The sequence below is a fragment of the Spirosoma soli genome, from assembly GCF_042684525.1.
Classification (GTDB): domain Bacteria; phylum Bacteroidota; class Bacteroidia; order Cytophagales; family Spirosomataceae; genus Spirosoma; species Spirosoma soli.
This window is the reverse complement of the sequence record NZ_JBHULN010000019.1, coordinates 1-115,343: the sequence shown is the minus strand read 5'-3', so window position 1 is coordinate 115,343 and position 115,343 is coordinate 1. Positions and strand designations below refer to the sequence as shown.

The window sequence follows — 115,343 nt, the reverse complement described above, 5'->3', positions numbered from 1 at the left end:
GTTTGATCGTTGTCAGCAAGGCGGTCGGTTGTACCGGTGTAGCCAGTTGTGGTATCAGTCAGGCCGGTTGTGCCAGTATATCCCGTTGTGGTGTCCGCGTAGCCAGTAGTAGTGTACTGTGCGGCCCGCTCGTCGATATCAACGGCGCCATACTCGTCAAGCAAGTCAGCAGCCCGTTCGGCTTCGTCTGATGATTGAGCGTGAACAGTTACAATTGACCCCCGTTGAGCTACGCTCGTATACTTACGGGTGTTGTCATCGTCATCACCGCCAAAGAGCGATCTAAAGAAACCACCAATACCACTGTCGTTGTCATCATCACGATCAGCATAGGTTGTGCTTGTGCTGTCGCTGTAATCCGAAGTAGTTTGAGCTGACAAGTCAATGCTGTCGCGTGAGAATCCGTTACTGACCAGTTGGTCTACTGCCCGCTGCGCTTCTGCTGCGCTGTCAAATACGCCGATTACTGTTTGCTGTGCCATTGTTGTGGTTTGTTAGTTTGAATTGAACACTTTACAACTTACTACTGTCTTCTCCTGCACCCGAAGTACGTTCGATGTGTACTTCTTCTTTTCGAAGAGTTACTTCCTGAGAAGTATTTTCCTGTACGCGCTGTTTAATGATGTGTACTTCCTCCACGAGCAGGAGTCGTTTCTCAGTAACAATCACCTCACGCAACACAGGCACAATCGTTGTGTCGCCTTCGTAGCGAACGCCGGGTGGCGAATCAACATACTGGTTGACAGCCACTCGCTCAACGACGACTTCTTCACGAATAGTCGGAATGTCTACTACTTCGTACTCTTCGTTTACCCGTTTCTGAATACGAACCACTCCCGTTTCAACAACTCTCTTATCGACACGGATCTGCTCTTCTACAACGAGAATCGGATTGCTTAACTCCGTTCGTTGTGCTTCGGAGAGAGGCTCGTCCCGATCCGGCTGTTGTGACTCGTTGGCTTCGTAATTCATTGATTGTTTAATCTGTGAAAGGTATTTTTTGTTTAAAATATCTTATCTATATTTTTTGTAGATTTATATTGCTTTGTAATAAATCGACCGTTACTTAACTTGTAAAGTACTGATGATCAAACACGTGTACAGCTTATGCTGACGTTACAAATTACCAGGCACATAACTGATAATTATTAAAAAGTGACGACTAAGGTTTTTCCGATAGCAAACAGGCTGGCTCAGTGCTATACCCTATCTGCGCAATTGGGTAGCAACCCGTTATCACTGACTTGCCTTCCATTGGAGCCTAGTTAGCGAAACGGCGTAATCAGTAAGTGAAGCAGTTGTGTTCGTGGATACAACCAGGCTTGCTACGGCAGACCGTGCCGGGGGGTTCAATTTATAGATTCACAAAAAGGCTGATACAGGATAGCCTACTTGAGGGCTACGGTTTAAATACGGCATAAACCGGGTCCAGCCACTTGCAGTAGTCCAGAAAATCATACCGGACTTCAAATGAGTACAGCGTCATCTCCAAGTGGTCAATCTCCTCAACCGCAAAGAACTGCCATCGACACTGTCCATTTCCATCTTGAGGAACAACGTCCCGGCAGTAGCCCCACAACCCGAGGCATTGGGTATCGCATCGTAGCCCGGTCATAAACGGTTCAACCGTTCGCCAGACACCTCTATGCTTAATCTGAATCACACAACGGTTGTTGATGGCAAAAGCCAAAGCGCTGAGTTGATTAGGCTTTATATTCTCGCCGATAACCATGAAACCAAGTGGTAAAGTTTTACTACATACCCTGAACAAAATAGTCTACTCATTAGCCTAACCGTTTACTTATCTTAATGTTTAGCGGTCTTTACTGGGCGGACAAACTAAAAATAGCCCTCATTTAGTTTACCATCACTAGTAAAAAGTAGCTATTTACTCAATAAGCCCAAATGAAGCAGACTCCAAGCTAGGCGACCGAGCAGCAGATTGACGTCTCTGTAGCTACATAATACCTTAGGATCAGGTCTGATCTCTTATAGATACTTGTCTTTCAGAAGATACTGTATCCGATGAGCTTCTTAACAGCTTTGCGAAACAACTGCAGGAATAGCTCTTTTTTGAGGTGGCAGAATCAGCCTTGTTTTATGCTCTGTTTCAGCCGTAAAGTTCAAGGGAGCCCAGGACGTACGCTGCTAATGATATTGGAAAGTTATCTGATTCTACTCCGGTGCCTATGATCATGTAATGCTTAAAATTGACGTAGCTATCCAACAATATCGCTTTACTACACGTTATTATGTAGCCAGTTTTTAACTTTACGGTTAATTAACTATAGCCTAGTAATGATAACAGAAGCAGAAAAGGACCATCTAAGTAGGTGAAGTATCTGATTTTCTGCCGGACTTAATCAGTAAACGCTATGAAAACAAACGTGAAAGTGGTGGCCTTGGCGAGCTTGTTGCTCACCGCGTTGTGTACCGTCGACTCAACCCCGGTCGAAGCGCAAGTTCCGGCGCCTAGAAGGGTGATCGTTATTCCTCGGGTCTCAGAAACACGCCAAGTATGGGTTCCAGGTCACTACGTCCGCCGAGGACGAGACTACATCTGGGTAAACGGCTATTATCAGACAGCCCCCGTTGAATACGTTACTTATTCAAAACCAGCCCGCTACAAAACCTGGAATCCCGGTTATTGGCGCCAAACCAACCGTGGACGAGTTTGGGTTGAGGGATATTGGAGTTATTAAAAACTGGCCAAAAACGTCCTGAGTGATCACTCAGGACGTTTTTTTTGTACATCATTGCCTAAAGTTGACATTCATTGAGCAGATCGTCATTCGTTCAGGGCTACTAGAGCGGTCAGATATTATCGCGGATATTATCTATCGAAACCAGATCCCGCCATTTAGTAACGAATAACTACTAATGGTAGTAGGTGGTCCAGTTTAGCGGCACACAGAATTGGTCAGATCTGTCAGATAGCCTTTAATCAAAACACCTGCTTTATGTGAGATACGAATTGTCTATCTTAGCGGTTTAACCGTTAACCAACCCTACTATGCTTACAAAAACTACCCTTAATCTACTCATGGCAGCGGCCCTGCTGTTAGTTGGCTACCTTACGGCTCAGGCAGCCGAGAAGCCTTCAACCGTCACCGTCTCCCAGCTTGTTACGGAGTGGCAGCGCGCTAAAGAATACACCAAAGAATACCTGGACGCTATGCCTGAAGATGGAGTTAGCTTTAAGCCGACGGCCGAGATCCGTAGCTTTGCCGAGCAGATGCTACACCTGGCCAACGGCAATTTCAATTTTGCTTCAGCAGCGAGTGGTAAAACCAATCCGTACCAGGGAAAGAATCTTGAAAAGCTGGATGAGTTCAAGACGAAAGCAGCCCTAACAAAAGTTGTTCTGGAAAGCTACGACTTCACCATCGATGCGCTCAAGGGAATGACCGACGCCCAACTGGCCGAAAACGTAAAAGTGTTCAACCGGGACATGACCCGCGAAACGGCGTTCGCCAAGGAGTTTGAGCACCAGACGCACCACCGCGGACAAACCACAATCTACATTCGCATGAAGGGCATCAAACCCCCGAATGAAAAGCTGTTTTAATTGTAACGTAGCCTGGACCGCTGGTACCGCACCACTGGTCCAGGCTACGTTACACAACAAGAAAATGCCCGACATTACGTAATGTCGGGCATTTTCTTGTTGTATTTTCTCCTACTCCCACTCAATAGTAGCGGGTGGTTTCGACGAAATATCGTACACGACCCGGTTGACACCTTTCACGCGGTTGATGATCTCGTTTGATACGTTGGCCAGGAATTCGTAGGGCAAATGCGCCCAGTCAGCCGTCATGCCGTCGACGCTCGTTACGGCCCGGAGGGCAACTACTCGCTCGTAGGTGCGTTCGTCGCCCATAACCCCAACGGATTGTACGGGCAACAACATGGCCCCTGCCTGCCAGACTTTATCGTACAGTCCGTCGCGTTTCAGGCCGTCGATGAACAACGCATCGACCTGTTGCAGAATTTCTACTTTTTCGGGGGTGACATCGCCCAGAATCCGAATGGCTAAGCCTGGTCCGGGAAATGGGTGACGACCCAGGATGGCCTCGGGCAACCCAAGCGTGCGGCCTACCGCCCGTACTTCATCTTTGAACAACGTATTGAGCGGCTCAACGACTTTCAGTTTCATGAAGTCGGGTAAACCGCCTACGTTGTGGTGCGACTTGATGGTTGCCGAAGGGCCTTTTACGGACACTGACTCGATAACGTCGGGGTAGATGGTCCCCTGCCCCAGCCATGACACGCCTTCAATGAGGTGCGCTTCGTGATCAAAAACGTCGATAAAGGTTTTACCAATGGCTTTCCGTTTGGCTTCCGGATCACTGAGTCCAGCCAGCGCGGTGTAGAACTGAGCTTTAGCATCGACGCCTTTTACGTTCAGTCCCAACGTCTTGTACGATTCTAATACGCCCGAAAACTCGTCTTTGCGGAGCACGCCGTTATCAACGAAGATGCAGTACAGGTTTTTGCCGATTGCCTGGTGGATCAGCATGGCTGCCACCGACGAATCGACGCCACCCGACAGGCCGAGTACCACTTTGTCGTCGCCAAGCTTTTCTTTGAGCTGAGCGACGGTTGTTTCAACAAACGACTCCGCTGTCCAATTTTGTGAGCAGCCACAAATATCAACTACGAAATTATGGAGCAGCATTTTGCCCTGCAACGAGTGCGTCACCTCGGGGTGAAACTGAATACCATACGTTGGCTCTCCTTCTACCTCGAAAGCGGCCACGTGAACGGTATCCGTAGAGGCTATCACCTTAAAATTTTCGGGAACACTCGTGATGGTATCGGCGTGTGACATCCAAACCTGCGAATGCTGGTCAAGGCCGTGCAGCAATGGATTCTCTGTGTTTACGGTACCTAGTTTAGCCCGACCATACTCACGGATAGCCGACGGCTGCACCTCTCCTCCACTAGTGTGCGCCATTAACTGGGCACCGTAGCATACGCCCAGAAGCGGCATTCTGCGCCGAAAAGCGGCCAGATGTACAGTGGGTGCATCGGCATCACGAACCGACGACGGACTACCCGATAAGATAACGCCCTTTACGTTAGCAGTGATTTCGGGGATGTGATTGTACGGATGGATTTCGCAGTAAACGTTCAGTTCGCGCACCCGACGGGCGATAAGTTGGGTGTATTGCGAGCCGAAATCCAGAATCAGAATTTGTTCGGTGGCCATGGATGGGTCTCTAAAATGCAAAGTTAGGGCATTTTTCGATACAGTGAAGTCCGTATTCTTACTTCAATAGCTGCTGATCCCCTACTTCTGTAGCTGCTGACACGCTGCACCACCCAGCACTACTGGCATTAGTTTATGGATAGCGCCATCCGATTAACATGAGATCATGTTTGCTAAAATAACTTTTTCATCGTGTTTTCTCCCCACTTGAGATTAATTTGTACTATTCTAATTTACATACCTCCTATTGGCCCCATTCTAAGCAAATTCTAAGAATTTTCTAAGCTGATATTTAGATTGTATTTCGTATTTGCAGCGTAGTGAAAACGGTAATTCTCTGACAGTCACCGGATACGCGACGAGTTCTAACATTCCATACTCATTCCGTTCTATGAAGTATTACCCGGGCATAAACGTATTACTCATAAGCACTGTGTTAGCTGGCTGTACCGCTAAAAGCGAAGACAAGCAACAGGTCGAGACGCAGGCGCTTCCTGTTATTCAGCTAACCAACCAAAATACAACCCTCGACCACGATTACGCCAGTACGCTGGAAGCGGTGCAGAATGTAGAAATTCGTGCTCGGGTAGCTGGTTATCTGGATAAAATTCTGGTTGATGAAGGGCAGGCCGTTCGGAAAGGCCAGCTTTTGTTTCAGCTCAACGCAGCCGAATATCAGGTGGAAGTAGCCAAAGCCCAAGCCAGTCTGGAGAGTGCCACTGCCCAGGCCAAGTCGGCCGACGTAGAGTTAGGCCGGGTAAAACTACTGGTCGACAAGAACGTCATTTCACCGTCTGAACTTAAACTGGCCAAAGCCAAGCTCGATGCTGCCCACGCAGCCATCGACGAAGCCAAAGCGGCCAGGGCAAATGCCCAACTGCGGGTTTCGCTGGCTACGATTAAAGCCCCATTTGACGGCGTCATCAACCGGTTGCCCTTCAAGCGAGGCAGTTTGATTGAAGAAGGGGCTTTGCTGACCACCGTCTCCGACATTCGGGAAATGTACGCGTATTTTAATGTATCGGAGAAAGAATACTTAGCCTTTATCAAAAAAAGACGAGACCCCAATAAGCCCAATACTCGGGAAGTTGATCTGCTGCTGGCCGACGATTCGCACTATCCGCACGAAGGCAAGATCGAAACAACCGAAACCATTTTTGAAGGCAACTCCGGTACCATTGCTTTCCGCGCCCGCTTCCCAAACCCGGATCGATTACTTCGGCACGGCGCTACCGGCAAAATTCGCCTGACTACCGACGTGGCCGACGCCTTGCTGGTGCCGCAGAAAGCCGTATTCGAAGTACAGGATAAAAACTTTGTCTATGTAGTCGACGCCAATAACAAGGTAAAGACCCGCAGCTTCATTCCTAAAAGCCGGGTTGACCAATTCTACATTGTTCAGTCGGGACTTCGGCCGGGCGAACGCGTGGTCTACGAAGGCATTCAAAACATCAAAGATGGCATGACCATCGTGCCGAAACCACTGCCTGCGGATAGTCTACGGGCACTGTACGCGTCGGTCCAGTAATGTCACTGAGGATCATTAATAGAGTCATTCGTGGGTATTAATTGCCTACCACAAATGACGACTGATGACCAGCAATGACCGCAAACAGAAGTCAGCCTAACCTAAAAAACTCAATTTCCATGTTCAACACCTTCATTAAAAGACCATTACTCTCCACAGTAATTTCGGTACTGATCGTTCTGTTGGGCGTGTTGTCTTTGATTAGTTTACCCGTTACTCAATTCCCAGACATTGTGCCGCCGTCGGTGACTGTCACCGCCAAGTATACGGGCGCCAACGCCGAAGTGAGCACCAAAGCGGTAACCACTCCGCTCGAACGGGCCATCAACGGCGTGCCTAATATGACCTACATGACCTCTATTGCGGGCAACGACGGGTCAACGCTTATCCAGGTCTTTTTCAAGGTTGGTACCGATCCTGACCTGGCTGCCGTCAACGTGCAAAACCGCGTAACAACCGTTTTGGATGAGTTGCCCGAAGAGGTGATCAAAGCCGGGGTTGTTACCGAAAAAGAGGTGAACAGTATGCTGTTGTACCTGAACATCGTAAGTGACGACCCTACCGTCGACGAAAAATTCATTTACAACTTCGCCGACATCAATGTACTGGCTGAGTTGAAACGCATTGACGGGGTGGGCTTTGCCGCCATCATGGGCAACCGCGACTATTCGATGCGGGTCTGGCTCAAACCCGACCGGATGACGGTCTACGAAATATCGGCCGAGGAGGTTATCGCTGGTATTCGCAAGCAGAATGTTGAAGCCGCTCCGGGAAAAGCCGGTGAGAGCGCCGACCGTGACCCGCAGGTGTTACAATACGTTTTGCGCTACACGGGTAAGTTTTTCGAGCCAGCTCAGTACGAGAACATCGTGCTTCGGGTGAATCAGGACGGGTCTTTGTTGCGCCTGAAAGACGTAGCCGACGTTGAATTCGGTTCCGTAGATTATGGCGTGCTGTCGAAGACAGACGGCAAACCTTCGGCGGCTATCATGCTCAAACAGCGCCCCGGCTCCAACGCCAGTGAGGTTATTGCCAACGTGAAAAAGCGCATGGCCGAACTAAAGGAAAGCTCCTTTCCCACGGGCATGACTTACAACTACGCCTATGACGTATCGCGGTTTCTGGACGCATCGATTCACGAAGTGGTACGTACGCTGATCGAAGCCTTCGTGCTGGTGTTCATCATTGTCTTTCTCTTTTTGCAGGACTGGCGTTCGACCCTCATCTGCGCACTGGCCGTACCGGTGGCGCTGGTTGGTACCTTTGCCTTTATGAGTGCCATCGGGTTTTCGATTAACCTGTTGACGCTCTTTGCGCTCGTATTGGCCATCGGTATTGTGGTCGATAACGCCATTGTGGTGGTGGAGGCCGTTCACGCTAAGATGACCGAAGACCATTTGTCGGCTCGGGCGGCTACCTTCGCAGCCATGGGCGACATTGCCGGGGCTATCGTTGCCATTACGTTGGTGATGTCGGCGGTGTTCGTTCCGGTGGCGTTTATGTCGGGACCGGTGGGTATCTTCTACCGTCAATTCTCGCTCACACTAGCTATTTCCATTGTCATCTCGGGGGTCAACGCCCTCACCCTTACCCCTGCCTTGTGCGCTCTGCTGCTCCGACCCAACCACGGTGAGCAAAAGGGACTGCTGGGCCGGTTTTTCGCCCGTTTTAACCGAAGCTACGAGTCGCTGGCGAACAAATACCAGGCCCTACTGAGCCGGATACTGAACCGGGGTATTGTTACGTGGGGGTTGCTGCTGGCGTTTGTTGCAGGCATCTGGGGCATCACGACCGTGTTACCCGGTGGTTTCATCCCGACCGAAGATCAGGGCATGATATACGTGAACGTAACGACACCCGCCGGAGCAACCGTCGATCGAACGGAAAAGGTATTGGACGCCATCGAGGCTATTGCGTCGGAGCACGAAGCAGTCGAAAACATATCGACGCTGGCCGGTTTCAGCCTGCTGACCGACGGAGCTGGCGCTTCATACGGGATGGGGATGATTAACCTCAAACCCTGGGATGAACGGAAGGTGTCGATGCAGGAATTGATTGCGATTCTGGAAGAGAAAACCAAAAACGTAACTGATGCCAGCATCCAGTTCTTCCCCCCGCCGACGGTACCCGGCTTTGGTAATTCAAGTGGTTTTGAGCTGCGGATGCTGGACCGGAACCGGAGCAACGATCTGCAAAAAACGGCGAAAGTGGCGCAGGATTTCATCGCTGCGCTGAAGAAACGGCCGGAGATTGGCAACGCCTTCACCAGCTTTGACCCCAGCTTTCCGCAGTATTTGTTGCACGTTGACCAGGAGAAAGCCGCGCAAAAAGGCGTCTCGATTGACAACGCCATGAGTACCCTGCAAACCCTGATGGGTAGCTATTATGCGTCGAATTTCATTCGCTTTGGCATGATGTATAAAGTGATGGTGCAGGCAGCCCCTAACTACCGCGCCAAGCCCGAAGACGTGCTCAACATGCGGGTTAAAAACGACCAGGGCGAAATGGTGCCTTATTCTAATTTCGTCAGTTTAGAGCGCGTGTACGGTCCTGAGCAGCTGACTCGCTATAATATGTACACCTCGGCCATGATTAACGGGGATGCTGCTCCTGGTTACAGTAGCGGAGACGCAATTAAAGCCATTCAGGAAGTTGCCAAAACAAATCTACCACGCGGATACGCCTACGAATGGTCGGGCATGACGCGGGAGGAGATCTTGTCGGGCGATCAGGCCATGTACATTTTTGCCATCTGTTTAGTGTTCGTGTACCTCTTGCTGGTCGCGCAGTACGAGAGCCTGTTCCTGCCGCTGCCGGTGCTTCTGTCGCTGCCCGCTGGCGTTTTTGGTTCCTTCGTCTTTTTGCAGCTGGCGGGCTTGCAGAATAATATCTACGCACAGGTAGCCTTGGTCATGCTGATCGGTCTGCTGGGTAAAAACGCCATTCTGATTGTGGAGTTTGCCAATCAGCGGCAGAAAGAAGGTTTATCCATTCTGGAAGCCGCCATGGAAGGGGCCGTATCTCGGCTACGCCCCATTCTGATGACCTCATTCGCCTTCATTGCAGGTCTTATTCCGCTTTGTATTGCGTCGGGTGCCGGTGCCATGGGGAACCGGTCCATCGGTACAGCCGCAGCCGGGGGTATGTTCACCGGTACCATTTTTGGCCTGGTGCTGGTACCGGGTCTCTACGTCGTGTTCGCTAAATTAGCCGAGCGGTTCAGCTCAGAACGGCCGACCGACGATAACGACGAAGACCCACGCCTGGCGAAGCACAACACCAAACAGGTTTTAGCATCCACCCAAAAGCACGTGAATGGTGCCGTCGTCCATGAATAGATTCCTGCCAACAGGCAGCTGTATTCTGCTGTCTGCCTTACTGTTCAGTAGCTGCCAGGTGTATAAACCCCTATCGCAGGCACCAACCCAGCCGTTGCCTGCTTCATTTACAAACAGCACCGATTCGAGCAGCATTGGTACCAAGAACTGGCGCACGTTTTTCGACGATCCGTTCTTGGTACGGCTGATCGATTCAGCTTTGGCGGGTAACGTAGACCTGCGGATAGCAACGCAACGTATTGAAACAGCCCGAGCGGCTTTTGAATACAGTCGGGGCTATTTAGTGCCTTCCGTAAACGCCGTTGTAGCGGCCGGGGTTGACCGGTATGGGCAATATACCCAAAATGGCGTGGGTAACTTTGATACCAATTTGTCGGAGAACGTTCGGGGAGACCGAAGAGTACCGAATCCTGTACCCGACTACTTTGTGGGCGCCCGCAGCACCTGGGAGGTCGACTTGTGGGGCAAGCTGAAGAACCAACGAAAAGCGGCTTATCTCAGGTTTCTGGCTTCTGAGCGCGGACGACATCTGGTGATCACGTCGCTTGTGGCCGAAGTAGCCCGGCACTACTACGCCTTGCTGGCGCTGGATGGCGAACTCGAAATTCTTCAGAAGAACATCAATTTCCAGCAAAACGCCGTTGACTTGGTCCGCATCCAGAAGCAGGCGGGTCGCGTAACCGAATTAGCCGTTCAGCAGTTCACGGCTCAGCTTATTAATACCCGCAGTCGGCAGGGGCAGGTTCAGCAACAGATCGTCGAAACCGAAAACCAACTGAATCGGCTCCTGGGTCGTTTCCCACAGCCTATTGCCCGAGGCAAGTCGCTTCAGGAACGGGAGCTTCCCGGCCAAGTGTCGGCGGGAGTGCCGACGCAGATGCTGGTCCGGCGACCTGACGTCCGGCAGGCCGAACTTCAACTCCAGGCCACCAACGTGGACGTTGACGTAGCACGGGCCGAATTTCTTCCGTCATTGAACCTCACAGCTTACCTGGGTCTGAATGCCTTTCGCACATCGGTACTGGTAAATCCGGGCTCGGTGGCGGCTGGTTTATTAGGTGGTTTATCAGCTCCAATATTGAACCGGCGCTTTCTGAAAGCTAACTATCGCCAGTCGGTAGCGCAAAGCCAGGAGGCCCTTTACAACTACCGGCAGACTATATTGACCGGTTTTGGCGAGGTCGTTTCGAGTTTGCGAGGAGTAGAAAACTATCGAACCGTAGCGGAGTTGCAAGCCCAGGAGGTGAATGTATTAGGACAGGCGGTTACGACTTCAAAGGATTTATTCGCGGGAGGTTACGCGACCTACCTGGAAGTGATCACGGCTCAACGTAGCGTGTTAGAAGCCGAATTAGCCCTGATAAACACCAAACGCGCACAGTTTCTGTCACTGACTGATTTGTATCGGGCATTAGGGGGCGGTTGGGAATAAGCAATCTTCTCGCCACAGCTGCATGGCCCGTATAATCAACCAGATAATACCTGACAAGTCTTTAAAGGTTTATAAATTCCTCCTTGATTTACGTCAGACCGTGTATATTTTGGCGTAAATCGGGAAGGCAAATTTTTGCTAAGCCATCTTTAACACTAACCTTGCTTTTTGGGTTATTAAAAAGCTATTAAAACCATTCATACTATGTCTTTGTACGAAAGCGTATTCCAGAACAACCGCGAATGGGTTGCTCAGCAATTACAGGAAGATCCTGAATGTTTCAATGAGATGGCCAAGGGGCAGGCACCCGAATTCTTATACATTGGGTGTTCAGATAGCCGCGTCCAGCCCGAGGATTTTATGGGTGTCAAGCCGGGACAAGTATTCGTGCACCGTAACATTGCCAATCTCATTCCTAACAACGACCTCAGTGCCGCATCGGTAATTCAGTATGCGGTGGAACACCTGGGCGTTAAACACATTATTGTCTGCGGACATTACGGTTGTGGAGGCATTAAGGCAGCCATGGCCAATAAAAGCCTGGGAACGCTGAACATGTGGATACGCAACATTGATGACGTTTATCGGTTGCATCGCTCCGAAATCGAGTCCCAGCCGGACGACGACGCTAAGTTCCGTCGGCTTGTCGAGTTAAACGTAGAGGAGCAGTGTCTGAACATTATGAAGTTTGAGTTTATTCAACGCGCCCGTCAAAACGGTGAATATCCTCGCATCCACGGTTGGGTATACGACATTGCCACCGGAAACGTCGTCGATAGAAAAGTTGACCTGAATAAATATCAGGAGGAACTAGAGTTATACAGACTCGACTAAAAAAGGCATTGAGTTGTTGTAACGCGGGTGAAAACCCGCGATCTAAGCCACAAATCGTAGGTTTCCACCCGCGCTACAGCAACTCAATGATTTTGTTTTACTGATATAACAAATACTTCTTTCGGGTCTGTTTGTAGGCGCTCAGGGCCGGTTCCCAGCTTTTGCGAATCTGGCTCTCGGGGACACCCGCTATCAGCTGCAGTCGGAGTTGGTCGCTACCATACAGCTTATCCATAAACGCCCCATTACCCAAAATGAACTTGTCCTTGTCAGCGGCCTTGTTATAAAAATCGATGACGTATTTCAAGGTAAATCCCTGCTTACGGGCGTCAATGCCGGACAAATCCAATCCATAGCAAAGCTGGCCTTTATTGGGTGGATTCATAGCCCCTGGCTTGTCGACGGGTGTAAATTGATAAGGGCCATTCTTAGGATTTGGCGAGCCAATTACCTGAAACTGCTTATCCGTTCCGCGACCCACACTAACGATTGTTCCCTCGAACAGGCAGATTGACGGATACAATAAAATTGCCTGCTGGTTAGGCAAGTTTGGTGAAGGCGGCACGGGCAAATCATAAGGCATCTGGTGGGTGTAGTTCTTAACCGGCACGACCGTCAGCGCAACGGTTTTTCCACCCCCCAGCCAGTTTTCTCCATTAATCATTCTCGCCAATTCGCCAACCGTCAGGCCGTGAACGATGGGAATGGGATGCATCCCAACAAACGACTTGAACTTGGGGTCCAGCACGGGCCCATCAATGTAGTGGCCGTTGGGGTTGGGTCGATCGAGCACAATTAGCGGTTTTCCCGTTTCGGCGCAGGCTTCCATCACGTAGTGCAGGGTACTGATGTACGTGTAAAACCGAACGCCCACGTCCTGAATGTCAAAAACAACCACGTCGAGTGAGTCGAGCTGAGCCGGGGTTGGTTTGTAGTTCTTACCGTAGAGCGAGATAATATTAATGCCAGTTTTGGGGTCACGGCTGTTGGCAATCTTGTCGCCAGCGCTTGCCTGCCCCCGGAAGCCATGTTCGGGCGCAAAAATGGTTTTAATCGTTACGCCCAGCGCGGTCAGGCTATCGACCGTATGCGTTTTATTGATGATGGAGGTCTGGTTAACCACCATACCCACGCGTTTGCCCGTCAGCGCAGGCAGGTACAGCGCCGTTTGCGATGCCCCCGTCTGGAGTTGGGCAACAGCGGCTTGGCTCATGAGGAGCGCAACAACAAGTAGTTTCTTCATATAAAGTCAGTGTGTAATAATTGATCGGTGTTTAGGCGGGCAATTTTACAACAAAGGAGGTCCCGGCTGCACCTGATGTTTCAAGAGCTAACGTTCCCTGGTGACCTTTTGTGATGATGTCATAACTTAATGACAAGCCCAGGCCGGTGCCCTGTCCGGTGGGTTTGGTCGTAAAAAATGGTTGAAATATCTTTTCCTTAACGCTGTCAGGCACACCCGAGCCATTGTCGCTGACCACGATCGCCACCGCATCCGCTAGTCGTTGAGTACGAACGCTAACGGTAGGCTTGTAGGTAGCTCCTTCCTTAACCGACCGCTCCTGAACGGCGTAAAAAGCGTTGTTAAACAGGTTCAGCAATACTCGGCCAACATCCTGCGGTGCTACGTTTATGATACCCGCTTCTGAGTCGAAGTTTGTCACCAGGTGAGCGTTGAAGCTTTTATCCTTGGCACGTAGTCCATGATAGGCCAGTCGTAAATATTCGTCAACCAGGGCGTTAATGTCGGTGGCTTCGCGCTGACCGCTGCTCACACGGGCGTGGTCGAGCATCCCGCGCACGATGCCCGCGGCCCGGTTACCATGCTGACTGATTTTCTGAAGATTCTGCTCCAGATCGCCCAGCAGTTCAATCTCCAGTTCTTCATCGCGGTTTTCGGCTTTATTGCGCTCTTCTTTCAGCTCTACCACTAACTCAGCTGATACGTCGGCGAAGTTGTTCACGAAGTTGAGCGGGTTCTGAATTTCGTGCGCAATACCTGCCGTAAGCTCACCCAGGCTGGCCATCTTTTCCTGTTGTATTAGCTGCTGCTGAGTCTGGCGTAGTTCCGTTAGCGACTTGGTCAGCTCGGCCGTTCGTTCGGCGACCTGCCGTTCGAGGGTTTCGTTCTGACGAGCCAGCAGTTGCTGCTTTTCCTGCTCCTGAATCAGTGCCTGAGCTGATAGCTGTTCGACCTGGTCAAGTTTTTGCCGAAGCGACAGGTACGTGCGGGCGTAGTCACGCACCAGCGACAACGACAAGCCCAACGGAACACTAAGCAACCCTACTAGCGACAGCAATATCATCGGAATCGTCATCCATTCTATGATATAACTTGCTTTCAGCATAGCAGCTAACAAGCTGAACAGGATGGCTACCGGAATCGTGGCCAACAGCGCGAAGAATGTTACTTTCAGCGAGTTCCAGGGCAACCGGGCGTCCCGATCAGGATTTCGGCGTTTAGCCAGCCAGCTCACCCGAACGTATTCTATCAGCACCAGGCCTAACGGAATCAGGAACAGGCTATCGGGCAACTCGCCGATCAGCACATTGTAGAACGCACACCCAGCCAGCAGTCCCACCAGCCCCCAGAACAGCCAGCCGGGGCGTCGGCCGAGGTACGTGTAGACGGCCAGAAGCAGTAAGGCAAAAGCCGCGCTGATACTGAACACCGCCACTGCCCCCCGTAATGAATCAGTCGTCAGCGTACCAGTGAAGTCTTCAGCTTGATCCATTAGAAAAGCCAGGGCAAAAGCCAGCATGGTCGCACTCAGCACCCGGTGTACAGGTTGTGTCGGATTGGCACGGTAAAACAGAAAATGCAGCAGGCTTAGCAGACTGAAAATACCAATCACCAGCCACTCAGTACCTGCTCCTGTGTGCTGTGCGTCCTGTAGCTCAAGAGGGGCATCGCTGGCTAGGTCAAAACTAAGTCGAAAGGGTTCTTTCCCAATTACTGCGCCGATCATCGGGTCGCGCCGGAAGGCATAGCGCACAGCCAGCGTATGCTGGTTTGTATCGGCGATCCGGATTGGCAGCAACGCCACAATCCGTTGTGATCCACCCGAGTCGTAGCGAGTGGGCTTTAGCACGGCCAGCCGCCGACCATCAAGATAGACCTCTGATTGTCCGAACTGGTGGATCGTCATGGTTACGTCTTTGCTTACCAAGCGTCGGAACCGGAACGTTTGCCGGAACCAACCCCGGCCCGCTTTCCATAATTCCGGGTTTTCGTCGAAATCAGTGCTGGGTTTAATATGGGTCCAATGGCGGTCATCGTAGGTCGGGCTCGCCCAGGCCGTACTATCACCGGCCCGAAACTGCCAGGCGTCCTCCTTTACGGTCACCCGGTCTTCAGACTGCCCTTCAAAAACGATAGCCTGAGCAGAGACTTCCATCACTCCGACAAGCATCATCAAAATATTCAGTAAGTACACAAGTCGCATCATCTGGCTAAATTACGTAACTGTCTAGCTATTGAACATACATTTTGTTGCTATATGTACGTATCCAGCTCTTTTCTTCGTAGTCCCAGGCGGGATACATAGCGGGCGAAATGGCCAAAACACGTAGTTTTGTCGTTAGTACGGTAAGCGCTTCTGCTACCCGTCAACGACTTCTGATCAACTCATTACTTTGAACGTTCCTATTTTTCTGGCCCGTAAGGTCCGTCATGCACCCCAGGGCAGTTTTTCGGCCACTGTCACCAAGATCGGAGTCGCCAGCATCGCCCTTGGCCTGGCCGTTCTGATTGTTTCGTTTGCCGTTCTATACGGCTTTAAATTCACCATTCAGCAGAAGATTTTCCTGTTCGGGGCGCATGTGCAGGTCGGCAAATTCACCAATAACTACTCGTATGCCGAATCACCCATAGCACTCAACACCCGGCTATACCGCGAACGCAACCAGATTCCGGGCGTGCGACACATTCAGGCCGTGGCGCTGAAAGCCGGCATTTTAAAAACGCAAGACGAACTGACGGGGGTTGTCCTGAAAGGAGTAGGCAATGATTACGACTGGGATTTATTACGTGGTTCGTTAATAGCGGGCACAATACCGGCCGTTGGTGCGGATACCGGCACCGGGTCAACGCAGTTACTGATTAGTCAGTACATGGCCAATCAGCTTCAGGTGAAGGTGGGGCAAAGTGTACCGCTGTATTTTCTGGGAAACCCACCCCGCGCCCGTAAGATGAACATTGTTGGCATCTACGAAACGGGCCTTGAAGAGGTTGACAAAACGATTGCCATCGGCGACATTCGGCTCATCCAGCGACTCAACAACTGGGGCCCCGATTCGGTCGGAAGCTACGAGATATTCGTCAACAACTTTGAACGTCTGGAGCCCACCGCAGCCACCATCTTTAACATCATGACGCCCGACATGCGCCTGACCCGGGTGACGGACCAGTACCGCCCCCTGTTCGACTGGATGGTGTTGCTTGACCGTAACATGATCATTCTGCTCACGCTGATTACGTTTGTGTCTTCGTTCAACATGGTATCGGTGCTGCTGGTACTCATGATGGAACGAACCCCCATGATTGGCCTGCTGAAGGCCCTCGGCGGCCCTGACCCACTCATCCGGCGTATGTTTGTATACGTCGGCCTGAACATGGTTGGCTGGGGCCTGCTGATTGGCAACGTCGTTGGTCTGGGCCTTTGTTTCTTACAGGATCGCTTCAAGCTGATTCCGCTCGACGCCAAGAACTATTTTATGAACTACGTTCCCATCGTCTGGGACTGGCCAACCATTCTGGCCTTAAATGGCGGAACGGTTCTGTTAATTGCCCTCGTGCTGTGGGCACCTACCTTCATTATCAGCCGAATTCAGCCCGTGAAGGCGCTGGCGTTTAAGAAGTAGAGCCGGAATTTAGCAGATTTATGGAGTAAACAGATTTTGCGAGTCGCCCACTTTAACAAAAACGAAATCCTGCCAATCCATAAATCTGCTAAATCCCGGTTCAGACATTACTCTACCGCCTTCACCGTGTACCCCTTCTTGCGTAACAAATTAATCACACCTTTTTCGTTGCCGAGGTGACCAGCGCCAAAGGCAAAAAACGTAGGCTTTTCTTTGGCGGCTTTTTCGATAACCGGAATCCAGTTGGCGTTACGTTCGCCGAGCAGGTTGTCTTCGTACTGGGCAAAGTCGCCACCGCTGAACTGGCTGGTTTTCATCATATTCATGAGCTTACTAACGTCTTTGGCTTTGTAGGCCGTCAATAAGTCGTTGAACTCCTTCTTAGCTTCCTCGGGTTTCTTGGCCATATCTACCAGCCCCTTCAGCTGCTCATCGACTGGTATTTTGTCCAGGGCCGCCAATTGCGCGTCGATTGTTTCCAGACCCAGTACTTCTTTCTTTTCCTTAGAAGCCATTTCGGCAAACGTCATGTCGTACGACGCGGGCTGGCAGGGCAATACGGTCATGTACATCAGCGACATAAGGCCAATAGGCTTTAACATGCCGACCTGCGCCAGGCCCATGTTCATTTTCTGCTTCAGGTAATTATCCAGCAGGGTGTAATCGTCGGGTTTCAGCAGGTCTTTCACATTTTTACCTCCGCCCATCACCATTGCCTGCTGCATTTTACCCATCATGGCCGGGTCGTCCATATCGATTTCCAGGTATACCTGTTGAGCGTCGCCGATGGCTTTTTTAGTAGCGTCGGTAATATTCAGATCCGTTGGGCAAACGAGGTGAAAAGTGCCGTACAGATACGAAGGTTTGGGCAGGCCGGGGCCGGTTACTTCATAAAGCAGGGCTTTGTCCTGCGCCTTGACGGTCGTAGTAAGAGACCCAAGAAGCATTAATCCAGCGGCAGCTAGTTTTTTCATGGTGAATTTTGTTTATGACGAGTGGTTATTGACTCAAAGCTACAAGCAGCTTCGTCCAAGAGCAACAAAATGAGGACAAGGGTCAGATTCCTGGGATGAAAGGCTAGCGTTATGGAATGGAAATGACTTGCCGTTTACTTCGTAACTTTGGTACGATTTTACGATACGACATCAACAAACGAATACTACGTCTCATTCTGTTATGATTGCTCAACCCACTAGACCCGAACCCCAGGCAGGTCCCGCCTGGAAACACAAGATACGTATCGTTACGGCAGCCTCCCTATTCGACGGCCACGACGCGGCCATTAACCTGATGCGCCGACTGATGCAGGCATCGGGGGCCGAAGTGATTCACCTCGGGCACAATCGGTCGGTCGCCGAAATTGTTGATTGCGCTATTCAGGAAGACGTCCAGGGAATTGCCGTGACGAGCTATCAGGGGGGCCACCTGGAGTTCTTTAAGTACATGTACGATCTACTTAACGAACGAGGAGCCGGTCATATTAAAATTTTCGGGGGGGGCGGGGGCACAATTTTACCATCGGAGATCGAAGAACTCCACAGGTACGGTATCACTCGCATTTACTCGCCCGACGATGGCCGGTCGATGGGCTTGCAGGGTATGATTGATAATTTGTTACAGCAATGCGATTTCGAATTGCCTGCTCCTGCCCTATCAGCCGAGCAATCGTTACGCGATGACCCCAACCTCATTGCCCGGCTGATCACAACGGCGGAAAACGACCCGGAAACGTATTCGTCCCCTGGTCCGAATGGAACCGGAGATGAAGGCAAGCAGCCTCCCGTTCTGGGCATTACTGGCACGGGAGGAGCAGGCAAATCATCACTGGTTGATGAACTCGTACTTCGCTTTCTGCGGCAGTTCCCCGACAAGACGCTGGCTATTATTTCGGTGGACCCGTCAAAGCGTAAAACGGGGGGCGCTCTACTGGGCGACCGGATTCGGATGAACGCCATAACTCCCCCCGCCGGTGCGCCGGTCCGAGTGTACATGCGCTCGCTGGCAACCCGGCAGTCGAACCTGGCCCTGAGCCGCCACGTGCAGGATGCTATAGATGTGTGCAAAGCGGCCCATTTTGACCTGATCATCGTCGAGACATCAGGCATTGGTCAGTCGGACACCGAGATAACGGAACACGCTGACAAAACGCTTTACGTGATGACGGCCGAGTACGGCGCGGCTACCCAGCTGGAAAAAATCGACATGCTTGACTTTGCCGATGTTATCGCGATCAACAAGTTCGACAAACGTGGCTCTTTGGACGCCCTCCGCGACGTTCGGAAGCAATACCGGCGCAACCACAACGTATGGGACAGTCCCGATGAGGAATTACCGATTCTGGGTACCATTGCCGCTCAGTTCAACGACTCGGGTATGAACGCTCTCTTTGACCGTCTGATGCAGAGTGTAGGGCTGGTGGGTGATGAGGGCTTAGGGTCTGGGGAACTGGAACGTAGTACTGAATCCCCCCAAGCCCTTAGCCCCCAGGCTACGAAAGCCATCATCCCTGCTGACCGGGTGCGTTATCTGGCTGAAATTGTTGAAGAAAGCCGTCGGTACGACGACTTTGTCAATGAGCAAACAGCGCTGGCCCGGCAACTGTACCAGATTGATGGTACGTTGAATGTGTTGGCAGACGGACCACTGAAAGATGAGCTACAACAACTCTACTCCAACCTCGAAAACCGACTGCATCCTGAATGCCGCACGTTGTTGCAACAATGGCCGGATATGCAAAAGCGCTACACGGCCGAGTTTTACGAGTTTAAAGTGCGCGACAAGGTCATCCGGCAGCCGTTGTATTCGGAAACACTCTCCCACCTGAAAATCCCGAAAGTTAGCTTACCCAAATACCACGATTGGGGCGACATTTTGCGCTGGCTGCTAACGGAGAACGTACCGGGCGAATTTCCGTATGCCGCGGGCGTGTTTCCGCTCAAACGCGAAGGTGAAGACCCAACCCGGATGTTTGCGGGTGAAGGTGGACCCGAGCGCACTAACCGGCGATTTCATTACGTATCGAAAGGCTTACCGGCCAAGCGGCTCTCAACGGCGTTCGACTCGGTGACGCTTTACGGCGAAGACCCCGCCATGCGACCCGACATTTTTGGCAAAGTAGGCAATTCGGGCGTGAGCATCTGTACATTGGATGATGCGAAGAAGTTATACTCCGGCTTCGATTTATGCGATCCGGCCACGTCGGTTTCCATGACCATCAACGGCCCCGCGCCGATGCTCCTTGGCTTCTTCCTCAACGCAGCCATTGATCAGCAATGCGAAAAATGGCTGAAAGAAGTAGGGCGGGTGGAAACCCACCAATCCGATACTGGCGCGGGTGGGAACCCGCGTTACAACGGCCCACTCCCCGACGGCAACGATGGGTTGGGGCTGATGCTGCTCGGCACAACCGGCGATAAAGTATTGCCGCGCGAGGTCTATGAGCAGATTAAAGCCGACACGCTACGTAAAGTGCGCGGAACCGTACAGGCTGATATTCTGAAGGAAGACCAGGCTCAGAATACCTGCATTTTTTCGACGGAGTTTGCGCTCAAAATGATGGGCGATATTCAGCAGTATTTTACCGACAACCGGGTTCAGAATTTCTATTCTGTTTCGATCTCGGGCTATCATATTGCCGAAGCCGGGGCTAATCCCATTTCGCAGTTGGCTTTCACGCTCTCCAACGGGTTCACATTTGTGGAATATTACCTCAGCCGGGGCATGAACGTGGATGATTTTGCCCCGAATCTGTCGTTCTTTTTTTCGAATGGCATGGACCCTGAATATACGGTGCTGGGTCGGGTGGCTCGGCGCATCTGGGCGAAGGCGATGAAACATAAGTACAAAGCCAACGATCGATCGCAGAAACTCAAATACCATATACAAACCTCGGGACGAAGCCTGCACGCGCAGGAAATTGCCTTCAACGACATCCGTACGACGCTGCAAGCCCTGCTGGCTATCTACGATAACTGTAACTCATTGCATACCAACGCATATGACGAAGCCATAACAACCCCAACTGAAGAATCGGTACGTCGGGCGATGGCCATTCAGCTGGTTATTAACCGCGAATTTGGGCTAACCAAAAATGAGAACCCCTTGCAAGGCTCTTTCGTAGTCGATGAGCTAACGGATCTGGTAGAAGAAGCCGTTTATCAGGAGTTTCTGGCTATTAACGAACGTGGGGGTGTTTTGGGGGCTATGGAGCGCATGTATCAGCGGAGTAAGATTCAGGAAGAGTCGATGTATTACGAAACGCTCAAGCATAACGGCCAGTTGCCTATCGTTGGCGTCAATACGTTCTTAGATCCGAACGGCTCACCAACCATCGTTCCGGCCGAGGTGATCCGCTCGACCGATGAGGAGAAACGGTACGCCGTTGACTCTTGCCGGGCGTTTCAGGAGCGAAACCGGAACGAAGCGGAAAGAGCCTTGGCCAATCTGCAAGCGGCTGCATTAACGAATGGTAATCTATTTGAGAGCCTAATGGAAGCTACCAAGGTTTGCTCGCTGGGGCAGTTGTCGAACGCACTGTATGCCGTGGGCGGAAAGTACCGCCGGAACATGTAAGTTTGTATGTGGCCGCAAAAGACATTTTTCACGAAACAGTCAGAAAAGCATTGGAAACAGACGGTTGGACAATCACCGATGATCCGTTGCTGTTACCGCTTGGCGAACGAAAACTATACGTCGATCTTGGTGCCGAAAAGCTATTGACAGCGAACAAAGAAGATCAATACATTGCCGTTGAAGTCAAAAGTTTTGTAGGTAACTCTATAATGTCGGAGCTTGAGAAAGCAGTTGGTCAATACACGCTGTATCGCCAGTCTTTACGGATTCAGCAGTCCAACCGGCAACTTTATTTAGCTATTCCAACAGACGCCTACGTAGAATTATCGACCGACAAACTGATTTCTATTATTCAGGAAGATTTAGGCATGAAGCTGCTTGTATATAACCCAACTACTAAACTGATCGAACTATGGCTTCCTTGACTGACTATTCCGGAATTGTTCAGCGGTTGCTAGACGAACGTAAGGCGTTCGTCGAACGAACAGGTTTGGATACTATTGAATCAATTCATGATACAGTTAATGACCGATACCTGCTTATAATCAACACCTGGAACGGAGAGAAGCGCTCCTATGGCGTTTTTATTCATATTGACATTGTCGACGGAAAAATATGGATTCAGCGCGACGGTACGGAAGATGGTGTTATTGATGATTTAATTAAGGCAGGAGTACCCAAAGAACATATTGTTCTGGCTTATCGCTCGCCTTTTGTCCGGCAATTTACGGGCTTTGCCGTGTCCTAAATTTAGAAAGCCTGATGGAAGCTACCAAGGTTTGCTCGCTGGGGCAGTTGTCGAACGCACTGTATGCCGTGAGCGGAAGGTATCGGCGCAATATGTAAAACAACAGCTAGTGAACCATACACTTGCCGTACATCCCTATATGAAATTACCAATTTCCTATCTAGTATCTGTTTGTTTTCTGACACTGGTGAGCGTATCCTGCCAGAAAAGTAAAGACGCCACCAGCGTATCCGAGAACCAGGCTAGGCCGCAGATAGCGATCCTTTCAAAGACGACTTATAATCTGGGAGACACCATCCCTTTGCAACTTAGCGAGCCACTGACCCAGGTGCGTGTCCAGATTGACTCCGTATCGGCTCTGGTTCTTCGACAAACGGCAGACTCATTGGCAGTTAGTACGTCGTCTGCTAAACAGATTGGTTTGCATCAGTTAATTGTTCAGGGCGTTAGGACGAACAACGCACCCTATTCGGATACCCTGGGGATCGAGTTATGGTCGGACGTCAGCCCTGCCCAACTCGATTATTCAGTAGTAAAAACGTACCCCCATCAGGCAAGTAGCTTTACGCAGGGACTTGAGTTTTATAAGGGCGCGTTGTACGAAAGTACGGGCTTAAATGGTCAGTCTAAACTCATGCAGGTTGATCTGCCTACCGGAGCCATCATCAAGTCTGTCCCTTTGGGCGAGCAATATTTCGGGGAAGGCATCACCATCGTCAACGATAAAATTTATCAGCTGACCTGGACCTCAAATACCTGCTTTCAGTATACCATGGACTTCGTGTTGGCAAAGACGTTCTCCTACCCTACCCAGGGCTGGGGCTTAACCCACCGCGACTCGACCCTGATTCTGAGCGACGGCTCCAACAGACTCTATTATTACACACCTGACTTTCGCAGAATCGGCGAAGTTGTGGTGTACGACGACAAAGGCCCAATCATGAATTTGAACGAACTGGAATACATTGACGGATACGTTTTTGCCAATATCTGGCAAACCAACCGCATTGTGCAGATTGATCTGGCATCGGGCAAAGTGGTGGGAAACCTTAACATGGAACGTATCCTGCCAACGAGCATCGACACAAAGACCAACGTGCTGAACGGTATTGCCTACCAACCTCAGGAGAAAGCGCTGTACGTCACCGGTAAGAATTGGCCAACTTTGTCAAAGATAAAGTTAAAGCAGCCGCTTAAGAAGCCCGAAACGCTCGTTGCATCCCGGTAAGATCGCGTTGGTCTGAGCCGTTGTATTCGTCTGCTCATGTTCAGAATTTTACGGGCATAAGTAATTATCGAGCCAGTCAGTAATCTACTTCTTTTATTTCGTAACAGCTCTCCGAATGCTGGTCAGTAGTGATTCGTAGCCGGGTATACGTTGCGAACGTCCAGTCATCCCGGAATTAGCCTCATCTTCTACTTGTCTAATCGCCTTTCGGTAAACTTGGCGTACTTTTGCGGGTTATTTAGCTATGACCCCAACTATCCGCGATATTGCTTACCAACTGCGACAGGGCCAACTCATTGCGCTTGCCGATGAGACGGGCTGGTCTGTTGCTGCCGATCCAGCCAACAACGCAGCCGTCGAAAAGCTGCTGACGCTGCAATCAGTCATGCCCAGTGGCTTACACCCAACCGTTGTTATCCAGAACACGGATCAGTTGGGTTTGTACGTCGCCAAAGTGCCGGACGTCGCCTATGATTTAGTCGAGTTTGCCGAAAACCCATTGACGGTCATCTACGAACAGGGTAAAAACGTTTCAACCGTTTTGTGGAGTTCAACCGATGCCAGCGTGTCAGCCGGAGCGCTTGCCGTTCGGCGGTCGTTGAACGCTGAGGTACAACGGCTCATTGGCAGTTTTGGCCGTGGCTTACTCACCATTCCCTTCGAATCGCTCCTGTTGCCACCGGCCGCCGAATCTTTAATCTGGGAGCGATTTGGGACACTTCCAGCCATGCCCAAACGGCCAAGAATCATGCAATTAGGTGTGGATGGAACGGTTAGTTTTATTAGAAAGTAGTGTTAATAGTATGGTAAACGGTTCATCTCTAGCTCAGGCATCAGTCTGTAGAAGAAACCGAAACCAGTGAATTATGAATTTCAGCGACACCTTACATAAAAACCCGGTCTTTGACCTAATCGCGCGTGAAGCCGACCAACTCGGTGTGCGGGCTTACGTCATCGGCGGATTCGTACGCGACCTGGTGCTAGGCCGACCTTCTAAAGACATCGACGTTGTTTGCATCGGTAGTGGTATTACGCTCGCCGAAGCGGTTGGCCGTGTGTTACATACTAAAGTGTCACAGTTCCCGAGCTTTGGAACGGCTATGCTACGAACCGAGCACGAGGGTCAGGACTGGGAAGTTGAATTTGTCGGCGCCCGTAAAGAGTCGTACCGAAGCGATTCACGCAAACCCATTGTAGAAGATGGTACACTGGAAGACGACCAGAACCGCCGTGATTTCACCATCAACGCCATGGGTATCAGTCTCAATCAGGCCGATTATGGCGAGCTGATTGACCCGTTCGGTGGTCTGAAAGATATTAAGCGTAAAATGATTCGCACTCCACTCGACCCGGCAATTACGTTTTCCGACGATCCTCTGCGGATGATGCGAGCCATTCGATTTGCTTCGCAGCTTAGCTTCGACATTGAGCCGGATACCTTTGACGCGATCGTACGCATGAACGAACGGATCAGCATCGTTTCAAGAGAGCGCGTCACGGATGAGTTGAACAAGATCATTCTGTCACCAACGCCTTCGTATGGGTTTAAGCTGCTTTATCACGCGGGTTTACTCGATCGCATTTTCCCCGAGCTGGTTGCCTTAAAAGGCGTTGAGACTATCGAAGGCAAGGGACATAAGGATAATTTTTATCATACGTTACAGGTACTCGACAACATTGCCAACCGTGCCGACAAATCGCCTGTTCTGCGCGAGAATGAATTGTGGTTACGCTGGTCGGCCTTGCTGCATGATATTGCCAAGCCCGCTACCAAACGCTTTGACCAAAAAGTGGGCTGGACATTTCACGGACATGAAGATTTAGGAGCCAAGTGGGTACCGGGTATTTTCCGAACCATGAAGCTCCCCCTCAACGAGCACATGCGTTTCGTGCAGAAGCTTGTACGGCTCCACCTCCGTCCTATTGCGCTCACCAAAGAACAGATTACCGATTCGGCCCTGCGCCGACTGCTAGTTGATGCTGGTGACGATCTGGACGGGCTGATGGCGCTTTGCCGGGCCGATATTACGTCGAAGAATTACGAAAAAGTACAGAAGCACCTGCGTAATTTCGACAAGGTTGAGCGAAAGCTGCACGACCTGGAAGAACGCGACAAGCTCCGCAACTTCCAGCCCGTAATTACGGGCGAATTGATTATGGCTGCCTTTAACCTTCCTCCCTCCAAAGAAGTTGGAGAGCTTAAAACAGTAATACGTGAGGCTATTCTGGATGGTATCGTACCGAATACGTTGGAAGGAGCCTATCCGTTTCTGGCTGAAGAAGGTAAAAAACGGGGCCTGACGGTATCGAAAAGTTTGGCCGAATTAAGCAGCCTCAGCGCTGTTCCAGTAGAAAACGAACATCTGTCTAACTGAATACATGGAGAATAATACCAATTTTCGGCGCTTCTTTGGCGCATCGCTCACCATCCTGGGCGTAGTTGTCGTTCTATTTGCTTTAGTGGCTTTCTTATCCGACGGTAAGCCCGTGCTCGGCATGAGCGTTTCAAAAGGCGAAGCGGCCGCTCCGTTCATCGTCGGCATGATCTTCCTCATTACCGGCGTCAACCTGGTCCGCGAGTCGTAAAAGGGGAGTTATAACGTCATAGAGTTGTAACGTTATAGAGAAAATGAAGCGTCAGCCAACTGTATAACTCTGTGACTCTACAACTTTATAAATACTTATTTCGACAGGCGGGCCGTGAGCAGCCATTCGTACGTATTGATAGGCTGTGGCAGGCCATCTGGCTTAATTTGCAGATACATTAAGTGCAGATGGGTTGGTGAGCGGGCTTTATAGGCATTATAACCGGTGCGCCCCATTTCAGCCAATTTCTGCCCGGCCTGCACCCATTGCCCCGGTGTTACGTCTACCTGGCTATTGTGTGCGTAGTAAAACAGTCCGTGGAGCATGGGGTCATACACCCAGATCCAATTACCCCCGCGGTATTCGGAGCCCGGTTTCCAGGCCGTTTCGATGCCTACGACTACGCCACTCGTCATGGCCAGTATGTCAACGGGTCCACCAGTGCGGTCATCGATGTTGTCCTGGTTTCGGTCGCTGATAAAAATATCCTGCGCCGGGTGACTCCCTCGTACGTTATAATCGAACAAGTCGAAACCAACGCTCCGATAGCCTTCACCGTGCGTGCCCCCAATTGAACTAGCGGTGTACCCTCGTAATGGAAAAACAAAGTATCTGCCGGTTCGACGCAAACTGTCGCGTTGGATAGAGTCTTGTTGGTAGCTTTCGTTGCTGCGGAATCGCTGCTGCAACCCATACATGATGCTGCTAAACTGTAATCGGGCGGAATCTGGGGGTATCCGTTGTTCTCGAATCTGCGTGTATAGCGTTTGAAATTTTTGACAATACGCGTAAACAGTTGGTTCGGTCGAATTGCTGATAACGACCTGCGATGAGGCTACATTGAGTCCCCCCACCACCAATGCTCCCATAATACCCGCTACACGCATGAACGAAGTTACGTCAATCTTCACTACTATCCTTCTTAGATTAATTAGCCAAAATTAAGCAAAGTCTTCTGACTAGAGTACGGATAGCCTGCATTCAGTGGGATTACGGCGTTTACTTGAGTAGCTGAGTGGCTTTAACGAAAGCTCGAAACATTGCCTGATCCGTGTCCGGCAAACAGTGGTTATTCTAACAATAAGATAGTTGAGCGGGTGTTGATGGAGGCTGTTGAGCGAAGTCTGCGACTTCGATCCAGTATTATCCGGTCTTTGACCGGAGTAAATCGACCCGTTGCCGTTGTGGTCTATGGCAGGAGTATTTTTTTGCTATTCCGGTCACAGACCGGCTAACGCCAGATCGAAGTTCTAAACTTCGCTCAACAGCCAACAGCACTACCGCAGCACTGGCTTAACCAGCATAATGACTTTACGGACAGAAGATTTTGTAGAACGTATAACTCACCGTCAATGCGGTATACGTGTAGCTGTCGCTGAGCGCAGGATTGCCCTGCCCTAATTTGTTTGTCGTCACCCCAAACGTTCGTTCGCCCAGGCCGTCCAGGTAGTCATTATTTGTAAAACGAGTACCGAACTCCAAGCCAACGCTCCATGGGCGTTTAATCTCGTACTTAAAGCCGACACCTAACGGGAAGTTCAGAATGCCTCTGGCCTTGATTACCTGATTCTTGAAGTTAGAGATTCCAACACCAGCAAACACGTAAGGTGTCCAGTTCCTTACTTTAGGCTGAAGCTTGTAATTAAAGAAATTGTACTCCACATCGGCGGTCGCTTCACCTAGCGTGGTGCGAAACGAATAGTTGCGCGCCTGACGGAGCGGGTCATTGCTCGCGCGATCTTCTCCACGTAGCCCACCAGCGGCAATACCTACCCGAAACGAGAACGACTTGGTGGCGTTGTAGCGGAAAAACAAGTTAGCCGCTGGCGAGTAAAAGCGCGGATTAAGCGCTGGCAAGACATCGCCTTTAGTGAGCATACCGCCCAAACCACCGCCAATCTCAATTTTTTGGGCTTGCGCACTGAGGCTGATAAAAAGCCCGGCTATCAGCAGCCGGGCCATCCTGATTCGTTGTCGACGCATAAATCGGCCAATCGCCTATTTACTTGATGGGTGGACACTTTATTTTACCTGGAATGATGTAATGAATCGAAAAGTTGGTGAGCAAGTAACCATCGTTTAAGATACCATCAGCTCCACGCTGTTGATTTGGTGACGTGAGTAAATCAGAAAGAGCAGCCTGCGTTGCAGCGTCGGAGGCTTGAAACTTTTGCACCAGAACATCATACCGATTAGGATGCTTCTTCGTACGGGCCGCAAACACTTCTTCACGACGGCTACCCAGTTGCTGGGCAAGTCCCTGCAATGCTCCGGCCGGCGCATAGCCGCCACCTACATCGTCCAGGTAATCAGTAAACGTATACCGGTAGCCGATTTCAACACCAACATTAAAGTTCTCGTTTATCATATAACGAAAACCAATACCTACCGGAATAGCCGCCGTAACGAGCGAGTAAGGTTTATCACGTCCAGGTTGACCCTGTCCTTCTGTATGTAAGGGTTGGAGCTTTACCCACCGCTGGGATGAATCAGCCGAGCTTTCATTGTAAGGTGTTCGAGCCTGGGGGCTGTGTGCCACCAGCGCTATACCGCCGAACAGGTACGGAGTGAATTTTGCCCGCACGTTGGAATTACGCCCATCTTCTATGAAATTATAGATACCAGTAAGGGCAAACTCTTTGATGTCGTTACGAAAGTGCAGATTACGAACGTAATAGATCAGATCCTCTTCAATAACGGGGCTATTCGAGATGGCGTTCTTGTTGTATTTATAGTCGTCACCCGTGATACGCGCCCAGGTAAACGCAGCCCGAGCGGCAAAGTGGGGAGTAAACTGCCGCGTGTACCCTATGCCAACGTTCCACCGGGGTAAGGTAAAGGTTGATTTTATTGGGTTACCGTAGCCAGCCAGATCACCGTAGTAGGTAGACGTTCCTACCCCAAAACTTACTGATGAATACGGAGCGAAGCGCGTATTGGGCCGTCGTTGTGCTAAACTTTCCGTAATCTGGCCCGCTAGCGCACATACTACCGCAGCCCCCGCCACGAGGTACTTATATTTCTTCATAGAGACTTTAATACGTGAATCAACCGCGACTGACCGCTAAGGCCAGCCAAATCCGAAACGGCCAGCACAATGCTTTTATTGGCAAAAGGCAGTAAAAATTATGTCAGGGGTGATAACTGGGCATTTCAACCCACAAATTCAATACAGCATATTCAATGCCATAAACCCTTTCTGGCAGTCTCTCAATTTCGAATATCCCACCCCCAGTTTAATTTGCTTCGGAGGGTATTCAAAAAATTGTCGTCTCTGAGTTTTACCAACCGCGCTTTAAAGGCTTCTTTTTGAACACTGATGCGCGCAGATGTATCGACGGTAAACGAACGGGAATCGAGCGCAGCCAGGAAATTGCCGCTGCGGCTTTCGACCTCAAAAGCCAGCTGACAGCTGTCCATCACAATCATCGGACGGACATTAAGGTTATGCGGACTGATGGGCGTAATGATAAAGTTGTTCGTCTGCGGAAGTAACACTGGCCCTCCGCAACTGAGCGAATAGCCAGTTGATCCCGAAGGCGTCGAAATAATCAGCCCATCAGCCCAGTAGGAATTCAGAAACTCCCCGTCCAGATACGTATGCACCGTAATCATAGACGATGTTTGCGTGCGGGTGATAGTGAAGTCGTTTAGTCCAAAAGGGAGTCCGCCGAAGATGTCGACATTGGAGCGAACACTAACCAAGGTTCGCTCGTCAATGCTGTACTGCTCGTTAAAGAGCGCGTCAATCATCAATCGTACCGAGGCAGGGGCCACCGTTGCCAGAAAGCCCAGTCGGCCAATGTTAATGCCAATGATTGGAATCTGACGCGCACCGACATGGGTAACGGCATCGAGCAGTGTACCATCGCCACCTAAGCTAAAAATGAAGTCGGCATTATCAACGCCTTCCGCAACGGTGTAAACGGCGTTGCTGTAATGAGCGACGCCCGCATTATCCAGAAAGTCTCGGTAATCCTGCGAAATTATTACTTCGGTCTGCCGTTTAGCCAGTTCTTCAAACATAGACTGGATATACGGCCGGGCCGATTCGGGGAAGTTACGCCCGTGAATGGCGATTTTCATAGAGGAGAGTTTACGGTTTATAGTTCACAGTTTTCTGTTAGCCATTCGGAAGACTTTACTTTGGTTAATTAACCGAAAACTGTGAACTATAAACCTCAAAACTAGGTGTTTAGATAACGAAGCAGCGAGTCGAGCCGCTCCTGGTCAATACTTTCGACGGGGGCATTGGCAAAGGCGGCTTCAATCTGATAACCAAACCGTTCGAGCGTCGAAATAACGGGGGTAATGTCGCGACGATTTAGCTTCAGGGTTAGTCGTGACTTATCTGGCATGCCATACGCGGCACTGGAAAAGTAACTGCTGACAACTTTTACGTTATTCGATTCGATCAGGCGGCTGATTTCCGCCATTGAATAATCGCGCTCATTAAGGCTCAGAATCAAAATAGCCCCAGCATCCTGCACGCCCAATTCCTGCGCAAACTGTTTCAGCAACTCGCTCGCCGATATGGTACCGGTAAATTCCTGCCCTTCATTAAGCACTGCCACAACGTCCATATGGTTCTGAATCACCAGTCCCAGAATCTCAAACAGATGTTGATCTTCGTAAACGAACGTCTGCTCAAACAGGCGCATCACATCCCCTAACGACCGCTCGTCGTCGGAAACGTCCATCAGCAGTTCTTCACTAACCACTCCCCGGTAATCGTTCTGATCGGTCAGTACGAGTTGCGTGACGCGGTGCTCCTGCATCCAATCTAAAGCCTGACCAACTGAGTCGGTGGGCTTTAGAGCCGGGAGCATGGGATCTATGAGTTCGGCAGCCAGCATACTTGTTGTTTTTTACGGAAACTGTATGGCAGAAAACTACGGAAATTCTACCATAGTTTCCAAAACTTAGTGAAAAACAGTAAACTGATTGGTTAGTAGCTCAGCAAATAGTTTACCAAAGAGCTACCGACAAACCAGATACTCAATTAACTCACCAGCTCTGCCAGGGGGTTCCGGACCAACCAGTTTTCTAGTAACTGGTTAAATCGCTCAGGACACTCCATCATGGGTGCATGGCAGCATTTGTCAATAAAATGCAGTTCTGAGTCGGCAATCAGGCGGTTAAACTCATGTCCTACTTCGGCGGGCGTAATGGTGTCATTCAGTCCCCATACCAGCAGCGTTGGCACCTGAATCTGATACAAATCTTTTGCCACGTTATTACGCTGAGCTGACTTAGCGATCGCTACAATGCTCATGCATTTAGGGATGCTGCTCGTAATCTCAAATACCTCATCAATCAACTCCTTTGAGGCTACCTTCGGGTCATAGAACGTATAAGCCACCCGCTCCGCAATGTAGTCGTAGCTACCCCGTTTCGGAAACGAGCCACCCATTCCGTTTTCAAACAAACCCGAACTTCCTGTCAACACTAACCGCCGAACCAGATCAGGATTTTTGAATGTATAAAGTATAGCTAAATGCCCGCCCAGCGAGTTACCAAGCAACGTCATGTCGTGCAACGACTTTTGAGCCACAAACTTTTCGATAAACGCCACCAACCCCTCCAGACTGGCCTGCCGAACCGGCATCTCATAAATTGGCAATAACGGAATGACAACCCGATAGCGGTCGCCAAATGTGTTGATAACGCTATCCCAGTTACTAAGCGCGCCAAACAGGCCGTGTAGTAGTAGCAATACTTCGCCCTGGCCCTCGTCTACATAGCGGAAACCCGCTTCTTCACGGATCTGATAGTTCATGCGTATTGAGCAGTTAATAAGGAGGAATCGGCTTTATTACCTATAAACACTGTAGAATTAATCCAGTTTTTTATGATTTGCAATCCGTTTTCGGTTAATGCCGCTTCCGGGTGAAATTGAACGCCCCGAATGGGTAGGGTTATATGACGCAAGGCCATTACTTCCTTTTGGTCAGTCTCGGCTAAACTTACCAGCGCGTCAGGCAAATCGGTTAATAGTAACGAATGATAACGCGTTACAGCAAACTTTTCAGGTACGTTATCCCACAACACATCGTCGGCTATCAGCTGCATAGTTGATACCTTACCGTGCATAGGCCGCTTTGCCACACTAAGTGTAGCCCCAAAGAATTCGCCAATCGCCTGATGCCCTAAACATACGCCCAGCATTGGCACTTTTTGATGATAATAATCAATTACGTTCATCAGGTGCCCAGCCTGCTGAGGTGTCCCTGGGCCTGGCGACAAGACGACCGCATCGACCGGCTCCTCAGTAAAACAACCGAACGATTGGTTATTCCGTACCACGCGACAATTGGCACCTGCCTGCCGCAGATAATCCACCAGCATGTACGTAAACGAATCGAAGTTATCTACTATCAGGAGATTCATGTAGCAAGAACGTAATCAATTTGGCAAATTTAACAGTTTCTCAAAAAAAGCAATAATTTATAATTTTTACCCATTGATTATCAACAGATTATTTATTTGTTAACTATGTTTAATACCAAAAATATAAAAAAAGTACTACATGTAGGCTAGGTATTGTGACCACGGGTTGGTATGACATTTAATTTTGGCGTTTATTCACAAGCTGATTTTTGAATTATTTATGTCTTTATCTATAGATTCGCCCGTAATCATTGTGGGAGCTGGCATGGCTGGCTTGACCTGCGCTGTTTATCTGAAACAAGTGGGTATTGATGCCCTGCTAATAGAAGCAGCCGATCATGTAGGCGGACGCGTTCGTACCGACGTGGTAGATGGTTTCCGACTCGACCGGGGCTTTCAGATCCTGTTAACGGCTTACCCCGAAGCGCAGCGGCTGCTCAATTATTCGGCTCTTGAGCTAAAACCGTTCCGATCGGGAGCGTTAATTCGTAGTAATAACGATTGGGTAACGTTTTTGAATCCATTTCAGGAGCCGTCGTCGGCGTTTCAGACACTCACCTCACCGATCGGCACATTAGGCGATAAACTCAGGATTGCCGGACTCATTCGCCAAACGCAAAGCCAAAGCATCGGCGAGTTGTTCCAGCAACCAGCCACAACTACCCTGGAATTTTTACACCAGTTTGGGTTCACCCCCCAAATCATCGACCAATTTTTCCGGCCTTTTTTTGGAGGGGTTTTTCTGGAAGATGCGCTGGTGACGTCGAGCAACTTCCTGGAGTTCTGCTTCCGAATGTTTTTCCTAGACGACGTAGCCGTGCCAGCACAGGGCATTGGGGCCATTCCTGATCAGTTGGCGGCTCGGCTTTCGAACGATCAAATCCGGCTGAAATCGGTCGTTAAGCACATTGATGGTAATCAAGTCATACTAGATACGGGTGAAGCGCTTACAGCTAACTCACTGGTATTAGCCGTCGATGCCGCTCAGGCGGCCCGTCTGCTGGGGCGCCCTGCTCCTATCGCGCAGTCATTCAATCATACGACGTGTACGTATTTTGCTACCCCTGCTGGAGCAGAATTAGTCCCTACTGGTAAGAAGCGGCTGCTGATGCTTAACCCTCAGCGAAGCTCCGCCGTACATAACCTGGCTATTATGACTGACGTTGCCCCGAGCTACGTGCTGACGGACGGCCGTCATGAACCACAAACGCTCATCTCCGTCAGTACCCAGGGGCTCGAAACAGTGAATGAAGCTTCGTTGACCGACCGGATCAAACAGGAACTGACCAATTGGTTTGGGAATGAGGTACATAAATGGCAGCATTTGCGTACCTATCACATTCCGCAGGCCCTACCCAGCTATGGTCCAGGCAGTACGCATCAACCGCTTCAGCTATCGCCCACGCTGTATCAATGTGGCGACCAAACGGCTTATCCGTCGCTCAACGCAGCTATGCAAACGGGGCGCGAGGTAGCTCAATTAATAATCAGTCATCGACTTAGTTAGCCCTTTTTAGAGCTCATTCATGTACGGTCTTTTTATGCTAAATTTGTTTAGAAGCATAATCAAAGATCGGGGTAATGAAAGCGGAGGTTGACGTAGCAATAATTGGCACCGGCTTTGCCGGGTTGACGGCTGCTGTGCGGTTAAAACAGCAACGTAATACATCGTTTATTTTATTCGAGCGGGCTGACGAAGTCGGTGGTACCTGGCGCGATAACGTGTATCCGGGCTGTGCCTGCGACGTACCCTCACACCTCTATTCTTTATCGTTCGCTCCCAATCCCGGCTGGTCACGCTTGTATTCGCCCCAGCCCGAAATTCTGGTTTACCTTAAAAACGTAGTTAGCCAGCACGGCCTGGCGCCCCATATTCATTACAACACCGAAATTATTCGCACCGAATTTTCGGAATCGAACGGTTTCTGGACACTTACCGATCGTCAGCAGAAGAGCTATACCGCGCGGGTGGTTATTGGCGCTCTCGGGCCACTCAATCGTCCGAGTATTCCCAGGTTAAACGGGCTTGACACATTCACCGGCCGAGCCTTTCATTCGTCGGCCTGGGATCACAGCTTCGACCTGACGGGCAAACGAGTAGCCGTAGTGGGTACGGGTGCCAGTGCCATTCAGATTATCCCGCAGATTGCCCCCAGCGTGTTTCAACTTACGGTTTTTCAGCGCACAGCCCCTTACGTAACGCCCCGGCTGGACCGTGCTGTCTCTCCGTTCGAGCAACGACTATTTCGCCATTTGCCCATCCTTCAGCAAACGTATCGCTCCTTTATCTACTGGCTTAATGAACTGCGTGGATTATCGTTTCTGGGCAACGAAACGTTCAATAAACTCGGCACAAAAGAAGCCATTAAGCATATCGAAGCTTCTATTGCTGACCCTGAGCTCCGGCGTAAGGTTACTCCGACCTATAAGCTGGGCTGTAAGCGCGTGTTAGTGTCGGATGACTACTATCCGGCCCTGAATCGACCAAACGTTGAGCTGGTTACCGATCGCATATCCGAAGTTAGAGCAACCTCTATAATCACAGCAGATGGTACCGAGCGACCAGTGGACGCCTTGATTTTCAGCACTGGCTTTGTGGCTGCCGATATCATCAGTGACCTCCAGATTATTGGTCGTGACGGACGTAATCTGTTTACTGAATGGCTGACAACCGGCGCAGAAGCTCACTACGGCATTACCGTGTCGGGCTATCCCAATCTATTATTTCTGGTCGGACCAAACACGGGCTTGGGTCATAATTCCATCGTCCACATGATTGAGTCGCAGGTTAATTATGTTCTGGATTACCTGAGGCTACTGGACGATGCCGGTGAGGGGGCCTATCTCGACGTAAAACCCGATGCTCAGGAAACCTATAATAAAATCCTTCAGCAGAAGTTGACCGGTACAGTCTGGGCATCGGGTTGCCAAAGTTGGTATCTGAACGCTCAAGGCAGGAACACTACCATCTGGCCAGGTCTCACTGCGTCTTACCGCAAGGCCACTCGTCGGGTGAAGCCCAGTGATTATACCGTAGTTCAAGCAGCAAGCACAACCCCACTGCTACAGAACGAGCTTTAAGCCTGCGCTACAACTCCATTAACGTTTGGGCCATTTTCAGGCCAGACGTAAAGGCATCCTCTACCCCTGCTCGTGCCTTGGCCAGGTTACCCTGACCGAAGCCATCTCCACCAAACAGAAGCGGAAACGAAGTTTGTGCCTTCAAGAAAGCACTAGGAAACCGCTCGCTCGCAAAGCTATACCGCCAGCGATGCACCTGATACGACTCGACCGAATCTATCGAAAAATACTCTTGCAACTGAGCAATCAGGGTCTGCCCTACGCTGTCCAGATCACCGTCTAGATGAGTCTGGCTAAAGGCGGAGCTTGCCTGAATAGTGACCGATGGTTGCTTTGGCGATATGCCTTTTTGCTGGTTGTCGGCAATCCATGCCACGTCGCCCTTCTCAAAACGAACGCCACCCGGCGCAGGAATACGGCTAGCCTGCTTGAGTGCAACCAGTACCGTAAGGCAAGGCTCGTATTTAATGGCGGCAAGGGCTGAGCGGTCTTCTGGCACAAGCACGATACCACTTTGGTCGAGGAGAGTTAAGGCTTGAGGAGCCGGGATTGTGATTATCACCGCATCGGCCCGATAAACGGTGCCCGCTTCTGTTTCAATTCCCCAACCGGTTGCTTCTTTTTCAAGATGTACAGCTTTCTCATTGGTACGAACAGTCAGGTCTTTGGCCAATTCTTTAGCTATTGTACTCATACCTTCTCTGCCCATGTAATATGGAGAAGTAGCCGAAGGTAAATTCACTTGTTTCAGATCCCATTCGGTCACGATGCCTTTCTGTACGAACTGCTCAACAAACTGCTGAAACGGAGTTGTATGCGCCAAAAAATATTGGGCACCGTGATCAGCCCGGGCATTCTCAAGACGTCGCGTAGCCATGCGTCCGCCAACACCACGGCCCTTGTCTACTACGGTAACATCCCAGCCGTAATGGGTTAATTCGCGGGCAGCGGTCAGACCAGCCATACCCGCGCCAATAATCAGTGAAGAAGGCACATCAAATAATGTTTTATGATTTATGGGCCAGAATGTAAGCCCATACGACTTACAATATTAAATTCAATCCTTCGTAATTCGTATCGTCCGGGGAGCCGGCTCGTAAATCGTAATTCCTTTGCGTTTGTTTCTGCGTTACGTACTGCCTTTTTTACTTGCACTACCGATTGGTTTTTTGCTGCTTTATCCGCATTTGTTGCGGTGTATGCGGATCGGTGAGTCGCCACAGTTTAGGCAGGTATCCATAATAGGCAAGGTCTATGTTAACCACACCGCAACGCGTCGTCAGCAGCAACAACTGCGAACCCATATCCAAACAGCACGCCAACGGATTCAACAGTTCTGGGGCGGCCAGCAAGGCCAGGCTACTATCATATATTGCCCTAAACAAGCTGATTACGAGCGTTATTGCATGGGTGGCGAAGGAGCAGGTTGTAGCATAGGAACGCCCTGGGGGGCATCGTATCTGATACTAGGCCCAGACGGCAATAATGCAGATGTTATTGCCCACGAACTTTGCCACGATGAGCTCTTCGCCCGACTTGGCTGGTGGCGGATTAAACGTCAGATACCCCAGTGGTTTAACGAAGGGCTGGCCTTAATGCTCGATTACCGTTTCAGCAACCCAGCGGTGTGGGAGCACCCAGACAATCTGGAAAATAACCCCTCCTTTTCTGAGGAAGAACATCGACAACCATTTGCTGAGCACCCGATGGTGAAATTATCGGACCTGGAAAGTACCCGTGATTTTTTTGGGGGTGACTACGGCCACGTTATGCTGGCTTACCAAACAGCCGCCGATGAGGTATCGCGGTGGCTAGCTGTGGTAGGGCGGGCGGGTGTTCCGGCTCTAACCAATGCCGTAGCAAACGGTAGCGATTTCGATGATGCTTATCTGGGGCTGGAGCGGGAGAAGCGGCACCCCAAAACTAAATAATTCAGCGTTGCGCTTCAGCATAAGATTACCTTGATGCGTTCGGAAGAACCTTTTGGTTACACTTCCGAACGACCAGGCATGAATTAAATCCGTAGCGCACAGATACGCTGTTTACTACAAACGCGGATAGAAAGCGGAAAGCATCTTTGTCTATTTTCAACTCAGCCTGAAAGTGTAAAAGAGGAAGATTAACATATGGCTTTTCGTTGCCCAAATGTCACTAGCTTTTACCAAAAAGTACTATCCAGTTTGGGACAATTACTATCCGATTTGGGACATTTTACCCGATTTGTTGACTTAGCGGTCGGTAGAATTCTCCAGGAGAAAATCTGTTGGCGTTTTGCCATACAATTCTTTAAAAACTTTGGCGAAATGCGACGGCGTTTTGAAACCTACTTTGTAAGCCGTTTCAGTAACGCTATGGCCTGTGCGCAGCAGATCAGCCGCTTTACGAAGCCGATATTGACGAATCAGTTCGTTAGGAGCAAGCTGGGTTACACCACCGATTTTTCGATACAGGGTTTTGCGGCTCATCGCCAACTTATCGGCCAGCCAGTCTACACTCAACGTAGTGTCTTCGAGCTGCTGGTCAAGTAACTCATAAATCTGACGCATAAACGGCGTCTGTTCCGACTCCAGCGGAGGTGGAGCATCAGGTCGGGTGAGTCGCTCACTATATTCCTCCCGTAATCGTTGCTGGCGATTGATCAGGTTACGCAATCGCAGATTGAGCTCGTGAAAGCTAAATGGTTTGGTCAGGTACTCATCGGCTCCGTGCAACAACCCTTCAATGCGGCTATCCTGGGCAGCTTTAGCCGTTAACAAGACGACCGCAATGTGATCAGTAGTAGGATCGTTTTTAATGAGCCGGGTTAGTTCATAACCGTCCATAACAGGCATCATTACATCGGAAATCACGATATCGGGCAATTCAACCTGGGTCAGCGCCCAGGCCTCTTCACCATTGACAGCGCTCAGTACCCGGTAAGAAACCGCCAGTTCGCTCGTCATAAACTCGCGTAGGTCGGTGTTATCTTCAACAACCAATAGTACCGGTTGCTCTGATTCATCAACCGGTGGCTCAGGCAGCACTGCAACGTCTACCTTTTCATTGGCTATGCCGAACCTTTCTTTATGGATCGTTTGAGTGACAGCTGCTACGGAAACATGAGTATCCTTCTGTACGATCTGGACCGGTAGCTTGAGTGTAAACACGGTACCTGAGTCCCGTTGGCTCTCTACTCCAATTGTTCCCTTCATTAATTCGGTAAGCTCTTTTACCAACGCTAACCCAATACCCGTTCCTTCATAAGCGCGGGTGCGCGAATCGTCTACCTGATAGAAGCGGTCAAAGACATGAGGCAGGTGTTCAGCGGGGATGCCGATACCCGTATCCGCGACAACAATTTGTACTTGTGGCTCTTCATCAGTAGGCGAAAAGAGCAAATGAGACGTAACCGTTATTTGTCCACCAGCGGGTGTGAATTTTAACGCATTCGACAACAAGTTCGTCAGAATTTTCCCCCATTTATCAGCATCAAACAGGTAGTCTTGCTTAAGTCCTGCTGCGGTATACGTCAGGGTTACACTTTTGTGCTCGGCGGCCTCCCGGAACGATTCAACAAGTGGCTCTACGTATTCGTCTATAGTACCCCGCTTCAATGAAGCTGTCATGCTACCTGCCTCCAGCTTCGACAAATCCAGTAACTGGTTAATGAGCTGAAGTAGCTGGTGAGCATTACGCTGCACTAACGATAACGTACGATACGTTGACGGCTCAAGTCGGCCACCTTGTAGTAATTTTTCAAGCGGAGAGACAATGAGCGATAAGGGCGTGCGAAATTCATGGGTGATGTTTGAGAAAAAGCGAGTCTTCACCTCATCAACGGCTTTCAATTGTTCGGCCTGCCGACGATTAAGCTCCATTTCCTGCCGCTGCCGGATGCGGCTGGTTTGAAAACGTATGAATGCCCAAACGGCTCCTCCAAACAACAAGGCATAGACGCTATATGCCCACCAGGTTGCCCACCAGGGTGGTTGAATGTGTATCTGGACTGCGGTTCCGGTATTGTTCCAGATGCCGTCGCTGTTCGCGGCCTTCACACGAAAGGTGTAGTTACCAGGCGGCAAATTCGGGTAGCTGGCAAAGCGACGGCTTCCGCTCTGTACCCATGTTTTGTCAATACCTACTAGCTGATAGGCATACTGATTTTTCTCGGGCAATAGGTAGGTAAGGGCCGCAAATTCAAACGCCAGAAAATTCTCGTCATACGGCAAATTGACCGACTCGCTTAATAACGGTCGGTTCTGATCCAGCACTTTAAAGCCAGTAATGCATACAGGAAACGGCCGTGTATCATCCCGGACACTATCTGGATCGAAATGTATGAGCCCATTCATCGTACCGAAATACAGCCGGCTGTTGTGCCGACAAACCGCATTTTCCGGAATTTCGTTGCTCGGCAAGCCATCGTTACTGTCATAATTACGAACCGCCTTTGTCCGCGGATCGAATCGGCAAAGCCCCCGACTCGTGCCTAACCACAACCGGCCACTCTTGTCGCTCACAATGGCCGAGATATGATTCGTCGGCAGCCCATCCTGCGTTGTGATATGGGTAAATACACCCGTCCGTGGGTCCAGGCGGTTCAATCCTCCCTGGTTCGTTCCTACCCAAATAATTCCCTGTTCATCTTCGTAAAAAGCCAGAACTTCGCTGTTGTTCAGCTGCCCTGCCCCTGTTCCGACTGGGTAATGGGTAAAACGGCCCGTTTTGGGGTTAAGTCGGCTAATGCCTTTTCCATTAACACCCACCCAAACATCACCGGTTCGGCTGGCCAGTATTGAATACACAAACTTATCGGGTAAGCCAGCGGTGTCTGCCGGGTTGTATTTATAGTACCTGTATTGGAGTGTATGCGGGTTAAACGACGCAATGCCACCTTCACCACCTATCCAGACATCGCCCGTTGAACCGCGCGAGAGAAACTGAGCGTGAATTTCAGACGGATAGCCGATGTATCGATTCTGTAAAGCGTCGAACCGATAGAGGCCATCCCAACTACCCAGCCATATGCCGGCCGATCCGTCGGCCAGAAACGAGGAAACCGAGTTTCCGTGCTGCCCTATAACGCCAAGCTGCTGAGACGGTACCACGTCGGGCTGGTTTTGTTGGGGGCTCATTCGGTAAACGACCTGCTGATTGCTGAGCCAGAGACGGCTCTCGTTATCTACTAGCACTACGTTAACTCTGTTTTGCGGCAGGTTGGCCGTTCCGGTAGCGGGTTCGATCTGATAGACCACAAAGGGCTTGGTATTCCTCACCTGCCGGTCAATCCCATTGTTGGTGCCGATCCATAACGTACCGGTACGATCGTGGTAAATGGCCTGCGCATCTTTACTGCTCAGGCCGGTTGAAGCAGTCGAATTAGGGCGATAGGTTGTAACCTGGTGCTTGTTTACGTCAACACGTTGCAATCCTTCAGTTGTGCCTACCCACAATACGCCCTGCGCATCGCGCTGAACGGCGTTCAAATAGACGTACCGATTTAGTTTACCCTCTGGGTTATAGCCTACAAGTTGTAGCGGCCGACGGCGTAGGTTAAGCTGGAATACACCATCGCTGGCGGAACCTAGCCAGAGCATATTCTGATCATCCAGATAAAACGAGTTAAAAACAGGCTGAATCGCCGTTGGCGCGGCTAATAGCGAAAACCGACCTGTTTTGCGATCGAACTGATATAATCCCTTAGCCGTCGCTACCCAAAGCCGACGCTGACGATCTTCAAAAACGCTTTTAACGGGGGTTTCGGGTTGGGGCGATGGGTAAAGTTGAAAGTGGTGCGTTTCGGGATTGTAGCGGGCCAGTCCATCATAGGCGCTAACCCACAGTATGCCCTGATGATCCTGATAAACCGATAATTGATTATTCCATCGGTTAGCGCGGTGCGTCTGAATCGGATGGGGTGTAACCTGACCCGTTTTTTTATTTATCTCGTGTAGCCCACCCCCTTCCGTAACCGCCCATAAGCGATTATCCCGGTCTTCGCATAAGCCCATGATGCGATTATTCAGGAAACTGCGCGCTGGATTGGTCGGGTCAGGCTGAAATACGGTGAACGTGTACCCGTCGTACTTATTGAGACCACTATGCGTTCCAAACCACATAAACCCCTCCCGGTCCTGGAGAATGCAGTTGACTGAACTATGAGAAAGGCCATCTTTTACCGACAGATGATCAAACGTATTGGCTATAGCCTGAGCCGAGGCCCCGGTTGAGTGGGTAACGAACGCCCAGCACAAACCAACGTAATAAACTAGTAGCCAACTACATGGCGCCAAATCCTTTCGGCGAACCCATGTACTTAGTATGTAATAAATTCCTCTGGTACACGTACCGAGGTTCTGAATACTCATGTAAACGTTAGGGTCGTATAGTTTCCGGTTTTAGTTGTCTCGTTTCATAGTAAGGCTTGGTAAGGCTTGTCAAAAAAGCCTGGATAGGTAGCGTGGTGAAAGATAAGGCTTTTTAATATCAATAATAAATCCTTATGCCATCTATCATATCCCACGGTTTAGTGCCACCAGCCGCCTTATAGCCTCACCAGCTTGTCCTGTTTCTCAGCACCGATCAGTTCGGCGGGAAGGTGCACCAAAATTTCGTGTTTGAGCGCATTGATCATCTTGCGCTTCAAGAAACTGCGGTGCATAACCAGACTCACCTCTCGTACGGGCTGTGGAGCCGCGAATGGCCGAAGCCGCGACCGACGGGCAGGGTCCATATCGAGTGTGGCCAGGTAAGGCAATAACGTAAAACCGTCCTGCCTGTCAATCAGCTTCATGAGCGTTTCGAGCGAGCCGGTTTCGTACTGGAGTGTCGGGCGCTGTACGGTTGGTGTGCCATTGGTAGGGCGGTCGGCCCCACACAGATTAATCACCTGATTACGAAAGCAATGACCTTCTGTCAGCAGCCATAATCCATCGGTTCGCAGGTCAGATGCGGTAACGACTGTTTTGGTCAATAAGTTGTGGGCATCGGCTGCATAGACAACAAACGGCTCGCGAAATAAGGGAATCTCGGTTATACCATTCTCGGCCAGCGGAGTCACCACCAAACCTACATCGATCAGACCATTTTTGAGCCGCTCCACGATTTGCTCGGTCATTAACTCCTGGATCTGCACCGATACGGCAGGGTACTTACCCACAAATTCACTGATGAAATACGGGAGCAGATAGGGTGCCAGTGTGGGAATGATTCCAATCTTGAGATCGCCCCGAAAATCGTCTTTTGATTCACTAACGATTTCGGGAATGCGCCGGGCCGCCCGCAATACATCCCGCGCCTGGGCCAGAATAGTTTGTCCGGTTTCAGTGGGTACCACGGGCTGCTTGGAGCGATCGAAAATCAGGACGCCCAGCTCATCTTCAAGCTTTTGAATTTGCATGCTCAATGTTGGCTGGGTAACGTGACAATTGTCGGCAGCGGTGGCAAAATGCCGGAATGTATCAATAGCCACTATATACTCAAGTTGGGAGAGCGTCATAACAATCTGCGCAGAGTAAGGCAAAAGCTCGCGGTTCTGGCTGAGTACAGAGGAACGTCTGACTCATGCACCACGAATATAACATCAATAATTTCTATACAAATCTAAATCTTATCAAACCAAACATAGCGCTACGTGTTCTACTTTTGTAAGTACAATCTACCGCATACATGAAGACACCTCAACTTTTTTTATATCTCTTGTTACTCAACGGCGCGGTCGCCTTTGCTCAGTCCGGAACAAATCCTAGTTCGTCTGCACCCAGTTTCGACAAGGCAGGTTCCGACGCTCGCGCGGTGCAAATTGCCGACCAGGTTATTAAGGCCATGGGCGGGCGTAAAGCGTGGGATGAAACCCATTTGATTTCCTGGAATTTCTTCGGGAATCGCCGACTCGTGTGGGACAAGTGGACAGGCAACGTACGGATCGATAATCTAAAGGACGATCAAACCATATTGCTGAATGTAAACAACGACCAGGGTCGCGTATTCCGAAAAGGCGAAGAGGTTACTGCCCCCGACTCCGTTACCAAGTATGTTAAGCAGGGCAAGGCTGCCTGGATTAACGACTCGTACTGGCTCGTTATGCCGTTCAAGCTCAAAGACGCTGGGGTTACGCTCAAATACATCGGGGAAGAAGCCACCAAAGAAGGAAAACCCGCCGACGTGATTCAGATGACGTTTAAAGGGGTTGGTCTAACGCCTGACAATAAATACCATATCTGGGTTGACAAACAATCGCACCTGGTAACGCAGTGGGCGCACTACCCCAAGTACACGGATGAGCAGCCCCGTTTTACGCTCCCGTGGGGCGATTATCAAAAACATGGTAAAATTCTGCTTTCGGGCGAACGAGGGGATCGCGACTTAACCGACATTATGGTTTTCACGGGCTTACCAGGCGAAGTGTTCAGCGATTTTACCCGCACTGACCTGAGCCGGTATCCGCAGGCGAAGTGAGTGGATCAAATACGGTAGTAAAGGCAATTAGTTGTGTGGCAGATCACTCCATCAGACTCATTTTACTTACTTCACCGCTCTACTTTTCTACTGGATCGTTCAGCAAACTAACTTTCAAAAATCACTGTTTTCCCATCATGGAAGCACCTGTTTTACAGCCGCCCATCGCCGGGTCGAAGCCCCTCGGCAAAACGGGCGTTTTGATTGTTAATCTCGGAACACCCGACAGCCCGGCCGTCCCGGATGTGCGCAAATATTTACGTGAATTTTTGATGGATGGCCGGGTGATTGATATTCCGCTTATCCCGCGTTTTTTGCTCGTTAACGGAATCATTGCGCCGTTTCGAGCCCCTAAATCAGCTAAAGTGTATAAGCAGCTCTGGGCCGAAACGGGCTCACCGTTGAAATACTACGGCGAGGTTGTCGAACGCGACTTACAACGGGCTCTGGGTGATGATTACGTTGTTAAACTGGCCATGCGTTACCAAAGCCCAAGCATTCAGGCTGGGCTAGCAGAGTTTCAGCGGCTTGGCCTGACCGACATTGTTGTCATTCCTTTCTTTCCGCAGTATGCGTCGGCCTCAACGGGTTCGGTGTACGAAAAGGTAATGGACATCGTCAAAGAGTGGCAGGTGATCCCGCAGATACGCTTTGTTAACCGCTTTCTCGACCATCCAAAGTTCATTGAAGGCTTCGCCCAGCTGGGCCGAAAGTATATGGCTCAACACGACTACGACCATTTCCTGTTCAGCTACCACGGTTTGCCAGAAAGCCAGATCCGGAAAGGCGACGTAACGAAAAGTGTGTGCCGGTTTGGTGAGTGCTGCGGAACACTAAACGCTATGAATCAGCATTGCTACCGGGCGCAGTGTTTCGAAACAACGCGTCGGTTAGTGCGGGCTCTGGGCATTCCGGAAGGCAAATACACGACCAGCTTCCAGTCTCGGTTAGGTAGCGATCCCTGGATTAAACCATACACCGACAATGTCATTCCTGAGCTAGTCGCTAAAGGAGCCAAGAGCGTGCTGGCGTTCTCGCCCGCTTTTGTAGCCGATTGTCTGGAAACGACCATTGAAGTAGGCGAAGAATACAAAGAGCTGTTCGAGAAAGCAGGCGGGCAACACTGGCAGTTGGTCGAGAGCCTCAACGACAGTCCCATCTGGATTGAAACCCTGGTTGACTTGGTCAAAACAGCGTAACGTTTCGTATCTTCATCTTAAGTAAAGAGCTGCAGTCGACTGGTCTGCCTGAGGCAAAAGAGACCAACATACAGCAATGAGTCTAACAAAAAGACCCGTAGCAGATTACTACGGGTCTTTTTGTTAAGGCACTTGGCTTTATTTCAATCAGCGTTCCGCTACCATACTCGCTTTAGGCGTAAACCGCTCCATCTTATTTTCAACCGGCTTCAGCGTGCGTAGGTAATCATAAATCGCGCCCAAGTCCTGATCGCTCATGTGTGCAAACATTGTCCAGGGCATGATAGAGTTCGCCTGCCCCTCGTGCACATCGGGTTGGGTCTCGCCATTAGCATAAGACCTAAACCGGGCGATGAACGTGTCACGGGTCCATGACTCAATACCCGACTTAGCCGCGGTTATATTCGCCGAACGTACGGTTCCCGTTGGCATCGGAAACTCGCGACCTCCGGCAAAATCCATTCCTGGCAAGGGTTGCCCTTGTTTATCAACGGGCGTATGGCATTCGGCACAAGCCGCAAACGTAGTCATATACCGCCCATAAGCGATACGGTCGCTCGGCGCTGGCCGTTTCCCTCCTTCACTTTTCGCGGGCAACGTATTGATGATGAAATTCATTGGAAAATCTGGCTCCGACGCTGGAATTGTGTTCTTAATGGGTTTGAGGCTTCGCAGATAAGCAATGATGTCTTTAATGTCATCGGGGTCCATCTGCGCGTAGTTTTTATAGGGCATCACCGGAAACAACGCCCGTCCGTCCCGACTGACACCTGTTGTGATGGCCTGATAAATCTCGCCATCTGTCCAGTCACCCAGATGAGTAGGGGTAAGATTCGGCGCGTAATAATTACCCGGGAAACCAGCCTCACGAAGGAACCCCTCTCCACCTTTCCCTTCCGTACCGGCTACCATAGGACCGGCCAGTTTTGAGAAGTCGCGAGTTGAATGGCAATCCATGCACGATGCCACATGGTTTGCTAAGTAGCGGCCGTGTTCAACCTGTTCTGCGGTAGGACGTATGGCAATGGTTGGTGGAGGGCCAACGTTAGGTAAGGCAAGCTTCACATAAGCCAGACTGGCAACGACAACAAGAGCCAGTAAACCAACGGCGAAGGCAGCAATTTGTAGTACACGTTTTTTCATAAGAGGAAGAAAAGGTTATGTTTCCCTCTAAAATAGGCTGGCGGTCAATAGGATAAGCGCATAATTTAATAAACGGTATCCTTACAAAACACGAAGTTCATGTCAGGTTAAGATGTGAACTTCATATACTACGTGCATAAACAACTGCCTTCAGTAAAAACAGCCAAAAACAAAAAGGCCAGCTCTTAAGCTGGCCAGGGTGTTGTCATTCGAAGTCCGTACTTAGGCAGCCATCCGCATTGACGGCTCCTCTTGCTGAGGCTCTATCATGGGGGCAATCACCGTGTTCATGCGCTCACGAACAAAGCTCTCTTGCAGATAAGATGGCAACTTGGCCACCAACTGCCGATAGGCGTTCATACCCATCGCTTTAGCAATATACGCTTCGTGAACGGCATTGACGTGAGCCACAATATTCACTAAGCTCTGGTGAAACAGTTTTACATCAATCTCCGAATCAACAAACCGCTCGATTTCCCGATTGGTCGATGAAATGCGTAACCGGCTCAGCATGTCGAAGTAGGTAGTATAACCGATTTGCTTCGCCAACTGCTTGTATTGCTCAACGCTAAACTTCTGCAGAATCTCACCTGTCTTCGGACTACGTAACGCCGTCTTGGGATTATTCTGGATGGCGTTACGTAACGCCTTCACGCGCTGATCGCGGGTTGTTTTCAGGAATTGGGCTAACTCAGCCTGCGCCGAACCAGACCGCGATGGCAACAATAAGTCGGTCTTAGCCGCCACACTAAACCGCTTCGCCATGGGCAAACGCTGAATACGATAGCTATTAATTGGACCAAGCGCATAATAGCCAATAGAAGCGGGATAATACCCACGCACCACCATGTTGCCGATCCGCTTGCGAATCAACTCCTCATTGCTAACGTTAACTCCCTGCACGGCCAGAAACGCACGTGCACTGAATAACGCGCTATAATATGCCTGCGGGAATGTCCAGTGAAGCGAACTCTGCAAATACTGCTCGTCATTAACAACGGGCGTAATGCGTAACGCATACTCGGCACTCCAGCTATTCAACAGTAACTTCTCCAGTGCCTTTCGACTTTCGTCAGTCACGCGCCCATAGAACTGCTGAAATATGGGAAATTTAGCGACATCGAAAAGATCGTTCTGGTGCTGGATATGGTAATCCATCGCAAAAAAATGGTTCAGAAACACCTGCGCCGGAATAGACTTTCGCCAGTTCTCATCAACCGGCGAATTGCCTGCAGGAGCCGGTACAAACGGTGTCTGAGCGTCCGGGGAATGCATCGTCACGTTGGTTCTCTGTGTCATACTTTACTAACGAAAAAGAGGGTTCCATGGTTCGATTTTTGTGAAATATTTCCACCCCTTAACACCGCTAATAATCAGCTACTTATAAGGTATTTTTATACCTAAAATCAGCACTTGACATGAGCTATTTATAAACCAGTGAAAGGCGCTATTTTTACGCATTTAAACGTACTTTTGGGGCAGTTTTCTACGTTGGCTGTATACGATGAAGTGGATAAAATATTTAGTAGTTTTTAGTTGTCTGGTCTTAGGTAGACCATTAGTTTCAACAAGCTGGGGGCAAGCCCGAACTTCGGCTCCGCCAACTGATGGAACTGCCTCGTTAGAAGGAACTGTGGTTGACGCGGCTACTCGGAAGCCTGTCGTTGGTGCTAAAATCAGTGTTAAAAGTCAGGCTGGAACAATGCGGGCACAGCAGGTTATTACAACCAATGGTGCGTTTCAATTCACCCTTGACCCGAAGCAACCGTATCTAATCTCATTCGAAGCTGAAGGCTACGAACCCCATAGCGAACAGCAAGGTTTTTCATCACCCAAAGCTACTTGGCTTCGCAGACAACCAACCTATCTATACCGCACCGGCACAAAGCCCGCCAGCACAACGCAGACAGCTCAGAACACGGTAGCCTCATCCTCGACTACTCCTGCCAGCCCACCGCCAACGGTATCATCGGCTCAGGTGGCGTCAACAAACCAGTCGGCTGCTGCACCAAGGGTAACCCCGCCCAAGACGCTCGATGCTAAAGTCGTTTATACGCCCCCCCTGGTGGTGGCTCCAACCGGTAAGGTTACCCAGCTACGCGCTATTCAGTTCGTGCAAAGCAAGGCTGAGTTGCTACCCGACGCCCAACCGGCATTGGAACAACTGCTCGAATTCATGAATAAGAATCCAACGGCAGAAATCGAATTAGCGGGCCACACAGACAACCAGGGTGATTTTGACGAAAACGTCCGCCTGTCTAAGCAACGGGTAGACTTAGTGAAAGAGTATCTGGTTAAGAGTGGTGTGGCAGCCAACCGCATTACAACGCGCGGCTACGGCCCAACGCGCCCCATTGCTAGTAACAACTTCGAATCGACTCGGCAACTGAACCGACGCGTTGAAATGACCGTACTGAAGCAGTAACCGAAACGCAACAGGCTTTAACAATACGTTCGTGGTTGAGTTTAGGAAATATGACGTCAGGTCAATTTTGGCGGCCTATACTTAACTCAACGTATTATGACGACGCGACGACCGAACACTGAAGAGCAAGCCCATGATGGCAGTTACGACCAGGCTCAAGGCCTACCAATGAACGACAACGAGGACAGTGATGCTCCGGTAGGCGACGTCATTGATTCGAACACAACTTTTGACGTATACGTCAGTTCAACCGGCTTTGTTACGGAGCTGTCCGACAGGGTAGATGCCATGGATGGCGCAGCGGTCGAAGTAGTCGACATTGTCAACCAAGCCGACGGCACCAACATTGAGCTAACCATTATCGAAGAGCCAACAGACAAACCGAATGTAAGTAGTGTCGATCGGTTCGTGGAAATCAAAGGTATTGGTCCTAACGTTGCCGACGTATTAATACAAGCTGGTATTGAACGCTTCTCCCAACTGGCCGAAACCCCTGTCGAGCGCATCCGGGAAATTCTTTCTGAGGCTGGTGCTCATTATCGCATCTACGACGCCACATCCTGGCCCGAACAGGCCAAACTTTTGGCTGAGAATAAGCAGCATGAACTTAATGCTCAACTGAAGACGCAACGTATCGGGCAAGCGTAATTGCAGTATAAACTTCGATCCGGGTAGCTGAAGCCAATGGAGTAGCTACTATTTTTTCCTGTAGTATTAGTCTGGAGGGCTACCCGGACGAGGCCGCTGGTCCCACACCGGCGGCCCGGCCAGGCTACTTTCTCCCCAGATATAACCCGCCGATCACTAAGCCCGTCCCAACGATGGTGTAAACCGTAATGGGTTCCCCCATAAGCAGGTAAGAATACAGAAAGCCAAAAATTGGGCAGAGAAACAGCCACAGGGAAGCCCGAACGGCGTCTTGCCGAACCAGGTAGAACCAGAGTTGCAGGGCCGCAACGGAAACGGGTAGAATCAGCCAGAGCACCGATAGCCAGAACCGTTCATCGTAGTGGGATGTCTTGAAATCGGCAAAGAACAGGGTAAATGGCAGGAGCAATATACCACCGATCAGCACCTGCCAGCCATTGATAACCAGATCAGGCAGCCGCCACTTAATGCGGGCGTAATAGACCGTTGCGGCCGAAACGGAAATCATGCCGCCGAGTAGAATCAGCAGTCCTTCAAGGGTAGCGTAACTATTTCCGAGAAGCGGATACGTAGCGATACCCACCCCAATAAGTCCTAAAAACAACCCTACTATCTCACTTATCCGTGGCATTCGACGCAGCCAGATTGCGGACAAAAGAGTAATAAACAACGGATTTGTCGCCGTCGATAAGCTACCAATCCCGGCAGATACCTGCTTAAGTGCCAGTACGAAGGTTCCGAGGTAAATGGTTGTATTCAGCAGCGCGAAAATGGTCAGCTGACGCCACTCAACACCAACTGGCCAAGCGTTCTTTGTCCGCTGAATACCATACGCAAACAGTAGCATGCCAAGCCCGGCAATGAAAAAGCGAACGTTAGCCAGAATAAGCGGATGCACCGATTGCACACCAAATTTAGTCGCAACAGAAGCTGAGGCCCAGAGGGCAGCAAAGAGAAGACCGGGGAGAAGTTGCTTCATTGTCCTCCCTGAGCGGTTATCTCTTCAGCAATAAAGTCATTAAAGAGCCTAATTCGCATGTAGCCTTTTGCTCTAAGTCCATCATACAGTGGTTTGTCCCGGGTAAGTAAAGTTGTCCCTAACTCTTCGTTAAGCGCAACATAGGCTACATCCTTAGGGTCAATATCCGCCACAAGCAATTCCGCACGGGTGTACGAATCTGGGGTAATGACATAATCAGGAACGACAACGATTCTTGAAAATAAAAAGAGAGTAAACTCTTTCAGATCCGTTCCCTTTACGGCTGATTTCTTAAGAAAAACTTTACGGTAATTATTCAATTCGGCTAATACAAAGTCAGGCGTATAATACTTGTCCTGATCAAACATAGCCCTGTAAATAGCCTTCTGACTCATGACGCCACTGAATAACACGTTAGCATCCAGTACATATTGATTCATGAGACCGACCTACGCTTCTGTAGGTATTCATCAAAAGCTTGCTGCCTTGCCTGCTCAAACTCATCTTCCCAGTTTATGTTCTCGGCCTGATGCATAGCCTCCTGGATACGTCCTTCAAGGAGTTTAAAGCGTTGATACGCTAACTCCTCTTCCAGTAACTGCCTGACCGCCCCTAAACCGAGTTCGTGAATAAGGTCGTCTTGTATATCTAGTTGAATCGTTGTCATAACTCCTTCAAGTTAGGCTGTTTTTATTAAAACCCAATCTTCCCTTTCCGGCTATCGCGCTTCTGACCAGCAGCCCACTCACGCATTTCAGCGAGTTCTTTCTCGAAACCACCCGACAAAATCGGGAAGCGGCACCAGGTGCGTGGGTCGAGGTTGTGGTCGTCGAGCATGAATGAAGGGGCATACCGTTCCCGCTTCCACTGGTTACGGCTCCAGAGTTTGAAGAAGCGCTCTACCCAGATCAATAATTTTTCCCGGTCGTGTCCCGGAACGCCGGCCCGGCCCGCGTAACGCACCTCTATAAGTTTAAGTACCTCAACTGGTGCCTGCTTGTCGCGAATGGCGGCTTCTTCAATTGAGTTCAGCACATCGTATGGCATCAGATCGTCTTCGTCGGTTTGCTTCTTGTCCAGTGGACGAAGCTCGGCGGTGGGTTGCAGATTATTGACCGCATGGAGCCCTTTGATTCGAATGAAATCGTCAGGCGATGTTGAGTTGACGGCCTCGCCCGTTCGGTCGGTGGGCGCTGGCGCATTTTTGACATTGAGTCCTACGTTCTCTAACCACCGCAACCAGCCGCGCAGAAAGTGCTTATCAATGCCCGTAATCGGTGAAATGCTACCCGCCGTATCGCCATCCATGGTCGCGTAACCGACAGCCGCTTCTGACCGGTTTGACGTGCTTAGCAGTAACGCATTGTTGATGTTAGCAATCATCCAGATGCTTGGTGCCCGTACCCGCGCCTGGATGTTCTGCAACGCCAGATCGTCGGTATCCCAGGATAGTTTACGACCCAGTTGCCCTTCAATTAATCCGCGGTACGTATCGACCAGGCCGTTGATATTGATGTTCAAGAACGTAGCTCCAATATCGTCGGCCAACTCTTTAGCTGAATTGAACGTATCGTCAGATGAGTTTTCGGTACCTTGGTACATTACCGTCAGCAACTTACCAACCATCTCTTCCGGTGCTTTAGAATCCTGAATCGCTTTGATGTAGCTTAGTTTCTTCTTGACGCCATCAATACCGATGTTTTCAACGGCCATGCGAATCATTAGAAAGACCGTTGCCGCAATAGCCGATGAGTCAGCCCCCCCGCTCAATGACAGCACGTAGCCCTGCGAGCGACTCTTTCGTAGATAATCAAATAAACCCAACGCCACCGCCCGCGCAAATTCCTCTTCTTTTAAGTAACCACCCCGCTCCCACGCTTCAAGTTCCGCTTTCTGAATAACCGGGGTTACCTCAGGCCACTCGAACCGTTCGGACACGCGCAGGTTTGGAAAGCTCAGGGCCAGATTACCTCGGTTTTGCACTTGGTTCAGGCGAGTATTATCAATGTCGATCACGGCGGGAACAATCACGAAATCTTCGTAGCTGAGTCGGTTTCCCGACACAAGCAGTTCGCCATTCATAGCGATCATGGCGTCGCCATCAAAGATCGTCCGACCGGCTTCGTTGCCCAGCATATTGGTGTAGATATACGAGACGCCAAACGCCCGCGACGCATCGACGACCAGCCGTTCGCGCACCTGCGATTTAAAGAACGCAAAATGGCTCGCACTCGGGTTCATGATAATGTCGACACCCCGCTCGTACAAGGCCCGACCCGGCCGGTTGGCAATCCAGGCGTCCTCACAAATTTCAAAGGCAACCCGTATTCCCGACAAGTCAAAAACCAGATCACCAAATGGGTAAGTAAACTCACCAATGTGTACATCATCGCGAAGCCCCTGTACCCACGGTTGGAACCACCGGAGTTCATAGTAAATGCTGTTATTGGGTAAGTACTGCTTCCCCACAAAACCAAGGATTCGCTTATTGGCGATTAGACAGGCCGTGTTGATTGTCCGGTTATTGTGCCGCATCGGCAGCCCTACCGATACGGCAATGTCACTCGTGTACGGGACAATATCCAGTAACGATGCAATAGACTGATCGATGGTGTTCTGGGCATAGAACGCATCTTCGCAGCCGTAGCCTGATATGCAAAGTTCGGGCAGGCACAGCAAGCTAATTTGCTGATCTTTGGCGGCTTCAATGGCGTTGATGATGTTTTGCTTATTGCTTTCCCACGCGAGCGGGGTTTGATTCAGGACACCGGCGGCTACTTTGAGTAATTTCATGTATAATGAGCGAAAGAGCGAGAGAGTGAAAGAGCGGTCTACATTAGCCTATGGCATTGCATAACTTCTCATTCAGTCTGACCTCAGGTTGTTTCTAGGAGATAACAAAGATGAGGGAGAAATGGGTTTGTTTGATAGTGATCGGGGCATAAAACCAGCCAGGTAGACGCCAGGCTACTGTAATTACAGGTTTACGTCGTGTCGGTAAAACGACGCGGTGCGTTACTTACTTAGTAAAGTGACCCATACTAATACATTGTGTATTTGGAGAAAGCGGAGAACCGCTTGTTGTTCAACCAGTCGCTATATGATGATATTGAAATCGGCCTTTGAACGCTGGGTCTAAATTTAGGTCAACCCGGGGTACTAGCACTAGATAAAGTACAATTGGTTCCTGCCATTCCTAGTGTAATCAAATATTTATACGATACATACGGAATAAAATTTATTCTGACGGGTTCATGTTCGTATTATCTCAAAAACCACTTCACCGAAAGTCTAGCCGGGCGTAAACGAATTTTCGAATTATATCCGCTTGACTTTAATGAGTATCTGGCTTTTCGAGGCTATAAACCAACGCCGAAGTGGTCAGGAGATTGCTTTTATCCTGGACCAGAAAATAGCCATAGAAGTAAAGAAAACACCTACGCCTTGAACGCATTAAAAGACAGAACCGTATCCATTGGCTTGCCGCAGCACTGGTTAGTCGGGCGTAAAGCTCCAGCGAGTACCTTCAGCGATTGGTACTAGGGTGGCAATTTAGTAGTGACGTGAGCTACTTGCAGACATCATGCATAGTTTAGTTGCATGTAAGTTTGGATCTGTTTGCACCGAGCGGTTCGGCTCCACGAAGCCCTCAAATGTTTATTCACTATTTCCGAAGCAATCGGCAAATCGATCAGCATTTAGGTCGTAGATGTGATTTAAAGCACTAACAATCGTCTAAAATACGTAAATCAACCTACACTAAATAAGACACTAATGTCATCGCGATTATTACTCACGAAGATGGAGCAGACATAGAGCTGCTGTCGGCGCTATTGGCCCGTATGAACGTTCCCGCTACAGTCATTTCTGAAGAGAATAAGGAAGAGTGGTAATCGTTCAAGTTGGGCGTTGGCGTCTCGTTCATCAGCTTTGTCAGGATTCATACGCTAAAGATAATAACGTGTGCCGTTGAGTTCACTGAGCCAATCAATAAAGCCAACGGCATATATACCAGTCGGCAGCGGATGTCAAGGGGGGCAGCTTCCTTCTTTCCAGGTTTTACGATCGTTGAATAAGGTGATCTGAACCGGCTGGTACGACAACGACAGAACGGATAATTCAACACCGGCTTCGGCTTTTATGCTAATGTCACCTTCCTGGCAAGCGGCCGTAAGTCCTCCGCCATAGGGTGGCTCAAAGACACTATACACGGCCGTATTAACCACCAGCGATGGCACCACTATACCCCCCAGAATTCTGAGCGATATCTTTGGAAATTCCAACCCAACGCCGAAACCAACAGCCTCGAAACCAGCACTGCCCGTTTTGCCGGTTAATAGATACAACGGATTACGTAATGCCGAACGCGATTCCGGTGCGCCATCTCGAACGGCAAATCCTAAATCGCTGTCGTAAGTAAGTTTGAAACTCCCTTCGCTGCTCGATTCACCAAACAGCTGTGGGATCACTTTGGCCACTAACCCGATGTTCAGCGACATAGGGATCGGCCCCACACGAATCGGGAACGACAGTTCCGCCGGAACCGATATGGTTGCCTGAACATTGCTAGCGTTCTGAACAGCCGCAAACTTTACTTCTATTTGACCTTTCAAGTTGCGGTTCTCGTGCACAAAGGACGTCAATTCGCCATTTTGAATCCGAATGTCAGTATGTTGTTGAAAGTTACTTAGCCACCCTTCAGCCCGCACAACGGCAGCATCCTGCCCGCCGACTTTCTTGACCAGCTTGAGATTAATCCTTAGCGTATCAGGCGTGGGCGTTAGTTTCATCTCTGTGTTCCAGCCAGCAATGGTTCCGCTGTATGTCAGTTCCCGGCTCCATTCCTGTACGCCAGCCGTTGCTCCAACACGTCCTCCAGCCTGTGCGCTTGTCCAACGAAAGTCCGTATCATAAGCAATGATGCCATTCTGAATCGCTTCGGTTAAAGCGGCCGGCTGGGTCTGCACCGTAACATCGCTACCTGACCGTTGCACGCTTGTCACCTTGCGGAGTGAATTACCCGAAAGAAGAACGATCTGACCAACCTCTAATTTGGTAACGGCTTCGGGCGGATTGCGAAACGTGTAAACACCAGTCGTTATGTCTGCCTTGGTCAGGGTTTTGACACCAGCGTCGTCGATGACGACCGTGTTGGCAGAATATTCAACCTGGTAAGTAGCCTGAACAGGCTGCTCGACATCGGGAGTAATGTCGTCGGTTTGTTTTTGGCTGCATTGCTGAAGTAACAAAGCCAACGTAATCAGGCCAGTAAGATATAGCTTCATAGACTGTAGCGTTAAATAAGTAGGTGTTCTCCTCGCTTTCTGTGGTGAGAAAGAACGACTTAGCACGTCGCACAAAACTATTGAAGCCTTATAGTCAGGTATTGTATAAAATCGTCAGCGCACAACCGTTCGCTCAAAGACGATTTTAGTACGTCTCGGAAGAAAGCCTTGCATAGCGCATCAGAGGTAACAGGAATTAGTAAGAAAGCGAGCAGAAGTTACTCAACAACCAGATGGCGGGTCGGCGTATCCTCTCCCCGAAATCGCCTTCTGAAATAGGCGAATGAAGCCACAACCAGCACACTGTATACCACTGCCAATATATACGCGCCGTTCATGAAGAACAGGCGATAGCTGATTTCACCCTGCCCGAAATTTTTGTAGAGCAACACGCCCACGCTGCCCAGATAGCCGTACCAGTCGGCCAGCGTGACGATAAAGCCGACGGTGCTCACGTATCGGAAGGCGGCAACCAATCGCTCGAAATACAGACCATTGCAGGGAACGTAGCCCATGTATAAGCCTAAGCCGGTCAGCAAAAACCAATTGCCCGGCGAGAGCACGCCAACCGAATAAGCCCAGGTGCTTACTCCAACTAATATACCACCCGCCAGCATGATGCCGTTGAGCAAGGCAAATGCGCGGAAGTTGTCGGTGACGCGCTGAAGCAGGGCCATTACAATCAGAATGCCGACGGCCACTAATGTCTCTGTTCGTGCGAAAACGCCCGCATTTTCTACTCCGGCGTCTTTCATAATCTCAGGACCGAAGTTGTCGCGGAAGTCGCGGAATGCGGTTAATAGCACGTATGACAAAATTAACAATACCAATCCCGGCTTAAAATTGCTAACAAAAGCCTGCCGTTCGGAGGTGTTCATTGGCTTACGCTCTGTCCGCAGCGCTCGGTCTTCGGCGGTGGGCGGAGGCAGTAGGGTCAACGCATACACCGAAATGAGCATAGGAACCACAAACAATGAACCCGTTACGAAGGGCAGCCAGAACTCCGACACGCCCCAGTCACTTTTGATCGTCAGCGCCACCGTTTTGACAAAACCCGACGCGAAGATAAACGAAGCCGTCAGTCCCGACACCATCGCATCGGTTTGACGACGGCCTTCCAGAAAACCCAGCATGACGCCGTAGACCATGCCCAGTGGTAGTCCGTTCAGAAACAGAAACCCAATGTTCCAGGGCGCGGGGACGAGCGCAAAAGCCAGTAACGCCAGTAACGCCACGCCAACAAACCCCAGCAGGCTAGCCGCCCGACGTCCCGGCGTCATTTCCGAAACAACCTTTATCCCAATACCTTTGGAAGCGGCATAGCCCATCACCTGCGCGGTAACCAGCCAAATCTTATAGTTGATACCAGCAAAGGCCATACCCTCGAAGGTAACAGCAGTAATGCCCTTGCGGAAGGCGTACATGCAGGCGTAGGTGCAGAAGGCAGCCGTAGCGCCGAAAAGCATCAATGATGTAGGGTGTCGGAGGAAAGCGGGTGATTTCACGGGTTATAGTTCGCCAATAGCGGTCAAAACTTCTTTAACGATCTTCGGATACGGACTCCTCCCGGCATGATACGGCAGAACTACGCCCGCTTCCTCTTTCTGATAAATACGATGCCCCCTTTTTGTCCGTATCCACAGGGAGCCATACTGGCAAAGAGTCTTTCTGCTTCTTTGGCGTCTAAAATTGGTAGTTCAGGCAACAGCTATTCCGAGCGATCAAGTGATAACGCTGACAGCCTTCTAACGCGGACAAAAAACGTAATACCCGTTTTCGTCTTTTTGTGAATTACGTTAACGTTGTACGTCATAAATCTACATTTTACGGCAAGATAAAACAAAACAGGCTTTATCGACTGCGCTTCGTTTTACGTTTCTTGCCGGCTTTTTCGCGGGCTTCGGCGTCATCTTCGGCCCGGCGCTTCTGCATGGTTTCGGTCCGGTCCAGCTCTTCGGATTCGGAGAAGGCTTTCCAATCGAACTTTTCGTCGAAAGGATCGAGTGCTTTCTGCGGATCGAACAGGCGTACATCGGCGGGTAGGGCGCGATAAGGCGTAAAATCAGGCTGATCGGTAAATAGGTCCGACATATCGGTTGCTCCAGCATCGTATTGGTTCAGGCACGGAATGCCCAGGATATTCCAGAACGTTTTGAACACGCTCCCGAAGCTGTAGTGAACATGGCCCACGTAGTTTCGCTTGACGTAAGGCGAAATAGCCAGCATCAGACTCCGGTGCGCATCCACGTGATCGACTCCGCCCTGCGGATCATCCTCGACCACAAAAATGGCCATATTCTTCCAGTAAGGCGTTTGAGAGAGAAACTCAACTGTGCGGCCCAGCGCCAGGTCATTATCAGCCATGTAGCTTTCCGTGAACGGAAAACCCGCTTTCGGACGAGGATTGGTGCCATGATCATTGGGTATCATCAGCGTGATGACAGGCGGCAGGGTATCTTTTCCCACCGACCCGTCGGACCGCAGCCACTTTTCCTTAAACTCCTTCATGAACACATCGGCCCGAAACTGGTCGGGTACAGCCATGTTGTAGGTGGGAAAGGTGCGCGACGAGCGGTCGAACAAGGGAGCGGGCAGTGGGTAATTGATGGTGTATTTTTCGCCGATGTACTTCATCGTGCTGTCGCTGTAAGCACCGGCCATTTCAACGCCAAAGCCAAAATTGAAGAAGTCTTTCTTCCAGCGTTCGAGATGGTCCCACATAGATCCACCTTCGTTGTAATCTTCGGGGTAGATTGATCCTGCCGAGCCGTAAAAACTCAGGTTGCCGGGGGCGTTGGAGGAATCGCGCATAGAACGTTTGCCGCCATAAGCCGCTGCGGTTCCCGTTTCGACCCACTCGTTCGGGTAGGTATTCACCAGCCAACGGTGCCCATCAGCCGATACATCAGAGTCGCAGTAGAAGTTGTCAGACATGGCAAAACGGCGAGCCAGCGCCAGATGATTGGGCATAACACTGGCTTTCTCAACCGTCTGATTCCCCCGCTTACTCTTCACTGTTACACCCACACCGTAGCGGGCTAGTGTCGAGTCGTTTTCGCCATTAGGCATTTGTCCGAACACTTCGTCATACGTCCGGTTTTCTTTAGCGATAAAGACAATGTGTTTAATAGGCGAAGCAGCGTTTCGGCTAAGAAAAGCTGGAATTGGATTGCTGGTTGGCTTCACGTCGGCAACCGGTCGAATCGTAAAGTTATTTTGCACCACCTGCTCCGTTTCGGCTTTCAGGTTTACATCGCCGGGAATGTCGATCACGGAGACGGTCCCGTTCATTAGGTTACCAATGTAGCTACCCTGAGCGCCCAGTTTGAACGTGCGCCCGCCGTTTGGGCCGCTGCCGTAGCCTTTGGCGTTAGCCACAATCAGCTTTGTATTATCGATGCTTACCTTCAATTTGGACGGAAACCAGCCCGTCGGGATGTGGCCCACCACGGCCAGCGTCGGTACGTCGATAACACCCACGGCGTTGATACCAGCTTCGGCTACGTAAAGCCGTTTGCTGTCGGGCGAGAGGGCCAATCCAAAAGGAATAACCCCGCGCAATTTTCCAAGCCGGGCATCGGGTGTGAGGGCAATATTTTTGACAACAGCGTTCGTTTTCACGTCGATCACCGATACGCAATCGTTGTTGCCATTGCTGACAAAGACATACTGATCCGTTGCTACTACCGAATTCGGGCTCGATCCACCCACGGCGGGAAAATCTTCGACCATTTGCCCAACCAGAAAACCTGTTTTAATCTTAGCCGTTACGCCTGGCGTTCCGGCAAGGCTAAAACTCCAGACCGAAAACGCTTCGGGTGCGTTGGGGTCGCCAAGGGCTGGAACACCTTTGGCGGCATCGCCTTCGCGCATTTCTTTCGAGCCGTATTTAGAAGCTGGGTAGTCATGAGCAGTCGTCTTGAGGTTTTTCCGGTCTAAATTCGTGAAAGTCTTATACTCAAAAACACCTACGTTCGCTACGTAAGCTACCTTTTCATCCGGCGACAGGGTGATGCCGAATGGGTAGCGACCGGTTGGTACGTTGTGCAGAATCTTTTTCGTGGCTACATCAATCACCAGCATTCGGAAGCCAATCTGATCGACAGCATACAACGTTTTACCATCGCGAGTCATTACCATATCGCCGATGTAGCCGTGCGAGAAATCGCTGGTAGCGGTTTTAACGCTGCAATTGATCGTTCCGGCAGGCTTACCCGTTGCCAGATCGAAGGCGAATATTTTATTGGTTTCGCCACCGGCCACGTACACGTTTTTGCCATCTGGGGTAATGGCCAGGCCCATGAAGCAGGCTTCCAGAATGCCGTTGTCGGTTTTGACTCCTTCGGGAATTTGCTGCACCGAGGGATTCGGGCCGACTACATTACGCAGAATGGATATCGAGAACGGATTAATACCTGAATTGGCCGTAACAACCGACTTACCATCGGGGCTAAGCACCAATCCGTACGGGTGCGGGGCGGTTTGAATCTGTCGGCCACGGGGGGTAATAAACCGACCATTGGGCAACACGGTCCGGCCCGCTTTGTCGATTTTCGTGTACTCGCTACCTGCCGGTGCCGTAATGACGTAGCGTTGAGTCGGCTGGGCGAAGATGCTGAGCGGCAGGAAGAGGAAAAGAAACGTTAGGCGCATGGTACGTTCAAAAGGTTGTTACACGGAGATTCACGGAGAATAAAAGAGTTACGCAGAGTCTCCGTGAATTTACCTTTGCTCTATGAATATCTGTGTAATAACTAAGCCATTAAAAGTTAACTAACACCGACAGCCACGCGCTTCGCCCCACGCCGTCCACTCCCGAGCCATGCGTTCGGTAAGCTTCGTTAGTCAGGTTTTGTAGTTCCGCGCTGACCGTCACGTTACGCCACCGGTAACCACCGTTCACGTTTATAACCTCCCAGGCAGGCGTTCCACCTTTGGCAATGCGGTTATCTGAGACGTCGCCTGCGGCCAGCCGGGTTTGCGCGCCGGCATAAAGCAATTCGGCCCGCGCCCACCAGCCCGTCGTTGGTTGATACGTTACCCCAAATCGTCCATTAAGGGGCGGAATCCGACGAAAAGGCTCATTAGCCGTGCTGTTTTGCCCATAGGTGTAGGTCATGCTACCGTACACTAACCAGCTACGGACCAGCTCGTATTCGGCTTCCGCTTCCAGGCCACGAATGAACGACTCGGCGCTGTTCTGCTTCAGAAATACCGGGTAACCCTGGATTGAGTCATTCCCTGCCCGCACCCGGCTAATGAAATTGCTTAATTTGTTGTGGTAAGCCAGGACCGTCGCCGAGAACCGCTCTGTCCTCACTTTTACGCCAGCCTCCTTATTCAACGACCGCTCGGGCTGTAAGCTACTGTTGGGCACTTCATAGCGAAAATCAACGATGCCGAGTGTACCCAGATCATCGACGTTGGGAGCCCGGAACGCCGATTGCACCGATGCAACTAACCGCACCGTTGGTACGATGGCGAATGATACTCCCAGATTACCGACCAAAGCCGATGGTCGAATGGTAGCTTCTCCCAGGGTTTGCTCTGGCGTACTGATCTGAAATGCGTTGTAGCGGCCACCGGCCGTCACCGTTAGCCGGTTAAAGGTGAGCGTATGCATGGAAAATACAGCCAGACTACTCATGCTAGCCCGGTCAGGGTACAAGCCACGCTTGATGGCTCCTACTCCCGTCTGTGTATTCACGTCCTCCCGATTACTACCCACCCGGTCGAAGTACCACTCAACCCCGTTCTGCATGCGCCAGAAACGCAGGGGTTCAGCAGTAGCCAGCAGCGTCAGGCCGTTAGTTGTTGTTTCGTCGCGTTCATAGATCGCCGTTAGATTCGCGTTCCGCTGGCTCTGGCGACCCTCGATCTGGCGTTGCCACGAAGCCGTCAGTTGAATTGAATGCAGGTAAGGCCGGTTATAAAACCCTTCCAGACGAGCGTAGGCCAGGTTACGGGTTTGCGGGTTAAACTGGTAGTAGGCGTAGTTTTCTAACCGCACCCGATGATAGACCGGTACGCTATCCTGCCGCAGACTTTGGTACGCCACCGTAGCGACAAACCGATCCGAAAGCCGGAACCGGGCTTTCACATCACCCGAAACCTGGTTATAGCCCGTTGGCGTCAGCTTTCCCAGCCCTTCGCCCGCTACCAGGTCACCGAACTTCCGATACGCCAGTCCACCCAGCACCGCTATGGTCGGCGATCGATAGCCCACTTCGGCCCGTCCGGTATATTCCATGCCCTGCGTAGCCGCTTTTAGAAAAACGTTGCCATTGAATCCGCGCTGGTCTGAGAATTGGGGGGTTTTAGTCAAGACGTTAATGACACCACCGATGGCGTCGCTACCGTAGGCCACTGAGCCAGTACTCCGCACCACTTCAATTTGCCCGACACTCTGCGGATCAATGGTGTTCAGGTATTGATTAGGACCCGAGCGGAACGTCGCGTTGTTGAGCCGGATTCCGTCTACTAACAACAACGTCTGTTGCCCCGTTAACCCCCGAACGAATGGCGAACCTCCCCCATGATTCGTCTTCTGTAAAAAGACGCCCGGTTGACCAAACAACGCTTCGGGCACGGAGCGGGGCGCACGCTGGCGGAGGTCGCGGCCAGTCAGCACGGTCGTTACTTCCGGCCGGACAAATTCAGGCGTTTCGGTACGCTGAACGGTCGTGACAGTTTGTTGATTGAGTTGAATAGCGGCCGGTTCAAGCGCAATGGTTGTATTTACTTCGCTGCCGTTTTTATAATCTACTGGTTTCTCTTCTGTTCGATACCCTACTGAGCTGACACGCAGTCGATAATTCCCATCTGGGACGTTGCTGAACGAAAAATACCCTTGCTGATCGGTCGACGTCCCCTTGACTGTAGGCACCAATTGTACAGTAACACCGGCTATAGGCGTGTTCGTACGGGCGTCGCGTACGAGACCCGTAATCGTTTGAGCAGAGCAAAGGGCGGTTAGACAACAAAATAAAAACGTACAGATCCGGATCATCCTTGAATAGTTGATTGAGTAAGACGGCAAAGTACGGTGCAGACGGGCCTACTACGCAGCAAAGGTTTGTTATGCTTTTATTATGTTCAATTTCCTTCGTTCTGTTGCCGGTAGTGGTCAGCCCGTTGGTCGGCCCGGTCGTCCATCTCCGGTCCCTTCTGAATTTTCCGCCAGTCAAAGTTCTTTTTATAGGGCTTCATGGCCTGCACCGGGTCGAATATCCGAACGTCGGGTAAGACGGCATCGTAAGGACGCAAATCAGGTTTATCCGTAAAGAAGTCCTGCAATAGTGAAGCTGTCTGATCGTACTGGTTGACGTACGGCACCCCAAGAACGTTGTAGATTACCTTCAGGATGGAGCCGAAATTAGCGTGCGTGTGCGAGACGTAACCCCGTTTCACATACGGCCCAGCCATCATCAGAATCGACCGGTGCGCGTCAATGTGATCAACGCCCCCCTGCGGATCATCTTCGGTGATAATGACGAGCATGTCCTTCCAATAGGGCGTCCGCGACAGGAAATTCAGCATTCGACCTACCGCCAGGTCGTTGTCGGCCATGTACGAGTGTAGATACGGGTAACCATCCTCGACCCGCACCCCCGCGCCGTGGTCGTTCGGTAACATGGCCGTGATCAGTTGGGGCAGTCGTTCTTTAGCTGGCTTTTTGCCGTTCGGCAACCATCGGGCCGTGAACTCGCGCTCGAACTGGTCCATCCGGAACTGGTCAGGAACATTGGTATTGTATCCGGCAAAGTTGCGGGACGTATGCCGGAAGGCCGCTGCGGGCATCGGAAACACCACGGGCTGAGCCGCGCCGAATGTGGTATCGAACTGCTCTTCATAGTTTCCGGCATATTCGTTGACTTGCCCGAAGTTATAGAACGATATTTTGCTTCGTTCGAGTGCCTCCCACAAGCCGCCAATCTCGTTATAATCCTCCGGGTCGATGGCTCCCGACGACTTAGGGAATCGCCGACCGGGCGCTTTGGAAAAAGCATCGAACCGTCCCGCCGACGCAGCATTGGCCTCAACCCATTCGTTTGGGATGGTACCCATCATCCAGTGGTGCCCATGGATACTGGCATCCGAATCGCAGTAAAAATTGTCTGAATACGCAAATTGCCGGGCGACGCGGGTGTGGTTAGGCATGATGTCGGCGGCCGTTACGGTCACCGTATCACCGGGCTGATCGGTTGTACGTCCCACAGCGCCCCGCTTGGTAGAAATCCGGCTTTTCACCGTTACCCCTACGCCAAACCGGGCTAATGTTGAATCGCCCTTACCGGTAGAGAGTTGGCCAAACACTTCGTCGTACGTCCGGTTTTCTTTCGTGATATAAACGATGTGTTTAATTGGGGATGTTCGGGTCCTGGGCAGAACGGGCACTGGATTTTTACCATTGTCGGTAACGGTGACAGCCTGGTACGTGTTGGCCAAAACCTGTTTGGTGTAGGTGGCTAACTGAGCGGCATCGGGGACGGGAATCGCCTGAAAAGTTGCCAGTTGAATGTCGCCGATATACGTCCCCTGAGGTGGCTTTACAAAGCCCTTACCGCCATTTGGGCCAGCCCCAAAGCCCCGCGCCGACGTAACATACAATGTTTTTCCCGGACCGTCGCCACGGTCCGGCGAAAGCGCCACCCGCGTGGGGCCCCAGCCGGTGGGAATCAGCCCCCGCACTTTGCGTGTCTGCACATCAACAACCGCCACGGCATTGAAAGCTAATAATGCTACGTAGAGCGTCTTTTGGTCTTTGGTCAAGGTCAGCCCAAACGGCATTAGTCCCCGATAGCGATCCAGCTTTGGATCTATTTTAAGCGGGATAGTACCTACTTCTTTCTTAGATCGGTAGTCTATAATTGAAATATTGTCGTTGGTAGCATTCGAGACATAGGCGTATCGGCTCCCAACGACAATAGAGTTCGGCGACGATCCGCCAACGACTTCCGCTTCTTCGATCATCCGGGCGCCGGTCCGATCCCCAATCTGCACCCCCGTTTTCAGCTTACTAACCACTTTATTCGTTGCTAAATCGACCAGCCAGACACTCATGGCTTCGTCAGCCAGCGGGCTTCCCAGACCCGGAATTTTGCGCCCTTCCACCTCCACGCCTTCCCGCGACTCTTTGGTGTGCGCTCCGTAAGCCGGGAACTTGAGCATCATCGTGTCTTTGTTAGTCGGCGTCACACCCGGCACTTTAGGGTACTCGTACAGACCAACGTTAGCCACAAAGGCCAGCTTCCGATCCGGACTAACGGCCAAACCAAACGGTTGCCGCCCGGTTGGGATAGATGCTTTGATTTGTTTGGTGGCTAGGTCAACGCGTACCAGCCGGAAATTGGCTCGATCGAGGACTAATAATTCTTTACCGTTCAGCAGCAGGTCCGAGGTAAAGCTGTCGGTGTAGCCGTTGCCATCTAGGGAAATGCTGTCTGTCGCCCGTAGCGTTTCGGTATCGAACACAATTACCCGGCCTTTGTCGCCATTACTCAGATAAGCCGTTCGGTTATCGGCTGCAAAGGCGACGCCCAGAAACGTTGCCCCACTGACCGGCGAAGGAATCTTACCCGCATAATCGGGAACGCGGGTGGCCTGTGTTCTACCGTTCAGCGCTAAAACTGTTAATACGCCATCATGCAGCGTAACGGCTTTCGTTCCGTCGGGCGAGAGGGCTAGCCCGAATGGGTCGTTGGTGATGCGGAGGCTTTGGCCCGCTGGCGTTACGTAGCGCCCACTGGGCAATACGGACCGGCCTGCGGTGTCTATCTTGCAGAACTCGGCTCGACCGGGTACCTGAAGGGTAATATAGTTTTTTTGGGAGAAAGCCGAAAGAGTGGTAAGTAGAAAGGCAACTAGGAGCAAAAGAACCTGCATAGCTCATTTTTGTCATGCTGACGAAGGAAGCATCTTCGTCGTGAGAAAAGCTATCGGCTCTTAACGAAGATGCTTCCTTCGTCAGCATGACAAAACTAAATCCTGGACACCCGCTCACTTAAGGTTATATAATAATCCATATCCGGCGTCGGCAAGCCGGGAATTTTAGCTTGTTCATCCCAGCCGCGTACCTGCAGAATTTCGTGAAAGTACGGGTTGGCTTCAAAGGCAGTGGCTTCCTCCGGCGTCATGGGACCACCCTGAAACTCTAGTGTTTTTAAACTGGCTTCTGACAGTCGGGCCATGTACTCAGGCTTCTTGAACACCAGATACCGCTTGGCATTCACATGATGCTCAATCAACTGCGCGACCTTCTCCGAAAATCCGCGTTCGCGCAGGTAATCAGCGCCGAGTTTTTCATGGTCAACCGTACCATAACCGTCCATGTAACCTCCGGCGAGCTCAGGCGGCAATAAGTGGCCAATGTCGTGCAGAAAAGCGGCTACAACGGTTTCTTCATCGGCTCCAGCCTTCTCGGCTAACTGGGCGCATTGCAACGCGTGCTCAAGCTGCGTAACCGGCTCACCATAGTAAGCGTCCTGACCACTCTGCGCGAAAAGATTAGTTATGGTTTCCATAAAAAGTGAATGAGTGTAATCAGACCGCCGAAACAGAGCGAAAGCGTGAATGAGCCACCACTCTTTCGCTCATTCACGCTTTCGCTCTTTAGTACTGCAAATACGTCCGTTCGACGGTGCCGTCGTCGTATAGGTCAATGAGCGCGTAGCCCGCTTTGGTTTGCTGATACGTGTCGCTGGTCCACCAGTTGCCGCTAACGGCTCCGTTGCAAAGATAAGCCACCCCATTATAATCGACCCGGTCGAGCAAATGCATGTGACCGCTCATGGCCGCTTTTACGTTTGGGTGCTGGTAAAACAACTCGATTAGCTCAACAGCGTCAGTATGGTTCCAACTGCCGGGAATCTGCCAGTTCCCGTTTTTCATGTTCTTCTTGTCGTAGAAAGCCGTGGCGCTCAGAATCGGGATGTGCGACAACACTAAAGTAGGTGTTTTTGCATCCGTTTTTGCTAAATCCTGCTTCAGCCAGTCCATCTGCTCCGGGTCGAGATGGCCGGTGTACCACTTACCTTCGGGCGTTGGCTGAACACTATCCAGAATTATGAAATGCCAGCCGTTCTTATCGAAGCTCCGGTAACGGCCGCTGATTTTCATTTGCTCAACAGCCCATTTCTTCCCGTACATCGGGTCATTTTTGGCATTCTCGAATCCCCATACATCGTGGTTGCCAATGCAATACTCAATGGGTAACGAGTTGTCGGCTTTAATGATCGTGTTCCAGGCATCCCACTGCTTCTGAACCTTGTCGCGGTCCTGGGCCAGGGCGTCCATGATGGTGTCGCCCCCGTGCATGATGAACTGGGGCTTATCGGCCTGATCCTGGGCGTGATGGAAACATTTAGCAATGGCCTGCATGGGCTTGGTGTCGGGCGTAATGTGCGTATCGCCGATGTAGGCAAAGCGAACGCTGCGTTTGCGGGCCGGATTGGGCGCAGCAATCAGTTCAGGCGCGTCCGCAAGGGGCAGCAGCCCGGCCGTTTTGAGGAGGGTTCTTCGGTTCATATGTATTTTATGACACAGAGATGCACGGCGCATAAAAGAGATACACAGAGACTATAAAAAGTCTCTGTGTATCTCTATGTCAAAATAATTCACTCATTATTTCAGAATCCACATAGTGGCATTAATGTCGTCGTTACCACCATATTGGCTGCCGATGGACGCGTTGTAATTGGCCGTATTGTAGGCAGATTCGGTGCTTGGGTATTGCCAACGTTTAGCGATTCGTTGGGTGTTACCCGTTCCCGGACCAATCAGAAACGTTGGAACGCCCGTCCGGCGCTGGTTGTAGAAAGCTTCCAGCCCCGAGTTCTGAGCGAAAGCTACGTACTTTTGGGTTAAAATCTCCTTCAACCCATCGGCATTATTACCAGCATACTTAACGGCGGGTTGCGTGTAATAATCATTAAAGCTAACGTTCACCTGATAGGTGTTGAACGTACGATACCCGCCATCCGCCGAGAAATAAACCGTATTGGCACCCTCTGTCAGGCCGTAGAAACTCCAGGATGCCTGAATTCCTTTCTTGTAATACTCTTCGGCATTGCCACTGCTCCAGCCCCGGTTGATCCCTTCTGCAATGTTAAACTGGAGTTCCGGATAACCAATAATGATGTAGGGCTCAGCGGTGTATGTGCTGTAATACCGCTTACGGTTCTGGAACGAATACTCACCATTGTTGGCCTTCGACGACATGGTTGCTAAATCCTCTCCCGACGATGCGCCAACAAACGCGCCGAAATCGGTCGGCTTCAGTCCAGCCGCTAGTTTAGCCGCGGCTGGTTCGGCTACCACAAACGTACGGGGATCATTCAGGCTGGTTAGTGTGCCGAGGTACGTAGCGGCCATGTTTTCCCGCGTGGCATTCTGGCCAAAATTATCCGGATTGCGGTTGTACTTGTTGTAGGTGCTGTTATACACGTATTGCAGGTTATCATCCGCGCTCGTCATCAACGGGTATTTCGTGGGGTTACTCAGTACTTCAGCAAACCGGGCTTTCACTTTCAAATCAGGGTCATCCTGCTTCTGACTCAGGTTAATCAAAATGCGCACCTTGAGCGTATTGACCACTTTTTGCCACTTGGTCAGGCTATTGCCGTAGTAGATATCACCTTGCAGGTTATTATCTGAACTGGTAATCAGCGTGGCTAGATCGTTATTAGCTTCGTCGAGCCAGGTGAGCACCTGTGCATACACTTCTTTCTGGGTGTTATACTTCGGCGTCAAACTATTCAGGCCTTGCAGCGCGTCGGTTAAAGGAATGTCGCCTACCCGCTTGGTCATGTTCTCAAAAAAGTACGCCCGGAAGAATTTACCCAGCGCCGAATACACGTTTACGGCGGGCAAACCGGCTCGCTTAGCCTCTTCTTCCATCTTCGCCACGTTTTTCAGCGTGGTATACTGCAACGACGTAGTTGTCCAGGCGTAATCGTTGGTAGCGTAGTAGTTATAGTTACTGGCATAAAACTGGTTCCAGCGTTGAAAGTCATTCCATCCGCCCCCTCCGGCAGTGTTGTACATGTCATTCAACACGCCGTTCAAGACCAGTGAGGCTGGTGCAGTTGCCGGGCGGTTGGGGTCCTGTTCGAGTTCGTCAAACGACTTTTCGCAGCCGGTCAGCGTCAGCCCGATGGCCAGAACGGAAAAAGCAATTTTATTAATCTTCATAGCTTTAGAGTCAAAAATCGGTCGATAGGGTCAATTCTGTTTAAACGCACTCTATTAGCCATATCGACCGATCAGTTTTAGAATGTCAGGTTCAGATTGATGCCATACCGACGGGTTGTCGGGGTTTGTAGGGTCGAAATACCCCCCGTTACAAACTGATCAAGGTCGAGGTCCTTGCGCTCGGCAAAATACAGGAGATTCCGTCCTACGACTGACACCGTGGCCTGCCGGACGCCCAGCCGGTTGAGCAACGTACTGGGCAGTGTATATCCAATAACCACTTCGCGTAGTTTGGCAAAACTGCGGCTGATCAGAAAAGCCTCTGTCTGACCATAGACTCGGGCCACGTAGTCCTGGGCGAACGTCTTAGTTTCGTTTGGCACAAACTGCAACTCGCTGTAGTTGGTGATGTTACCATTGGCATCATACCCAGCGATTCTACTTTCAGTACCCACAATTTGAACGCCTTCGCCGAGGTACGCTTTTACACCCTGTACGTCCTGTTTACGGGCTTCGCCCAAAGCTCCTTCAGCGGTTTCGATGTTTCGGCCGCCCTGGTACGTTTTCTGCTTAATGTAATCCCCGATAACACCCCCAACCCGACCGTCGAACTGGAAGCTAAAGTTGAAATTTTTGTAAGCAAAGCGATTATTGATCCCCCACACGAACTTCGGATTGACGTACCCCATGAACTGAGGCACCGTGTTGACGATCGGCCGGCCGCCCGCGTCATTAATAATCTGGCCATCGGTCGTGCGCAGAAATTTACCCGAATAAAAGCCATCAACCCGGTCGCCAACGTTGATGAACCGGCGGTTGCTGCTGTTACCGACGAAATAGTCGGACGAGAGCGTGTTGATACCGCCCTCCGGATATACCTCTTTAAGGCGTTCGGTGTAGGTGGAGTAGTTAGCAACAACATCCCAGCTCAGCCCACTGGAAGTTCGCAGGGCCTTACCCGTCACAGATACTTCTACCCCCTTCTTCTGCGTCCGAATGCCATTCACTAACCGACCCGTGTAACCAACTGCTTCCGAAACGGGTAAGGTAAAAATGCGCGGACCGTCGTTACTAACGAAGTAAGCTACATCCAACGCAATTCGATTACTCAGGAAGCGGGCGTCCATGCCAAGTTCAACCTGCGAGGTTGAATTAGGCTTCAGGTCTGGATTCGTGAGCGTGTTGGTATAGCTGGCGGCCGGTCTGTTGTTGTACAGCAAGGGCACCGAATACACACCCGAGTTCTGATACGTCGGTCCGCCGTAAGAGGAAGAATAGTTATCTCCGTAACCGAGCGGATTGGAGCCGTACCCTGAAAATGGATTCGTAGCGTTGTTGATTGTCGACTGTGTCAGGGCGTCTTTCACGTTGGCGTACGAACCGCGCAACTTCAAAAACGATACAGCACCCGGCAGTTTCACATAATCCGAAACAACCGTACTCAGTGCCACGGATGGATAAAAGTACGTATTGTTCTTGGCGGGCAGGGTAGACAGCTTGTCCATACGACCCGTTGTCGAGAGGGTTACGTAATCACGAAACGTGAAGTCGGCCGAATAATAGGCCGACAGCACCCGCATGTCAGCCTGATAGCTAGCGGCAATGGGCGAGTTCGCCGAGTTACCCAGGTTATATACACCCGGTACGTTCAGGTAGTTCGTGCTGGCATAGTCGGAATTGTAATTCAGTACCCGTAATTCGCCACCAGCCAGCGCATTAACGGCCAGGTTTGGCGTGACCTTCTTATCGTATTGTAGCAGCACCTGGTTAATGTTATCGAGCAGATTCCGCCGATCCTCACGGTAATCCCCCCGCGCTTCTTCGCGGCCATACACCGTTGCCGAATACGGAAATTTCTCCGTTCGCAGCAAGTTCCAGGTAGTCAGCTGCGCCTTACCGGTTAGCTGCAACCCATCAGCCAACTGATAACGCAGGGAGGTATACCCATACAAATCATTTTTATAATGACCACGTAACCAATACTCGGCCAGGAACCAGGGGTTATTATAACGCTGGTATTCGGCATAAATCTGCTGAAGACCCTCTTTACCCGGTTGCCAGATCTGCTTCATATCATCGACGTTCCAGTCGGCCCCACCCCAGATCGCGATGTTATAGATGAGCGAGTTTGGCCCGTAGTTCACGTCGGGGAAGTTAGGGGTCGACTGGCGGTTGAAATTGAGATTCGACTCAAACCGCAGTTTAGGCGAGAAGTTATAGCCCGCCGACATATTGAAGTTTGTAATGTTCAGCCGCGTGTTGGGCACCAGGCCACGCTGGTAGTTGTGCGACAGCGAAATACGGAGATCATGTTTTTCACCCGACGACGCAATGGCGATGTTGTTGGCTGAAAGAATTCCCGTCTGAATAAACCGTTGGAGGTTGTTGGCCCCGCGTGCTGTCCAGGGGGTGGGCTGCCGGTTGCTCTGGAACGTAGTGCCGTCATAAAACGTCGTTGTAAACGTTTGGCCGGGCACGACCGGGCTGTCATACTGGGGCAACAACCGGCCATCAAGCGGTGGTCCCCAGATGTCGTAATCGCCATCATTCCGGCCATTTCCACGCCCGTCGAAGAACGCGTATTTACCGTGATCGCCGGGCCCGTACTGGTCCTGCCCCTTCGGAATGGCAATGAATCCGTTGTCAAACTGCTGGCTGGTGTTTACTTCCACCGAAAAGCCGCGCTTGTCTTTAGAACCGCGCTTGGTGGTGATCAGAATGGCACCATTTTTACCCCGGAAACCGTACAGCGCCGATGCTGAGGCCCCTTTTAACACCGTGTACGTTTCAATATCGTCGTTGCTGATGTTCCACGTATCAGAGTTGATGGGTACCCCGTCCACTACGAATAGAACATCTGAGTTGCCACGCAGCACAACGGCCGGACGACCCAGTAGCTCAGCGCTGGCTCCAATGGTCAAACCCGCTACTTTACCCGCCAGATTATTGATGGGGTTGGGTTCGCGGGCTTTGATCAGCGAGGTTCCATCCACTGTTTGGATGGCAACACCCGTGTTACGAACGTCTTTCTTAATACCCAATGCCGTTACGACTACTTCGCTGAGTGTTGACGTGCCGGCTTTCAGCGATACGTCGAGCGTTGTGCGGTTTCCTACGACAATCTCCTGCGTTTCATAACCAATGAAGGAAAACGTCAGCGTTGCCTTCCCGTTGATGTTGTTGAGTGTGTAAGAGCCATCGGCGAGCGTGGTTGTACCCGTTGTTGTGCCTTTAACTAATACCGACACGCCCGGTAGTGGCTGGTTATCATCGGCGGCTACAACGCGACCCGTAATGGTTTGGGCCAGAGCGGCAAAGCCAGACAGAAGACAGAGCAAAAATGCTATCGACAGACCTCGCAATGCGTCAATCAATACAATTGAAGAACGTAAACTGTTTGTTTTCATACGTTTACAGGTTAGTACCAACTAGGTATTTCCTACAAAAGTACGCGGCCACTGTTACGCCAATATTGACTGATTGTCAACGGTTTGTGAATACATTTTTATAAAAGTTCATGTATGCTTAATATTTATTGATTATACGGCGGGCGTTTATGACGCCAAAAACGTATTTATTCAACCCCAACGCCCAGCCACTGCCGAACGCTGTCTTCCGCATAGCCCGCTCCCGAACTCATCCCTTTACCGCCGATGCCTGTCACGATACGAATGTGTTCGTCGGCATCGTGTTCAAAAATTTCGGCCTGGGTCTGGCTGTAGAAACCCGCCCACGTTTTTTTGATCGTTATTGGGAAGCTAACAATCCGACGAGCTTCGGCTATCATTAAGTCATTGATAAAATCCTGCGTGTGATAGCCCAGATCTTCGGCCTGCGTAGCGTTAGCGTACTCGTGCGAATCGCCAAGGATGATTGAGCCATCAATAGCCTGCTTGAACAGAATATGGATGCCCCATTTTTTCAGTTCAGCCAGCGAATCGGGCGTACTTATGCTGGCATAAGACGGACACTCCTGAAACGCTTCGTATCGACGTATAGTAAGTCCCGTTAGTATATTACCGGGCAGCAATAAACCCATGACGGGTTCAGCCAGCAGCATCTGTAACTTACTAACTACTAAGTTTGCTTCGGCCAGTACTTCGGGAAAGAGCAACCGGACTTCATGACCGCTGCAAATCAGCACCCGCCCCGCCTGGAAGCGCTGTCGGTTGGCCAGGGTTACGATGGCCCCATTGTAATTTGATTGGCAATCAATCACCGCTGAACCGGACCGATAATCAACCCTGTATTTCTTTTGAACGTAAGCAATCAGTCGATGAATCATCTGCTCCGGCTCCACGCTCAGCTCATCGGGGAAGAACAACCCACCCATTACGTAATTGGCTTGCAGAGTTGGGTATTTGGCCAGGCACTGCGTCTTGCTGAGTAATTCACTGGCGTAGCCCAGGCGTTGGTAACGGTCGTGCAGCTCATTGGCCAGCGTCCACTCATCGGCATCCGACGCAATGTATATGGTACCGTTCGCCCGGACAGTTATGTCGGTTTGCTGTTGAATGTCCCGATAGATTTCCAGGCTTCGCCGGCCGTAGTCGAACCACCGACCGGCTAATCCAGATGGCACCACCTGACCAAAGTTACGCACAGTTGCCCCTACAGGAAACCTATCTTTTTCGAGCAGTAATACGCGTTGGCCGGCCTTGGCTGCATGGTAAGCATGGAACGTACCGAGCGCCCCGGCACCAATGATAATCAAGTCGTACATAGTTGCAGTGAGCAGTGATTAAGGCGTTCACGAAGCGATAAGACTGCTGGCTGTTGGTCGTTTATTGATAATTGAAGGTAGCTCGGTGAGTGATGAGAGCAAATAATCATGGGGGTGAGCGTCGAGCTGGTCGCGCGAATGGGTCCCATTGGTAACGCCGAGGTTAAGCGCTACGCCTGCTGCCCGCCCCGACAGCAAATCGGAGGGCGTATCGCCGATATTAGCAACCACTTTGGGGTTACTAACGCCCAGCAAGTGCATAGCCCGCTCAATCATGAATGGGTAAGGCCGTCCGCGCTCGACTTCATCACTTGCAATCGACGCCTGAATAAGGCTTTCAGGTCCACCAACGCGCTGTCCGTTGAGGCCGTCCAGCCACCCAAGCTTCTTGAGGATAATGTCCGTGACGACCCGGTAAAAGCCAGTGGTGAGGGCAACAGAAATACCTCGCTCACGCAGATAGCTGAATACCTCCAGACAACCTTCTGTTGGAGTAGCTCCGTTGGTTAGGTAATGATTTTCAAGGATGCCCCGGAAGGTTGCATACGACGCATCTACCTGCCGGGAAACGTCAGGGTGCAGTTCACCCAACTGCTCTTTCCAGAGCGTCTCAAACACATACCGTTTAGCCAGTCCCTGCATGGCCAGAATTCGCTCGTCAGTAACGAAGAGGCCAGTTTGAGCAGCTGCCTGCGCGAAGCACCGCTCTACCTCGTGGTGGTCGGTCACGGTGGTGCCGGCCATGTCAAAAACCACTAATCTAATCGGTTGCATTGGTTAGAGAAGAAAGATCAGAAAAAACCCGAACGCCGGAGCGGGACGGTAAAGCAACGGAAAGTTTTGATACAAGCTGTTAGTTTCGTATTAAGAAATAGAGAAGAAACCAGAGCGGATCATTACTAATGTATCATATTGGTTTAGAACCGATTGCCTTTCCGACTAGCTTCGCCCTACTCTACTTAGTTCGGACCACGGTTAGTTTCTTCATCAGCTCTTTGCGGTTAGCCGCTGGAATTTGGAGTGGAGCAGCATGCCCGGTCAGATACAGATAATTACGCTCGATACGGGCCAGATACGTGAGGTTAATGAGTAGCGACCGCGACAGACGATAAAAGTTAGGGGTAGCGAAATACTGGGTTAAATGGCTCAGATTGGTACTAACATGGTAAGGCGTTTCCCGCGACGTTGTGAACACTTTTGCGTAAGCCCCATCGGCTCTTAAATAAAGAACATCGTTTGTGTCTACCCGTTCGTAGCCTTCATCATCGGGTAAGTACACGTATTGAGAACCGCTGAAATCACCCGCATTGATCGCATTGGCCTGCGAATAATACGCTAATTCCACTTGTAGCTTTAGCTCATCGTGCCGGAACGGTTTGAGCATGTATGCAGCTGGCAGCGTTTGTTTGGCCAATTGAAACGTTTCAGGCTCTGAATTAGCGGTCAGGTAAATAATGGGCATCCGACGGCGGGCTACTAACTCCTTCGCCGTGTCAATGCCATTCGCGATGGACCCGTCCAGCTGAATGTCAACCAGGGCCAGATCGGGCGAGTATTTTATAACGAATTCCAATGCCTGCTGAAAATTACGGGCAACTCCAACGACCGTATGTCCAGCCTCCTCCAGCGTCTCGCGGAGATCCATGGCCGTAATGGTTTCATCTTCTACAATCAAAATTTTTAACGAGGTCATCGACAGTTAAACAGTAAAGGTGAGGGTAAACACAGTGCCTTTGTTGGATGCAAACTGGTAGGTACCATGAAGCTGAATAACCTGTGCCCGAATCAGTTGCATACCGAAAGAATCTTTTCTGATAACGTCCCATCTATCGCTCGACTGGCCCTTACCCTCCAACCGAGCGTCGGTCCGACCCGAACTCTCCAGTCCGGGACCCTCCAGTCCGGGACCCTCCAGTCCGGGACCCTCCAGTCCGGGACCATTATCCGTTACGTTTAGATGAATAGTGTGTTTTTCCTGCCTACAGCCAATGAGATAAGACGGGTGTTGGGTCGTAGGGAAAGCGTATTTGCAGGCATTGGTCGTCAGTTCATTCAGAATTAGCCCCAGCGGAACGGCTTTGTCGGCCGGCAGCGTAATGTCATCGATCTCTAGCCGGGTATCAACCGAAGGAAACCCATAGGCTTTTAGCACCCCTTCCACCAGCTCTTGGATAAACTCCTCCAGATGCACCTGAGCCAGCCTGTCGCCGTCGTAGAGCCGCTGATGCAGAATAGCCATCGACTGCACCCGTAACCGGCTTTCCTCTACCGCTTTTTTGGCAGCTTCATCCGTCAGCCGTTTCGATTGGAGGCTCAAGAGACTCGACACCACTTGCAGGTTGTTCTTAACACGGTGGTTCTGCTCTTTTACCAGCTCCTGATTTTGTCGGCTAATTCGTTGATTTTTGCGATTGAGCCGAAAGAATACCAGACTCATTCCGGCCGTCATAACCAATAAGGCCGACGTAGCCATGGTAAATCGTTGCTGAGTACGTAGGTTTTCATCACGTAGCGCCAGTTCGCTTTTTTGTGCGTTTAGCAGCGCTTCTTTCTTTTGGGTTTCGTATTCTACGTTCAACCGGGCAATTGTCGCTTCCCGATCTGATAGCCATTCGCCCTTTTCGAGCGCGTTCATTTTCTTTAGATGCTCGAAGGCTTCTCTCCAATGACCAGTTGTCTGGTAATACAGAACATACTCGTTTTCTAAGCTGAGAGCGGTATCATATTCGTCCAGCTTGTTCTGGTTGTAAAGCTGCCCGGCTTTCTGAAGCGTCTGAAAGCCTAACTGGTGTTTGCCGAACACAAGATAAGCCGAAGCCAAATGCATCAACACATTTGGCTTTAGGTTTTCCCGATGAATCAGCTCCATCAAATGCAGCGACTTTTCCAGATAAGGGATGGCCCTTACGTCTTTAGCTTTGGTGAAGAGTGTGCCCAGTTGAAGATTGGCTTCTGCAACGCCTAACGTATCATTCAATGACCGGTAAATGGCTGCTCTTTTGTGGTAGTAATACAGGATGCTGTCATATACCGCGCTACCGTTGCGAACCTGGCCATTCCATTTGTTTTCATAGATTCCAGCCATAACCCCATAGGCAAGCCCCAGCGCCTTAGGAGAGCGAAGTCGCTGGGCAACGGCTAACGACAATTTTGCATAGCGTAATGCGTCGGCCGCTCGGCCCAGTCGGCCTTCGTTTTCGCTAAGCCGAACATAGATCCGGCTCAATTCGAACGAGTCGCCCCGTGGTTCGAGTAGTTGCAGTGATTTTAGAAAATAGCCCTGTGAAGCCTGGTAGTCACCCGCAAAGACGTATGTTCTTCCGTACAGGTAATACGCTTGAGCCAACCCAACGGAGTCCTTCTTCCGAATAGCTTCCTGCTCAGCTTCTTTTGCTTTCTGAAGTCGGTCAGGCTGCACCTTCAGCCGGGCTGCTTGCTGGGCGATACTAACGCCGGAGGTAAAGACCCACAACACGAAGAGACAGTTGAGGGTCAAAGATGAACGAGACATTAGGGTGTGGATCAGATGTGCGAGACAACTACGTCAAATATAATAATACTCAGAGCGTTCTATGCGTATTTTCTACAAGAAAAATATTTGTGTTTGTAAGAAAAAGCCTTGGGCTGGTAAAGCGCTGATTGCTAATGGTTACAAAATGAAACAAGTTTGAAGAAGATTAGCAAGCAAATGGCCATGTGATTGATTGTCTATTTCAATGTTTATGGGCTCCTGCTTTCTTAGTCTATATCTATCCACATCATTTTTTGTAATATGGTAAGACCTTTACGTCCCGTCTTACGGCTTTTTGCTTTTTTGTTTCTTATCGGTATCATGCTGGTTGAGTGCAAGAAGGGAGAAGACACACCTGTCACCCCTACTCCGCAACCTTCCACCCAGATCAAGCCCGGCGAGAATGTGGGACTCGGAGCCAACCTCCTCCCCAAAGAAGCCTACCAGGCCCTGCCCCTGCTCAAAGATCCCCTGGTGGGCGCTCGCATTGCCGCCGATAAGCTCCCTAACCTGCCCGCCACTTATGAGCTGACGGCCAACATGCCACCTGTTGACAACCAGGGAATGCAAGGCTCCTGCACCGCCTGGGCAGTAGCCTATGCCGCCCGTAGCTACTTCAACAAAGTAGCCAAACAAGCTAACTACACCGCCCCTGATGGCAAGCCCAACCAGGAGGCCCTCTTCAGCCCGGCCTTTGTCTACAACCAGGTCAAAGTAAACGGTTGTGCCAATGGCTCCTCCATCAAAGATGCTCTTGATCTGTTGCAGACGGCGGGCGTGTGCAGTCTGAAAGACATGCCCTACTCAGAGACTGACTGCTCGACCCAGCCCACGGCAGAGCAGAAGCAGAAGGCAGCCGCCTACAAGATCAAGAAGTGGGCGCGCATCAACATCAGCCCGGCTACCTTCCGGCGCTTTCTCTACTTCGACTACCCCATCATCTTTGCCTCCACGCTGGACAACAACTTCATGCGTCTGAAGGAGAAAGATGCCAGTGGGGACTACATCTGGAAGAGCTATGATGCTTCCTCGGCCAGTGGCGGCCATGCCATGGTGCTGGTGGGCTATGATGATCAGAAGAAAGCCTTCAAGCTGCAGAACTCCTGGAGTGACCGGTGGGCCAATAAGGGTTATCTGTGGCTTAGCTATGACATTGTGGAGAGAGCGGTGCAGGAGGCCTACGTGATGGTGGCCGGTGACAACGCTGACCTCAAAGTGCCAACTGTTGAAACAGGAACTGCTACAAAGATAAATGAGCAAAAGGTTGATATATCAGGATCAATAAAAGAGCTAGGTGGAGCTGCTGTCATTCGGTATGGAATTCAGATCGGGGTTGGCAATCTGACAGATCAATCTACTAAGATTGAAGCCGAAAAGGCTATATCAACGCTTCCATTTGCATTCACAGTCGTTTACGCGGGTACATCTGTGCCTACTCAATTCTCATACCGAGCATATATAGAAACACCGGAAGGAATATTTTATGGTCAAATAAAAGCTTATACTAACGGCAGCATTGATACTAAGTTTAATGTAATTTGTGATCCTTTGCCCCAAGAATTGGGTAGGGATGAAGGTCTTTACTACAACAATAATCTTCCTTTAAAAGCCCGTGTGATTAGTACTGGCCTAAACTCTTTCTTTTCTGACCATGGTTTTATTTTGGTTCAGCAATCGGCTAGACAAGAAGATACTAATCTACCTCTCGATAAATCACCCCGGTATAGCCTAGGTGCAATTAATAATCCAACCACCTTTCAAACGATAGCCAATAACCTAAAGCCGGCCATGGCTTATTTGGTGTATGCTTACCTAAAAACAAGCCAAGGCCAAGAATCAATATACGGTGTTGCAGACGGAAGCAGTACTAAAGGATGCCGCTACCAAACACCGCCCTCTATAATCTACTCAGGTAATTCAAGTGTCAGCACTGTTCTGCGGGGAGTATCTCAAGTCGCTGGGGCAGCTACGTATTCTTCTATCAATAAAACATTCTATTTGACGGATGGTGGCGGTGGAATCTACCAAATGAAGGATGGGCAAACCAGTAAGACCCTATTCGCGGGCATAAACGGATTCTCAACGAACGAAATCAAAGACGGCAAAGGAGAAGCCGCCCGATTTAAAGGGGTGTCAAAAATGGCTGCTGATAATCAAGGTAATATCTTTGTGGTTGATAACGGAGATTTGATTCGCCGGATAACAGTTGATGGAACGGTCACTACGATAGCTGGTGGGAAACGAATAACGAGCGGTAGTGACCCTGCAATTTTGGACGGGAAAGGAGATCAGGCCCGCTTCTCGACAATCGTTGATATGACGATTGATACACAAAATACATTATGGGTTATCGATTTATATACGATCCGAAAAATAACTCCGGACGGGGCAGTCACTACCTACTGTGGTAATCGAACCAGTCGTCAATACGCTGATGGCTCTCTTGCAACGGCCACCTTTTACAATCCCGTTTCAATTGCTGCTGATCAGACTAACAATTTATATGTACTGGACAAAAATCGAGTCCGAAAAATATCGTCCTCAGGAGTAACTTCCGTTGCTGGCCGGTCAATTTATACTCAATCCGACGGAAAAGATGTCATTCAGTTTGATCAGGAGAAGCCTGTTAGCCATTATGTTGACGGGCAACTTCCATCCGTAGATTTTTGGAATCCTACTCATCTACTCATCGATAGAACCGGTGTCTTATATGTTGTTGACCTATATAGGCCAGGAGGCTCAGGAGGAGTACTGAACGCCCCCCATTTTCTGCGACGAATTGACGCTGACGGACGCGTTACCACGTTAGCGGGTAAACCGGAATGGATCACGAGCGATGGTGTAGGTAAAAATGCTGGTCTGTTTCGCGTGGAAGATATGTTTTGGCATAATGATGAATTATATATCATCGATTACGGCGTGTTGAAGAAAGTAACATTGTAACGCGGTAAAAATTACACTAACACGCTATGTCATCCGTTCTTCGTTTTTTCGCGCTCTTCCTCTTATGCCTGCTACCGTTTAGCTGTAAAAAAGATTCTGAACCAGACGTTAAACCCGAACTCCCCCGCTTAGGCGACATAAAACCGGCTCAAATCATTCCCACTAAAGGGGCACCGACGCTGCGCACTACGGTTTACGTCATAGACGAAGAGACGGCGGCCAACATAGTTTCTATTAGTCCCAACCGAATTGTATTTAAAGCCGGTACACAACTCCGGGGTGGTCGTCAAGCAGCCCGACTCGCCGTAACCACCATCCAGCCAGGCAACATAATGATAGGTGGTGTAACGGCTGAAACGCCCAACGGCTATATGGCCAAAGCAACTCGTGTCAATCAAACTTCTAACGGAGTTGAAGTAGATACAGAGCCTGCTTCCTGGACTGATGTCTTCGATGACATTGAGTTTTCATTCGATGAATCTCTTGGCGAGTCCATGACGTATAGCCAAACATTCAACTTTGCCAGTGCGAATGGTGGTGCTCAGGGGCAAGTGACTGGTTGGGCAAAGGGGGGAATAAATTTTGTGTTCTCATTTGGTCTCAATATCAAACAAGCATCATTGAAAGATGCGTTGGCTAAAGTAACAATTACGCGCACAGCTAGTGCAGGGGCTTCAGCATCCGCAGAGGTGAGCGGTTCAGACGAGTTCCCCTTCCTAAAAAAGAAGTTTGTAATCACCCGCGTTGTCTTTGTTGGCCCTCTGCCTATACCCATTGTCATTACGCCAACTCTGACCTTAAAATTACGAGCGGCTGCTGGTTTGAAAGGGAAGGTAGAGGCTACGCTTGTTAACTGGCAGGATAGCTATGAGTATGGATTAGCTTATAATAATATTCAAGGCTTTACTAAAATTCAAAAGGACGATAGTCCACAAAACAATCCTTCATTTCAAGCAGAAATGGAAGGCTACATCGAATCAGGAGTCGTTAGCGAACTGAGCATTGGTTTCTACAATTCAGAAGCATTTGTATTTGGAGGTTCTCTTTACTTGTTTGGCCGATTGACGGCGGTTTGCTCAACGGAGAAAAAAGGGCTTTCCCTAACCCCATCGTACGGGCTGACAACTGAGTTGTTCGCTGGCATGGATATTTTCGGTGTAAAAGAACGGAAACCTATTTCCTGGATCTTAAGCAAGTCACTTGATGAGCGCATTATTCCAGGGGTTAAACTTTGCGAACCGGACTCCAACGAAGTGGACAGTACGTCCACCTCAACCAGCACGGGTGATCCTCACTTAACTACGTTTGACCGGAATCGATATAGCTTCATGGCTGCAGGTGAATTCACAGCAACACAATCGACCAATGACAACTTTGAAGTACAGGTCCGTCAGGAGCCGGTTAATAACTCAAAAACAGTGTCTGTAAATACAGGTCTGGCCGTTCGTACGGGTCAAAACATAGTGTGCTTTTACCCTCCAAACCGCTTATACGTTGACCGGCAGCCAGTTCCTGATGGTACCTCTCTGCTTCCATTAAGCAGTAACGGCACCATTAGCCGACAAACTCCGGGCAATTATTTCATTCGTACGGCTACTGGCGATAAAATAGAGATTCGAGCATTTGCGACCAGTTTTGATTATTACATTACCCCAAGCTCAAGTAGACGCTCAAAGTTACGTGGACTGCTAGGTAATTATGATCGGAACCCAGCAAACGATCTAACAAAAGCGAACGGACAATCTATTGGCAACTCATTCAAGGCATTCTACCCAGAATATGCCGACAGCTGGCGTATCACACAAACTGAGTCTATGTTTTTATATGACACTGGTAAAAATACGGATTCGTACACCGTCCGAGACTTCCCATTATTCGAAGTTCAGATTACGCAACAGGCCCGTGCAGACGCTGAGCGTATTTGCCGTCAAAGTGGGGTAACTGATCCCATTGTTTTAGAATACTGCATTACTGATGTAGCCTCTACAGGTAATGCGGAGTTTGCTCAACGGGCACTTCGTATGCAGGAGGTAAACCGATCAGTTGACAAGTTCTCTATTGATGACTTTGGTTTGTTTCGACTTGCTTTACTTATTTCCAACGGAGCCTCAACAACGACTGATGGCATTGATTTACTTCAGCTCAGCGGAAGCAATCAAGCCTCTGTTTTTTGGAAAGCGAATTCGTTTGATATTACGAACGGCTACGAAACCGCTTTCACAGTTTTGTCCACATCGCTTTCGCCCGAAGTTAATGTGGTATTCAATCGTGATGTAAATAATGTTTTCTCTCAAATTTCGTCCGTCAAACTATATAACAAACTCATTTATTACGGAAATACAACCTATTCTTTACCAATCGAACTATTCGATGGAAAGCCCCACCGTGTACGCTTGATTACAAAGCGGACTAGAAGCCAAAACTCAAATTCGTCTCGTGTCGAAATGATTGTTGATGACAAGTCTGTTCTCAACTTCGACTATCCAGATGGTTCTTCCGAAGAACGAGTAGTTGCTTACCCTGGCCTCACTGGATCAGGTGGAACCAACAAAAAAGTAACTATTACCGGCTGGTCTTTTCAGCCTTTGTAACGTATAACCTGACCTCTTGATCTCTCATGAAACATTTACTACGTCTGTCTTTTTGTCGGTTCCTCTCCTTTTTGTTATGTTTAGTACTTCCGCTGCTCTTCACGCTCAGCTGCAAGAAGGGAGAAGACACACCTGTCACCCCTACTCCGCAACCTTCCACCCAGATCAAGCCCGGCGAGAATGTGGGACTCGGAGCCAACCTGCTCTCCCAAGAAGCCTACCAGGCCCTGCCCCTGCTCAAAGATCCCCTGGTGGGCGCTCGTATTGCCGCCGATAAGCTCCCTAACCTGCCCGCCACTTATGAGCTGACGGCCAACATGCCACCTGTTGACAACCAGGGAATGCAAGGCTCCTGCACCGCCTGGGCAGTAGCCTATGCCGCCCGTAGCTACTTCAACAAAGTAGCCAAACAAGCTAACTACACCGCCCCTGATGGCAAGCCCAACCAGGAGGCCCTCTTCAGCCCAGCCTTTGTCTACAACCAGGTCAAAGTAAACGGTTGTGCCAATGGCTCCTCCATCAAAGATGCTCTTGATCTGTTGCAGACGGCGGGCGTGTGCAGTCTGAAAGACATGCCCTACTCAGAGACTGACTGCTCGACCCAGCCCACGGCAGAGCAGAAGCAGAAGGCAGCCGCCTACAAGATCAAGAAGTGGGCGCGCATCAACATCAGCCCGGCTACCTTCCGGCGCTTTCTCTACTTCGACTACCCCATCATCTTTGCCTCCACGCTGGACAACAACTTCATGCGTCTGAAGGAGAAAGATGCCAGTGGGGACTACATCTGGAAGAGCTATGATGCTTCCTCGGCCAGTGGCGGCCATGCCATGGTGCTGGTGGGCTATGATGATCAGAAGAAAGCCTTCAAGCTGCAGAACTCCTGGAGTGACCGGTGGGCCAATAAGGGTTATCTGTGGCTTAGCTATGACATTGTGGAGAGAGCGGTGCAGGAGGCCTACGTGATGGTGGCCGGTGACAACGCTGACCTCAAAGTGCCTACCGTTGAAACAGAAGTCGCCAGCGTAACGGCAAACGCACCGGTTGTGCTGAAGGCTACCATTAAAGATTTGGGCGGTGGTGCCATTATTCGATATGGGTTCTGTATATCCAAAACATCACTGCTACCAACCGAGCAAAGCGAAGTTGCAGGCAATATCACTCAAGTACCGTATTCATTTTCGTTGTCGGCAAATCAGTTAATGCCTAATCAAACGTATTACTATCGTGCTTTCGTTGAGACCCCTGATGCGGTCTATTATGGTGCAGCCAAGACAGTTAAGACTCCTGCTCAGGCAGCTTCTGACCCGACCCGGCAGGCAGGAACGCTCATTGTTCACACCCCTAAAAGCATCTACGCGGTCAACACCGCGACTGGCGATGTGAAATGGGAATTTAATCAATCGACTGATTTAGGTGAAGGCGGTGTCATCAGTCCTAATATTTATGACAATCGCTATTTCGTTGGGGCTCGTAATAACTTCTATGCTTTAAATCTCCAAGGCGGTCAAATCATGTGGCAGTCCACTGCAAAAACAAACCCTGGAACGATTCCTGTAGCTTACCATGGGTCCCAATTTTTAATTTATTCGGTTGATGGCAACACTGTTTACGCATTAGATTATTATGGGAACAAAAAATGGGAGTATGTCACGAGTAATAATACTAACAGCAGTATAACCGCTAATCTAACGGTATCGGGCAATCTGATATTTGTAACATCAAGCTTTAATAATAAAATTTTTGCGTTAGATGCTACAACCGGGCAGCTAAAGCGGGAGTTTAATGGTGGAAGCTCATCTGGAAATCCCGCCGTAGTCAGTAACACACTTTATACGATTACCACCTCTAAAGTGATAGCGTATGACATCGACACTGGAAATACAGTGTGGGATTACGCCGGTACTTTTGAAAAGGATCAGAGCCCAACAATTTATAAAAATACCATTCTCTTTACCACTGGTAGCGGTACAACTACTCCCAAGTTAGTAGCTGTAGAGGCTAATACAGGTAAGACTAAATGGACATATAGCGGTTATCAGGCTAATTCGAGCATTAGCGATCCTAACATTGAGAATGACATCGTTATAACTAAGAGTAAGACCTTCGATCCGCTTTACAGTGACGTGTACGCGCTGGATTTTGCGACTGGACAACTTAAGTGGAAAATGGGGAGCTACATTGCCACCGATCCAATTAATACTGGCAGCAACGTATTCGTCCTGAACACTCGTGCAGACGGCTCACGCCCGGGTAGCGTAACGGTTTACGACGCACAGGGCGGAAAAATAATCTGGCAAGTTGAAAATGTAAAATCCGCTGGTACGCTCTCCTTTGTGAACACCTTTGGCCAAATATTCTACATCACAAAATCTGGCATGAAGCAATAGTATTGCTTATGTTATTTCCGTAAATATCGTTAAACCAAATCCACACAATAATGAAAACGATTCGTATTAACACCGTTTGTTTGCTATTCTTATTGAGCTTTATTCTTACTCAATGCACAAAGGAAGACGCTACCCCTGTTACACCTAAGAGCTCCGCGAAAAGTTTGGATACGCCCGCGATAGAAGGCCTCACGGGAGCCTCCTCAACATTCGATGCTACGACTAACTCCTATACGATGACCGTACCGGGAGGCACTGATATAACGGCTATCAAATTCACTTTCGCACTACCAACTGGAGCGACAGCGAAACCGGCTTCGGGCAGCACGCAAAATTTCACGAAACCTGTAACATACACGGTTACTGCCGAAGACGGTAGTGCGCAAGCATTTACTGTGAATGTAGTCTATAAGAGCGCTTGGGTTACGAGTCAGGATCGGTATGATGCAATTCGTATAAAAGCGCAAAGGGTATCGGGGGTAGCCTTATCCTCTGCTATTCCGGCCTTTGCTGCCTTCGCGACGGGGGCTGTCGTGACGGATGCCGATGCAGCTTACATCATAAATACGGCAGATTTTGTTCGAAGCTATGAGGATTCTCAATACATAGTTTGGCAATCTTTAGATAAAACAAAGCTAGAATATTACTCAGTCGGCTTAACCAAAGCCAGCGGAGCCGTCGAAGTTAGAAAGGGTACCAACTTGACCCTTGATAAAAACGGCAACTTTGCTTCTTACAAACCAGGTTGGTACTTAGGTTATTCTAAATAACTACCCTTCTTACTTTATCTAGTGCGAATAAGAAAAACACTTTTCTTGTTCGCACCAAATTGTCACCCCTCCCGCAGCTTCAGAATCAGCTCGGTTTTCAGTTCGTGTAAACTTCTTTCCAGCCCCACTGGGTAGCTGTGCGGGTTCACGAATCGTTTCACGCCAGGGTGGAGCTGAGCAAGTTGCGTGTGCACCCGCGCCCGAATGTCGTGTATGTTTGGTTTATCATACACGCACTCCCCGTTCCTGAACACCGGTACGAGCAGATCTTCATAATCTTGATCGGCAGCGAATCTCCGGCGCTTGGTGAAGTCGAGCGGGTCGATCATGGTCACGTCGATGGAGCCATAGTTGTGGTTCTCGTCGGCGCCATGCGTTTGGCTTTGGTCGTAGATCATGTCAGCGAGGAAACCCCGCTCATCGCGGAACCGGCGCACCTGCTGAATGCCTGGGGTTGATGTCTTTACGGCCTGCTCCGATAATTTCATTTTGTAGTCCCACGCCAGCCCCGACGTATTGCCCCCATCGTTACGTAATGCAGCCAGCTTGTAAACCCCACCCAGCGCAGGCTGATCGTAAGCCGTAACGAGCTTAGTACCAACGCCCCATACGTCTATTTTTGCCCCCTGTTGCTTGAGGCTGTTGATGATGGTTTCGTCGAGGTCGTTGCTGGCCACGATGGACGTATCATCAAAACCGGCTTCGTCGAGCAGCTTACGGGCTTCGATGCTCAGGTAAGCCAAATCGCCGGAGTCGAGCCGGATACCCGATAGTTTATGCCCCTGCTCCCTAAGTCGCTTACCTGTTTCAATAGCGTGCCGGACGCCCTGCAGGGTGTCATACGTATCGACCAGCAGCGTTACGTTATTAGGCAACACATCAGCATACGTATTGAAGGCCGTTTGCTCATTTTCGAACGACATGACCCAGCTGTGAGCGTGCGTTCCACGAATAGGAATGTCGTAGAGTTTGCCAGCCAGCACGTTCGACGTTGCGTCGCAGCCCCCAATGTAAGCCGCCCGGCTAGCGGTCATGCCTCCATCAACCCCCTGCGCCCGACGCAGGCCAAATTCCAGTAACGTATCATTCCCGGCCACCAATCGTAGTCGGGCCGCTTTCGTCGCAATCAGCGACTCAAAATTGATCAGATTAAGCAAGGGCGTTTCCAGCAGCTGACATTGCAGAATGGGACCTTTCACCCGCACCAGCGGCTCGTTCGGAAACACGACGGTGCCCTCTGGAATGGCCTCAACATCGAGCGTTAGTTTGAGGTTAGCCAGATACTCAATAAACGCGGCTTCGAACATGGGCTGGCCATCGCTGCCAGTCAATGTTTCGAGATAGCGCAAATCTTTTTTCGATAGACCGAAGTTATCTATATAACCGATCACATTGGTGAGTCCGCAGGCGACCGTAAAACCGCCGGCAAACGGGTTCTTTCTGAAATACAGATTGAAAACTGCCTCTTTTTCTGAGGTTCCGGATTTCCAGTAGCCATAGGCCATCGTTACCTGATACAAGTCCGTCAGAAGACTCAACGACGTATCATAAAGCTTGTTTGTCATGGCTGCGAAGGTAGCACGCCGGGTGTTCACAGAAAATTTATGCAGGCAAAAACAATTAATTGATTAATTTGGTCTGATAATTGTGAGGGGCACTTTTGCTATCCAAACAACTGCTCAACGTAACCCATTAATGCTCAGCCCGCAGTACCACCAACCATGCAGAAGTTAAGCCTTTCCCAGTCCCTTCAGCAGAAACTGTCTCCGCAACAGATTCAGTTTATAAAGCTGCTGCAGATTCCTACGGCCGAATTAGATACTCGCATTGAAGAAGAGCTGGAGATTAACCCGGCGCTCGAAGAGGGTATGGATGAAGAGTATGACCAGAAAGAAGACGACCCTTACGACGAAGCCGACGATTATAAAGACCGCGACGACGAACTTGACATTGACAGCTACATTCAGGACGAGGATTACGCGGGCTATAAAATGCAGGGCGACGGCAACTATAACGAAGAAGAGCGGGATATGCCGCTGGCTACCAGCTCAAGTTTGATCGACTCACTGTTGCAACAGTTTGGGTACCTCAACCTCACCGACGAGCAACGTATCATTGGCGAACAGCTGATTGGGAGTATTGAAGCTGATGGCTACATCCGGCGCTCAATTCAGGCCATTGTAAACGATCTCGCATTCTCGCAGAACGTATTCACCGACGCCGACGAAGTGGAAGAGGTCTTGAAAAAGGTGCAGTCGTTCGACCCAGCTGGCATTGCTGCCCGTTCGCTTCAGGAGTGTTTGCTGTTGCAACTCCAGCGCAAAGACCAGTCCGATCCGTACAACGTACTGGCCATTCGCATCATCGACGATTTCTTCGATGAGTTCTCGAAAAAGCATTACGATAAAATTCAGCGACGGCTCAACATCAGCGATGAGTCACTCAAGAAAGTTATCGACATCATTATCCGGCTGAATCCCAAACCCGGTTCGGTTGAAGGCGAATCGGGCACGGCTCAGTACCTGATTCCCGATTTTATTCTGATCAATAATAACGGCAAGCTCGAACTGTCGCTGAACTCGAAAAATGCCCCCGAGCTACGCATCAGCCGGTCGTTTGCCGATATGCTCGATACCTACGACAAGAGCAGCAAGCAAAATAAGGCGCTTAAAGAAACCGTCTCGTTTGTGAAGCAGAAGCTTGATGCAGCCAAGTGGTTCATTGACGCCATCAAGCAACGCCAGCAGACGTTACTGAAAACGATGAACGCCATCGTGCGCTTCCAGTACGATTTCTTCCTGACCGGCGACGAGTCGAAGCTTCGCCCGATGATCCTGAAAGACATTGCGACCCTGATCGACATGGACGTATCGACGGTGTCGCGGGTGGCCAATAGCAAGGCCGTTCAGACGGAGTTTGGTATTTATCCCCTCAAGTACTTCTTCTCGGAAGGCATTTCGACCGACACGGGCGAAGATGTCAGCAGCCGGGAGGTAAAGAATATTCTGAAAGATCTGATCGACAGCGAGCCCAAACTCAACCCGTTGTCGGACGATAAACTCGAAAAAATCCTGAACGATCGGGGCTACAACATTGCCCGGCGTACAGTTGCCAAATACCGCGAGCAACTAAACATTCCCGTAGCCCGGCTCAGAAAGCAGTTATGAAAAGTTTTCGGTTTACGATTTTCAGTTATGCCATTCGGGTAAGTAATTTGTGAGACCAACCACCTTGTCAGTGCTACCCAAAACTGTAAACCGAATACTGTTCTCTTGAATACTGCTTTCGCCCGTTTTCTTTCTATCGTCTTCCATCCATTGCTCATGCCGACGCTTCTGTTCGGCATTTTGCTATTTCTGACCCCAGGACTGCTGGGCATGGATGCGTTTTCGAGTACGCTGCGGCTCAGCCTGCTCATTCTTATTTTTATTGGTACGTTCGCCGTTCCGTCGCTGCTGATTTATTACCTGTTTCGGAGCGGCTACGTCCGAAGCCTGCACCTCAACGACCTCGCCGACCGGCGGTTGCCTTACTTCCTGACGGCGCTGATCTACACCGTGCTGACGTTCTTATTTGCCTTTCGGATGCAGCTGGTTTCGACTGTTGCGCCTGAGATTGCTGTTCTGTTAGGGGGTATTTCGACGTCTATTCTGCTCGTTGGCTTAATCAGCTTATACTGGCAAATCAGCGCGCACAGCGTCGGCATGAGTGGTGTATTGGGCAGCATTGGCGGCCTGATGCTTAAATTCAGCACCGATGATCTGTTCATTCCCTTACTCCTGTTGGTACTCTTGACAGGATTTGTGGCTAGTGCCCGCCTGAAGCTCAATGCCCACACACCAGCCCAGATCGGAGCGGGTGTCGCCTTGGGATTAGGTGTCAGCCTGGTGACGGTCTTTTTGTTAGTCTAACGTTTTATAAACCGCATCGGCGGACCGACAGAGGAAAAGAGCTTGCACAGAGAACGCTAAATTTTACCAACCTTTCTTCTGTGTTTTCTCCGTAAAATCTCCGTATCTCTGTGTTTTCAATGCGAATTCCCATGTACGAAAACCTCCTCTACGAAATAACCGACGGCGTTTGCCGCATCACCCTCAACCGCCCGCAGGTATACAATGCGCTGAACCCCGGCCTGATTCAGGACATCACAAACGCCGTTGACGCAGCTAGTGCCGACGACACCGTTCGCGTTGTGGTGATCACTGGTGCGGGCGACAAAGCCTTTTGCTCGGGTGCTGATCTGAAAGAAGGCTTTGCAGCAGCCGCTTCTACAGGCGGTCAGCTAAATCTAGGCGAATCGCTACGTAGCGGCTACCACCCCATGATTCGGGCGATTCGCAATATTGAGAAGCCGGTTGTAGGTCGCATCAATGGCGTAGCGGCCGGGGCGGGTTGTTCGCTCGCGCTGGCTTGCGACGTGGTGATCTGCACCGACGACGCCTATTTCAGCCAGATCTTTGTTAACATCGGCCTCATGCCCGACGCTGGCTCTACGTTTTTCCTGCCCCGGCTTATTGGGCCACAGCGTGCGTTTGAACTGAGCAGCACCGGCCGACGCGTGTACGGCCCCGAAGCGGCCCAGATTGGCCTGGTCAGTCGTTCGGTAGCAGCTGCGGACTTAGATAGTGCCGTTGGTGACATTGTGGGTTATTACGCCAACGCGCCTACCAAAGCGATTGGTGCGCTGAAAAAAGTTTTGAATCAATCGCTCTATTCGGATCTTGATCACCAGTTGGAGCAGGAAGCTGAAAATCAAGATGCTTTAGGTAGCTCGGTCGACGCGGCAGAGGGAATTGGGGCGTTTCTGATGAAGCGCAAAGCAAATTTTTCGGGTAAATAGGTTGACAAAGGCCTTTATTCTACCTACTTTTGCACTCCCAATCAACGGGAAACGCCATAGAGCAATGCATTCGTACCGGGATGGTCAGCCACTGCGGTCGCGCTCGACATCAATTAGAAAGAGCACCTGACTACACTGCAGAATGACACGCATTCGTAGCTCAATTGGATAGAGCACCTGACTACGGATCAGGAGGTTTGGGGTTCGAATCCCTACGAGTGCACTGAAAATGAGCCACTTACGAGTCTATTCTTGTAAGTGGCTTTTTCTTTGCATACAGGTCATTTTATATCGCATCATTTTAAGAGCTGTTTAGTTCAGTAAAATATTATCGATTAGTATTCATATTATTTATATGAAGATCGCTGACAATCCTACCATACAATTGTTAAAAGAAAGGATTGCCATGCTTGAAAGTCAAGCAGTTACTCTCGAGCAGAAATCAAATCTTGCCAAGTTAAAGAAGGAGCTGGCAGAACTTGCCCCCGTTAGCGACGAGTTTAATGCGACGTTTAGTTCAAGTGGTTGGGCTGCATACGACAGTTTAAGTTTGCCTCTGATGAAGAAAGCTTTAACTATAGCAAAAACTAAAGGCGTTTCTCAGGCAAACAATTATTTAACTAGCATTTATGATCAGGGACTGGTTGAAGCTGGGATAACTCGCTTATGGGGGATTGAACCTTTCAGAAGCCGCTTGCATCTTATTAAGCTTGCATACGACGACTTTTTGTGTGGCCGGTATCATGCCTGCATTCCTGTATTACTTATGATGATTGATGGCGTGGTGGCTGATTCTGAAAAAAACCTTGGGTTCTTCTCAGAGAAGTCTGACGTTACAGCTTGGGATTCCATAGCAGGCCATCAAACCGGTTTGTCAACTATAAAGTCAATCTTTTATTCTTCTAGAGGTAAGACTGTAAAGAACAAGATTACTCTGCCTTTTCGAAATGGTATTATGCATGGAAGAGACTTAGGATACGCCAATAGAGAAGTGGCAGCTAAATGTTGGGCATTACTTTTTACAATTCGTGATGTACTAGAGGCAAAGCGTGACGAAGAAGTAAACAGAAGGAAGTATGAGATTGATAAAATTAAGTCGGCCGAAGATATCCGACGTGATATGAAATTACTGGAAGATGGCCTGCGAGAAGTGCTTGAAATGGATTCGTTTAAACGAATCCCTGTCACTCCTGGTATTGATATAGCGGTCACTGGATCTTCAAGTGATTATAGGGCCAACACGCCAGAAAAAGCATTAATTGAGTTCATTGAATTTTGGAAGAGGTCTGACTACGGAAAGATGGCAGACTGTATATACCGGTCCAGCCAAATTACAAAAAGCAAAATGGCTGGTAGACTGCGCCAAGTATTTGCCAACAAACTACCCGCTTATTTCTCATTAAATGAAATTCAAGACTTATCCTCTTGTAAATGCGATATAACCATCACAGTAGGCATAAACTATAAAAGTGATTACACCAGCGATTACCGCTTATTATTTAGATTACTTTATTCTGAAAAAGCTGGTACTGAACTAGTTGTAAATCCGACCAAAGAAGGCCAATGGAAAGTAGTAGAAAACTTCGCTACAATACATCAAATAGGTGGCATACTAGATTTGCCTGGGTTAGATGAAGAATAGTTCAGAACATTCTTAAGACTTTTTAGCCCTTATAAAATTACAAGCTATTGGGCTGATACTACTACTTGCCTTCTACACAGTGTAAACAGGCAGATTCACCGGCTCCTCAATCGGCCATCCCTACCCGTGATGACAACATGGCTGTGGGTAATGCTGATGGAACCAGCACCGACAGCCCCTTCGCTTTTCTGTTTTCCCGAATCAATAGCCCTACCTGCTCCGTAATTTCTGATGTGAACCTATCCGTTTGAGAGTGTAAAGTAAGCCGCGGGCAGTTTACACACGACATTGAGGTAGCAAACGGTAAAGCAACTGCAGTACGGTTTACTTGACAATAAATTTGTTGATAAATCTTACAATAAATTTGACAAATACGGTGTGATTCGCGTTACTTAGTAGTTCGTATAATGATCGTATTAGCACGCGGAATGATCTTTTTTGTTCGCAATTGCGCTGAAAATTAACAAGTAAAGGATTGGTTAAAGGGGAAGAGTTAAAGCAAATGGCTAAAGATCGGCTCGCAGAAGCGGAGTTGATGTGTAACCACAGCTTCTTCCAAGGGGCTTATTATATCGCTGGTTACGCGGTCGAGTTTTCACTCAAGGCATTGATATGTAAGCGACTGGGTGTTGATGTTTTTGCCCCCAGAGGACCCGGTGGCGAAGGCAGTCCCGCAGTTGTACGTAGTTCATTGCAAATACATGACCTACCCGCTTTGCTTGTTTTTGCCGGTCTACAGCCCGCATTGCGAGAAATTAAGGTAAACGACATTGATTTATTTAGGGCTTGGTCGAGCGTATCGGAATGGACTGAACAGCGTAGGTATCAACCTTTAGCCTGTAGCGAGCAAACGGTATTGAAGTTTTTAAAGTCGGTTAAAATTATAATCCAATGGGTGGAGAGTCACTATTAAACACACTTGCAGACCTGTTTAGGCATGAACGCCAATATGGGCTTCATGTAGACATGATAGGGTTAGCACAAGCCTATGACGGCATGGTCGGAGAATCCTATATTCTAGGTGTTAGTTCTCCTTCTTTAAGCAGGGTTAACGATTGCAGCGACAAGGCTGATACAATCATAGATTTGTTATTTGACAAGTTACCCGCTGAACAACGTGCCTTGATTGACAGAGTACGAGTTTACGACTCGTCCCAAGAATTAGAGCGGCACGCACGTTGTAACTTTGATGATTCTTACTGGGGGTACTGTGAAGCCCCTTTATCGGCTAGACCGCAAATTACCTCCGTATCTTAGTAGTACATTTGTAGTGAGAAGCCCCTCTATATCACTTAGTAAGGTGTCCTGAACCCTTCAAAGTGAGCCAGTGATAAGTAGAAAAAAAACTTAACTGCCACTGGCTCACTTTGAAGGGCTCAGGACACCTTTATTCGAGCCTGCCGATTTATTCTTAAAGTTTATCCAGTACAGCGCGGGTAAACCATTGAGGAATTAAGTCCGTCTTTAATTCAATGTCGGTGCCTTCAGTGATTTCAGCAATCCACACCTTTGTCTCACCGGAGTTATCAAAAATATAAGCTCGATTGGTAAGTCGCACAGCATCCAACAGCAGATCGAGCGAGCGGTAGTAGCGCTCAACTACCTTATCGTCCGGCACGTTATGACCACCCGTCCTAACACGGTGCCGAATGCGGCTGATGTTGATAAGCGGGTCTTCCGTAGCCACGTAGTACAGGTAATTGCGGAAACCGGCATCACGGGACTTTCGCAGCGTTTGCACTTTATCAGCCGACGACATCACAGTTTCAAACGTAAATGAGCGCCCCGCTTCAATCAGCTTCTGCCGCAGGAAATCGGTCAAAATGGAACTCAGGTACGAGTTAAAGCCTACGTTGGCGAAGTCAATGAACTCCTCCTGCACAAACTGAATCGCCTGCACAAAATCGGCATCGTCGGTGCGGCTGAGTAACGGGTGATTTTCAAAAAAGGCAATGATTTCCGGCTCCGACATCGGAAGGTTGAGACCACGCACGTCGTAATACCCATCCCGGTTTACCGCTTTCTCAATATCATCGGGATTCAGGTAGTAGCCCAGCATTCCGGGGTCAATTACTGACTTAACCGTACTCTTTCCTGACCCATTCGGACCGGCAAACATCCGCATCCGTTTAATCATGCTGTCGGGATACGGAAGTGCTTTTGCTGAATAGCTTTGGGCTTCTCAACGGCCTTTACGAAAGTCCGGGTACCGTCGGGCTTCACTTCCACGATCTGCCCGTTTTCGGCTACCAGTACGCTATCGCCGGAGGCCAGCGTTTGCCAATACGCCTGCCGCGTAGCAATGGCTGCCAGTTCAGGAATCTGTTGTTCTAAGTAGTCTACTGCTTTGTCGGAAAGTGCCATACGTTACTCGTTTCCCAAATATACCTAAAATCAGGCTTTGAGCCGTTTCACAATCACCTTCAAGTCCAGAATCACGGTCGGCCGCTGGAATATAGTCACGGCTATGAAGTACGTACTTGTCTCCGAACAGAGCCAGAAAGACCAAATTCTATTTTTTTAAAACCTCATCTGCTTTCATCTGTTTTGTGGGAGATAGTTCGCAAAAAACGAAACAGCTATGAAGACGGTTAGATGGTATGCGCCAGGGGGCGACGGAGATCAGGGAGGAAACAAGGCAAATGATAGGGAGTCGATTCTGCGTCAGGAAGGACCGCACGAACCAGGGGACACGCCCTTAGACGATCAGGAAGAGCTGCCCGGTGGATTTATTCATGGGCACGTCGACCAGGGCGAGGACGACGAATAAGCCTTTAGTTTTGGTAAAATGGCATTCGCGAAAGACCATTCTGCAAATTCAGAAACGATAGCCTGGTTTACTTCGGTAGGCCAGGCTATCGTTTTATATCGTTCACTACAAACTAGCCTCACTTATTTTCTACGTGCCACTCCTTCATCGACAACTTCGTAGATCATTACCGTATCAATCGGCAGGGTGGTCAGGCGATAAGGTAAGGCTTCGTAGGTGGCGGTGTAAAAACTGGCGTACTGGCCCGTCGAGATGAACGTCTGAAGCGTAGGATTCGGGATGATCTGCTTAACAACTCGGGTTTTTATTGCCCCGCTCAAGACCTGATGATCAATACCCACGGGGCAAACGACCCAATCGCCCGGCCGCAGCTGCGATGACTCGGCATCGTAGTGTAGCAGCCCCGCTTGTTTGGCGTACCACTGCCAGCCCCAATGTCCCAGCGACCACACCCGGCGCTCTTTGCTTACGTAGCTACTCATCTGAGTGGCCGTTTGCCGGTAAAAGTCGGCATAGCACCAATCGGACAGGGATAGCAGCAGGCCCAATCCAGCGGAGAACCCTAACGTAACGGTAGCCATGGTTAGGGATAAGCGATCGAGCCAGCGCCCACTCAGGAGCAGCAGTGGAGGCAACAGCAGCAGGATGTGCCGGGTAGCAACAAAAGGCGTAAACAGGACGATGAAGCCCCCAACGCACAAAAGCCAGCTAAACAGGATCAACGCTTGCTCACGTTGCTGGTCATGAGCTCGCCAAGCGCGCAGGCAACCCGGCAAGCGTTTGGCAGCTAACCCAATAGCCAGCGCTCCATTGCACAAAAAAAGACCGTACAACACCGAACGAGCACCCGCTTCCGAAATCAGCTGGCTCAACGTACCGACGGCAATACCGGCCAGCCCAAGTAACGACCCAACAACCAACTTCGTTTGTAGTGACTTATGGGTTGCGAGCAAGCCACTATAGAGCGCCAGCGTAAACGGCGAAACAGCCCCTAAGCAAATGATCAGCTTTCCGGTGATGTCTTCCAGCCGATGCCATGACGTAGGTAATTTGGGCCGGTCGAGGAGGTGAATGGAGCCGTATTCGAGGTAGTTGGCATATGACCACAGCCCCAGCACAGTCACCGGAATCAATAAAAAGACGACGTATTTACTATGCTTTCGGAGAACAAGAGCCGTAATGAACACGCCTACTAACGGCAAGGCGGAGTACTTGATCATCAGGCAGACACTCAGGACAGAAGCCGCCAGCAGATACCGACCGGCTGAGGACTGAATGCGGGGAGTCAGCAAAACGAAGCAGAAAGCCAGCATCAGCGCCACCAACGGCACGTCGACCATCAGGTTCTGATTGACCAGAAAGGCGGGTGAAAGCACAAAGAAGGCGGTCAATAGCCACGCCTTTCGAACGAGTAACAGCCGGGCAAGCTGGTGAAAGAAAAAGATGGCGCACAACGTAAAGAAGGCTTGTAACAGATGCAGACTCACTTCTGAATAGCCAAATAAACTGCCAACAAGGGCAATTAAGTAGAAGTACAGCGGTGGCTGGTTGAAATGGTGCAGCGGCTCCTGGTGCTGGTACCAGTTCACGTAGCCCGACATGGGCTTTAGGGGGTGGTGCTGTATCCACTGGGCAGCTTCCAGATGGAAAGCATCGTCGATGTGAAAAGCTTTAAACAAATTAACCGCCGTCGCCGTCAGGAAGAGCAACGTGCAGACAAAAACTGATGCCAGCGAGAACGTACGCTTTCGCTTTTGGTGGATGGCAAGCCGTTTGGTAACAATGGGTTCTTCTACAATGCCAATGTGCATATAGCTCCTGATTATAAAACCGTCGGGGCAGCATTTCCTTCGATCTGTACCGACCGTAGACTTTCTTGCGAGTCTGCCTAGACTATCTACCTTAAAGATTACCCTACCTGTCTATGTGCAAGGACTGTGCCGCATTTTAGCACGTGCCTGGCGGAGGTTGTATAGAAGCAAATAGTGGCTGTAAACTGAAGGACTTGACGGAACAGCCACTTGTCCGTAAGGAGTAAAACACGAGGTGACGACCACAAACCTATGCCGACGCAGCAGCCGTTTCAGACTCACCGTCAAACCTCATATTGTCATAAGTTGCCGGATAGCGACGCCAATATACTATTAATATTCAGGTTGGCTCTGGCTTAATCACTTAATTATCAAACGGTTTATAGAAAAGGAGGCTGTTTACGTAACAGCGTGCCATAAGTAAACGGCACATCTAGTGGACTGTCTATAAGGCTCATACGCTGATCAATGCCTAAAAGATACGGGGCGTAGTCGGCCGACTACGCCCCGTGAGGCACTGTACTCTATAGCTGTCTGAATAATCGATAAACGCTTCTTTTGAGTATCGGCTACAAGCAATTAGGCAAAGGTATTGTCTTAACAGCCAGACAAAGGGAAGGACGCCAGCTGCGGCCGAAGACGCTTTGTTTGCCGACGTGAAATGGTCAGCTGCCGATCGTGCGAGAGCTGCACAAACGGGCTTTCTACGTAGCGAGTCCGATAGCCCACAATGTGCGCCGGATTTACCAGCGTTCCTTTATGAATGCGGAGAAACGTCGGTAGCCGTTGCGAGAACTGTTTCAGCGTAATGGCCACAAGCATCGGCTTCTGACCAATCAGGTGTACGTTGGTGTAATTACCCACCGCTTCCAAATATTCGATGGTATCAATGGGGACGGAGCGTCTGGCAGTAAAGTGTGGTAAAAGGAGTGTGTCCATAGCTAGTTGTTGGTTTAGAGTTAAAACGCTTTTTGTTGCGTTGTTCACCTGTTAACAAAAATAGCAGGTCACACCCCAAGCGGAGCATTAACTAGTATCAGCTGCTGGAATAAGAGGTTGAACTGGGTGTTTTCCCTGATGAACTGCAAACGCTTCTGGTTAGCAATCACGTTGTTTTATCGTTTGGCATAGTCTCCAGACTATACCAAGGCGTTATCCGCCGGGCCGTCGTCGCGGTCTGTGACCGGTCTAAATGACTAACCAGGTATACCGGTCACAGACCAGACTGCGCGCTCATAAAAGACTATGCGAAACACCTACATAAGGCGAAACACTCACTTACCTAACTAAGCCGTCGCGACGGGCGCGGGCCCGGATTCGTTCTGCCCGGGTTTTACTATCGGGGTGGCTGGACATAAACGTAGTCAGCTTACCACCACCGTTTCCACCACTGAGCTTGGCGAGTTTTTCGAACGAGCTCGCCAGTGCCATTACATTGTAGCCGTTCCGTTTCAGAAAATCGTAGCTGTAGTCATCGGCTTCGGTCTCCTGGTCACGGCTAAACTTGGCCCCTACCAGATAATCGGCGGCACTGGCTAACTGGGATCGGGATAACTGACCGATCACCCCCGAGCTAGAAGCTCCCACGTTTCGGATAGCCGAGCGCTTTAGCGAACTCTTCATGGCGTCGCGGGAGTCGCGATTAATCACGTGCCCAATTTCGTGCCCCATAATGGCCAGTAATTCTTCGTCGGACATGATGTCCATTAAACCTTTGAACACCCGTACGCTACCATCGGCCGTAGCAAAGGCATTTACGTCGGGAATTTTGTAGACTTTATAATTGATGGGCAAACCGCTAACGGTACGGTGCCGACTTACGATTCGATTTAAGCGTAGTGTGTAAGGATCGTTGGGGCCAGCAATCGGATTTTTAGCGTCCATTTGCTGGACAGCCTGACGCGATAAAGTAGCTACCTGCGCGTCGGACAGTGTATATGCCTGCAGAGCGTCGATGCCGCCCTGCAGAAGATTTGGGTTAATTCGGATCTGAGCCGTTGCCCCTGTCGATAGGCCAACTACCAGCAAAAAAAGGCTTCCTATACGTTTCATATGTCAAATCGGTTGGATAAATACAGCACACGAGTTGTACGTGTCTTTATTCTATTGACTACTCAGGCAGTCTAAAAGTTTAATCTCACTAGACAATTCAAGGCGTCAATAGCACAAAATAATTATCTCTAGACATACGAAAGCCACTTACAAGGAAGTCCTCATAAGTGGCTTTTTTGTGGTACCGCTTATTCTCCTCTTTCGAAGATTTCCATCGCCTTATCAATCGTGTCGTCGTCAACGCCATCCACCGATAACGAATTATCGTCGGCTACGTCACTGACCACGGTTACCTTGTCCATGTCCAGGTTTGGGTCTACCAAAAACAGAGCGGCCCGAAAACGCTCTTCGATTCGGCGGTTGAGCGCTTCGTTGATGTCATGATTGAGCTCCTGCGCTATTTTTTCTTCTTTGATATTGGGTTCCATAAGTTAGTATAGTTCGATTACATGTTAAAGTAGCCCATGCTTGTATCTGGCCTTGTTGACACCATCCTTACCCAAAGGAAGCCTTTATAGATTGACTTCGAGCAAACAGCTATCCGTCAGGCTTTGGCGCCCTTCTCCTGATTGCTGGTCAACTTGGTCAGCTTAGTGGCATCGTAGTCCTGCTCGGTCGGGTTGTCTTCGTTACTATTCTCGCAGGTTACTGTCCGGCCGCCGTCCTTAACGGCTTTAACGGTCATTGGCGCGCTACCTTCCAGCAGGGTAACCTGATCGCCGGGTTGAAATTGTGTCGGGGTGTTTTCCATATCGTTCGTTGGTTTACAGACTGCGGTACGGATATACTATACTATACTATACCATAACAATCTGTGATCATGCTAGCCAAAAGTACAAAAATGCCCGTGTCATACGCGCCGAGTGGGCATATTCTTACTAAATAGCCTGCGGATAATTGCTGTATTCGTATGACCCAGTGGTTACACTCAGATTTGCAGCGATCTCCGTGTACCTCTTATTTTCTCGACCATTTCTCTGTGTAACAATCACTTTATTTATTACAGCTGCCCTAATGCGCTACATAGTCAGCGTAGGTGGCGCACTCGCGCAGCATTTCAGCCTGAAATTGAGTTTGTTTATAGTCCGTTTCTAACTTCGAGAAATAGCGGCCATATTGCTCACGTCGTAGCTTTTGAGTTAGAGCCGCCTGTTGTTTCTCATCAAAATCAGCATAGCCGCGTTTTACCTCCTCAATGGCCATATGTACAGCCAGTTCGTTTTGCTCACAACGGGCAGCCATAAAGCAGGCTTTGGCCGCCAGCTCAGGTTGACGGGCGTTCTTCAGTGCCTGATCGAAGAAGGCTTTCGCCGGAGCGGTTGAGTAATAGGAGTCATTCATCAGCCATCGTCCACGCTGGTCCAGTTCATTAGGCTTGTTAGTTCTGTAGAGCGACGTAAACAGTTCGGCCGAACTCCACGAGCGCTTGATCAGCACCCAGGCGTTGCCATACCAGCTGAGGTTGTAGGCCCCGCACCCCAACTCATAATAGGCTTTGGCGGCTTCGTCGCCGGTGAGTTGAGCAACCTGCTTCTGCAATTGGGCCATCCGTTGCGCAAACTGCAGGGGTGTGTACGGATTAGGCCCGGCCGTTTGCCGTTTTGTTGGAAGCAACTCGAACGGGTTTTGCCCAAAGTAAGACGTGAAGGGCTCGTTGTGCCAGACGGTATCGGCCACAGTCGAGAAGGCTTTAGCTGCTTCGGCGTAGCGATGTCCGGCCAACAATCGACGGCCAAGCAGGGTATTAAGGTAATTTCCGTCGAACCCAGTTAGCTTCAGCAGCCGTTTGTCGAAGTCACTAAGATCAGGCTTTTGCGCAAAGCTGACAACCTGCTGAACCGTGGCCGCCGATGAAGTATCTTCAATCACCAGCTGGTCGGTGTTGATATTCACATAAGCGCCACTCTTGTTCAACTCCGACGAGGTAAGCATCGTCAGCAGGAATGACTTGGCCACGGCAGCATCATTACCCAAACCCGATTTAGAACGACTGCATCCCGACAACCAACCTCCACCGGTATATTTACCGCCCCCGTCTGCGTATTTCCTGGCAAACTGCTGGCACACGGTCACGAACGCGTTGTTGAACCGGAAATTTTCAGTGTTGCCGAATGCTTCGAGGTAGCCGATCAGAGTGGATTCGGTTTCGGGCGTAATGGTTTCGGTTTGTGCCGCCAGCAGTAGCATTCGCTGGAGCGCCATTTGCTTTTTCAGATCAGCGTTGGCCGTTGATGCCTGAGCTGCCTTATCCAACGCAGCCTGCGAAGCTCCATAATCTTTACTCAAATACGCTACGTAGGCAGCGGCTGTGTACCAGAACGCCGGGTTGTTTAACTGTTCGTTGGTGGCGGCCTCCATCGCAAATTCGCGCAGCTGATCCGCGTAGGTCATCGATGTTTGCTTCCGGTTTTCAAAGGCCAGCGAGTCTTGCTTGCTGGATTCGTCGTACGGATAAATAGGATTCTGCTCCGACAGAAAGAAATACTCGTTCCGGTTGATTTCCCGCGCCATAATCAACTCGACGAGGGGATTTTTAGGCGTCAACTTGACAATTTCTTTGAGCAAGGGCAACGCATCCTGCTTGGGCTGAATAGCGCAAATAGCGTACACCGCTGCTTTCTCCCGGTCGGTTTGCGCCAACGCCAGCGCTTTTGACGTAAACCGAATGCCGTGAATACGTAGGCTGGCTTCGGCTTCGTGCCGTCGGGAGGGGCAACGATCAAATACTTGCGCAAATTCATAAATGGCCCGGGCCGTATCTTGATTCGACAACGTAGCCCCCGCATGGCGACACAAGGCCCAGTCGCTGATGAATGTCTTGCGCGGCAGGGGCGTAACGAGTTGATCGTATAAGGCCTGACACTGGTCGTAATTTCCAAGTTGGTCGGCTAGCTTCACTGCCTGAAACGCATACCGCTCTTTCAGAAAGGGGTCCGTTACCACGCTGTAGGCCGCCCGAACCTGATTGAGTAATTGAGTTAGTTGGGTGGTATCGGCCGGTTCGGGGTTCCACTGATCACCACCAGCACTGGCCTTATTGGCGGCATGAGCTAGCCTGAGGTAATCGAGGGCGGAGCTATGGTCACGTTGCAAGGCAGCCACAAAAGGATTCGTTAATTGCTCATCGGTTTCGTAAAGCGCCTGGCCTACGGCGGCTATCGGTACCTTCCTACCCACATAAGAGGCCCACGCTTCCATATTATCGTCGGCAATGAGTGTATCGTTACCTTCCTGGGCCATCGCCTGGGTGTAATCGTACAATTGTGGGGTAAAAAAGTAGAGCCGGTCCTGCGGCTGGGCGTTGCTGCTTTCCGGCATAAAGAAGCTCAGGAACTCGTTTTCGTCGAAGAAGCCCGGACCGCAGGCAAAAGTTAGCAAAATGCCCATGGAAAACACCGCCCTACGGAGCCGTCCGGAAAAGGGTTTGAAGGTAATCATGAGAATAAGGGGCAAGAACAGTACTGTCGAGGTGGTATAAAGCAAATGTAAGCGTTTGGTTAGAAAGGCGGTCGAGCAGTTGCCGACTGGCCTGGGTCAGATCTTCCGGGCGACAAGCTTCGGCCCGGAACAGATCGCCTTCCCGAACGGAAATGCCGAAAGCCGACGTATCTCGTGTGGCCACGAAACGGTTGGTATCGGCCTGCGGCTGAAGGAAAGAGCGGTTCACCAATTGGGACTGTCTTATCCCGTTTACAATGGTCAGGAAGCGCCCATTCCGGTACACCAGCGTCCAGCTGAACAGCGGCAGTACCACGTCCAGCGGCAGCGGGTACTTTTCCAGAAAGCCCGTGTACCGACTGGCTACATCCAGGTCCAGGATGGAGTTACGAGTTTTGGGGTCTTTCCAGTCGGCCATGTTATAAACCATCAGCATGCCCCGATCGACGGGCGGCACACCCGTCTGGTCGGCGTATTTAATCTGGTGCAGACGAATGCTAGCCGATATTGGCACCTGTAGTTGCCCTTTCATCGCTCTCAGTAACGTAAAATACCGATCACGGCTTCTGGGCGACCAGTCGCAGTCGAGCTGGACTTCATTGATCCGAATGTGGTTCTGTTGCGTAATCTGCGTAATCTTTTTAGTTATGTTTTTTGCCAGTTGTGGCACCGCCGATGCCGGTAGGTTAAGTATCGTCCGATTCGTGATGAATACCACCGGAACAACGGCTAGCCCAGTCGGCCGGTCCGCAAAGTGAATGACGGATACGGGCATCGGCTGCTGCCTGGACGTATTCCAATCCACGTCGAAGAAGCGAATGTAAAGCCGTTGAACACCGAGTCGTCGAAGAACTTCGTGTTCGGTTGGTTTAGGTTGATAAACGGCCTTCCAATGGTAAAAAGCGGGACTAAGCTGCTTTGGTGGCCGCGGCTTCTCGCAGGTGACCAGTAGCGCCCCGGCAAACAACAGAAACAGGAATGAAACAGACCGAGGCATGGGTTAACAGAGCAGTAGCTGTACGTAATGAACCGCTCAATTAGTTACAAAACTACCGCTTAACCGGCGAGTAGTCTAATGAAGCTAAGGTATGACAGTAACGGGCGCGCTCCGTTTATTGATACCTGTTCCGTTGTCCTCCGTAACGGCTCCGCTCTTGCCTATGAAAGCCATTGCATACTGATACCGTTCGTTGCCCCTTTGTTATCACTGACGGTAAGGACATACGAGGTCGTCGTGAATGTCGCTTTTTCGCTCGTTGTTACCAGCCCGAAACTCGCTGGAACAGATACGCCCGATATGAAACCAGCCGGTAGTCAACGCCTGCAATAGTGGTCTGATCAAACGTATCGCAGGACGGGGTTGCATTTTCTTCAGGACTTCAGGCTCCCCAAACTCCGACTATCAAATCAAACCTAATGAGCCGAAGAGCCGCCCGGATTGGGTAAGATAGTCTTTTGCATAGAGGTGTGACAGAAAACATACAGTGCCGAAATATGCCGCTAGTTTACGAGTAGTTGGTATGCTTTGTATTATACTTTAGAAGGGTGTATATGTGCTACCTTCATCGCCATTGATTTTGAATGTAAGGGAGTTTTGAGAGACAACTATATTCACTTCCTCAGTAACACACTTTTTCTGAGTGTCGAAAGCAGCAAAAAACATCTTATCTCTGCAAGAAGGTAAACACCATTTGTAATTCTCCGTAGGAAACGCTTCACGTGCCCCTGTTTTCCTGTACACTTTAACCCGATCAAATTGAACTGATCCATCTGTTTTAAACGTAAGTATTTCTTCCAAGGTGTTAATACTGCCATCTACGTCAGTGAATGAATCATAATTTATCCACCGTTTGGAACTCCCCCCTGTTAGCCAAGCGGATTTCTGGCAGGCGGCATTGTAACAGCCCTGGTCGCAGGTAATAGTTTCATTGACCGTACAGGAAGCATCTGAATTTTTCGTGAGCGTGTAGGCACTGGTAGCTAATACGTTTTCGTCCTGAAAGAGCAAAGTGCCACTGCCAGCACATAGTTCCAAGCTTCCAACTGCTTCGCCTGTCCCGAGCAGTGCCCCAGGGCCACGCCATTCCGGGCCACTCCCTGCCTGCCCATATAGCTTGCCAGGGTACGAGCGCAACAACTGGGCACCCGCCCCTCCCTGGCAGAAAGCCTGTCCTGATGCCTCTCGCAAACAGGAACTTCCCGATAAGTTATAGTTTCTGGCTTCATTTCTGGCCCCCGAAGCCGCATCCTGCGGATTGTAGTACTCAACGGCTGGATTCTTCTTAGGAAATTCAACAACACCCACCTTACCATCTTTGCCGGAAAATGCCCATTTCCCACCTATATCAACCAGCACATCCAGGTAAAGAGGATCACTTGAAACCGAACCTACCTGAGCCGAAATACTTGTAAAGCCCGGTTTCATCGCCCTAATTTGGCCATTACTGATTCCACTGGCTACCGTGGCCAACCCAACTTTTAGCTGGGTCGGCGTTTCCTGTGTAATACGGACAATATTGTTCAGAGAGGTGTAGCAGCTTCGCATTCGGATAACGTTCACTTTAAGGGGAGCCGACACTGAACCTGGAAGCATTTTTCGGGGGCAGTTTTGCATAGCTACGCTGGTAACTTTGAACGATGTGTCACAACTGCCCGAAGTAGCTGGCGGGTTATAGGCAATGATCGTTACCGCTCCGGATAGCGTGTCGGAAGTGACTCGGGCTGCGACAGTGAATACACCTGCTTTATTGACTGACACTGTTCCATTTGCTACCGAAAGATCACGATTCGCTGCGTTGGCAAAGAAATCAGCATTGCCTGATACGATCTGTCCTGACGCATTGGTTAACGAATAATCCAGCTTCTGGGTACCACCGACCGGCACCAGTAGAATTGGCCTGTCAAAAGATGCATTTACTGGTTTTACCGAAACAACTTCCGAGGGCTTGACCACGGTTACCAATACTTGGTTCGTGCCATGTTTTCCATCGGTCACTTCCAGCATTGTTGATCCTTCGCTCATACCTGTTATGGTTCCATCAGCAGCAACTTTTGCAATTGTTGGCTGCGATGAGACCCAGCTAAACACCGGCTGAGCAACGGCCCCACCCTGTGAGTCTACCAATTTTACAGGTACTTTAACAGAATTGCCAACTTTGATAATATACTGATTCTGAGTTACATAAATATAGCCGGGCAAAGACCCGTCGATAGCTGGTACCTCTGGAGTGGATGACTGAAAAATAATCACTTCTTTGTCGACAGCTGAATCAGATTTGCATTGTTGCATTATTAAAAGAGTACCAGCAATCAGAAATAAGCTATATAAGTTTTTCATGAGCATTCAACGAATTGTTTGTGACGGTTTGACGGTAGAGTAGCAATAAAGTCCGGAGATTCTTTCACAAAAATTATATTGCCTCATTACAATTGTACTTTCAGTGCGAAGGCACCTGGGGTATTCTTATAAGATCTGATTACGAATTTTTGTCGACTGAAGCCATCATTAACTTCAATATCAGGTGTACAGGGAGGGTTAGTACCTTCAGATATCGCGATGATTCCCAGCCAGCTCCGGGCACTTATATTAGTAAATGTATAAATCCTTTTATTGGCGTCTATCCTTAAATTCTGTACAACATTTTGTCCATTAAAAACCATTGTGACTATATCACCATCAATTAGACTACCACCATCCCAAACGCTTACCTGAATATTACGACTACGAACAGTGATAGTACCTTGATTATCATAATTCGATGGAATTGTTTGGCCTTGCAATTGATCACAAGAAATTTCCATCGTAGAACATTTTCCATTCTCTATTGCAAACGTGCCGGTAGCGGACGTACCAATATCTGATTTTATAGTTACGGAATATGTTCCTGCTCGCGAGGTGAAGCTAACCGCCGATTTATCATCGCATGATGCACCGTTGGTGTGATAGTTTTTGAGCGTCCCTACAAAGTTCCCATCAACAGATAGCGTCAGGTTACCAACTTTGCAGTCTTGCTTTGTGTAAAACGTGATTTTACCATTACCATCTCCAAATGGATTTTCAGGTTCAGTACTCGTAGGCTCACAGCCCAACACTGCTAATACTGCAACACTTATAATAATTTTAGGCCAGCGATTTACTACGTAAGTCATTTTGAAAATGGTGTTTATGTTACATTAAGAGCGATGTGCTTTAATGAATACTGTATGTGTAAAAACTTATGCCGTTGATTGGTGAACCCTGCAAATACAAACTGCTAAACGAGCCTCTCATTTAGCTATCTATATTGAAAAGTAAGAGGAATTTTATCAGGAGCCGGGAGCTGGTTTGAGGGTATACAATCTAATCGAACCGAACCAGATATCGGATTAATCGCATAATACCCAGATGAATTTGGGCAACACGAATTAGCGGATTCTATGGTGTAATTGAATGTTGTAGATTTGTCCACAATGCCTACCGGCATATTCACATCGGCGAACTGGGTTCGCTGAAGACCATTTCCTGGTGGATTAAGATTACATGCCTGAAAATATTTGACGGTGCCGTTCACTGTAATCTTTAAACAAAGAGAACCACTTTTCGTAACGGTGCCCGCTGCCGAGTAAGTCAGATCAAAATTTAAGGTTCTCTCCTGGCAGGCTTTGTTTGTGCCACCAACGATAGGATTATTACCTCCGGTAGAAGCTTGGCTCTCGACCGATATATCTCCGTAAAAGCTATCACCATTGGGTAACCTCATACCGTCTAGACTAACATCAATCTCAAATCTTTCTTCTGACCGAGTCAAGCTGTAACGCCCCAACTTTATATTTCCTTGCAGATAGGTATTTTGACCCGTCTGAGCATCGGTGTAAACAATGGTCGCTTCATTCAGCGGCACCTCTGCTGGAAGTGGAGATTGCTTTTTATTTGTGATAGGAACAGTAATATTCTCCCCTGTATCCAAGTGTAGACTTATTGTCAGCCAGCCTTTTCCTGGCATAATAAACGAACCACTCGTTCCAGCATTCATAAGTTGCAGCGTAAATACTTTATTACCACCACTGAATCTTGCCCTGGCTTCTAACCAGTTAACATTTTGGTTCGCCAATCCTCCGAAGCCGCTGACTGAGCAGTTGTTCGACGCCCACTCAATCGGGGGAAACGCATCAACTGAATCTTTATCACAACCCTGATGAGACATGGCGACAACTATCAATAGCAATGTTGCTACTGCTTTCGTAAACGTGTGTAACATAAGTTTTAAGGGGAAAATTATGGTGTATTGTGCAGGGTAAAACGTTGTAAAACCTGCACGGTAATTACTAATGTCTGCCCAAATCTTTAACCTATCTAATATACTCTGCCAACGAATTACTGGTGTTTTGAACCGCCCACCACAGTGTATCCAATTTGAGCGTTTAAAACTTTGGCAAAAGTTATGCTTACCTAAGCTATCAGCATAGACTTACTCACAGATCAAAATATTATCTGGTGTTGAGCCATATATATTGACCCACATGGTTATTTCAATGTTGCCTCAACTTTAAATCATTTAAAATTATCTTTCATATGCTCGTACATCATAGCTAAAAGGTGCATTACAAAAAAACGTTGTAGTTTTGTCGCCCGGCTTTAAAAGGAATTGATTTGATATTGATTTTTCGTAATCGCTTGATGGATTCTTTTTAGTCCAGATCTCAACTTTTACTTGGCTGTCACACCCATTATTAAGTGTAAATTCAATGCTGTCAATGCTACCACACCGGGTTCCTCTTGTTGTTGTGTAGGTGAAGCAGCCCGGATTCGTAACGGCTGAATCGTCGGGTACGGACGAGCGATTTACAAGGCCAAAGACGCCAGAAAAAAGGAGATACGTTAAATATTTCATGTTGTTTGTGGAGGTGTTTAGATCGTTAAAGCAGAAGGTTAAGTTCAAAAGCATTTAAAATTGCATTCTTAATACTAATCCAGCCGCTTGTTGACGAGGAGTGTAAAATGGTGTAAATGTTATCTGTTTTTTTATACCTTGACTTTCTAATCTGTCGAGTTCTTGCTTAAGAAATTTGTTTGTTCTTCGTAGTTTTTTAGCTTTCGGAAAAGAAGACAAGATGGGTGTTATAAAAATGGTAAATCCAACTCCAAAAGTTATCATTGAGGGGGCAATCTGGCTTTCGTCTCCGCTTTCATCCGCTGTTGCTACCATAGAAAGTCCCGCTGCTGTCATTCCGGCACCGATTAACAGACTTATTACTCCCTTAACCGTCTTACCACTCGCCCTACGTTGATTTTCACTTATATCTACCCGGAGTTTTCTCATTCTTTCGAAACTTGTCAACCTTTCCCGTTGAAGGATAGCCACAGAGTCCTCGCTTTTTTTCTTAACCCTCATCGCTTCACGCTCTTGCTCATCTTTCTTCATCTTTTCGACAAAGACTACACTTTTCACCATCTCCTCGTAACGAGCATCGCGAGCCTTTTCGGGCGTTACTTCAAAGTAAGATTTGAGTTCCGCATCGGCAGCGGAGTAGTCCTTCGCATCCATTAGGGTTTTCACCAACAGGTATTGAATTTTGGTGTTTGTCTTGCCCAGTAAATCGCGAGCTTGTTTGAGGTAATTAACAGCTTCCATGTAATTTCCTTTTTCATAGGCATCCGTAGCCGTCAGGTAAGCCGATTGGGCTTTTTCGTCTGTAGTTTGAGCGAAAGATGACCCACTAAGAAGCATACAGAGAAAACAGAGGTGTACAAATGATTTCATGCAAGTTGTAGTTAATTGTCCCAGAAAGAAGCTTTAGATTTAGGTTGTTGGAGCGGTTGTAGTTGGTTTGAAGGCGCTTTTTTCTCGCCCCAGAAGTCGGTAGACGTACTACTTCGTGCTTCAGCAGCGGTGGAGCCAAACATAAACGAATGCATTAGAAAGCCGGTCTCGTTAAGACTGCGAATCGTTATTTCTGTGCGAGCCATCTGGGCTTCTTCCAGCCGGGTGTAATAACCTGACAGTAGTAACGGTACCCCAGATACGTTGTAATCTTTTTGCAGTGCACGGTGAATTTGTGTTTCAATATCTCTCAATAGCGGCCAACTACCGTCAGTGTATCGGGTGATAGCAAATGGCTCGGCGGCTAACCAAATATGTGTCTCATCTAAAACGGCATAGGGCAAGTAATAAAGCACCCGTGTTTGGCTGTCGATCTGAGCCGATGGTAATTGTTTTTCCTTTGCCGGTGATAGAATGTAGTCGCGTTTTTGGCGAATTAATGCCAGCCGTCGCCGTTCCTCTTCGAGTCGTTCTTCTTCTGCCTGACGAGCCGCTTCGCGCTTTTCTGCCATACGTTCTTCATAAGCGGCTCGTCTTTCGGCTTGTTCTCTTTCCTGAGCCTGTCTTTGTCGTTTGGCTTCAAAAAGATTGAGGATAAGGCCGCCTACAGCCTCAACTCCCTGATTGATAGCCTGACTCTCTGCCTGTTGCTTACTAATGGTGTTATAGTAATCACGTTGCTGAGTAGGGTCTTTGATAGCTGTACCCAATTGCATTTGTTGTTCGTAAAGAGTTCGGCTGATTGGGTCGTTTGTGCTAGTAAAGCGTTCGCGAATCTGCTGTGTCGATGGATTTGACTCCACTTCCTGGCCTTCGCTGATTGCAGAAGATTGCTGATCATCGGCCGCACAATAGATGAGCTGCTGAGTCGGTTTAGGGCATTGGGCGGTAGAGCCAATGCGTAGTTGGTCAGCCAGGCATCTGTGATATTCAGCCTGAGCCGAATACACAATTCGATTCTCAGTACACTTGGTTTTACGAGCGGCCTCCTCATAGGCTAGTGCAGCTTTCACATACTGCTCTGCCATTTTTGATTCACCACCATCTCCCTGCACGACAGGGTATCCAGTATAACCCGGCCCCGTGGTTTTATTCACTGGTTTGGGAATCGGGGTCGGAGTCGGTTTCCAGGTGTTGTTGATGGTACCTGCCCGGTATCCTTGGCTAAAGGAAGCATGGCAAATAAAGGCTAGGAAGATTATAGCGGTAATGATAGATAAATGTAGTCTCATACTAAATGGTGGGTAAATAGAAACTCAAGTGCTGGACGCCGAAGCTTCGCAGAAGAAGATCATCAACCGTACTTCATAGTTTCTACACGACCAGATCAACTCTTTATCATCGTCAAAGGGCTGCTCTGTGCATAGTTAGTACTCGGTCTTAAATGGCGGTCTCTTCCTTGATTAGCCGCCTAATTTGTTCAGCCATCTCGGCGGTAACGTCCACTTGATGCACTTGATGAGCATGTTGAGCCGCTAGTTCAAGGACCTCGCTCTCACTTTCAGCGCGGATGATACCAGCGCATACAAAGCCGATATCACAACAATTCAGCGTTTTCATAATGATTTATATTTACCAATGTTGCTATTATGTATCAGCAAAAGTCTAATACCAAAGGCGGTAAGACTATACCACGAAAGGGGTATTTTTACTTAAGGGCAAACAGTATAAGTTTGTGTTATTCTGATTCTTTCATTTTTAATAGCTAGGTGTGTCGGTGAAATTCGCTCAGACACTGAGGGCGCTTCTTCACAGACCGTATTTTAGTTCATAATGAAGAACTACGTAAGACTTTACTTCTCGGGCCTTTTTTGGCTTAGTAGTTTACATAATATAATCTGTGCGCAATCTCATTTAATATATCCGGTCATTCCGCCTGAGCCGGTAAACTGGGTGCGGTTAACATCGATTACCCAGGATCGTCGAGGTTATATCTGGTTGGGTGGCATGGGCCTTTACCGCTTCGATGGGTATCGCTTCAAGGTTTACCTACATGATCCTACCAATCCGAACTCGTTGGGAGGAGACAAAGCAGAGGTGGTTTATTGTGATCGCCAAGGGTATATCTGGATCGGCTTGCTTGGCGAAGGACTGGACCGGCTTGATCCAACTACAGGAACATTTACACACTACCGACATGATCCGCGTAATCCTACCAGCCTCAGTCATGACGAAGTAACGGCTATTCTGGAAGATAAAAGTGGCCAGCTTTGGATTGGTACTCACGAGGGATTAAACCGAATGAATCGGCATACCGGGCAATTCGCCCGCTACCAGCATGATTCGGACAACCCAGCTACGTTAAGTAATAATCAGGTTCGGGTTTTATACGAAGACCGACAGGGAACGCTTTGGATCGGTACAGGCAGTGAATGGGGGCAGAGTTCGGTTGATGCCGGTGGGCTTAACCGCTTCGAGCCCACAACCCAGACATTCACTCGCTATTTACACCAAGCCGACAACCCGCACAGCCTGGTCAATAATAAGGTACGGGCTATACACGAGGACCGCCAGGGTCGGTTCTGGGTAGGAACTTACGGTGACGGACTACATACGATGGACCGAGGCAGCGGACAGTTTACGCGTTACCCGTACAATGAACTACACCCCGAACGATTGAGTCGCCCATTTCTGAAGAACAAGTCAAACCGCGAAGCTGATGGCGTCTCCTTCATTCAGGAGGATAAGCAAGGGGCTCTTTGGATTGGTGCCTATAAAAATGGCTTAAACCAGTACGACCCCGTCCGCCGTCTGATTAAGCATTGGGAAGCACAGCCGGGTCAACTTAATGCTTTCCAGGAAAATGGCCCCTGGGCTTTTTTCACCTCACGGGACGGCGTCCACTGGGTCACCACGTTTGATGGTGGTTTGTACCGCATTGTTCCTACTCAGTCGACGATTGCGTTCTCGACGGTGGGTACAACAACTCATGCCTTCTGGCAAGATAATCAGGGGAAGTTCTGGATTGGTACGGCGAAAGGGTTGATGTGTCAGGACCTTCAATCTGGCCGAGTCCGTTGGTTTAGGCATGATGCAGCCCAGCCAACCAGTTTAGGAGCCGATGATGTTAGGGAGATTTATCAAGACCGCCAGGGTACAATCTGGATTGGAACAAAAGGGGCAGGCCTTAACCGTTATCATGCGTCAACCCAAACTTTTTCTCAGTATCCTCATAGTAAAAGAAGCGCTACTTCGCTTATTACGGATAATGTGCATGTAATTCGTGAAGATCAGAACGGCAAGCTTTGGTTAGGTACTACGCAAGGCCTTGATGAGTTTGATCCTAGAACAGGCTACTTTATTCATCATCAGCACAATCCGCTGGACTCAACGACATTAAGTGACAATGGCATTCCTGTTTTACTGTTAGATCACAAGGGGGCGCTTTGGGCGGGTGGCTACTTTAAAGGAGGAGTTAACCGTTATGATCAGATTACAAACTCTTTCCGACGGTATCTGCCAGGTTTACGAGTTACGGGAATGATTGAGGACCAACATGGAGTGATTTGGGCAGGTGGGGTAGGCGGTCTGTTTCGCTACGATCAAACCAATGACCGATTTCTACCCGCGATGCCCAACGATCCTAATTCACCCGTCAACATTACCAGTCTACAACTGAGTAATGACAATAGTTTATGGATCAGCGATTTATCAGGTATATTACAGTACAATCCGGGCCGAAACGTAACCACCCGCTACGGTCGCTTACAAGGGGTTAACGGTCGAACTATGTGGGAGTTTTCGGGCTACAAAACACCGAATGACCAACTTTATTTTGGAGATCGGATGGGATACTATACGTTCCACCCGACTCAAGTTAAAAATCAGGTTTGGCCCGCCGAAGTTGTATTAACTGATATTCGCGTGAACGGGCAACCCCGCTTGGTCAGTTTCAGTTCATTGCCTGAAGGTGAGACAACGACTTATACTAAACCACAGTTGATTCTTAAACACGACGAAAATGAGCTCTCCTTCGCGTTCGCTTATCTGGACTACCGAAGTCCGGAACTAAACCGTCATCAGTTCAAGCTGGAAAATTATGATCAACATTGGCACCCATCCGGTCCAGAACGAACTGCTTCCTATTCTCACGTCCCGCCAGGCACTTACATCTTTAGAGTAAAAGGCGCTAACAATGACGTACCCTGGGCCGAACAACAATTAACCATTGTTATTCATCCTCCCTGGTGGCAAACAGTCTGGTTTCGAGTAAGCGCCTTACTGACAGGGCTGATAGTAGTTGTGCTGTTGGTCCGATACTATACGCTTTACAAGCTACGTCGACAACGGGCAGATCTCAAGCGCGTATTACAAGCACAAGAGGAAGAACGCCAGCGACTGGCCGCTGACCTGCATGATGATCTGGGGGCTACCTTAGCCACCATTAAAGTCCAAATGGAAACGGTACCTTGTTCGGAGCATGAGCTGCGAAAGTTCGTCAGCCTGATGGAAAAAGCGATCCGGGATCTTCGGCTCATCTCCCATAACCTGATGCCACCTGAGTTCAATAAGCTGGGCTTAACCGAAAACTTACGCGAGGTTATCCGTCGACTGGAAGTCAGTGACCATACCAAGTTTCTGTTTGTCACCTTCGGCCAAGAACGACGGTTAGAAGCTGAAGCTGAACTGGTTATCTACCGTATTGCGATTGAACTTATCAATAATGCACTGAAGCATGCCAAGGCTCGCACCATAACAATTCAATTACTTTTTCACCCTGAGATGGTGTCCTTAATGGTTGAAGATGATGGCTTAGGCAGTGCTGCGAAAGCAAGTATAGAAGCGGGCATTGGTCTGCGTAATGTTCGGTCCCGAGCTAATTATCTAGGTGCTGATTTAATGGTTGACGCCGGACATAAAGGCACAACAATCACCTTAACTGTTCCAATTGCACAACGGGCAAGTACCTATGGAAGCTAACAGGTTGACAAGCATTCTCATTGCTGATGACCATCAATTATTCAGCGATGGATTACGTACTTTATTGACAACAAATACCGAAACGTTTACGGTTGTTGGTCAGGTGTATGATGGTCGCGATGTTATTCCGGTCATTCACAAACTTCAACCGGATCTGGTCTTACTGGATATCAACCTTCCCCATCGCAACGGGCTTGATATCGCCCGCCAGATCCAGCGGGAGTTCATTCATGTGAGAACGGTAATCATTACGATGTATAACTACCAGAAGTTATACAGTGAACTTCGAGCCATCGGAGTAGCGGGTTACCTCCTGAAAAGTGCTTCCTCAGACCAATTGTTGACTTGTTTGAGAAGCGTAGCTAATGGCAAACCTTATTACGATTACTTGCCAAGTGAACAAGTTATTGACCCATATGGAGACGATAAGTTTATTAAACAGTTTAACCTGACTCCGCGTGAAGTCGAAATAATTAATTTAATCCGTAATAGTTTATCTAATTTACAGATTGCCAATAAACTCTTCTTGTCAGAAGAAACGGTCAAAACACACCGCAAAAACATCTATTACAAGCTTGGTATCAATAAACTATCAGAGTTAATTCAGTTCGCTAACCAGCAAGGCTTATAGTTGTGTAACAGGGTTCTTTTAACAGTATCCATTAGAAGAACCCCGTTTACCATCGTAGCGAACAGTATATTAATGCCCCTATCACTGATGAAAATGATGTTTACTAGCCTCTACTTTAATACTATTCCTAATCTGGCCGATCGTCCTGATTTAATGGATATCGATTAATCATTTTAACCCGGAGTCGGGATTCAGAGCCTGTTTAAAAACGGACTGATGAGCCTAAAAAAGTAGAATCAGCCTATCTTGTGGGTTAATCTGACCGCATCGGCCTTTAGGTTTGTGGCATGGTAAGAATCTAAGAATTAGCTAGCTTTCTAAAAACATCAGAGCGGGCTTCCCTATCGCGGTGGCTAGGTACGACCCATGGTCCGATTCAGGTCCCGCTCTGTCTTC

Annotated in this window: 87 protein-coding genes, 1 tRNA gene and 1 pseudogene (1 of these 89 running past the window's edge); 37 read left to right on the top strand and 52 right to left on the bottom strand. The window is 49.7% G+C overall.

All coding sequences use genetic code 11. The annotated features are described in order from the left end of the window. From ACFSUS_RS23640 to ACFSUS_RS23630, 3 genes are all read right to left on the bottom strand, one after another. Positions 1-482, bottom strand: the 5' portion of a protein-coding gene (locus ACFSUS_RS23640) for a DUF2382 domain-containing protein (RefSeq protein WP_381526491.1). 421 nt of this gene lie to the left of the window's left edge; only the first 482 of its 903 coding nucleotides appear in the window; the start codon lies at positions 480-482; its stop codon lies off the left edge, out of view. 31 nt (positions 483-513) lie between these two features. Next, complete coding sequence (locus ACFSUS_RS23635; protein WP_381526489.1) at positions 514-972, bottom strand: YsnF/AvaK domain-containing protein; 459 nt, start codon at positions 970-972, stop codon at positions 514-516. Positions 973-1,399: 427 nt separating this feature from the next. Continuing rightward, positions 1,400-1,732, bottom strand: coding sequence for a hypothetical protein (locus ACFSUS_RS23630; RefSeq protein WP_381526487.1), 333 nt, complete (start codon positions 1,730-1,732; stop codon positions 1,400-1,402). 643 nt (positions 1,733-2,375) lie between these two features. Between ACFSUS_RS23630 and ACFSUS_RS23625 the strand changes: the two genes are divergently transcribed. Both ACFSUS_RS23625 and ACFSUS_RS23620 read left to right on the top strand, forming a co-directional pair. Beyond that, complete coding sequence (locus ACFSUS_RS23625; protein ID WP_381526485.1) at positions 2,376-2,702, top strand: hypothetical protein; 327 nt, start codon at positions 2,376-2,378, stop codon at positions 2,700-2,702. A 311-nt stretch (positions 2,703-3,013) separates the two neighbouring features. Next, entirely contained in the window at positions 3,014-3,568 is a 555-nt protein-coding gene (locus ACFSUS_RS23620) for a DinB family protein (RefSeq protein WP_381526483.1), read from the top strand. A 111-nt stretch (positions 3,569-3,679) separates the two neighbouring features. On the opposite strand, the gene guaA is transcribed toward ACFSUS_RS23620, so the two are convergent. Beyond that, on the bottom strand, positions 3,680-5,212 hold the full coding sequence (gene guaA / locus ACFSUS_RS23615) for a glutamine-hydrolyzing GMP synthase (protein WP_381526481.1): 1,533 nt from the start codon (positions 5,210-5,212) through the stop codon (positions 3,680-3,682). Positions 5,213-5,603: 391 nt separating this feature from the next. On the opposite strand from guaA, the gene ACFSUS_RS23610 reads away from it, so the two are divergent. The 4 genes from ACFSUS_RS23610 (at position 5,604) to ACFSUS_RS23595 (ending at position 12,344) form a co-directional block, all read left to right on the top strand. Further along, positions 5,604-6,740, top strand: a complete 1,137-nt coding sequence (locus ACFSUS_RS23610) for an efflux RND transporter periplasmic adaptor subunit (RefSeq protein WP_381526479.1) — start codon at positions 5,604-5,606, stop codon at positions 6,738-6,740. Positions 6,741-6,859: 119 nt separating this feature from the next. Further along, positions 6,860-10,078 (top strand): efflux RND transporter permease subunit, encoded by a 3,219-nt coding sequence (locus ACFSUS_RS23605; RefSeq protein WP_381526477.1) that lies wholly within the window; start codon positions 6,860-6,862, stop codon positions 10,076-10,078. Beyond that, complete coding sequence (locus tag ACFSUS_RS23600) at positions 10,071-11,510, top strand: TolC family protein (protein ID WP_381526476.1); 1,440 nt, start codon at positions 10,071-10,073, stop codon at positions 11,508-11,510. Before ACFSUS_RS23605 ends, ACFSUS_RS23600 begins: the two co-directional genes overlap by 8 nt. Positions 11,511-11,714: 204 nt before the next feature. Further along, positions 11,715-12,344, top strand: coding sequence for a carbonic anhydrase (locus ACFSUS_RS23595; RefSeq protein ID WP_381526475.1), 630 nt, complete (start codon positions 11,715-11,717; stop codon positions 12,342-12,344). A 97-nt stretch (positions 12,345-12,441) separates the two neighbouring features. On the opposite strand, the gene ACFSUS_RS23590 is transcribed toward ACFSUS_RS23595, so the two are convergent. Both ACFSUS_RS23590 and ACFSUS_RS23585 read right to left on the bottom strand, forming a co-directional pair. Then, entirely contained in the window at positions 12,442-13,587 is a 1,146-nt protein-coding gene (locus ACFSUS_RS23590) for an exo-beta-N-acetylmuramidase NamZ family protein (protein ID WP_381526473.1), read from the bottom strand. 31 nt (positions 13,588-13,618) lie between these two features. Beyond that, positions 13,619-15,793: a sensor histidine kinase gene (locus ACFSUS_RS23585; RefSeq protein WP_381526471.1), complete on the bottom strand. Its 2,175-nt coding sequence runs from the start codon at positions 15,791-15,793 to the stop codon at positions 13,619-13,621. 187 nt (positions 15,794-15,980) lie between these two features. Between ACFSUS_RS23585 and ACFSUS_RS23580 the strand changes: the two genes are divergently transcribed. Next, positions 15,981-17,207, top strand: a complete 1,227-nt coding sequence (locus ACFSUS_RS23580; RefSeq protein ID WP_381526469.1) for an ABC transporter permease — start codon at positions 15,981-15,983, stop codon at positions 17,205-17,207. Positions 17,208-17,314: 107 nt separating this feature from the next. On the opposite strand, the gene ACFSUS_RS23575 is transcribed toward ACFSUS_RS23580, so the two are convergent. Then, a complete protein-coding gene (locus tag ACFSUS_RS23575; RefSeq protein ID WP_381526468.1) occupies positions 17,315-18,181 on the bottom strand; it encodes a TraB/GumN family protein in 867 nt (288 codons plus the stop codon). A 202-nt stretch (positions 18,182-18,383) separates the two neighbouring features. Between ACFSUS_RS23575 and ACFSUS_RS23570 the strand changes: the two genes are divergently transcribed. From ACFSUS_RS23570 to ACFSUS_RS23540, 7 genes are all read left to right on the top strand, one after another. After that, positions 18,384-21,779 carry a methylmalonyl-CoA mutase family protein gene (locus ACFSUS_RS23570; protein WP_381526466.1) on the top strand — a complete coding sequence of 1,132 codons (3,396 nt, stop codon included), beginning with the start codon at positions 18,384-18,386 and terminating at the stop codon, positions 21,777-21,779. Positions 21,780-21,787: 8 nt separating this feature from the next. Then, positions 21,788-22,204: a XisH family protein gene (locus ACFSUS_RS23565; RefSeq protein ID WP_381526464.1), complete on the top strand. Its 417-nt coding sequence runs from the start codon at positions 21,788-21,790 to the stop codon at positions 22,202-22,204. After that, positions 22,192-22,527 carry a XisI protein gene (locus ACFSUS_RS23560; RefSeq protein ID WP_381526463.1) on the top strand — a complete coding sequence of 112 codons (336 nt, stop codon included), beginning with the start codon at positions 22,192-22,194 and terminating at the stop codon, positions 22,525-22,527. Before ACFSUS_RS23565 ends, ACFSUS_RS23560 begins: the two co-directional genes overlap by 13 nt. Before the next feature lie 139 nt (positions 22,528-22,666). Next, positions 22,667-23,755, top strand: a complete 1,089-nt coding sequence (locus tag ACFSUS_RS23555; protein ID WP_381526462.1) for a glutaminyl-peptide cyclotransferase — start codon at positions 22,667-22,669, stop codon at positions 23,753-23,755. A 244-nt stretch (positions 23,756-23,999) separates the two neighbouring features. After that, positions 24,000-24,548, top strand: coding sequence for an L-threonylcarbamoyladenylate synthase (locus ACFSUS_RS23550; protein WP_381526459.1), 549 nt, complete (start codon positions 24,000-24,002; stop codon positions 24,546-24,548). 73 nt (positions 24,549-24,621) lie between these two features. Then, on the top strand, positions 24,622-26,130 hold the full coding sequence (locus ACFSUS_RS23545; RefSeq protein ID WP_381526457.1) for a CCA tRNA nucleotidyltransferase: 1,509 nt from the start codon (positions 24,622-24,624) through the stop codon (positions 26,128-26,130). Between the two features lie 4 nt (positions 26,131-26,134). After that, complete coding sequence (locus ACFSUS_RS23540) at positions 26,135-26,341, top strand: hypothetical protein (protein WP_381526455.1); 207 nt, start codon at positions 26,135-26,137, stop codon at positions 26,339-26,341. A gap of 95 nt (positions 26,342-26,436) precedes the next feature. Here the strand turns inward: ACFSUS_RS23540 and ACFSUS_RS23535 are convergent, their stop codons facing one another. The 7 genes from ACFSUS_RS23535 to ACFSUS_RS23505 form a co-directional block, all read right to left on the bottom strand. Then, positions 26,437-27,228: a M23 family metallopeptidase gene (locus tag ACFSUS_RS23535; protein WP_381526512.1), complete on the bottom strand. Its 792-nt coding sequence runs from the start codon at positions 27,226-27,228 to the stop codon at positions 26,437-26,439. Positions 27,229-27,652: 424 nt separating this feature from the next. Continuing rightward, on the bottom strand, positions 27,653-28,324 hold the full coding sequence (gene porG, locus ACFSUS_RS23530) for a type IX secretion system protein PorG (protein WP_381526453.1): 672 nt from the start codon (positions 28,322-28,324) through the stop codon (positions 27,653-27,655). Between the two features lie 19 nt (positions 28,325-28,343). Then, a complete protein-coding gene (locus tag ACFSUS_RS23525; protein ID WP_381526452.1) occupies positions 28,344-29,369 on the bottom strand; it encodes a DUF6089 family protein in 1,026 nt (341 codons plus the stop codon). 182 nt (positions 29,370-29,551) lie between these two features. Beyond that, positions 29,552-30,427: an NAD kinase gene (locus ACFSUS_RS23520; RefSeq protein WP_381526451.1), complete on the bottom strand. Its 876-nt coding sequence runs from the start codon at positions 30,425-30,427 to the stop codon at positions 29,552-29,554. Positions 30,428-30,528: 101 nt separating this feature from the next. Beyond that, positions 30,529-31,197 (bottom strand): CBS domain-containing protein, encoded by a 669-nt coding sequence (locus ACFSUS_RS23515; protein ID WP_381526449.1) that lies wholly within the window; start codon positions 31,195-31,197, stop codon positions 30,529-30,531. Between the two features lie 146 nt (positions 31,198-31,343). Continuing rightward, a complete protein-coding gene (locus ACFSUS_RS23510) occupies positions 31,344-32,120 on the bottom strand; it encodes an alpha/beta fold hydrolase (protein ID WP_381526447.1) in 777 nt (258 codons plus the stop codon). Beyond that, positions 32,117-32,731, bottom strand: a complete 615-nt coding sequence (locus ACFSUS_RS23505; RefSeq protein WP_381526446.1) for an anthranilate synthase component II — start codon at positions 32,729-32,731, stop codon at positions 32,117-32,119. Before ACFSUS_RS23505 ends, ACFSUS_RS23510 begins: the two co-directional genes overlap by 4 nt. 220 nt (positions 32,732-32,951) lie before the next feature. Here ACFSUS_RS23505 and ACFSUS_RS23500 point away from each other — a divergent pair, with 220 nt between their 5' ends. Together ACFSUS_RS23500 and ACFSUS_RS23495 are read left to right on the top strand one after the other, a co-directional pair. Continuing rightward, entirely contained in the window at positions 32,952-34,238 is a 1,287-nt protein-coding gene (locus ACFSUS_RS23500) for a protoporphyrinogen/coproporphyrinogen oxidase (RefSeq protein WP_381526445.1), read from the top strand. 74 nt (positions 34,239-34,312) lie between these two features. Beyond that, entirely contained in the window at positions 34,313-35,812 is a 1,500-nt protein-coding gene (locus ACFSUS_RS23495) for a flavin-containing monooxygenase (protein ID WP_381526443.1), read from the top strand. A gap of 7 nt (positions 35,813-35,819) precedes the next feature. Here the strand turns inward: ACFSUS_RS23495 and ACFSUS_RS23490 are convergent, their stop codons facing one another. Further along, positions 35,820-36,806 carry an NAD(P)/FAD-dependent oxidoreductase gene (locus ACFSUS_RS23490; RefSeq protein ID WP_381526441.1) on the bottom strand — a complete coding sequence of 329 codons (987 nt, stop codon included), beginning with the start codon at positions 36,804-36,806 and terminating at the stop codon, positions 35,820-35,822. A 118-nt stretch (positions 36,807-36,924) separates the two neighbouring features. Between ACFSUS_RS23490 and ACFSUS_RS23485 the strand changes: the two genes are divergently transcribed. Then, complete coding sequence (locus ACFSUS_RS23485; RefSeq protein ID WP_381526439.1) at positions 36,925-37,743, top strand: gluzincin family metallopeptidase; 819 nt, start codon at positions 36,925-36,927, stop codon at positions 37,741-37,743. Between the two features lie 297 nt (positions 37,744-38,040). On the opposite strand, the gene ACFSUS_RS23480 is transcribed toward ACFSUS_RS23485, so the two are convergent. Continuing rightward, positions 38,041-42,159 carry a two-component regulator propeller domain-containing protein gene (locus tag ACFSUS_RS23480; RefSeq protein WP_381526438.1) on the bottom strand — a complete coding sequence of 1,373 codons (4,119 nt, stop codon included), beginning with the start codon at positions 42,157-42,159 and terminating at the stop codon, positions 38,041-38,043. A gap of 176 nt (positions 42,160-42,335) precedes the next feature. Continuing rightward, entirely contained in the window at positions 42,336-43,289 is a 954-nt protein-coding gene (locus ACFSUS_RS23475; protein WP_381526437.1) for a LysR substrate-binding domain-containing protein, read from the bottom strand. Between the two features lie 170 nt (positions 43,290-43,459). Between ACFSUS_RS23475 and ACFSUS_RS23470 the strand changes: the two genes are divergently transcribed. Together ACFSUS_RS23470 and hemH are read left to right on the top strand one after the other, a co-directional pair. Continuing rightward, the gene (locus tag ACFSUS_RS23470; RefSeq protein WP_381526434.1) at positions 43,460-44,248 is read left to right on the top strand and encodes a hypothetical protein; all 789 of its coding nucleotides are present in this window, start codon (positions 43,460-43,462) and stop codon (positions 44,246-44,248) included. A gap of 137 nt (positions 44,249-44,385) precedes the next feature. Next, positions 44,386-45,447 (top strand): ferrochelatase, encoded by a 1,062-nt coding sequence (gene hemH / locus ACFSUS_RS23465; RefSeq protein ID WP_381526432.1) that lies wholly within the window; start codon positions 44,386-44,388, stop codon positions 45,445-45,447. 147 nt (positions 45,448-45,594) lie between these two features. On the opposite strand, the gene ACFSUS_RS23460 is transcribed toward hemH, so the two are convergent. Continuing rightward, positions 45,595-46,590, bottom strand: coding sequence for a c-type cytochrome (locus ACFSUS_RS23460; protein WP_381526430.1), 996 nt, complete (start codon positions 46,588-46,590; stop codon positions 45,595-45,597). 222 nt (positions 46,591-46,812) lie between these two features. Next, positions 46,813-47,889 carry a hypothetical protein gene (locus tag ACFSUS_RS23455; RefSeq protein WP_381526428.1) on the bottom strand — a complete coding sequence of 359 codons (1,077 nt, stop codon included), beginning with the start codon at positions 47,887-47,889 and terminating at the stop codon, positions 46,813-46,815. A gap of 205 nt (positions 47,890-48,094) precedes the next feature. Between ACFSUS_RS23455 and ACFSUS_RS23450 the strand changes: the two genes are divergently transcribed. Both ACFSUS_RS23450 and ACFSUS_RS23445 read left to right on the top strand, forming a co-directional pair. Next, positions 48,095-49,015 carry an OmpA family protein gene (locus ACFSUS_RS23450; RefSeq protein ID WP_381526426.1) on the top strand — a complete coding sequence of 307 codons (921 nt, stop codon included), beginning with the start codon at positions 48,095-48,097 and terminating at the stop codon, positions 49,013-49,015. Positions 49,016-49,111: 96 nt separating this feature from the next. Next, on the top strand, positions 49,112-49,663 hold the full coding sequence (locus ACFSUS_RS23445) for a hypothetical protein (protein ID WP_381526424.1): 552 nt from the start codon (positions 49,112-49,114) through the stop codon (positions 49,661-49,663). 124 nt (positions 49,664-49,787) lie between these two features. Here the strand turns inward: ACFSUS_RS23445 and ACFSUS_RS23440 are convergent, their stop codons facing one another. The 4 genes from ACFSUS_RS23440 to nadE are packed head-to-tail and all read right to left on the bottom strand — an operon-like array spanning position 49,788 to position 53,435. Next, complete coding sequence (locus ACFSUS_RS23440; protein ID WP_381526422.1) at positions 49,788-50,642, bottom strand: DMT family transporter; 855 nt, start codon at positions 50,640-50,642, stop codon at positions 49,788-49,790. Beyond that, a complete protein-coding gene (locus ACFSUS_RS23435; RefSeq protein WP_381526420.1) occupies positions 50,639-51,082 on the bottom strand; it encodes a PIN domain-containing protein in 444 nt (147 codons plus the stop codon). The genes ACFSUS_RS23440 and ACFSUS_RS23435 overlap by 4 nt, the downstream gene beginning before the upstream one ends. Continuing rightward, positions 51,079-51,309 (bottom strand): hypothetical protein, encoded by a 231-nt coding sequence (locus ACFSUS_RS23430; RefSeq protein WP_381526418.1) that lies wholly within the window; start codon positions 51,307-51,309, stop codon positions 51,079-51,081. The genes ACFSUS_RS23435 and ACFSUS_RS23430 overlap by 4 nt, the downstream gene beginning before the upstream one ends. 26 nt (positions 51,310-51,335) lie before the next feature. After that, complete coding sequence (nadE, locus tag ACFSUS_RS23425) at positions 51,336-53,435, bottom strand: NAD(+) synthase (RefSeq protein ID WP_381526417.1); 2,100 nt, start codon at positions 53,433-53,435, stop codon at positions 51,336-51,338. A 387-nt stretch (positions 53,436-53,822) separates the two neighbouring features. On the opposite strand from nadE, the pseudogene ACFSUS_RS23420 reads away from it, so the two are divergent. Continuing rightward, positions 53,823-53,930 (top strand): annotated as a pseudogene (locus ACFSUS_RS23420) (hypothetical protein); the annotation flags it as partial. Between the two features lie 740 nt (positions 53,931-54,670). On the opposite strand, the gene ACFSUS_RS23415 reads toward ACFSUS_RS23420, so the two are convergent. From ACFSUS_RS23415 to ACFSUS_RS23355, 13 genes are all read right to left on the bottom strand, one after another. Further along, the gene (locus ACFSUS_RS23415) at positions 54,671-55,927 is read right to left on the bottom strand and encodes a hypothetical protein (protein ID WP_381526415.1); all 1,257 of its coding nucleotides are present in this window, start codon (positions 55,925-55,927) and stop codon (positions 54,671-54,673) included. 218 nt (positions 55,928-56,145) lie between these two features. Then, a complete protein-coding gene (locus ACFSUS_RS23410; RefSeq protein ID WP_381526413.1) occupies positions 56,146-57,432 on the bottom strand; it encodes a DUF5690 family protein in 1,287 nt (428 codons plus the stop codon). A 346-nt stretch (positions 57,433-57,778) separates the two neighbouring features. After that, entirely contained in the window at positions 57,779-60,580 is a 2,802-nt protein-coding gene (locus ACFSUS_RS23405) for a bifunctional YncE family protein/alkaline phosphatase family protein (RefSeq protein WP_381526411.1), read from the bottom strand. 109 nt (positions 60,581-60,689) lie between these two features. Beyond that, positions 60,690-62,936, bottom strand: a complete 2,247-nt coding sequence (locus ACFSUS_RS23400; RefSeq protein ID WP_381526410.1) for a TonB-dependent receptor — start codon at positions 62,934-62,936, stop codon at positions 60,690-60,692. An 86-nt stretch (positions 62,937-63,022) separates the two neighbouring features. Beyond that, positions 63,023-65,812 (bottom strand): phosphoesterase, encoded by a 2,790-nt coding sequence (locus ACFSUS_RS23395; RefSeq protein ID WP_381526408.1) that lies wholly within the window; start codon positions 65,810-65,812, stop codon positions 63,023-63,025. A 95-nt stretch (positions 65,813-65,907) separates the two neighbouring features. Then, complete coding sequence (locus tag ACFSUS_RS23390; RefSeq protein ID WP_381526407.1) at positions 65,908-66,450, bottom strand: phosphonate degradation HD-domain oxygenase; 543 nt, start codon at positions 66,448-66,450, stop codon at positions 65,908-65,910. Between the two features lie 88 nt (positions 66,451-66,538). Further along, positions 66,539-67,453, bottom strand: a complete 915-nt coding sequence (locus tag ACFSUS_RS23385; protein WP_381526405.1) for a metallophosphoesterase family protein — start codon at positions 67,451-67,453, stop codon at positions 66,539-66,541. A 96-nt stretch (positions 67,454-67,549) separates the two neighbouring features. Continuing rightward, a complete protein-coding gene (locus ACFSUS_RS23380; RefSeq protein ID WP_381526403.1) occupies positions 67,550-69,118 on the bottom strand; it encodes a SusD/RagB family nutrient-binding outer membrane lipoprotein in 1,569 nt (522 codons plus the stop codon). Positions 69,119-69,195: 77 nt separating this feature from the next. Then, complete coding sequence (locus tag ACFSUS_RS23375) at positions 69,196-72,525, bottom strand: SusC/RagA family TonB-linked outer membrane protein (RefSeq protein WP_381526400.1); 3,330 nt, start codon at positions 72,523-72,525, stop codon at positions 69,196-69,198. A gap of 167 nt (positions 72,526-72,692) precedes the next feature. Beyond that, entirely contained in the window at positions 72,693-73,841 is a 1,149-nt protein-coding gene (locus tag ACFSUS_RS23370; RefSeq protein WP_381526398.1) for a TIGR03364 family FAD-dependent oxidoreductase, read from the bottom strand. 27 nt (positions 73,842-73,868) lie between these two features. Continuing rightward, on the bottom strand, positions 73,869-74,615 hold the full coding sequence (locus ACFSUS_RS23365; RefSeq protein WP_381526396.1) for an HAD family hydrolase: 747 nt from the start codon (positions 74,613-74,615) through the stop codon (positions 73,869-73,871). A gap of 181 nt (positions 74,616-74,796) precedes the next feature. After that, positions 74,797-75,534 (bottom strand): response regulator, encoded by a 738-nt coding sequence (locus tag ACFSUS_RS23360; RefSeq protein ID WP_381526394.1) that lies wholly within the window; start codon positions 75,532-75,534, stop codon positions 74,797-74,799. Positions 75,535-75,540: 6 nt separating this feature from the next. Further along, on the bottom strand, positions 75,541-77,352 hold the full coding sequence (locus tag ACFSUS_RS23355; protein ID WP_381526392.1) for a sensor histidine kinase: 1,812 nt from the start codon (positions 77,350-77,352) through the stop codon (positions 75,541-75,543). Between the two features lie 261 nt (positions 77,353-77,613). On the opposite strand from ACFSUS_RS23355, the gene ACFSUS_RS23350 reads away from it, so the two are divergent. From ACFSUS_RS23350 to ACFSUS_RS23335, 4 genes are read left to right on the top strand one after another with little or no spacing between them, the layout of a single operon-like run. Beyond that, the gene (locus tag ACFSUS_RS23350; RefSeq protein WP_381526390.1) at positions 77,614-80,295 is read left to right on the top strand and encodes a C1 family peptidase; all 2,682 of its coding nucleotides are present in this window, start codon (positions 77,614-77,616) and stop codon (positions 80,293-80,295) included. A 26-nt stretch (positions 80,296-80,321) separates the two neighbouring features. Next, entirely contained in the window at positions 80,322-82,886 is a 2,565-nt protein-coding gene (locus ACFSUS_RS23345) for a VWD domain-containing protein (RefSeq protein WP_381526389.1), read from the top strand. Positions 82,887-82,912: 26 nt separating this feature from the next. Next, on the top strand, positions 82,913-85,273 hold the full coding sequence (locus ACFSUS_RS23340; RefSeq protein WP_381526387.1) for an outer membrane protein assembly factor BamB family protein: 2,361 nt from the start codon (positions 82,913-82,915) through the stop codon (positions 85,271-85,273). Between the two features lie 50 nt (positions 85,274-85,323). Continuing rightward, positions 85,324-86,043 carry a hypothetical protein gene (locus tag ACFSUS_RS23335; protein ID WP_381526385.1) on the top strand — a complete coding sequence of 240 codons (720 nt, stop codon included), beginning with the start codon at positions 85,324-85,326 and terminating at the stop codon, positions 86,041-86,043. Positions 86,044-86,105: 62 nt separating this feature from the next. On the opposite strand, the gene ACFSUS_RS23330 is transcribed toward ACFSUS_RS23335, so the two are convergent. Further along, entirely contained in the window at positions 86,106-87,608 is a 1,503-nt protein-coding gene (locus ACFSUS_RS23330) for a nicotinate phosphoribosyltransferase (protein ID WP_381526383.1), read from the bottom strand. Positions 87,609-87,764: 156 nt separating this feature from the next. On the opposite strand from ACFSUS_RS23330, the gene rpoN reads away from it, so the two are divergent. From rpoN to ACFSUS_RS23295, 7 genes are all read left to right on the top strand, one after another. Continuing rightward, complete coding sequence (gene rpoN / locus ACFSUS_RS23325) at positions 87,765-89,210, top strand: RNA polymerase factor sigma-54 (RefSeq protein WP_381526381.1); 1,446 nt, start codon at positions 87,765-87,767, stop codon at positions 89,208-89,210. 156 nt (positions 89,211-89,366) lie between these two features. After that, complete coding sequence (locus ACFSUS_RS23320) at positions 89,367-89,954, top strand: hypothetical protein (protein WP_381526379.1); 588 nt, start codon at positions 89,367-89,369, stop codon at positions 89,952-89,954. Between the two features lie 131 nt (positions 89,955-90,085). Then, entirely contained in the window at positions 90,086-90,883 is a 798-nt protein-coding gene (locus tag ACFSUS_RS23315) for an enoyl-CoA hydratase/isomerase family protein (RefSeq protein WP_381526510.1), read from the top strand. A gap of 149 nt (positions 90,884-91,032) precedes the next feature. Next, positions 91,033-91,106: transfer RNA gene (locus ACFSUS_RS23310), tRNA-Arg, on the top strand. Between the two features lie 132 nt (positions 91,107-91,238). Continuing rightward, a complete protein-coding gene (locus ACFSUS_RS23305) occupies positions 91,239-92,525 on the top strand; it encodes a hypothetical protein (protein WP_381526377.1) in 1,287 nt (428 codons plus the stop codon). Between the two features lie 65 nt (positions 92,526-92,590). Further along, complete coding sequence (locus tag ACFSUS_RS23300; RefSeq protein ID WP_381526375.1) at positions 92,591-92,776, top strand: hypothetical protein; 186 nt, start codon at positions 92,591-92,593, stop codon at positions 92,774-92,776. A gap of 224 nt (positions 92,777-93,000) precedes the next feature. Continuing rightward, on the top strand, positions 93,001-93,438 hold the full coding sequence (locus tag ACFSUS_RS23295; RefSeq protein WP_381526373.1) for a HEPN domain-containing protein: 438 nt from the start codon (positions 93,001-93,003) through the stop codon (positions 93,436-93,438). A gap of 498 nt (positions 93,439-93,936) precedes the next feature. On the opposite strand, the gene ACFSUS_RS23290 is transcribed toward ACFSUS_RS23295, so the two are convergent. Then, positions 93,937-94,662: a zeta toxin family protein gene (locus ACFSUS_RS23290; RefSeq protein ID WP_381526371.1), complete on the bottom strand. Its 726-nt coding sequence runs from the start codon at positions 94,660-94,662 to the stop codon at positions 93,937-93,939. Next, complete coding sequence (locus ACFSUS_RS23285) at positions 94,659-94,889, bottom strand: hypothetical protein (RefSeq protein ID WP_381526369.1); 231 nt, start codon at positions 94,887-94,889, stop codon at positions 94,659-94,661. Before ACFSUS_RS23285 ends, ACFSUS_RS23290 begins: the two co-directional genes overlap by 4 nt. Before the next feature lie 217 nt (positions 94,890-95,106). On the opposite strand from ACFSUS_RS23285, the gene ACFSUS_RS23280 reads away from it, so the two are divergent. Beyond that, entirely contained in the window at positions 95,107-95,295 is a 189-nt protein-coding gene (locus ACFSUS_RS23280; protein WP_381526367.1) for a hypothetical protein, read from the top strand. 122 nt (positions 95,296-95,417) lie between these two features. Here ACFSUS_RS23280 and ACFSUS_RS23275 read toward each other — a convergent pair whose 3' ends face one another. The 7 genes from ACFSUS_RS23275 to ACFSUS_RS23245 form a co-directional block, all read right to left on the bottom strand. Next, complete coding sequence (locus tag ACFSUS_RS23275; RefSeq protein ID WP_381526365.1) at positions 95,418-97,106, bottom strand: ArnT family glycosyltransferase; 1,689 nt, start codon at positions 97,104-97,106, stop codon at positions 95,418-95,420. A gap of 597 nt (positions 97,107-97,703) precedes the next feature. Further along, positions 97,704-98,045: a LytR/AlgR family response regulator transcription factor gene (locus ACFSUS_RS23270; protein ID WP_381526364.1), complete on the bottom strand. Its 342-nt coding sequence runs from the start codon at positions 98,043-98,045 to the stop codon at positions 97,704-97,706. Positions 98,046-98,384: 339 nt separating this feature from the next. Next, on the bottom strand, positions 98,385-99,158 hold the full coding sequence (locus ACFSUS_RS23265) for a M48 family metallopeptidase (protein WP_381526362.1): 774 nt from the start codon (positions 99,156-99,158) through the stop codon (positions 98,385-98,387). Between the two features lie 188 nt (positions 99,159-99,346). Further along, positions 99,347-99,586: a hypothetical protein gene (locus ACFSUS_RS23260; protein WP_381526360.1), complete on the bottom strand. Its 240-nt coding sequence runs from the start codon at positions 99,584-99,586 to the stop codon at positions 99,347-99,349. A 116-nt stretch (positions 99,587-99,702) separates the two neighbouring features. Further along, complete coding sequence (locus ACFSUS_RS23255; protein WP_381526358.1) at positions 99,703-99,909, bottom strand: hypothetical protein; 207 nt, start codon at positions 99,907-99,909, stop codon at positions 99,703-99,705. A 260-nt stretch (positions 99,910-100,169) separates the two neighbouring features. After that, the gene (locus tag ACFSUS_RS23250) at positions 100,170-102,596 is read right to left on the bottom strand and encodes a hypothetical protein (RefSeq protein WP_381526356.1); all 2,427 of its coding nucleotides are present in this window, start codon (positions 102,594-102,596) and stop codon (positions 100,170-100,172) included. Next, on the bottom strand, positions 102,559-103,593 hold the full coding sequence (locus ACFSUS_RS23245; RefSeq protein WP_381526354.1) for a hypothetical protein: 1,035 nt from the start codon (positions 103,591-103,593) through the stop codon (positions 102,559-102,561). The genes ACFSUS_RS23250 and ACFSUS_RS23245 overlap by 38 nt, the downstream gene beginning before the upstream one ends. Positions 103,594-103,671: 78 nt before the next feature. On the opposite strand from ACFSUS_RS23245, the gene ACFSUS_RS23240 reads away from it, so the two are divergent. Further along, the gene (locus ACFSUS_RS23240; RefSeq protein ID WP_381526352.1) at positions 103,672-103,926 is read left to right on the top strand and encodes a hypothetical protein; all 255 of its coding nucleotides are present in this window, start codon (positions 103,672-103,674) and stop codon (positions 103,924-103,926) included. Positions 103,927-104,133: 207 nt separating this feature from the next. Here the strand turns inward: ACFSUS_RS23240 and ACFSUS_RS23235 are convergent, their stop codons facing one another. The 6 genes from ACFSUS_RS23235 to ACFSUS_RS23210 all read right to left on the bottom strand — a co-directional run bounded on the left by ACFSUS_RS23235 (position 104,134) and on the right by ACFSUS_RS23210 (position 110,956). Then, positions 104,134-105,933, bottom strand: a complete 1,800-nt coding sequence (locus ACFSUS_RS23235) for an Ig-like domain-containing protein (protein WP_381526350.1) — start codon at positions 105,931-105,933, stop codon at positions 104,134-104,136. A gap of 86 nt (positions 105,934-106,019) precedes the next feature. Beyond that, positions 106,020-106,745 carry a hypothetical protein gene (locus tag ACFSUS_RS23230; protein WP_381526348.1) on the bottom strand — a complete coding sequence of 242 codons (726 nt, stop codon included), beginning with the start codon at positions 106,743-106,745 and terminating at the stop codon, positions 106,020-106,022. Positions 106,746-106,870: 125 nt separating this feature from the next. Next, a complete protein-coding gene (locus ACFSUS_RS23225; protein WP_381526346.1) occupies positions 106,871-107,833 on the bottom strand; it encodes a hypothetical protein in 963 nt (320 codons plus the stop codon). 687 nt (positions 107,834-108,520) lie between these two features. Continuing rightward, positions 108,521-109,336 carry a tetratricopeptide repeat protein gene (locus ACFSUS_RS23220; RefSeq protein ID WP_381526343.1) on the bottom strand — a complete coding sequence of 272 codons (816 nt, stop codon included), beginning with the start codon at positions 109,334-109,336 and terminating at the stop codon, positions 108,521-108,523. An 11-nt stretch (positions 109,337-109,347) separates the two neighbouring features. After that, positions 109,348-110,628, bottom strand: a complete 1,281-nt coding sequence (locus ACFSUS_RS23215) for a hypothetical protein (protein ID WP_381526341.1) — start codon at positions 110,626-110,628, stop codon at positions 109,348-109,350. Positions 110,629-110,776: 148 nt separating this feature from the next. Then, a complete protein-coding gene (locus tag ACFSUS_RS23210; RefSeq protein ID WP_381526338.1) occupies positions 110,777-110,956 on the bottom strand; it encodes a DUF1059 domain-containing protein in 180 nt (59 codons plus the stop codon). Positions 110,957-111,289: 333 nt separating this feature from the next. On the opposite strand from ACFSUS_RS23210, the gene ACFSUS_RS23205 reads away from it, so the two are divergent. Together ACFSUS_RS23205 and ACFSUS_RS23200 are read left to right on the top strand one after the other, a co-directional pair. Further along, positions 111,290-114,316: a sensor histidine kinase gene (locus ACFSUS_RS23205; protein ID WP_381526336.1), complete on the top strand. Its 3,027-nt coding sequence runs from the start codon at positions 111,290-111,292 to the stop codon at positions 114,314-114,316. Beyond that, entirely contained in the window at positions 114,306-114,947 is a 642-nt protein-coding gene (locus ACFSUS_RS23200) for a response regulator (RefSeq protein ID WP_381526334.1), read from the top strand. The genes ACFSUS_RS23205 and ACFSUS_RS23200 overlap by 11 nt, the downstream gene beginning before the upstream one ends. Positions 114,948-115,343: the final 396 nt, after the last annotated feature.

What these genes read in the sequence shown, in the direction of transcription:
- ACFSUS_RS23385 (WP_381526405.1), bottom strand. Translation starts at nt 67,453, where the DNA reads ATGAACCGAAGAACCCTCCTCAAAACGGCCGGGCTGCTGCCCCTTGCG.
- ACFSUS_RS23610 (WP_381526479.1), top strand. Translation starts at nt 5,604, where the DNA reads ATGAAGTATTACCCGGGCATAAACGTATTACTCATAAGCACTGTGTTA.
- ACFSUS_RS23515 (WP_381526449.1), bottom strand. Translation starts at nt 31,197, where the DNA reads ATGCTGGCTGCCGAACTCATAGATCCCATGCTCCCGGCTCTAAAGCCC.
- ACFSUS_RS23555 (WP_381526462.1), top strand. Translation starts at nt 22,667, where the DNA reads ATGAAATTACCAATTTCCTATCTAGTATCTGTTTGTTTTCTGACACTG.
- ACFSUS_RS23340 (WP_381526387.1), top strand. Translation starts at nt 82,913, where the DNA reads ATGAAACATTTACTACGTCTGTCTTTTTGTCGGTTCCTCTCCTTTTTG.
- rpoN (WP_381526381.1), top strand. Translation starts at nt 87,765, where the DNA reads ATGCAGAAGTTAAGCCTTTCCCAGTCCCTTCAGCAGAAACTGTCTCCG.
- ACFSUS_RS23395 (WP_381526408.1), bottom strand. Translation starts at nt 65,812, where the DNA reads ATGCAGGTTCTTTTGCTCCTAGTTGCCTTTCTACTTACCACTCTTTCG.
- ACFSUS_RS23605 (WP_381526477.1), top strand. Translation starts at nt 6,860, where the DNA reads ATGTTCAACACCTTCATTAAAAGACCATTACTCTCCACAGTAATTTCG.
- ACFSUS_RS23455 (WP_381526428.1), bottom strand. Translation starts at nt 47,889, where the DNA reads ATGACACAGAGAACCAACGTGACGATGCATTCCCCGGACGCTCAGACA.
- ACFSUS_RS23360 (WP_381526394.1), bottom strand. Translation starts at nt 75,534, where the DNA reads ATGACCTCGTTAAAAATTTTGATTGTAGAAGATGAAACCATTACGGCC.
- ACFSUS_RS23470 (WP_381526434.1), top strand. Translation starts at nt 43,460, where the DNA reads ATGAAGACACCTCAACTTTTTTTATATCTCTTGTTACTCAACGGCGCG.
- ACFSUS_RS23405 (WP_381526411.1), bottom strand. Translation starts at nt 60,580, where the DNA reads ATGCGCCTAACGTTTCTTTTCCTCTTCCTGCCGCTCAGCATCTTCGCC.
- ACFSUS_RS23550 (WP_381526459.1), top strand. Translation starts at nt 24,000, where the DNA reads ATGACCCCAACTATCCGCGATATTGCTTACCAACTGCGACAGGGCCAA.
- ACFSUS_RS23380 (WP_381526403.1), bottom strand. Translation starts at nt 69,118, where the DNA reads ATGAAGATTAATAAAATTGCTTTTTCCGTTCTGGCCATCGGGCTGACG.
- ACFSUS_RS23595 (WP_381526475.1), top strand. Translation starts at nt 11,715, where the DNA reads ATGTCTTTGTACGAAAGCGTATTCCAGAACAACCGCGAATGGGTTGCT.
- ACFSUS_RS23480 (WP_381526438.1), bottom strand. Translation starts at nt 42,159, where the DNA reads ATGAGTATTCAGAACCTCGGTACGTGTACCAGAGGAATTTATTACATA.
- ACFSUS_RS23590 (WP_381526473.1), bottom strand. Translation starts at nt 13,587, where the DNA reads ATGAAGAAACTACTTGTTGTTGCGCTCCTCATGAGCCAAGCCGCTGTT.
- ACFSUS_RS23440 (WP_381526422.1), bottom strand. Translation starts at nt 50,642, where the DNA reads ATGAAGCAACTTCTCCCCGGTCTTCTCTTTGCTGCCCTCTGGGCCTCA.
- ACFSUS_RS23270 (WP_381526364.1), bottom strand. Translation starts at nt 98,045, where the DNA reads ATGGACACACTCCTTTTACCACACTTTACTGCCAGACGCTCCGTCCCC.
- ACFSUS_RS23635 (WP_381526489.1), bottom strand. Translation starts at nt 972, where the DNA reads ATGAATTACGAAGCCAACGAGTCACAACAGCCGGATCGGGACGAGCCT.
- ACFSUS_RS23320 (WP_381526379.1), top strand. Translation starts at nt 89,367, where the DNA reads ATGCCGACGCTTCTGTTCGGCATTTTGCTATTTCTGACCCCAGGACTG.
- guaA (WP_381526481.1), bottom strand. Translation starts at nt 5,212, where the DNA reads ATGGCCACCGAACAAATTCTGATTCTGGATTTCGGCTCGCAATACACC.
- ACFSUS_RS23250 (WP_381526356.1), bottom strand. Translation starts at nt 102,596, where the DNA reads ATGATTACCTTCAAACCCTTTTCCGGACGGCTCCGTAGGGCGGTGTTT.
- ACFSUS_RS23520 (WP_381526451.1), bottom strand. Translation starts at nt 30,427, where the DNA reads ATGAAAATCGCCATTCACGGGCGTAACTTCCCCGAATCGGCCCGGCCG.
- ACFSUS_RS23330 (WP_381526383.1), bottom strand. Translation starts at nt 87,608, where the DNA reads ATGACAAACAAGCTTTATGATACGTCGTTGAGTCTTCTGACGGACTTG.
- ACFSUS_RS23255 (WP_381526358.1), bottom strand. Translation starts at nt 99,909, where the DNA reads ATGGAAAACACCCCGACACAATTTCAACCCGGCGATCAGGTTACCCTG.
- ACFSUS_RS23345 (WP_381526389.1), top strand. Translation starts at nt 80,322, where the DNA reads ATGTCATCCGTTCTTCGTTTTTTCGCGCTCTTCCTCTTATGCCTGCTA.
- ACFSUS_RS23600 (WP_381526476.1), top strand. Translation starts at nt 10,071, where the DNA reads ATGAATAGATTCCTGCCAACAGGCAGCTGTATTCTGCTGTCTGCCTTA.
- ACFSUS_RS23235 (WP_381526350.1), bottom strand. Translation starts at nt 105,933, where the DNA reads ATGAAAAACTTATATAGCTTATTTCTGATTGCTGGTACTCTTTTAATA.
- ACFSUS_RS23200 (WP_381526334.1), top strand. Translation starts at nt 114,306, where the DNA reads ATGGAAGCTAACAGGTTGACAAGCATTCTCATTGCTGATGACCATCAA.
- ACFSUS_RS23220 (WP_381526343.1), bottom strand. Translation starts at nt 109,336, where the DNA reads ATGAAATCATTTGTACACCTCTGTTTTCTCTGTATGCTTCTTAGTGGG.
- ACFSUS_RS23560 (WP_381526463.1), top strand. Translation starts at nt 22,192, where the DNA reads ATGGCTTCCTTGACTGACTATTCCGGAATTGTTCAGCGGTTGCTAGAC.
- ACFSUS_RS23415 (WP_381526415.1), bottom strand. Translation starts at nt 55,927, where the DNA reads ATGAAGCTATATCTTACTGGCCTGATTACGTTGGCTTTGTTACTTCAG.
- ACFSUS_RS23375 (WP_381526400.1), bottom strand. Translation starts at nt 72,525, where the DNA reads ATGAAAACAAACAGTTTACGTTCTTCAATTGTATTGATTGACGCATTG.
- ACFSUS_RS23390 (WP_381526407.1), bottom strand. Translation starts at nt 66,450, where the DNA reads ATGGAAACCATAACTAATCTTTTCGCGCAGAGTGGTCAGGACGCTTAC.
- ACFSUS_RS23460 (WP_381526430.1), bottom strand. Translation starts at nt 46,590, where the DNA reads ATGAAAAAACGTGTACTACAAATTGCTGCCTTCGCCGTTGGTTTACTG.
- ACFSUS_RS23540 (WP_381526455.1), top strand. Translation starts at nt 26,135, where the DNA reads ATGGAGAATAATACCAATTTTCGGCGCTTCTTTGGCGCATCGCTCACC.
- ACFSUS_RS23435 (WP_381526420.1), bottom strand. Translation starts at nt 51,082, where the DNA reads ATGAATCAATATGTACTGGATGCTAACGTGTTATTCAGTGGCGTCATG.
- ACFSUS_RS23260 (WP_381526360.1), bottom strand. Translation starts at nt 99,586, where the DNA reads ATGGAACCCAATATCAAAGAAGAAAAAATAGCGCAGGAGCTCAATCAT.
- porG (WP_381526453.1), bottom strand. Translation starts at nt 28,324, where the DNA reads ATGCGTCGACAACGAATCAGGATGGCCCGGCTGCTGATAGCCGGGCTT.
- ACFSUS_RS23445 (WP_381526424.1), top strand. Translation starts at nt 49,112, where the DNA reads ATGACGACGCGACGACCGAACACTGAAGAGCAAGCCCATGATGGCAGT.
- ACFSUS_RS23505 (WP_381526446.1), bottom strand. Translation starts at nt 32,731, where the DNA reads ATGAATCTCCTGATAGTAGATAACTTCGATTCGTTTACGTACATGCTG.
- nadE (WP_381526417.1), bottom strand. Translation starts at nt 53,435, where the DNA reads ATGAAATTACTCAAAGTAGCCGCCGGTGTCCTGAATCAAACCCCGCTC.
- ACFSUS_RS23305 (WP_381526377.1), top strand. Translation starts at nt 91,239, where the DNA reads ATGAAGATCGCTGACAATCCTACCATACAATTGTTAAAAGAAAGGATT.
- ACFSUS_RS23225 (WP_381526346.1), bottom strand. Translation starts at nt 107,833, where the DNA reads ATGTTACACACGTTTACGAAAGCAGTAGCAACATTGCTATTGATAGTT.
- ACFSUS_RS23370 (WP_381526398.1), bottom strand. Translation starts at nt 73,841, where the DNA reads ATGTACGACTTGATTATCATTGGTGCCGGGGCGCTCGGTACGTTCCAT.
- ACFSUS_RS23620 (WP_381526483.1), top strand. Translation starts at nt 3,014, where the DNA reads ATGCTTACAAAAACTACCCTTAATCTACTCATGGCAGCGGCCCTGCTG.
- ACFSUS_RS23290 (WP_381526371.1), bottom strand. Translation starts at nt 94,662, where the DNA reads ATGATTAAACGGATGCGGATGTTTGCCGGTCCGAATGGGTCAGGAAAG.
- hemH (WP_381526432.1), top strand. Translation starts at nt 44,386, where the DNA reads ATGGAAGCACCTGTTTTACAGCCGCCCATCGCCGGGTCGAAGCCCCTC.
- ACFSUS_RS23355 (WP_381526392.1), bottom strand. Translation starts at nt 77,352, where the DNA reads ATGTCTCGTTCATCTTTGACCCTCAACTGTCTCTTCGTGTTGTGGGTC.
- ACFSUS_RS23625 (WP_381526485.1), top strand. Translation starts at nt 2,376, where the DNA reads ATGAAAACAAACGTGAAAGTGGTGGCCTTGGCGAGCTTGTTGCTCACC.
- ACFSUS_RS23315 (WP_381526510.1), top strand. Translation starts at nt 90,086, where the DNA reads ATGTACGAAAACCTCCTCTACGAAATAACCGACGGCGTTTGCCGCATC.
- ACFSUS_RS23285 (WP_381526369.1), bottom strand. Translation starts at nt 94,889, where the DNA reads ATGGCACTTTCCGACAAAGCAGTAGACTACTTAGAACAACAGATTCCT.
- ACFSUS_RS23335 (WP_381526385.1), top strand. Translation starts at nt 85,324, where the DNA reads ATGAAAACGATTCGTATTAACACCGTTTGTTTGCTATTCTTATTGAGC.
- ACFSUS_RS23575 (WP_381526468.1), bottom strand. Translation starts at nt 18,181, where the DNA reads ATGAAAAAACTAGCTGCCGCTGGATTAATGCTTCTTGGGTCTCTTACT.
- ACFSUS_RS23265 (WP_381526362.1), bottom strand. Translation starts at nt 99,158, where the DNA reads ATGAAACGTATAGGAAGCCTTTTTTTGCTGGTAGTTGGCCTATCGACA.
- ACFSUS_RS23450 (WP_381526426.1), top strand. Translation starts at nt 48,095, where the DNA reads ATGAAGTGGATAAAATATTTAGTAGTTTTTAGTTGTCTGGTCTTAGGT.
- ACFSUS_RS23275 (WP_381526365.1), bottom strand. Translation starts at nt 97,106, where the DNA reads ATGCACATTGGCATTGTAGAAGAACCCATTGTTACCAAACGGCTTGCC.
- ACFSUS_RS23545 (WP_381526457.1), top strand. Translation starts at nt 24,622, where the DNA reads ATGAATTTCAGCGACACCTTACATAAAAACCCGGTCTTTGACCTAATC.
- ACFSUS_RS23535 (WP_381526512.1), bottom strand. Translation starts at nt 27,228, where the DNA reads ATGCGTGTAGCGGGTATTATGGGAGCATTGGTGGTGGGGGGACTCAAT.
- ACFSUS_RS23240 (WP_381526352.1), top strand. Translation starts at nt 103,672, where the DNA reads ATGAAGCTAAGGTATGACAGTAACGGGCGCGCTCCGTTTATTGATACC.
- ACFSUS_RS23495 (WP_381526443.1), top strand. Translation starts at nt 34,313, where the DNA reads ATGAAAGCGGAGGTTGACGTAGCAATAATTGGCACCGGCTTTGCCGGG.
- ACFSUS_RS23280 (WP_381526367.1), top strand. Translation starts at nt 95,107, where the DNA reads ATGAAGACGGTTAGATGGTATGCGCCAGGGGGCGACGGAGATCAGGGA.
- ACFSUS_RS23350 (WP_381526390.1), top strand. Translation starts at nt 77,614, where the DNA reads ATGGTAAGACCTTTACGTCCCGTCTTACGGCTTTTTGCTTTTTTGTTT.
- ACFSUS_RS23400 (WP_381526410.1), bottom strand. Translation starts at nt 62,936, where the DNA reads ATGATCCGGATCTGTACGTTTTTATTTTGTTGTCTAACCGCCCTTTGC.
- ACFSUS_RS23245 (WP_381526354.1), bottom strand. Translation starts at nt 103,593, where the DNA reads ATGCCTCGGTCTGTTTCATTCCTGTTTCTGTTGTTTGCCGGGGCGCTA.
- ACFSUS_RS23525 (WP_381526452.1), bottom strand. Translation starts at nt 29,369, where the DNA reads ATGAAGAAATATAAGTACCTCGTGGCGGGGGCTGCGGTAGTATGTGCG.
- ACFSUS_RS23500 (WP_381526445.1), top strand. Translation starts at nt 32,952, where the DNA reads ATGTCTTTATCTATAGATTCGCCCGTAATCATTGTGGGAGCTGGCATG.
- ACFSUS_RS23365 (WP_381526396.1), bottom strand. Translation starts at nt 74,615, where the DNA reads ATGCAACCGATTAGATTAGTGGTTTTTGACATGGCCGGCACCACCGTG.
- ACFSUS_RS23570 (WP_381526466.1), top strand. Translation starts at nt 18,384, where the DNA reads ATGATTGCTCAACCCACTAGACCCGAACCCCAGGCAGGTCCCGCCTGG.
- ACFSUS_RS23210 (WP_381526338.1), bottom strand. Translation starts at nt 110,956, where the DNA reads ATGAAAACGCTGAATTGTTGTGATATCGGCTTTGTATGCGCTGGTATC.
- ACFSUS_RS23215 (WP_381526341.1), bottom strand. Translation starts at nt 110,628, where the DNA reads ATGAGACTACATTTATCTATCATTACCGCTATAATCTTCCTAGCCTTT.
- ACFSUS_RS23630 (WP_381526487.1), bottom strand. Translation starts at nt 1,732, where the DNA reads ATGGTTATCGGCGAGAATATAAAGCCTAATCAACTCAGCGCTTTGGCT.
- ACFSUS_RS23230 (WP_381526348.1), bottom strand. Translation starts at nt 106,745, where the DNA reads ATGACTTACGTAGTAAATCGCTGGCCTAAAATTATTATAAGTGTTGCA.
- ACFSUS_RS23475 (WP_381526437.1), bottom strand. Translation starts at nt 43,289, where the DNA reads ATGACGCTCTCCCAACTTGAGTATATAGTGGCTATTGATACATTCCGG.
- ACFSUS_RS23510 (WP_381526447.1), bottom strand. Translation starts at nt 32,120, where the DNA reads ATGAACTATCAGATCCGTGAAGAAGCGGGTTTCCGCTATGTAGACGAG.
- ACFSUS_RS23430 (WP_381526418.1), bottom strand. Translation starts at nt 51,309, where the DNA reads ATGACAACGATTCAACTAGATATACAAGACGACCTTATTCACGAACTC.
- ACFSUS_RS23585 (WP_381526471.1), bottom strand. Translation starts at nt 15,793, where the DNA reads ATGATGCGACTTGTGTACTTACTGAATATTTTGATGATGCTTGTCGGA.